At 66.1% G+C, this 98,845-nt stretch carries 95 protein-coding genes; 26 read left to right on the top strand and 69 right to left on the bottom strand.

The genetic code is table 11. The features are described from left to right. Nucleotides 1-521: 521 nt before the first annotated feature. The 3 genes from AC3A35_RS13130 to AC3A35_RS13120 form a co-directional block, all read right to left on the bottom strand. Complete coding sequence (locus AC3A35_RS13130; RefSeq protein ID WP_487436556.1) at nt 522-1,094, bottom strand: antibiotic biosynthesis monooxygenase; 573 nt, start codon at nt 1,092-1,094, stop codon at nt 522-524. Between the two features lie 102 nt (nt 1,095-1,196). Further along, nucleotides 1,197-1,823, bottom strand: a complete 627-nt coding sequence (gene ycaC, locus AC3A35_RS13125; RefSeq protein ID WP_487436555.1) for an isochorismate family cysteine hydrolase YcaC — start codon at nt 1,821-1,823, stop codon at nt 1,197-1,199. Between the two features lie 113 nt (nt 1,824-1,936). Then, a complete protein-coding gene (locus AC3A35_RS13120; protein WP_487436554.1) occupies nt 1,937-2,881 on the bottom strand; it encodes a pirin family protein in 945 nt (314 codons plus the stop codon). A gap of 142 nt (nt 2,882-3,023) precedes the next feature. On the opposite strand from AC3A35_RS13120, the gene AC3A35_RS13115 reads away from it, so the two are divergent. Next, complete coding sequence (locus AC3A35_RS13115; RefSeq protein ID WP_487436553.1) at nt 3,024-3,929, top strand: LysR family transcriptional regulator; 906 nt, start codon at nt 3,024-3,026, stop codon at nt 3,927-3,929. Between the two features lie 119 nt (nt 3,930-4,048). On the opposite strand, the gene AC3A35_RS13110 is transcribed toward AC3A35_RS13115, so the two are convergent. The 11 genes from AC3A35_RS13110 to AC3A35_RS13060 all read right to left on the bottom strand — a co-directional run bounded on the left by AC3A35_RS13110 (nt 4,049) and on the right by AC3A35_RS13060 (nt 13,809). Next, nucleotides 4,049-4,810 carry a hypothetical protein gene (locus tag AC3A35_RS13110; RefSeq protein WP_487436552.1) on the bottom strand — a complete coding sequence of 254 codons (762 nt, stop codon included), beginning with the start codon at nt 4,808-4,810 and terminating at the stop codon, nt 4,049-4,051. A 231-nt stretch (nt 4,811-5,041) separates the two neighbouring features. Next, complete coding sequence (locus AC3A35_RS13105; RefSeq protein WP_487436551.1) at nt 5,042-6,547, bottom strand: CoA-acylating methylmalonate-semialdehyde dehydrogenase; 1,506 nt, start codon at nt 6,545-6,547, stop codon at nt 5,042-5,044. Between the two features lie 167 nt (nt 6,548-6,714). Further along, nucleotides 6,715-7,098, bottom strand: a complete 384-nt coding sequence (locus tag AC3A35_RS13100; RefSeq protein ID WP_487436550.1) for a nuclear transport factor 2 family protein — start codon at nt 7,096-7,098, stop codon at nt 6,715-6,717. A 64-nt stretch (nt 7,099-7,162) separates the two neighbouring features. Next, nucleotides 7,163-7,561, bottom strand: coding sequence for a YciI family protein (locus AC3A35_RS13095; protein ID WP_487436549.1), 399 nt, complete (start codon nt 7,559-7,561; stop codon nt 7,163-7,165). A gap of 58 nt (nt 7,562-7,619) precedes the next feature. Continuing rightward, a complete protein-coding gene (locus AC3A35_RS13090) occupies nt 7,620-8,930 on the bottom strand; it encodes a TRAP transporter large permease (protein ID WP_487436548.1) in 1,311 nt (436 codons plus the stop codon). A 5-nt stretch (nt 8,931-8,935) separates the two neighbouring features. After that, nucleotides 8,936-9,520, bottom strand: coding sequence for a TRAP transporter small permease subunit (locus AC3A35_RS13085; RefSeq protein WP_487436547.1), 585 nt, complete (start codon nt 9,518-9,520; stop codon nt 8,936-8,938). A 30-nt stretch (nt 9,521-9,550) separates the two neighbouring features. Beyond that, nucleotides 9,551-10,651: a C4-dicarboxylate TRAP transporter substrate-binding protein gene (locus AC3A35_RS13080; RefSeq protein WP_487436546.1), complete on the bottom strand. Its 1,101-nt coding sequence runs from the start codon at nt 10,649-10,651 to the stop codon at nt 9,551-9,553. 118 nt (nt 10,652-10,769) lie between these two features. Further along, a complete protein-coding gene (locus tag AC3A35_RS13075; protein WP_487436545.1) occupies nt 10,770-11,405 on the bottom strand; it encodes a malonic semialdehyde reductase in 636 nt (211 codons plus the stop codon). Between the two features lie 67 nt (nt 11,406-11,472). Beyond that, nucleotides 11,473-12,417 (bottom strand): 2,4,5-trihydroxytoluene oxygenase, encoded by a 945-nt coding sequence (locus AC3A35_RS13070; protein ID WP_487436544.1) that lies wholly within the window; start codon nt 12,415-12,417, stop codon nt 11,473-11,475. 88 nt (nt 12,418-12,505) lie between these two features. Continuing rightward, nucleotides 12,506-12,892 carry a (R)-mandelonitrile lyase gene (locus tag AC3A35_RS13065; RefSeq protein WP_487436543.1) on the bottom strand — a complete coding sequence of 129 codons (387 nt, stop codon included), beginning with the start codon at nt 12,890-12,892 and terminating at the stop codon, nt 12,506-12,508. Nucleotides 12,893-12,948: 56 nt separating this feature from the next. After that, nucleotides 12,949-13,809 (bottom strand): fumarylacetoacetate hydrolase family protein, encoded by an 861-nt coding sequence (locus AC3A35_RS13060; protein ID WP_487436542.1) that lies wholly within the window; start codon nt 13,807-13,809, stop codon nt 12,949-12,951. Nucleotides 13,810-14,211: 402 nt separating this feature from the next. Here AC3A35_RS13060 and AC3A35_RS13055 point away from each other — a divergent pair, with 402 nt between their 5' ends. Continuing rightward, on the top strand, nt 14,212-14,832 hold the full coding sequence (locus AC3A35_RS13055) for a TetR/AcrR family transcriptional regulator (RefSeq protein WP_487436541.1): 621 nt from the start codon (nt 14,212-14,214) through the stop codon (nt 14,830-14,832). 530 nt (nt 14,833-15,362) lie between these two features. On the opposite strand, the gene AC3A35_RS13050 is transcribed toward AC3A35_RS13055, so the two are convergent. Beyond that, entirely contained in the window at nt 15,363-15,917 is a 555-nt protein-coding gene (locus AC3A35_RS13050) for a hypothetical protein (RefSeq protein ID WP_487436540.1), read from the bottom strand. A 150-nt stretch (nt 15,918-16,067) separates the two neighbouring features. Between AC3A35_RS13050 and AC3A35_RS13045 the strand changes: the two genes are divergently transcribed. Then, on the top strand, nt 16,068-17,459 hold the full coding sequence (locus AC3A35_RS13045; protein ID WP_487436539.1) for an ethanolamine ammonia-lyase subunit EutB: 1,392 nt from the start codon (nt 16,068-16,070) through the stop codon (nt 17,457-17,459). 26 nt (nt 17,460-17,485) lie between these two features. Continuing rightward, entirely contained in the window at nt 17,486-18,274 is a 789-nt protein-coding gene (eutC, locus tag AC3A35_RS13040; RefSeq protein WP_487436538.1) for an ethanolamine ammonia-lyase subunit EutC, read from the top strand. A gap of 35 nt (nt 18,275-18,309) precedes the next feature. Here the strand turns inward: eutC and AC3A35_RS13035 are convergent, their stop codons facing one another. Continuing rightward, the gene (locus tag AC3A35_RS13035) at nt 18,310-19,206 is read right to left on the bottom strand and encodes a DMT family transporter (protein ID WP_487436537.1); all 897 of its coding nucleotides are present in this window, start codon (nt 19,204-19,206) and stop codon (nt 18,310-18,312) included. A 506-nt stretch (nt 19,207-19,712) separates the two neighbouring features. Further along, nucleotides 19,713-22,082 carry a catalase gene (locus AC3A35_RS13030; RefSeq protein ID WP_487436536.1) on the bottom strand — a complete coding sequence of 790 codons (2,370 nt, stop codon included), beginning with the start codon at nt 22,080-22,082 and terminating at the stop codon, nt 19,713-19,715. A 522-nt stretch (nt 22,083-22,604) separates the two neighbouring features. Between AC3A35_RS13030 and AC3A35_RS13025 the strand changes: the two genes are divergently transcribed. After that, nucleotides 22,605-24,302: an AAA family ATPase gene (locus AC3A35_RS13025; RefSeq protein ID WP_487436535.1), complete on the top strand. Its 1,698-nt coding sequence runs from the start codon at nt 22,605-22,607 to the stop codon at nt 24,300-24,302. A gap of 9 nt (nt 24,303-24,311) precedes the next feature. Here the strand turns inward: AC3A35_RS13025 and AC3A35_RS13020 are convergent, their stop codons facing one another. Both AC3A35_RS13020 and AC3A35_RS13015 read right to left on the bottom strand, forming a co-directional pair. Beyond that, nucleotides 24,312-25,307, bottom strand: a complete 996-nt coding sequence (locus tag AC3A35_RS13020; RefSeq protein WP_487436533.1) for a DUF6976 family protein — start codon at nt 25,305-25,307, stop codon at nt 24,312-24,314. Beyond that, complete coding sequence (locus AC3A35_RS13015; protein ID WP_487436532.1) at nt 25,304-26,089, bottom strand: hypothetical protein; 786 nt, start codon at nt 26,087-26,089, stop codon at nt 25,304-25,306. The genes AC3A35_RS13020 and AC3A35_RS13015 overlap by 4 nt, the downstream gene beginning before the upstream one ends. Nucleotides 26,090-26,628: 539 nt before the next feature. Here AC3A35_RS13015 and AC3A35_RS13010 point away from each other — a divergent pair. From AC3A35_RS13010 to AC3A35_RS12995, 4 genes are all read left to right on the top strand, one after another. Next, nucleotides 26,629-27,060, top strand: coding sequence for a PaaI family thioesterase (locus tag AC3A35_RS13010; protein ID WP_487436531.1), 432 nt, complete (start codon nt 26,629-26,631; stop codon nt 27,058-27,060). A 43-nt stretch (nt 27,061-27,103) separates the two neighbouring features. After that, nucleotides 27,104-27,445 (top strand): hypothetical protein, encoded by a 342-nt coding sequence (locus tag AC3A35_RS13005; protein ID WP_487436530.1) that lies wholly within the window; start codon nt 27,104-27,106, stop codon nt 27,443-27,445. Further along, nucleotides 27,427-28,323 (top strand): LysR substrate-binding domain-containing protein, encoded by an 897-nt coding sequence (locus AC3A35_RS13000; RefSeq protein WP_487436529.1) that lies wholly within the window; start codon nt 27,427-27,429, stop codon nt 28,321-28,323. Before AC3A35_RS13005 ends, AC3A35_RS13000 begins: the two co-directional genes overlap by 19 nt. A 384-nt stretch (nt 28,324-28,707) precedes the next feature. Continuing rightward, nucleotides 28,708-29,628 (top strand): branched-chain amino acid transaminase, encoded by a 921-nt coding sequence (locus AC3A35_RS12995; RefSeq protein ID WP_487436528.1) that lies wholly within the window; start codon nt 28,708-28,710, stop codon nt 29,626-29,628. Between the two features lie 63 nt (nt 29,629-29,691). On the opposite strand, the gene AC3A35_RS12990 is transcribed toward AC3A35_RS12995, so the two are convergent. The 16 genes from AC3A35_RS12990 to AC3A35_RS12915 all read right to left on the bottom strand — a co-directional run bounded on the left by AC3A35_RS12990 (nt 29,692) and on the right by AC3A35_RS12915 (nt 44,019). Beyond that, nucleotides 29,692-30,603 (bottom strand): SphA family protein, encoded by a 912-nt coding sequence (locus tag AC3A35_RS12990; RefSeq protein ID WP_487436527.1) that lies wholly within the window; start codon nt 30,601-30,603, stop codon nt 29,692-29,694. Nucleotides 30,604-30,917: 314 nt separating this feature from the next. Next, on the bottom strand, nt 30,918-31,301 hold the full coding sequence (locus AC3A35_RS12985; RefSeq protein ID WP_487436526.1) for a Rieske (2Fe-2S) protein: 384 nt from the start codon (nt 31,299-31,301) through the stop codon (nt 30,918-30,920). Next, nucleotides 31,298-31,603 (bottom strand): YciI family protein, encoded by a 306-nt coding sequence (locus tag AC3A35_RS12980; protein ID WP_487436525.1) that lies wholly within the window; start codon nt 31,601-31,603, stop codon nt 31,298-31,300. The genes AC3A35_RS12985 and AC3A35_RS12980 overlap by 4 nt, the downstream gene beginning before the upstream one ends. 13 nt (nt 31,604-31,616) lie before the next feature. Further along, complete coding sequence (locus tag AC3A35_RS12975; protein WP_487436524.1) at nt 31,617-32,444, bottom strand: intradiol ring-cleavage dioxygenase; 828 nt, start codon at nt 32,442-32,444, stop codon at nt 31,617-31,619. Between the two features lie 33 nt (nt 32,445-32,477). Next, nucleotides 32,478-33,683, bottom strand: a complete 1,206-nt coding sequence (gene pcaF / locus AC3A35_RS12970) for a 3-oxoadipyl-CoA thiolase (protein WP_487436523.1) — start codon at nt 33,681-33,683, stop codon at nt 32,478-32,480. Nucleotides 33,684-33,689: 6 nt separating this feature from the next. Beyond that, nucleotides 33,690-34,748: a branched-chain amino acid ABC transporter permease gene (locus AC3A35_RS12965; RefSeq protein WP_487436522.1), complete on the bottom strand. Its 1,059-nt coding sequence runs from the start codon at nt 34,746-34,748 to the stop codon at nt 33,690-33,692. Nucleotides 34,749-34,765: 17 nt separating this feature from the next. Further along, entirely contained in the window at nt 34,766-35,635 is an 870-nt protein-coding gene (locus tag AC3A35_RS12960; RefSeq protein ID WP_487436521.1) for a branched-chain amino acid ABC transporter permease, read from the bottom strand. Nucleotides 35,636-35,645: 10 nt separating this feature from the next. Next, complete coding sequence (locus AC3A35_RS12955) at nt 35,646-36,356, bottom strand: ABC transporter ATP-binding protein (protein ID WP_487436520.1); 711 nt, start codon at nt 36,354-36,356, stop codon at nt 35,646-35,648. After that, nucleotides 36,353-37,078 (bottom strand): ABC transporter ATP-binding protein, encoded by a 726-nt coding sequence (locus AC3A35_RS12950; protein ID WP_487436519.1) that lies wholly within the window; start codon nt 37,076-37,078, stop codon nt 36,353-36,355. The genes AC3A35_RS12955 and AC3A35_RS12950 overlap by 4 nt, the downstream gene beginning before the upstream one ends. Nucleotides 37,079-37,108: 30 nt before the next feature. Next, a complete protein-coding gene (locus tag AC3A35_RS12945) occupies nt 37,109-38,413 on the bottom strand; it encodes an ABC transporter substrate-binding protein (protein WP_487436518.1) in 1,305 nt (434 codons plus the stop codon). A gap of 41 nt (nt 38,414-38,454) precedes the next feature. After that, complete coding sequence (locus tag AC3A35_RS12940; RefSeq protein WP_487436517.1) at nt 38,455-39,519, bottom strand: maleylacetate reductase; 1,065 nt, start codon at nt 39,517-39,519, stop codon at nt 38,455-38,457. Further along, nucleotides 39,516-40,178, bottom strand: coding sequence for a 3-oxoacid CoA-transferase subunit B (locus AC3A35_RS12935; protein ID WP_487436516.1), 663 nt, complete (start codon nt 40,176-40,178; stop codon nt 39,516-39,518). The genes AC3A35_RS12940 and AC3A35_RS12935 overlap by 4 nt, the downstream gene beginning before the upstream one ends. A gap of 9 nt (nt 40,179-40,187) precedes the next feature. Next, the gene (locus AC3A35_RS12930) at nt 40,188-40,877 is read right to left on the bottom strand and encodes a 3-oxoacid CoA-transferase subunit A (RefSeq protein ID WP_487436515.1); all 690 of its coding nucleotides are present in this window, start codon (nt 40,875-40,877) and stop codon (nt 40,188-40,190) included. A gap of 7 nt (nt 40,878-40,884) precedes the next feature. Continuing rightward, nucleotides 40,885-42,357 carry an aldehyde dehydrogenase family protein gene (locus AC3A35_RS12925; protein ID WP_487436514.1) on the bottom strand — a complete coding sequence of 491 codons (1,473 nt, stop codon included), beginning with the start codon at nt 42,355-42,357 and terminating at the stop codon, nt 40,885-40,887. Nucleotides 42,358-42,481: 124 nt separating this feature from the next. Beyond that, nucleotides 42,482-43,471, bottom strand: a complete 990-nt coding sequence (locus AC3A35_RS12920; protein ID WP_487436513.1) for a hypothetical protein — start codon at nt 43,469-43,471, stop codon at nt 42,482-42,484. Between the two features lie 47 nt (nt 43,472-43,518). Then, nucleotides 43,519-44,019 carry a hypothetical protein gene (locus AC3A35_RS12915; protein WP_487436512.1) on the bottom strand — a complete coding sequence of 167 codons (501 nt, stop codon included), beginning with the start codon at nt 44,017-44,019 and terminating at the stop codon, nt 43,519-43,521. 422 nt (nt 44,020-44,441) lie between these two features. Between AC3A35_RS12915 and AC3A35_RS12910 the strand changes: the two genes are divergently transcribed. Beyond that, on the top strand, nt 44,442-45,395 hold the full coding sequence (locus tag AC3A35_RS12910; protein WP_487436511.1) for a LysR family transcriptional regulator: 954 nt from the start codon (nt 44,442-44,444) through the stop codon (nt 45,393-45,395). Nucleotides 45,396-45,510: 115 nt separating this feature from the next. On the opposite strand, the gene AC3A35_RS12905 is transcribed toward AC3A35_RS12910, so the two are convergent. Beyond that, on the bottom strand, nt 45,511-46,323 hold the full coding sequence (locus tag AC3A35_RS12905; protein WP_487436510.1) for a helix-turn-helix domain-containing protein: 813 nt from the start codon (nt 46,321-46,323) through the stop codon (nt 45,511-45,513). A gap of 341 nt (nt 46,324-46,664) precedes the next feature. Between AC3A35_RS12905 and AC3A35_RS12900 the strand changes: the two genes are divergently transcribed. Both AC3A35_RS12900 and AC3A35_RS12895 read left to right on the top strand, forming a co-directional pair. Further along, the gene (locus AC3A35_RS12900) at nt 46,665-48,152 is read left to right on the top strand and encodes an alanine/glycine:cation symporter family protein (RefSeq protein ID WP_487436509.1); all 1,488 of its coding nucleotides are present in this window, start codon (nt 46,665-46,667) and stop codon (nt 48,150-48,152) included. 6 nt (nt 48,153-48,158) lie between these two features. Next, nucleotides 48,159-49,184, top strand: a complete 1,026-nt coding sequence (locus AC3A35_RS12895) for a type I asparaginase (protein WP_487436508.1) — start codon at nt 48,159-48,161, stop codon at nt 49,182-49,184. A 106-nt stretch (nt 49,185-49,290) separates the two neighbouring features. Here AC3A35_RS12895 and AC3A35_RS12890 read toward each other — a convergent pair whose 3' ends face one another. The 11 genes from AC3A35_RS12890 to AC3A35_RS12840 form a co-directional block, all read right to left on the bottom strand. Further along, nucleotides 49,291-50,019, bottom strand: coding sequence for an amino acid ABC transporter ATP-binding protein (locus AC3A35_RS12890; protein ID WP_487436507.1), 729 nt, complete (start codon nt 50,017-50,019; stop codon nt 49,291-49,293). A gap of 18 nt (nt 50,020-50,037) precedes the next feature. Continuing rightward, nucleotides 50,038-50,718 (bottom strand): amino acid ABC transporter permease, encoded by a 681-nt coding sequence (locus AC3A35_RS12885; protein WP_487436506.1) that lies wholly within the window; start codon nt 50,716-50,718, stop codon nt 50,038-50,040. A gap of 1 nt (nt 50,719) precedes the next feature. Next, a complete protein-coding gene (locus AC3A35_RS12880) occupies nt 50,720-51,457 on the bottom strand; it encodes an amino acid ABC transporter permease (RefSeq protein WP_487436505.1) in 738 nt (245 codons plus the stop codon). Between the two features lie 162 nt (nt 51,458-51,619). Then, nucleotides 51,620-52,510 carry a transporter substrate-binding domain-containing protein gene (locus AC3A35_RS12875; protein WP_487436504.1) on the bottom strand — a complete coding sequence of 297 codons (891 nt, stop codon included), beginning with the start codon at nt 52,508-52,510 and terminating at the stop codon, nt 51,620-51,622. A gap of 288 nt (nt 52,511-52,798) precedes the next feature. Continuing rightward, a complete protein-coding gene (locus AC3A35_RS12870) occupies nt 52,799-54,127 on the bottom strand; it encodes a sigma-54-dependent transcriptional regulator (RefSeq protein WP_487436503.1) in 1,329 nt (442 codons plus the stop codon). Next, nucleotides 54,124-56,025, bottom strand: coding sequence for a sensor histidine kinase (locus AC3A35_RS12865; protein ID WP_487436502.1), 1,902 nt, complete (start codon nt 56,023-56,025; stop codon nt 54,124-54,126). Before AC3A35_RS12865 ends, AC3A35_RS12870 begins: the two co-directional genes overlap by 4 nt. A 7-nt stretch (nt 56,026-56,032) precedes the next feature. Continuing rightward, nucleotides 56,033-56,956: a LysR family transcriptional regulator gene (locus AC3A35_RS12860; protein WP_487436501.1), complete on the bottom strand. Its 924-nt coding sequence runs from the start codon at nt 56,954-56,956 to the stop codon at nt 56,033-56,035. Between the two features lie 136 nt (nt 56,957-57,092). Next, nucleotides 57,093-57,446: a cytochrome b5 domain-containing protein gene (locus AC3A35_RS12855; RefSeq protein WP_487436500.1), complete on the bottom strand. Its 354-nt coding sequence runs from the start codon at nt 57,444-57,446 to the stop codon at nt 57,093-57,095. Continuing rightward, complete coding sequence (locus AC3A35_RS12850; protein ID WP_487436499.1) at nt 57,446-58,717, bottom strand: ferredoxin reductase family protein; 1,272 nt, start codon at nt 58,715-58,717, stop codon at nt 57,446-57,448. Before AC3A35_RS12850 ends, AC3A35_RS12855 begins: the two co-directional genes overlap by 1 nt. Then, complete coding sequence (locus AC3A35_RS12845) at nt 58,714-59,004, bottom strand: hypothetical protein (protein ID WP_487436498.1); 291 nt, start codon at nt 59,002-59,004, stop codon at nt 58,714-58,716. Before AC3A35_RS12845 ends, AC3A35_RS12850 begins: the two co-directional genes overlap by 4 nt. Before the next feature lie 87 nt (nt 59,005-59,091). Next, on the bottom strand, nt 59,092-60,126 hold the full coding sequence (locus AC3A35_RS12840; RefSeq protein WP_487436497.1) for a zinc-dependent alcohol dehydrogenase family protein: 1,035 nt from the start codon (nt 60,124-60,126) through the stop codon (nt 59,092-59,094). A 138-nt stretch (nt 60,127-60,264) separates the two neighbouring features. Between AC3A35_RS12840 and AC3A35_RS12835 the strand changes: the two genes are divergently transcribed. Continuing rightward, complete coding sequence (locus AC3A35_RS12835) at nt 60,265-61,776, top strand: AMP nucleosidase (RefSeq protein ID WP_487436496.1); 1,512 nt, start codon at nt 60,265-60,267, stop codon at nt 61,774-61,776. Nucleotides 61,777-61,846: 70 nt separating this feature from the next. On the opposite strand, the gene trhA is transcribed toward AC3A35_RS12835, so the two are convergent. The 5 genes from trhA to AC3A35_RS12810 all read right to left on the bottom strand — a co-directional run bounded on the left by trhA (nt 61,847) and on the right by AC3A35_RS12810 (nt 68,126). Further along, nucleotides 61,847-62,488, bottom strand: a complete 642-nt coding sequence (gene trhA, locus AC3A35_RS12830) for a PAQR family membrane homeostasis protein TrhA (RefSeq protein ID WP_487436495.1) — start codon at nt 62,486-62,488, stop codon at nt 61,847-61,849. A 149-nt stretch (nt 62,489-62,637) separates the two neighbouring features. Continuing rightward, nucleotides 62,638-64,971, bottom strand: coding sequence for a pentapeptide repeat-containing protein (locus tag AC3A35_RS12825; RefSeq protein ID WP_487436494.1), 2,334 nt, complete (start codon nt 64,969-64,971; stop codon nt 62,638-62,640). Then, nucleotides 64,968-66,002, bottom strand: a complete 1,035-nt coding sequence (locus AC3A35_RS12820) for a hypothetical protein (protein WP_487436493.1) — start codon at nt 66,000-66,002, stop codon at nt 64,968-64,970. The genes AC3A35_RS12825 and AC3A35_RS12820 overlap by 4 nt, the downstream gene beginning before the upstream one ends. Further along, complete coding sequence (locus AC3A35_RS12815) at nt 66,002-66,712, bottom strand: hypothetical protein (protein ID WP_487436492.1); 711 nt, start codon at nt 66,710-66,712, stop codon at nt 66,002-66,004. The genes AC3A35_RS12820 and AC3A35_RS12815 overlap by 1 nt, the downstream gene beginning before the upstream one ends. A gap of 163 nt (nt 66,713-66,875) precedes the next feature. Beyond that, nucleotides 66,876-68,126, bottom strand: coding sequence for a glycoside hydrolase family 2 TIM barrel-domain containing protein (locus tag AC3A35_RS12810; protein WP_487436491.1), 1,251 nt, complete (start codon nt 68,124-68,126; stop codon nt 66,876-66,878). A 311-nt stretch (nt 68,127-68,437) separates the two neighbouring features. Between AC3A35_RS12810 and AC3A35_RS12805 the strand changes: the two genes are divergently transcribed. Then, nucleotides 68,438-68,839: a hypothetical protein gene (locus AC3A35_RS12805; protein ID WP_487436490.1), complete on the top strand. Its 402-nt coding sequence runs from the start codon at nt 68,438-68,440 to the stop codon at nt 68,837-68,839. A gap of 99 nt (nt 68,840-68,938) precedes the next feature. On the opposite strand, the gene tpx is transcribed toward AC3A35_RS12805, so the two are convergent. Both tpx and AC3A35_RS12795 read right to left on the bottom strand, forming a co-directional pair. After that, entirely contained in the window at nt 68,939-69,439 is a 501-nt protein-coding gene (gene tpx / locus AC3A35_RS12800) for a thiol peroxidase (protein ID WP_487436489.1), read from the bottom strand. 49 nt (nt 69,440-69,488) lie between these two features. Beyond that, a complete protein-coding gene (locus AC3A35_RS12795) occupies nt 69,489-70,370 on the bottom strand; it encodes a cache domain-containing protein (RefSeq protein ID WP_487436488.1) in 882 nt (293 codons plus the stop codon). A gap of 176 nt (nt 70,371-70,546) precedes the next feature. Between AC3A35_RS12795 and AC3A35_RS12790 the strand changes: the two genes are divergently transcribed. Beyond that, the gene (locus tag AC3A35_RS12790) at nt 70,547-71,182 is read left to right on the top strand and encodes a class I SAM-dependent methyltransferase (protein ID WP_487436487.1); all 636 of its coding nucleotides are present in this window, start codon (nt 70,547-70,549) and stop codon (nt 71,180-71,182) included. 95 nt (nt 71,183-71,277) lie between these two features. On the opposite strand, the gene htpX is transcribed toward AC3A35_RS12790, so the two are convergent. Genes htpX through def form a run of 3 tightly spaced genes read right to left on the bottom strand, consistent with a single transcriptional unit; the run spans nt 71,278 to nt 73,688 of the window. Next, nucleotides 71,278-72,117, bottom strand: a complete 840-nt coding sequence (htpX, locus tag AC3A35_RS12785; protein WP_487436486.1) for a zinc metalloprotease HtpX — start codon at nt 72,115-72,117, stop codon at nt 71,278-71,280. 58 nt (nt 72,118-72,175) lie between these two features. Continuing rightward, complete coding sequence (fmt, locus tag AC3A35_RS12780) at nt 72,176-73,132, bottom strand: methionyl-tRNA formyltransferase (protein WP_487436485.1); 957 nt, start codon at nt 73,130-73,132, stop codon at nt 72,176-72,178. Between the two features lie 52 nt (nt 73,133-73,184). Continuing rightward, on the bottom strand, nt 73,185-73,688 hold the full coding sequence (def, locus tag AC3A35_RS12775) for a peptide deformylase (protein WP_487436484.1): 504 nt from the start codon (nt 73,686-73,688) through the stop codon (nt 73,185-73,187). Between the two features lie 161 nt (nt 73,689-73,849). Between def and AC3A35_RS12770 the strand changes: the two genes are divergently transcribed. From AC3A35_RS12770 to AC3A35_RS12740, 7 genes are all read left to right on the top strand, one after another. Next, nucleotides 73,850-74,878: a LysM peptidoglycan-binding domain-containing protein gene (locus tag AC3A35_RS12770; protein WP_487436483.1), complete on the top strand. Its 1,029-nt coding sequence runs from the start codon at nt 73,850-73,852 to the stop codon at nt 74,876-74,878. Next, the gene (gene dprA, locus AC3A35_RS12765; RefSeq protein ID WP_487436564.1) at nt 74,875-76,080 is read left to right on the top strand and encodes a DNA-processing protein DprA; all 1,206 of its coding nucleotides are present in this window, start codon (nt 74,875-74,877) and stop codon (nt 76,078-76,080) included. Before AC3A35_RS12770 ends, dprA begins: the two co-directional genes overlap by 4 nt. A gap of 73 nt (nt 76,081-76,153) precedes the next feature. Continuing rightward, nucleotides 76,154-76,621 carry a Smg family protein gene (locus AC3A35_RS12760; protein ID WP_487436482.1) on the top strand — a complete coding sequence of 156 codons (468 nt, stop codon included), beginning with the start codon at nt 76,154-76,156 and terminating at the stop codon, nt 76,619-76,621. Nucleotides 76,622-76,735: 114 nt separating this feature from the next. After that, nucleotides 76,736-79,336 carry a DNA topoisomerase III gene (locus AC3A35_RS12755; protein ID WP_487436481.1) on the top strand — a complete coding sequence of 867 codons (2,601 nt, stop codon included), beginning with the start codon at nt 76,736-76,738 and terminating at the stop codon, nt 79,334-79,336. 281 nt (nt 79,337-79,617) lie between these two features. Next, the gene (locus tag AC3A35_RS12750; protein WP_487436480.1) at nt 79,618-80,448 is read left to right on the top strand and encodes a formate dehydrogenase accessory sulfurtransferase FdhD; all 831 of its coding nucleotides are present in this window, start codon (nt 79,618-79,620) and stop codon (nt 80,446-80,448) included. After that, complete coding sequence (gene mobA, locus AC3A35_RS12745) at nt 80,445-81,047, top strand: molybdenum cofactor guanylyltransferase MobA (protein ID WP_487436479.1); 603 nt, start codon at nt 80,445-80,447, stop codon at nt 81,045-81,047. The genes AC3A35_RS12750 and mobA overlap by 4 nt, the downstream gene beginning before the upstream one ends. Next, on the top strand, nt 81,040-81,960 hold the full coding sequence (locus AC3A35_RS12740) for a substrate-binding domain-containing protein (RefSeq protein WP_487436478.1): 921 nt from the start codon (nt 81,040-81,042) through the stop codon (nt 81,958-81,960). Before mobA ends, AC3A35_RS12740 begins: the two co-directional genes overlap by 8 nt. Here the strand turns inward: AC3A35_RS12740 and mobB are convergent. The 5 genes from mobB to AC3A35_RS12715 form a co-directional block, all read right to left on the bottom strand. Next, complete coding sequence (gene mobB, locus AC3A35_RS12735) at nt 81,926-82,444, bottom strand: molybdopterin-guanine dinucleotide biosynthesis protein B (protein ID WP_487436477.1); 519 nt, start codon at nt 82,442-82,444, stop codon at nt 81,926-81,928. The genes AC3A35_RS12740 and mobB overlap by 35 nt on opposite strands. 14 nt (nt 82,445-82,458) lie before the next feature. Beyond that, entirely contained in the window at nt 82,459-84,444 is a 1,986-nt protein-coding gene (locus AC3A35_RS12730; RefSeq protein WP_487436563.1) for a sensor histidine kinase, read from the bottom strand. 77 nt (nt 84,445-84,521) lie between these two features. Then, nucleotides 84,522-85,934 carry a sigma-54-dependent transcriptional regulator gene (locus tag AC3A35_RS12725; protein ID WP_487436476.1) on the bottom strand — a complete coding sequence of 471 codons (1,413 nt, stop codon included), beginning with the start codon at nt 85,932-85,934 and terminating at the stop codon, nt 84,522-84,524. Between the two features lie 74 nt (nt 85,935-86,008). Next, entirely contained in the window at nt 86,009-86,428 is a 420-nt protein-coding gene (locus tag AC3A35_RS12720; protein WP_487436475.1) for a CopD family protein, read from the bottom strand. A 9-nt stretch (nt 86,429-86,437) separates the two neighbouring features. Next, nucleotides 86,438-87,346 carry an SDR family oxidoreductase gene (locus AC3A35_RS12715; RefSeq protein ID WP_487436474.1) on the bottom strand — a complete coding sequence of 303 codons (909 nt, stop codon included), beginning with the start codon at nt 87,344-87,346 and terminating at the stop codon, nt 86,438-86,440. Nucleotides 87,347-87,367: 21 nt separating this feature from the next. Here AC3A35_RS12715 and AC3A35_RS12710 point away from each other — a divergent pair, with 21 nt between their 5' ends. The 4 genes from AC3A35_RS12710 to AC3A35_RS12695 all read left to right on the top strand — a co-directional run bounded on the left by AC3A35_RS12710 (nt 87,368) and on the right by AC3A35_RS12695 (nt 93,858). Continuing rightward, nucleotides 87,368-88,390: a CDP-6-deoxy-delta-3,4-glucoseen reductase gene (locus AC3A35_RS12710; protein ID WP_487436473.1), complete on the top strand. Its 1,023-nt coding sequence runs from the start codon at nt 87,368-87,370 to the stop codon at nt 88,388-88,390. Nucleotides 88,391-88,399: 9 nt separating this feature from the next. Next, the gene (locus AC3A35_RS12705; RefSeq protein WP_487436472.1) at nt 88,400-89,536 is read left to right on the top strand and encodes an EAL and HDOD domain-containing protein; all 1,137 of its coding nucleotides are present in this window, start codon (nt 88,400-88,402) and stop codon (nt 89,534-89,536) included. A gap of 82 nt (nt 89,537-89,618) precedes the next feature. Next, a complete protein-coding gene (locus AC3A35_RS12700; protein ID WP_487436471.1) occupies nt 89,619-91,631 on the top strand; it encodes an ATP-binding protein in 2,013 nt (670 codons plus the stop codon). 52 nt (nt 91,632-91,683) lie between these two features. Further along, nucleotides 91,684-93,858, top strand: a complete 2,175-nt coding sequence (locus AC3A35_RS12695; RefSeq protein ID WP_487436470.1) for an EAL domain-containing response regulator — start codon at nt 91,684-91,686, stop codon at nt 93,856-93,858. A gap of 75 nt (nt 93,859-93,933) precedes the next feature. On the opposite strand, the gene AC3A35_RS12690 is transcribed toward AC3A35_RS12695, so the two are convergent. The 7 genes from AC3A35_RS12690 to ureA all read right to left on the bottom strand — a co-directional run bounded on the left by AC3A35_RS12690 (nt 93,934) and on the right by ureA (nt 98,811). Next, the gene (locus AC3A35_RS12690; RefSeq protein ID WP_487436469.1) at nt 93,934-94,242 is read right to left on the bottom strand and encodes a c-type cytochrome; all 309 of its coding nucleotides are present in this window, start codon (nt 94,240-94,242) and stop codon (nt 93,934-93,936) included. A gap of 217 nt (nt 94,243-94,459) precedes the next feature. Further along, nucleotides 94,460-95,089, bottom strand: a complete 630-nt coding sequence (gene ureG, locus AC3A35_RS12685) for an urease accessory protein UreG (RefSeq protein ID WP_487436468.1) — start codon at nt 95,087-95,089, stop codon at nt 94,460-94,462. 19 nt (nt 95,090-95,108) lie between these two features. Continuing rightward, nucleotides 95,109-95,819, bottom strand: a complete 711-nt coding sequence (locus tag AC3A35_RS12680) for an urease accessory protein UreF (RefSeq protein ID WP_487436467.1) — start codon at nt 95,817-95,819, stop codon at nt 95,109-95,111. Beyond that, on the bottom strand, nt 95,816-96,352 hold the full coding sequence (gene ureE, locus AC3A35_RS12675) for an urease accessory protein UreE (RefSeq protein ID WP_487436466.1): 537 nt from the start codon (nt 96,350-96,352) through the stop codon (nt 95,816-95,818). Before ureE ends, AC3A35_RS12680 begins: the two co-directional genes overlap by 4 nt. An 11-nt stretch (nt 96,353-96,363) precedes the next feature. Beyond that, the gene (locus AC3A35_RS12670; protein ID WP_487436465.1) at nt 96,364-98,139 is read right to left on the bottom strand and encodes an urease subunit alpha; all 1,776 of its coding nucleotides are present in this window, start codon (nt 98,137-98,139) and stop codon (nt 96,364-96,366) included. Continuing rightward, nucleotides 98,139-98,444 (bottom strand): urease subunit beta, encoded by a 306-nt coding sequence (locus AC3A35_RS12665; protein WP_487436464.1) that lies wholly within the window; start codon nt 98,442-98,444, stop codon nt 98,139-98,141. The genes AC3A35_RS12670 and AC3A35_RS12665 overlap by 1 nt, the downstream gene beginning before the upstream one ends. Before the next feature lie 64 nt (nt 98,445-98,508). Next, on the bottom strand, nt 98,509-98,811 hold the full coding sequence (gene ureA, locus AC3A35_RS12660; protein ID WP_487436463.1) for an urease subunit gamma: 303 nt from the start codon (nt 98,809-98,811) through the stop codon (nt 98,509-98,511). Nucleotides 98,812-98,845 lie beyond the last annotated feature (34 nt).

The following is a 98,845-nucleotide window of genomic DNA, read 5'->3' as shown; positions in this document are numbered from 1 at the left end:
CTGGGAAGCCGAGCCGGAGCACCAGGACTATCTCGAACGCTATCCTGGCGGCTACACCTGCCACTATCCGCGCGCCGACTGGGTCCTGCCGAAGCGTGCCGCGAAGGACGTCGGATAGCGGCAGTGGCCGACGTTCAGTCCTCGGCCGGAGCCGCCGGTGGCGGTCGTTCAGTTGAATGGCCGGTGTCGGACAGGTGGCAGACGTTGGCGAGTTTGATCACCACAATGACCGCATTCATCAGTGACGTAGGACGGCAGCTCCATTTACTTGCAAGCGTTGATTCCGCCCGTGAATCCGTCGGGACCGGCGCCAAGCGAGCGGTTCAGCCCTCGTGCTGGCGGTCGTTGAGCACGATGGCCTGATGCCGGGACGCTAGCGTTGTCCAGTATGTCGGTCGCGGTCTGCTCTGCTGCGGGCGCGCTCGCCTCAACCTGAAGTGGCCGGATATTCGTGACGTTGGCCCACAGATGCTCGTAGAAACCTCGAAGTTATCGCAAACGTCTGTGCGGACCGCGTCGCACTACCGATACAACCAGGTCGCGAGCAGCCGGGTGTACCGAGGCATGATCAGATAGACCACCAAGTACACGATCACTGCAGCCACAAGAAGCTTGCCGAGCAAGAAGGCGGCAAACCCGCCTTGAGTAGTGAGCGGCGGCCCGAGCAGCCACGGCACCACGATCGTGAGCGGAAAGATCACCGACAGCGTCAGCATGAACTGCTTGTAGCGCTTGGGCGGCGTGACCGTCGCCGGTTGGACGAACCAGAAATCGATCCCGGTCTTAATGACATATCGGTCTTCCTTTTCCAATGCGTGTTCGATCCGCTGCAAGTACTCCCGACGTACATCGGATTCGATCCAGGCCTTGAGCTGCTCGACCCCCGCGAACCGAATGACAGTCGTATACGACTCATGCCCGCTGACTGGCCTTATCACGTCGGTCGAGAGATAGCCGGGAAACTGCCGACACATCTCCCGTATCTCCAAGAGCCACCGTTCATACTCCTCATATGCTTCGCGACGCGGCTGATGAACGATGATCCCGGTCACGGTCTCGTCCGAAGTCACTTCCGCAGTGCGGGCTTTTCTCATAACCTTCTCCATCGGCTTACACACTCCAGCTCTCCGAATCGCACACGGCGCGAGCACCCGAAAGTGGCCCGGCCCGGCCCGTGCGCGACTTGGCTCAAGCCTTTACTTTCCGGCCTTGAGCGTGGTGTAGCTGGTGATCAGGTTACGGTAATCGGGAATGTGGTTCGAGAACAGCGTACCCAAGCCCTCGATGTCGTTGCGCCAGTCCCGATGCAGTTCGCAGGCTACGCCGAACCATGTCATCAATTGGGCGCCTGCTGCAGACATGCGATCCCACGCCGAATGGCGGGTAAGTTCGTTGAACGTTCCCGACGCATCGGTCACAACGAAGACATCGTAGCCTTCTTCAATTGCGGACAGCGCGGGAAAGGCGACGCAGACCTCGGTCACCACGCCGGCGATGATGAGCTGCTTCTTGCCAGTATCTTTCACCGCCTTTACAAAGTCGGCGTTGTCCCAGGCATTGATCTGACCGGGTCGCGCGATGTAGGGCGCCTCCGGGAATGTTTCCTTGAGTTCCGGCACCAGGGGGCCGTTGGGTCCATCCTCGAAGCTCGTGGTCAGGATCGTCGGCAGCTTGAAGTACTTCGCCAGATCGGCGAGCGCCAACACATTGTTCTTGAATTTGTCGGGTTCGACATCCCGTACCAGAGACAGCAGGCCAGCTTGGTGATCGACCAGCAGCACTGCGGCATTGTTCTTGTCGAGACGTACATAGGGCTTGTTCATGAATGTGCTCCTTTCTCTCTGCGGGGAAAATGGCCACATCGCTTCCATCGGTTTGAATGACGGACGCGTGCGACGCGTCTTGGCCCGCGGCGAAAATGCCGCGTGCCAGTTCTTCAATATCGTGATGAGGAGGCGTCCGGGGGTTCCACCACGCTCGGCGCCGATGGTCCTCTGGCCGCGACGACTTCCCCCGGGCGGGAAATTGCCCCGAAGCGACCTGCATTGAAATCGGCAATGGCCTGCGCAATCTCGGTATCGCTATTCATGACGAATGGCCCATACCCGACGATCGGTTCGTCGATCGGCTCGCCACTGAGCAACAGCACCACCGCATCAGAGTGCGCCTCAACCAGGACGTCAGCATCGGATCTGTCCAGCACCACGAGTTGCTCACCGCAAACAAGCTCGCTGCCGTTTATAAGTACAGTGCCGTACAACACGACCAGCGCAGCCGTCCATCCCGCCTGCACCGGAAGCTGGACGATCCCGCCGTCATTGAGACGCAGATCCCACACATTCATCGGGGTAAATGTCCTCGCCGGACCGCGACGGCCTTCAAACGCACCGGCAATGATCCTTGCGTTCCCCGCTCGGTTGGCCAACTCAACTGTCGGGATCTGTCCTCCGACAATCGCCTGGTAGCCCGGCGGGGCCGACTTCGCACGGGCGGGCAGGTTCACCCAGAGTTGCACCATCTCCAGATCACCCCCAACACGCGCAAAATCCTCGCTGTGATATTCCTCGTGCAAGATTCCGGCTCCTGCCGTCATCCACTGCACGTCTCCTGGCCCGATCACGCCGCCTTCGCCAGTCGAGTCTCGATGCGCGACCTCGCCCTTGTACACGATGGTCACCGTCTCGAAGCCTCGATGTGGATGCTGCCCGACGCCGCGTCGGCGCTTCGTCGCTTCGAAGCGTGCGGGACCGGCGTAGTCAAGCAACAGGAACGGGCTTAGCTGCTTGCCGTGACGCTGATAGCTGAACAGCGAACGCACCGGAAATCCATCACCGACCCAGTGGGCACGGGGCGCACGATAAACACCCAGCACTCGTTTCATCCTCATCTCCTTGAAAGCTTGGTCTGTGTTCCTTGCATTAACTATAGGAACGAATCGTTATGGCGAGAAGACGGCATTTATTGCACTCATCGTCTCATCTGTAGAACAATGCTATCAATCATCAATTCGGGATCGACGGTTCATGGACGACCTCAACGACCTTTACTACTACGCTCGAGTGATCGAGCATCGCGGCTTCGCGGCTGCGGGGCGTGCGCTTGGATTGCCGAAGTCGAAGCTCAGTCGCCGCATTGCCCTGCTGGAGGAGCGGCTCGGCGTGCGCCTGATTCAGCGCTCTACCCGACACTTCTCGGTCACCGAACTCGGCCAGACCTATTACGAGCACTGCCGTGCGATGCTGGTCGAGGCCGAAGCCGCACGCGAAGCGATCGAGATGACACGGTCGGAGCCGCGCGGTGTTGTCCGCCTGAGCTGTCCGATCGCACTGCTGCATGCACATGTCGGGCGGATGCTGGCAGACTTCATGGCGACCCACCCGCACGTCTCGGTTCACCTGGAGGCAACCAACCGAGCCGTATCGCCGGTGAGCGAGGGGATCGACCTGACGATTCGCGTTCGGCCGGCGCCCTTGCCGGACAGCGATCTGGTCCTGCGCATTCTGTCGGACCGCAGCCAATGCATGGTTGCCAGCCCTGTCCTGACGGCGGCAGTTGGCGCGGCGAGCGACCCTGCCGACCTGGCTCGTTACCCTAGCCTCTCTCAGGGCCCGGTACAGGACGAACACACCTGGACCCTGTTCGGCCCGGAGGGCGTGCAGAGGGAAGTCGTTCATCATCCGCGCCTTGTCACCAGCGACATGGTCGCGCTGAAGCGCGCCGCTCTCGTCGGCGTCGGCGTGGTGCAATTGCCCACCCTGATGGTGTGCGACGAATTGGCGTCGGGCACCCTTGTGCGCCTGCTGCCCACCTGGGCACCGCGCAGGGAGCTCATCCATGTCGTATATCCCTCACGCCGGTGTCTGCTTCCTGCTGTCCGCACGCTCATTGATCACCTCGCGGAGAGCTTCGCCGGGATCGACGAAGACTGAACAGGACGAAGCCAAGTAGCACCTGTGCCGACCGCGCGGGATCATTCGAGCGTGGAGAGTGGATCGCGCAGATCGGCCATAGGTGAACCGCCGACCGATCTGCGCACTCGACTCACCGATCAGAAATGCCACTCGGCCTGGATGGTGGGTGCGCGGGTATTGACGCCAGGCTTGCCGTGATTGCCGAACTTGTGCCGCCAGTACTCATAGCCGATGCCGACCCAGAGGCTGTTTTTTGCACCCCATGCCATTCGTCCTACATCGACCATGATTGACGTGCGAACGAGCCTTTCTGACTTCGTCTGCACGTTGAAGTAATCGCGTCCTTTCGGCGTGGCGTAGTTTGCAAAGCCCTGAAACTTCATTGGCACCGCCCCCAACTCGAAGGGAATGCCCCATGCGGCGTTCACGATCAGGTAGGGATCGAAGGTATGCTCGTTGTGATTCTGCGGAAGGCTGCACACCGACAATCCGCAGTGGTTGCGCTCCACCGTGTAGAGGAGGCTCACGTCGAGAAACCCCGGCACATCGAACTTCAGCGTCGGCCCCAGGACGACCATGCGCTTGCGGGGCGCAAACGCAGTGTTCTTGGTGCTCAGGTCGAAGCCCGCCGTAATGCCAACTTCCTTCACCGGCCCGAAAGCGAACGATCGACCGAACGCCTTTCCGAGGTGCAGTTGATGCCGGTACATCAGATACACGTCCGTAGCGCCTGTCTCGCCGCCTTGGGCCGGGTCGTTCCGGTCCGAAAGCAGGACATCCACGTTCATGAAGTTCTGCCCTAGCCTGTAACCGCTCGCATGACCGAACTGGACGATGTGCTTCCGGATATCCGAGCGGATATTGGGTTCCGTGAATCTGGCGCCATAGCGGTAACCCATGAATGTGTCGCTCCAGTCAGCCCCATACGAGACGACTGGCAATACCATCGCAAGTGCTCCGACAATACGTGCGATCCAAGCTATTTGTGCCTTCCTCATTTTGTCTCCTCCACCACGATCCTTGATCGCTGATTTTTTGAACGAGCGAATCCCTGGACGAACTCGCGTCGCCCATTACAAATTGGGTGAAAAATCGAAGGGGCTGCGCCCTCGTCGCAGCCCCTGTCCGGGCTAGCTCATCGTTGGCATGACGAAATCAGCCCCGGTGCGGACACCCGAGAGCCAGCGCGAAGTAATGGTCTTGAGCCGGGTGTAGAAACGGATCCCCTCGGGGCCGTGCATGTGATGGTCGCCAAACAGCGAGTTCTTCCAGCCACCAAAGCTGTGGAACGCCATCGGCACCGGAATTGGAACGTTGATCCCTACCATGCCGACCTGGATCTCGTGCGCGAACATGCGGGCCGAATCTCCGTCGCGCGTGAAAATCGCCGTCCCGTTTCCATATTCGTGAGCGTTGATCAGGTCGACCGCCTCCCGATAGCTCTTGACCCGCACCACGCCCAGAACCGGTCCGAAGATCTCCTCCTTGTAGATGCGCATATCAGACGTCACCCGGTCAAAGAGGCTGCCACCGAGAAAATAGCCCTTGGCGAGTTGTGGATCGTCTGCGCGGACCTCGCGCCCATCGACCACCAGTTGCGCACCTTCCTCGACACCAATGTCGACATACGATCTGACCTTGTCGCGATGAGCCTGCGTTACCAGAGGCCCCATCTCGGCGGCTGGGTCCGCCCCTGCCCCGACCTTGAGCGTTCGAACTCGGGGCGCCAGCTTCTCGATCAGCGCATCGGCAACTGCATCCCCGACGGCGACGGCAATCGAGATGGCCATGCATCGCTCGCCCGCTGCCCCGAATGCGGCGCCGATCAACGCATCGGCTGCCTTGTCGATGTCTGCGTCGGGCATCACCACCATGTGGTTCTTGGCGCCACCGAGCGCCTGCACCCGCTTGCCGTTAGCCGAACCCGTCGCGTAGATGTAGCGTGCGATGGGCGTCGAGCCGACAAAGCTGACAGCCTGGATGTCGGGATGATGGAGGATGGCGTCGACCGCTTCCTTGTCACCATTGACGATGTTGAAGACGCCGGCGGGCAGGCCCGCTTCCTGCAACAACGCCGCGAGAAAAAGCGGCGCCGACGGATCGCGTTCCGAGGGCTTCAGGACGAAGGTGTTCCCGCATACCAGCGCCACTGGAAACATCCACAACGGAACCATCGCAGGGAAATTGAACGGCGTAATACCGGCCACGACGCCGAGCGGCTGACGCAGCGCGTGCGAATCGATACTGCTGCCGATGTTCTCGGTCACTTCGCCTTTCAGCAGGTGGGGCGCTCCGCAGGCGAACTCCACCACTTCGATGCCGCGCGTCACCTCTCCCAGCGCATCGGAGTGGACCTTGCCATGCTCGGCTGAGATCAGCGCCGCCAAACGGTCGGCATTGGCCTCGAGCAGCCCCTTGAATTTGCTCAGGATGCGGGCGCGCCGCAACGGCGTCGTGGCTGCCCAGGCGGGAAAGGCCGCTCGGGCGGCCGCGACGGCCGCGTCGACCTCCTCCCTGCTCGCAAGCGGAGCGAGCGCCTCGACCGTGCCGGTCGCAGGATTGCAGACGTCGATCAAGCGCCCGCTTGTGCCCTCTCGTGCCCGTCCGTTGATGAAGTGATTCAGTAATGTAGTCATGATCGTCCTCTCTGGTTGGTGGAACTACGTGCCTTAGGGACGGCACAGGTCCCGAGCGCTCTGTGAAAGCGCCCGTAAGCACCGACGGTTTTCATCCCGTCGGATAAGTCGAAAGTGGAGTCCGGTTATCGGGTCGAAACCGGTAGTCGCGGGAACTCAGCCAGGAGCTATTCCCTGAGTATTCGTGTGGCGTGCCACGCCACCAATCGCCAGTCATCCCTGCGACGAATCCAGACCGCGAGATAGCGACAGTTCAGCACGGTCGGAAACCCCTCGATCATCACGTCGAGCCGAATGTCTCCATTGACGAAGCCCGTGTCGTTGATCAGGCGCATGCACCCCCCGTTGGCAGTGAGATCCCGATAGACCCACTTGCCGCTGGATACGCCGTTCAGATAGGACTGTTTGTCATCGTATGTTCCATCCGAATGCGTATAGACAAGCTGGTCATCCAGAATCCGCGTAAGTGATTCCACGTCTGCGCGCATCATCGCGTCGTAACGCACGCGGTCGAGTGCCTCGATCGCGCGCCTCGCAAGCTCGGTATCCATTACACATCCCATGGTTTGGCGGTCTGCATCAGCTGTTTGCCGGCGTAGGTGGGTCATGAGTCGGTCAGAGGACTTCCCGCCGACCGTCCGAGTAGCTCACACGTATGGTCAGCGTGCCCTCGTTCAGTAGCCACGGGCGCACGATGAAACTCCGTGCCCCGCTACTGTGCATCGGGTCCGCTGCGGCGATCCGACGGGCCTCACCCAGATCGTCGGCGCGCACAATGACCAGTCCTTCGCCCGTCCATCGCTCACCGTCCTCGGAGAACAGCGGTCCGGCTGCGAACATGATTCCCTCGCGTTCGAGTTCCACCTGATAGGCCAGATGCTCCTCGACGTGCTGCAGAATCGTTTCCATCGAAGCCTTGGGGCTCGTGGTAACGACGAACAACGGCTTGGCGAGAAACCCCTTGGCGCGGCACAGCCCCACGATCTCATCTGCCGTTACACTTTCCAATGCCATGATGCTTGTCTCCCTTTGGTGCGGAACCGGCTTATGCCGGGTGATCTGCCATGGTCGTCTAGGGGACCAGAGCAGTGCTTAGAATCGGAAATGCGACGAGAATCGCCAGCGCCACCAACATGCATGCCACGAACGGCAGCACGCCGGCGAATATTTCCCGAACTCCGATTGTTCGATCGTCGAGTGATGCCTTGACGGTATAGACGGAGATGCCGAACGGCGGGGTAATCAGGCCGATCTCGACGGCAACGATGGTCACGATGCCGAACCAGATCAGATCCATGCCGAATCCCTCTGCGATCGGAACCACGATCGGCACGAGGATCAGCAAGATCGACACCGAATCGAGAATGCAGCCAAGGATCAGCACGACCAGGATGTAGACCACCAGGAAGGCATACGGACCAAGGCCAAGGCCCGCGATGAATTCTCCAATCGCGCCCGGAAGCCCCGTCATCGACAGCATGCGGCTGTAGAGACTTGCTGCCATGATGAGGAACAGCACCGCGACCGAAACGTGCCCGGTTTCAACCAGCACGCGCCACATCTTGGGTAGCGTCAGACGCCGCCGGGCCAACGCCAGAATCAGAGCGCCCAGCGCGCCGACGGCCCCCGCTTCGATCGGCGTGAAGATCCCCCCGTACAGACCGCCGAGCACGAGCAGAATCAGCGACACGATCGGAAGTGCCTTTTTCGTGGCGGAACCGATGGTTTCCTTGGGCACGAGGGTCTCGTCCACACGCCCTGTGCCGATAAATTTAGGCCACGCGCAGGCCATCCAGAAGATCAGCCCGCAATAGAGCAGCGCCAGCATCAGGCCAGGGATGATCCCGGCAATGAAGAGATTGCCGATCGAGGTTTCCGCAAGAATCCCGTAAATGATCATCAGCAAACTGGGTGGAATCAGCATGCCCAGCACCGAGCTGGCGGCGACGACACCGACCGAGAACTTGCTTGTGTGCCCGTGACGCACCATCTCCGGTACGGCGATCTTCGTGAACACCGCCGCGGAGGCGATACTTACACCGGTGATGGCCGCGAAGGCCGCATTTGACGCGACCGTGGCCATGCCCAGCCCGCCGCGGAGCCTGCGCAGCAACCATCCGGCGACATCGAACGTGTCGCGCCCGACGCCGCACACCGATACCAGCATCCCCATCAGGACGAACAACGGTACCACTCCATAGAGGTAGTCGCTGATCGAGTCATTCACCGCCGCTGCAACCATTCGGCTTGCAAGATCAACATCACGCAATAGGTAAAGGCTTGCGAACGAGATCACGATCAACGCGACACCCACGTGCATGCCGAGATAGATCAGCACCAGCATCAGGGCGACAGCCACCACTGCGATTTCGATACCCGACATGATTGCTACTCCGAATGTGATGCACCGCGGACCGCTGTACGGAGGTCCTTGTATGCGTGAACCAGGTACTGCAGCGCAGTGATTCCTGCTCCGAAGAGGACGATCAGCCTGACCGGCCAGGTTGGCACCGTGAACAGGCCCTCGACGCCGATGTACAGCCCTGCGCTCCAGGCACGGATCAGCAGTGGCGCGGTGGCAATCACGATGACCGCGCAAGCGAACAGGCCGGCCGCATTGAATACCGCGCTCAGCAGATGGCCGGCACGGGGGCGCCGCAGCAGCAGTGCGTCTATGAACAGGTCGGCGCGGGTCATACGCCCGTGGCGCAGGGTGCTCGCCAGTTGCAAGAAGACAATCGCAACGATCGACAGCGCCACCATTTCGGCAACGCCATAGATCGGCTGATCGAAAAACGACCGCGCCGCGACGTCGCTGCACACGAGTACCATCATTGCGAAGATCAGCAACGAGCCGAGCCCGTTGAGTCCGTCGATCAGTCGCCCGAATGGCGAGTCACCGCCGCGCTCGGTGGCAACGCCTTGGTTCGTATCCACACAGGGGCGCAGGTTGGGCTTTTGATTTAATTCCATGTTCGATGCTCCTTTTCCAGGCGCTGCGACTCAGAGTTCCTTGTCCCATTCGCGCAGCGGCTGGGCGCCACGTGCCCGCATTGCCGCCATGTAGGCCGTCAGCACCTCCCGCGCCGGAAGCCCCTTCGCTTCGTTCGCAGCCACCCACTCCGCAGCGATATTGGGCATGGAATTGACCCACTCGAGGCGCTGCTCACGCGTCCATTCGATGGAGCTCACAGGCGGCTGGCGCTTATCACCGTCACGTTCCACCGATGCCATCGCCTCGTGGTAGATCGTCATGACCGCCTCGCCCATCTTGCGCGAGTACTCCCGTCCGACCTCCTTCATGATCGAGCGGATCTCGGGCGGCAGCTTTTCCCAAGAGTTCTTGTTGATAGCGAGGGCCCCGAAGTAGGTCGAGCCGAGATTGACTTTTGCCACATAGGGCGCAACCTCGAGCAACTTGATGCTCATGACACCGGAGGTGAGCGACAGCGCGCCCTCGGACAGTCCCGTTTGCATGTCCGTGTAATACGTGGTCATTGCCCCGCCAACCGCCACTGCGCCGGTTCCCCGCATCCACGATGCGAGCACCCCCGGGGCGGAAATCTTGCGTCCATTCAGGTCGGCAACCGAACGAAGTGGGAAGGTCGAGAACACGTGGTATGGATCACCACTGTTGGCCCCAAGAAAGACCAGGTTGTTGCCCTCCCACTCGTCCCGCAACGCCGGCACCGTTTCATTGAGCTCGTTGAAGACCTCCATCATCATCAACGGATCATCGGTGACGGCAGGGGCATAGATGGTGACCTGGCTCAAGGGCTGTTTTGCCCCCTCAAGGTTGCTGAACACCCAGCCAAGGTCGACGATGCCTTCTGCCACAGAACTCAAGGTCGCATTGGCCTTGTAGAGCTGCCCTCCATATGCCTCCTGCCATTCGATCGTGTACCCCTTGCCGAGCGCGGCGACACGTCGGTTGATCTCCGGTATGAAATAGGTAGAAATTGCGCCCACCCATGGCAAACTTGTAGGATGACTTGCACCGGCAGTCAGGCGAAACGTCTGACCTGTTTGAGCCTGTTCGGAAGCTGGCTGGCATGCCGAAAGTAGGACGGCCGCGCAGGCCGCCAGGGTGAGTTTGTTCAGCATCTTTGTCTCCTGCTCTCTGTTTGAATGCGTGCGCTTCCCCGTCGCGGCACGCCGCAACGTCGAGCACGTCTGATCTGATTCCACCAAATTCAGTCAGGGGCGGTGGCCCCCCTTGGCATCACACCATTTCGCATGCCTCGACAAAGCTCAGTCGCGGGCTGCGAGGAAATAGCCCGCGGTGGTCGCCATAGCCGAGGTTGCACAGAAAATTCGACTTGATGTGACTGAGGGGACTGGCCTCCTGCTGGATCCCGTGGCCTTCCGCTTCTGCCGAGAAGAATTCGCGATCGACGATCGCGTGATCGAATCCCGACATCGGGCCGCAATCGAGTCCGAGCGCCCGCGCTGCGATCATGAGATACGCCCCCTGCAGCGAACTGTTGCGAAAGGCCGTCTGCTCGATCAGTTCGGGGTTCCCGGCAAACCAGTCCCTGACCGCTGGATTGTGCGGAAACAATTTCGGAAGGCGTTCGAAAAACCTGACGTCATAGCCGATGATCGCCGTAACCGGCGCCGTTAGCGTCTTCTCCACGTTGCCGGGCTTGAGTGCCGGAAGCAAGCGCTGCTTGGCCTCCGGCGTGCGGACGAAGACGATTCGGGCGGGCAGGCTATTCGCGCTGGTCGGGCCCCACTTCATCAACTCATACAGCTCACGCAGGAGTTCATCGTCTATTGATTTGTCCAACCAAGCGTTGTGGCTACGTGCTTCGCGGAACAACTGATCCAGCGTGTTCGCGTTCAATCGGGTGTTCATGGCACTCCTCCTATTGGGTGGCATCGTTGCCTTCCCCATCTACGCGGGGATTGAACGTCGTTCGTGGTTAGGGCTGGCTGGCCTTACCGAGGAAGCGCTCTACCGTCATGGGGGGGCCCCATTGGTAGAGGCTATCGTCGCTCGCTAGCGTGTGCCCGAGGGGCGAGTCGCGCGTGTACAGATCTCCGTCTGTGAAATGCTCGACGACGTTTCCGGACGGATCCCGCCAGTAGTCGAAGATCTGGCTTCCCAGGACGTGACGGCCGACGCCCCAAACGGGTGACCATCCGCGCGATGCCATCCAGGCGTTTCCGTGAAACTGGGCGTCGAGATCCTGAACCTCGAACGACGCATGATGAATATGGTCTTTGGGAGCCTGAAACAGGGCGATGGTGTGATGGTCGGTCCACGCTTCGCCCCGATTGAGTCGCAGGAAGGCTGCGCTCGGCGACGCTGATTGCGCCTCGACCACGAGATCAGACGGCAGCAGCCCGAGAACTTCCGTATACCAGTGCAGGTTACGCGCAAGATCCGTAACCCCCAGAGCAACATGGCCCAGACGCAAGGCTTGGGCCGGTTCTCGCGGCGCTCGCTGTACATCGCCGAACCGACGCTTCGTGTCGGCCGTGTTCAACTGGAGCGCGGATCGCATCGGCATCGGATCAACCGGTTCAATTCCGTGAACCAGCTCGATGCGCCTGCCGGCCGGATCGGTTAGCGTGACGCACATGCCACCTCCCGGTGCACCGAGCCGCGCGAGCTTCGATGCCCCCGGCAACGACTGTGCAACCCGCAGATCCTCAGCCGTCTCGAGCGCGAATGCGATGGCCCCGAACGACGGCGTGTCTGCACGCTCGGCAACATAGACATACGGAATCGACCCGGCCCCCCGCATGTATAGCTGACGATCCGTCCTGTGGGCAACGACCAGCCCAAAATCGGTCAGGAATCTCTCGACGATATCCAGATCACGATGTCGATAGACCACATGATTGATGTCTCTGATTCTCATCACGACAATGTCTCCTCTATATTTTTCTGCATGCACCCGGGTGCCTCGTGACAGGCAGCGGGTGCAAGTCCGACATGACTGACGGTGCTCAGAGAGCTCCGCCTTTGACGTGGTCGAGCCAGTTGATCGCCTCGTCCGACGCGGCGTGCTGGAAAGCGATATGGCACATGAAGCTGTCTTCCGTAGCGCCGTGCCAATGCTCTTCGCCCGGAGCGATCGTGACGACATCGCCTGGTCGTATCTCCCTGAGGGGACCACCACGTTCCTGGACGTACCCAACTCCGGCCACGATCAGCAGCAGCTGCCCCCCGGCATGCGCGTGCCACGCCGTTTTCCCGCCCGGTGCGAAATTGACGCGGTAGGCATGCAGGTCAACATTCGGATTCGTAGCCAATTCATCGAGCCACACCTCGCCGGAGAACCGGTCCGCTGGCCCTCGAAAGGTATTCAATGCTTCCACTCTACTGACTTCCATAACGACTCCTGATAGTTACATTGCATTTATATAATCTTGCCTGCCCAGTCACGGGCTCACGCCGACTCGTCAGCTACCGGATTGACCAGCATCCCGATGCCATCGATTTCAACGCTGCAGACATCACCTGGCTTCATGTACAGCGGTGGCTTGCGCGCCCAGCCAATCCCGGCAGGCGTGCCGGTCACAATGACGTCCCCCGGTTCGAGCGTCACCGCAACACTCAGGGTCGCGATCAACTCGGCAACATCGAAGACCATGTCCGCCGTATTTCCGTCCTGAACGATCTCGCCGTTGAGACGTGTCACCAGACGCAATCCCTTGGCCCCCGGGGGAAGCTCGTCGGGCGTCACAAAAACCGGCCCGAAGGCCCCCGTGCCGTCGAAGTTCTTTCCCACCGTCCATTGCGGTGACAGGAACTGAAAATCGCGCACCGACCCCTCATTGAAGATCGAGTAGCCACCCACGTGGTCGAGGGCCCTTTCCCGATCAATGTGGCGTCCACCCTTACCGATGATCACGGCAAGCTCGCCTTCGAAGTCGAGCTGCTCGGACACATTCGGACGGATCAGTGCGTCGCCATGACCGATCAGACTCGAAGCGAAGCGCGGAAAGAATGTCGGGTATTTGGGCTGCTCGTACGGACTCTCGCGGGTGTGGTCAGCGTAGTTCAGACCGACGCAGACAATCTTGGACGGCTGCGTGACAGGTGGCAGATGACGTATCGCAGCCAGATCGATCGCCGGACACTCGCACAGCATTCGATACCCCGCGTCAAGGACCGCATGACCGCCGGCAATCAACGTCTGAAGTCCGCCCGGGTAGTTTGGGCTGCCCGCGAGCGCGCCCCTCAAGCGTCCGGCGTACTCGACTGCCAGACCCGCATTACCGTCTTGTTCGAAAGCGACGAATCGCATGGCTCTCTCCTGTTGTGGTTGGGCTTTGTTTTAAAGGGTACGGTACAGTACCGTTTCATTAAAGTTATGCCTGCTCGCACCGTCTGTCAAGAGTTTTATTGACCTAGGTCAAAGCACAGTCCGCGAATCGTCGGGCCGAAGAGCGACGTCCCCCGTGACGGGGCCACCCTGTTCGCCACGGGACTCACGTATTACGAAGTTCGGCGTCCAAGGTTGGCGATCCAGGTCACAGCTCTCGTTGGATGTCGAAATGAACCGTGGGGACACAAGGACTGGTCGCGCAGAACGACTCGGAAACACGAATCATCGAGCGCCTCGAGTCGATGACACACACATTATTTCGCGGCAACTGGCGTCGATATCCTGGAGCCAAAGACACCTTCATGGGATATCATCGGCACTATGAAACATCGAGAACGTAAGCGCGACGCAATCCTTGCTTCCGCAGCGGAGCTTTTTCTAGAAAGCGGCTATAGTGGCGTCACTGTTGACGCAGTGATTGCGAAGGCCGGCGGATCAAAGCGAACCCTCTACTCGTACTTTGGCGACAAGGACGGGCTTTTTTCGGAGATTGTCCGGTGCCTGTGCGCGGAGATCGTGACTCCGCTAACCAAGTTGAACCTGAAGGGGATGCCGCTGCGCGAAGCCCTGGAATTGATCGCCTGCACGTTCTACGACGTCGTCCTTGCCCCGCGTACATTGGCACTGCACCGACTGGTTGTTGCCGAAGCCACAAGAGCGCCCGAGTCAGCACGGACCTTCTTTGCGGCGGCTCCGGCGACGTCATACCGATGCCTGGAAGAGTATTTCAAATGGGCCGAAGACGCCGGTTTGGTCACTCCCGGGAACGCCTATCGACGTTCGGCCATTTTTCTTGATGCGCTCACTGCAGACTTCCAACTGCGCTGTTTGCTTGGCCTCATGGAGACTCCCACACAGGAGGAGCGACAAAGTCTGACGAACGAGACCGTCAACATATTCATGAAGGGAATCGCGGTCGGCCCACCCGCTGATCAGGCGTAAGCATCATCCCGAGATCACATTGACGATCAGAGCTTGACCCCTATGCGCACGTCTCAACTATGGACCGTTGTCCGGCGCGATCAAGGGCCGACGCTGCTTATGGGCCGACTCACCCGCGCATAGTTTCGTTGCCTCGTCGAACTCAAGTAAAGCGTGTGGGCAATTATTGTCGGCTCGGCAATGTGGAACGCTGCAGTGATACGGGTGCGTCGAGCCCGCCACGCGCGGCCGAAGTGAAAACTCGAACTGCGGTCACTGACGAAACTATGTGCAGATCCGGCCCACTCTCGTTTTCCAAAGTCTAGCATGCACGCTGCATTCCGCTCGCCTGCGTTACGCATAGTTCGATTGTGCGCATAGGGGTCGGAAGTTCGCGTTCGCGAGGCGGAGAAGTTGCCGTTCAAGGTAAGCGTCGGCTGAGCGGCAGGTAACCGACACATTGCCGACTGACAAAGGCCGCAGGCTCAAGGTCGGCTCTGGCCGATCACCTGTCCGTGGCGGGCTGAAGCCGGCCCTGCCGCCCCCCTTTCCTACATCCCGCATTTCAACCGCCACATTCCATCCGTGTGTCTCCGCCGCTCCTCCTTCAATCGCTCCTGCCTCTGCGCGCTGCTCGCCTGCCGTGCGGCGGCGTCGATTCTCCGGATCGCGTTCTCCAACTGCTCACACAAGGCTTCATTTCCATCGCCGTCACGCGCCGTTCGGGCGACGAAGCCGACCTTTCCGCCTTGTTCCTCGACGGGCGGGCGCGCAACAATGGGAGGAGGCGGTGGGGGACTGACCACACTGAAGGTGCCGCCGCCGACCTGGGCCTGACGGGCACCCGGGTTGCATGGGGTGGCCTGGTAGGTGGTGCCGGTGTTGCCGTCGCAGCGGTACAGTCCATTGCCACCGGGTTCGACCTGCGGCACGGGCGCGGCCGATGGGAGTGGCGGCCGAAAGACGGAACTGCTGCGCGGCATCTCGAGCAGTGGCGCGACGCGCCCGGCGGTCGGCATGCTGCGCTGTTGCTCCCACCACAGCAGGGCGGCAAGTGCAACACCGATGAGGAGGGTAAGGATCAGCGCAAGGGCGTTGTGCTTCATCCGTTTGGGGTAGTCGTTCGGGGTGCCGGGCAGTGTAGCCTGTCGCCGCCAATGCAATCGTGCTGAAACGCACGATGCGCACCGTTCGCCCGCAAGCTTGGCCCCCGCCCGCAAACGCGGGTAGCATCGACCCATCACGGGAGAGCGGCGATGGGCTACTCATACTCGATCGGTGTGACACGCTACGCGTTTGCCGACTTGCGCGCGCTGCTGGCGAAGGCAAGCCCGCTGCGCTCGGGCGACGTGCTCGCCGGGCTGGCGGCGGCGACGGCGGAAGAGCGCATGGCGGCGCGCCTGTGCCTGGCCGAACTGCCGCTCGCGGTTTTCCTCAACGAGGCGCTGATTCCTTACGAGGCGGACGAGGTCACCCGGCTGATCGTCGACAGCCACGACGCGGCCGCGTTTGCGGAGATCGCGCATCTGACCGTGGGCGGTTTTCGCGACTGGCTGCTGGCGCACGAGGTCGATGCCGCGGTGCTCGCCCGGATGGCGCCGGGAATCACGCCAGAGATGGCCGCAGCGGTGAGCAAGCTGATGCGCAACCAGGACCTGATCGCGGTGGCGCGCAAGTGCCGGGTGGTGACCGCGTTTCGCGACACCATCGGCCTGCCGGGGCGGCTGGCGGTACGGCTGCAGCCCAACCACCCCACCGACGACGCACGCGGCATCGCCGCCTCGCTGCTCGACGGCCTGCTGCTGGGCTGCGGCGATGCGGTGATCGGGATCAACCCGGCCTCGGACAAGCTGTCCACCTTCATGCAGCTGTGGCACATGCTCGACGAGCTGATCGCGCGCTTCGACATCCCCACCCAGTCCTGCGTGCTGACCCACGTCACCAGCCAGATCCGCGGCATCGAGCAGGGCGCGCCGGTGGACCTGGTGTTCCAGTCGATCGCCGGCACCGAGGCCGCCAACCGCAGCTTCGGCATCGACCTCGCGCTGCTGGCCGAGGCGCGTGCGGCGGCGCTGTCGCTGGGGCGCGGCACGGTGGGCGAGCAGGTGATGTATTTCGAGACCGGGCAGGGCAGCGCGCTGTCGGCCGGCGCCCACCACGGCGTGGACCAGCAGACCTGCGAAGCCCGCGCCTATGGGGTGGCGCGGACGTTTTCGCCGCTGCTGGTCAATAGCGTGGTCGGTTTTATCGGCCCGGAGTACCTGTACGACGGCAAGCAGATCACCCGCGCCGGGCTGGAGGACCACTTCTGCGGCAAGCTGCTCGGCGTGCCGCTCGGTTGCGACATCTGCTACACCAACCACGCCGAGGCCGACCAGGACGATATGGACAACCTGCTGACCTTGCTCGGGGTGGCGGGGGTGAGCTATGTGATGGGCGTGCCCGGCGCCGACGACGTGATGCTCAACTACCAGAGCACCTCGTTTCACGACGCGCTCTACGTGCGCGAGGTGCTGGGCTTGCGCCACGCGCCCGAGTTCGAGGCCTGGCTCGAGCGCATGCAGATCCTCGGCCCCGGCGGGCGTTTGCTCGACCAGCCCGCGCCGGCGCTGCTGCCGCTGCTCGATCAGCTCGGGCGGGGCGACTGACCCGCCACGCACCGCAGGAGAACCGCATGGACCAAGCCTCCCACCCCGACCGCTGGCAGGCACTGCGCGCGCTGACCCCGGCCCGCATCGCGCTCGGGCGCAGCGGCAATGCCCTGACCACGGCCGAGGTGCTGCGCTTCGGCCTCGCCCACGCGCGCGCCCGCGACGCGGTGCAGCTGCCACTCGATGTCGCCGCCCTCACCGCCGATCTCGCCGCCGCCGGCCTCGCCAGCCTGCGGGTGCACAGTGCCGTCCGCGACCGGGTGGAATACCTGCTGCGCCCCGACCTGGGACGCCGCCTGAGCGACGCCGATCGCCAGCGCCTCGAAGACCAGGCCGGCCCCGGCGCCGACTTGTGCATCGTGATCGCCGACGGGCTGTCCGCGGTCGCGGTGCAAAGGCATGCGCTACCGCTGTTGCGCGCCTTCGATGCCATCGCACCGGGCCGGTGGACGCGCACCCCGGTGGTGATCGCCGAGCAGGGCCGGGTTGCGATCGGCGACGAGATCGGCGCATGCCTGGACGCGCATCTGGTGGCGGTACTGATCGGCGAACGCCCGGGGCTTTCTGCGCCCGACAGCCTGGGCATCTACCTCACCCACGCGCCCCGCGTCGGCCGCAGCGACGCCGAGCGCAACTGCATCTCCAACATCCGCCCCGAAGGCCTGCCCTACGAGGCCGCCGCCCGTTCGCTGGCGTGGCTGGTGCAGGAAGCGCTGCGACGCGGCGAGACCGGGGTGGCGCTGAAGGACGAGGGCGACATGCCCCTGCTCGGGGGCGACACCCAGGCGAGGACAGACGCGGGTCGACACTAGCCGAGCGGGCGGATCGGCACCCCGGAGCCGGGCGCTTACCCGCCGCGCCGATACATCGCCGCGGTGATCGCTCGCCACTGGTGCAGCATCAGCCCGAGGCTGATCAACCCGGCGCCCACCCAAACCCGCGCCTCGATCGCCTCGTGGTTGAACGCGCGTCCGATCAGCAGCGCGATCACCGGCGTGACCAGGGTGATGAGCGCGATCTTGCCCGCTTCCATGTGCTTGATCAGGTAGTAGTAGAGCGCAAAGCCGAGCACCGAGCCGAACACGCCGAGATAGCCGATCGCGAGCCAGGCCCGGGTGGGCAGCGCGACCGGGGGGTGGCCGTCCAGCACCAGCCAGGCCAGCGCGAACAAGGGCACCGACACCAGCAGGGTGCCGGCGGTGGTGGCGAGCGGCGGGCTGTCGTCGCCGATGCGTTTCATCCACACCAGCGCGGCACAGTAGATCAGCACCGCGAGCAGCAGCGCGGCGAGGCCGTACAGCGCCGTGCCCTGCCCGGCATTGCCGCCGGTGGCAAAGATCAGCGCGAGGCCCCCCAGCGCCAGCAACAGACCGGCGATCCTGGCCGGCTGCAAGGCTTTTTCGCCGAGCCACAGGGCGGAGAGGACGCCGGTCATCAGCGGTGCCAGACCGAACAGCACCGACACCAGGCCGGAGTGGATGTACTGCGCGCCCCAGTAGGTGCACAACATGGCGCCGAAGGTGCCGAGGCCGCCAGCCAGATAGCTGCGGCGGGCGCGGGCATGCACCGGCAGGCCGATGCGACACACCACGATGAGCGCCAACGCGAGTGCGAGGCCGATCGACATGCGTGCCAGCACGGCAAAGGTGAAACCCCCGCCGAGCGCGCTCCACTGGATGGCGAGCGGGGTCGTGGACCAGATCAGGATGACGGCGAGGTAGGCGATCGAAAGCGGCAACGGCATGGCGGCTCCAGCGGGATCAGTGTTCGGGAGGCGAGGCGGACGAGGGTGCAGGCAGGCGGCATCGCCAGGCTTCGACGATCACGGAGCGGAGTCGGACGGAGAGCGGACGAAGGACATTCATGGTGGTTTCCTCGGGTGGTGAATCCGGGTTGAAAAAACGACAAGGCCGCGATCCTTGCGGATTCGCGGCCTTGTGCTGTGCTTGCGGCGACAGGATCAGCAGATCATCGCAACGCTACGCTCCGGGCCCCGAATCCATGGCCGATCGACCACACGCGCATTACGCGGCAGCCAACGGAAAGGAATCGGACCAGGGTGATGATTAGCATGACGCCAGTGTAGGAGCAGGCCGATGTCGTGGTCAAGCCGCGAATCGGGCGCAGATCCCGCCGGCTCGTGCCGGGGACCGGATGCCGGCAGGGCGACGACCTCGCCTGCTGCCGGGTCGCCTGCTTTGCGTGGGTGGCGGCGGCACTTGTTGCAGCGCCGCCGTTGACCGCTGGCGCTCAGATCCGCGGCGGATCGGTCTCGCGCTCCGGATGGCGATGCCGGCCGGCTGCCGCAATGAAGGCCGCCGCCGTCGCGTCGAGCTTATCGACGCCAGCCAGCAGGATGCCGGGATCGGCCCCGCCCCCCGGCAGCGTGGAGGGAATGCCGGCCTTGTCGAGCAGCTTCTGCGATGCACCGAGGGCCAGCACGGTCTTGCCGTGACGATAGTGGTTGGTCACGAACTCCGCGGTCTGGCCAAGCTGCGCCAGCACGGCGACACCGTCGGCACCGTCGGGCAGCACGAGCGCATCGAACAGCACCGGTGGCGAGTTCTCCAGCGTGGCGGTCGCCTCCACCGCCTTGTCGTCGGCGGTGTGCACCGGCCCGAGCCGGGGCGCGACCACACAGGGCACGGCACCGCCGGCGGTGAGCGCAGCGTGCAGGGCGACGACGGACGCACCGTGCACCCCGTCGGCCGCCAGGATCGCCACTTTGCGCGTGCGCACCCCACCGTCGCCGGGCAGCGCGGTCAGCGACAGGGCCGGAGACTTTGTCACCTCGGGGGTGACCGCGGTGGCCAGCGCCTTCGGCATCGCCGCGGGCACCGCGATGCCGAGGCCGGCGGCGACCCTGGCTGCCAGTTCGGCGGACACATTCACCAGCGACGCCAACATGCGCTCGCGAATGGCGGGCACGGTGACCTTGCTGAGTTCGAAGCGGAAGCCGCCGACGATATGCGCCTTCTCCGCGTCGGTCTGGCTGTCATAGAACAAGGTGGCCTGGGTGTAGTGATCGGCGAACTTCTCCGGCTTGCCGCGCACCTTGTCGCCTTCGATCGGCTGCGGAAAGGACGCGAAGCCCGCCGCACCGGCCTGGAACGGGCAGCCGCCGCCGAGCGAATTGGGCTCGTAGGCGACCTTGCCGCGGGCAATGGCCTGACGGTGCATGCCGTCGCGCTGGTTGTTGTGCACCGGCGCGAGCGGCGCATTGATCGGGATTTCGTGGAAGTTCGCGCCGCCCAGCCGGGAGATCTGGGTGTCGGCGTAGGAGTGGATGCGGCCGGCCAGCAGCGGATCGTTGCTGAAATCGATGCCGGGCACCACGTGCGCGGCGCAGAAGGCGACCTGCTCGGTCTCGGCGAAGAAATTGTCGGGGTTGCGGTTGAGTACCATGCGGCCGACCGGCGTCACCGGCACCAGTTCCTCGGGGACGATCTTGGTGGCGTCGAGCACATCGAAGCTGAAGCCTTCGGCCTGGGCTTCGGTGAATATCTGCAGGCCGAGCTCCCATTCCGGGTATTCGCCGGCTTCGATGGCGTCCCACAGATCGCGGCGATGGAAGTCGGAATCGGCGCCGGCGATCTTGACCGCCTCATCCCAGACGAGCGAATGGGTGCCGAGTTTGGGCGTCCAGTGGAACTTGACGAAGTGTGACGCGCCCTGCGCATTCACCAGGCGGAAGGTGTGCACACCGAAGCCCTGCATCATCCGGAAGCTGCGCGGAATACCGCGGTCGGACATCACCCACATCAGCATGTGGGTGCTCTCCGGCATCAGCGAGACGAAATCCCAGAACGTGTCATGCGCCGAGGCCGCCTGCGGCATACCATTGTGCGGTTCGGGTTTCACGGCGTGGACCAGATCCGGGAACTTCATCGCGTCCTGGATGAAGAACACCGGGATGTTGTTGCCGACCAGGTCCCAGTTGCCCTCGTCGGTGTAGAACTTGACCGCGAAGCCGCGCGCGTCGCGCGCCGTATCGACCGAGCCGCGTTCGCCGGCGACGGTGGAGAAGCGCACAAACACCGGGGTGATCTTGCCCGCGGCCTGGAACGGGGCCGCGCGGGTGAGTTCGGTCAGCGGCTGATAGGCCTCGAAGTAACCGTGGGCGGCCGAACCGCGCGCATGCACGATGCGCTCGGGGATGCGTTCGTGGTCGAAATGGGTGACCTTCTCGCGCAGGATGAAGTCTTCCAGCAGGGTAGGCCCGCGCAGGCCGGCCTTGAGCGAATTCTGGTTGTCGCCGACAGCCACGCCCTGGTTGGTGGTCAGCACCTGGCCTCCGCCATCGGTGCGCACCCGATCGAGCGCGCCGGGCACGGCGGCGGGGCCGGCTGTCGCGCGATCGCCGGTCTTCGCCGATGCGTTGGTTTCGCTGACGGTACTCGCCGAGGCCAGTGCCGACGAGGGCTCGACCGTCTGCCCGGCTGGCGGCGATACCGCATTGTCGTGGCCGAACTCCTTGCTCTTGTTGGCGTTGTGCGGCATCGCCGCGGCCAGCGCCTGAACGGCGGCGGCCTGTTGCCCGGCGGCATCCCCGGCGTGGGGATCGGCGGCGGAGTTCGAGCGCCGGGTTGCGGGCGCGGACTTGGTGTGGGTCTTCTTCATGGAGCGGTCCTCGGTGAAATGCGCTTGCTGCATGGCGGCCGGCGGCGGGGACGAAGGCTTGATCCCGGGCACTCCCGCGGTCGCCACGCAGAATCGGCTTGCGGGCAGGCGCTGTTGCGAATGATCGACGGGTGAAATCAGAACGAAAGAATGGCGAGCACGATGAGGGTCGGAATGGGTAGGCCGAGAAGAAGTACGAGCAGCGATTCCATGACGGCCTCCGGAGCGGGATGAAAGACGACAGGACGTGCTTCCTACAGCACGGCGTGAAGTGCACTTTGGCGTCGTCGACAGCTCGGGTCTGTACGTTGGCGCACCTCCGGAGCAAGGTTTTTTGTGCGTGCCGAAGCAGACCGTGAATGCCTCCCGAACCGGGCAGAAAGCTCCGCGCTTGTCGCAAAGACGACACGAACAGGCGGCAGGACAGCCTTTGTTTCAATGACTTGCGCGCTGGTATGAGGCTTGCACGGCGTGACCCGAGGCGGCCAGACCGGCCGTGGCAGACGAGCTCGGGAGAACGGGGTGAAGCTACAGATCGAACGTGCGGTAGCGGAGGCGATGTGCGAGCGCTTTCCCGCCTGGCAGGGCTATGGCGAGCAGCTGAAGATCGGCAACCGCATGGAAGTGCCGGTGGAGGCGCTCGATGCCGAACGGCTCGACGCGCTGGCGGCGCTGTATCGGGCGCGGCCGGACAGCACGGCGCGGGTGGCGATGCTGCAGGCGCTGGCACCGCTGTTCGACGCCGATGCGCCGGGGTTCGCGGAGACCGACATCGAGCGCATGATCCCGGCACTGGTCGCGCACCTCGCGCGCGGCCGGCACGGCTGGCTGTTCCAGGTGGATGGCTCGGGCACGCTCAAGCCCTACGTCGTATCGCGCATCGACTACACGCCCGCCGGCACCGAGGAACGCGCCCGCGTGGTGATCGACCTGAGGGCCAACAGCTGCGGCAAGGTGGTGCACACCAATCTGTTCATCGGCGAGCGCGATCTGGACGGGCGCTCGATCGCGCACATCCTCGCCGCCAAGGGCTATGTGGCCGAGACCGCGGCGCTGGTCGAGGCCTACGACGAGGACCTGGCCAGCTACCACGCCTGGCGCGGCGACTACTCGGCGCAGTTTGCCGGCAGCGGGCTGGGCATCCTCGCCGAAGATCCCTCGGCGACCCATCGCAACACCGACTGGTCGCGCAAGAACGCGGTGGTGCTGTCGACCAGCGGTCAGCCGGCACGCCTGGTCAATGACGAGGCCATCGTGCACAACCGCGAGCTGACACTTGAGATCGCGGGCAACATCCTCGCCCAGCTGCTGAAGCGCGCAGAACGCAACTCGGTGTTCACCCGCGAGGTCGAGCGCGAGCTCGACCGCCTGGCCGAGACCATGCCGGCGCAGCTGTTCACCCAGGTGCCGATCCACGGCTACATCCTGATGTTCCACCTCGAACTGCACCACCACGTGTGGGTGCACGTGGACCACCTGCAGCCCTACCGCTACCAGCCCGAGCTCAAGGACAAGCTGGTGCTGCCGCCGGAGCAGGTGGACCTGATCGACATTCTCACCGCCGAGATGGACGTGTTGATGGACGACATCGTCGACGGCAAGTCGGGCGGCACCACGGTGCTGTGCACCGGCCCCGCCGGCGTGGGCAAGACGCTGACCGCCGAGGTCTATGCGGAGATCATCCAGCGCCCGCTGTACCGGGTCCATTCCGGCCAGCTCGGGCTGGACGTGGCGGCGATGGAGAAGACCTTGCGCGAGGCCCTGATCCGGGCCCAGCGCTGGGGGGCGGTGATGCTGATCGACGAGGCCGACGTGTACATCCGCCGCCGCGACGACCAGCTCGCCACCAATGCGGTGGTGGGGGTGTTCCTGCGCGTTCTGGAGTACTTCAACGGCCTGCTGTTCCTGACCACCAACCGCATGGACGACATCGACGAGGCGATCGTGTCGCGCTGCATCGCGATGATCCGCTACGCCCCGCCGTCGCAGGCCGAGCGCGCGCGGATCTGGGGGGTGATGGCGGCGCAGTTCGGGCTGGCGCTGGAACCATCGCTGCTGGCCGAACTGGCGCGGCGCTTTCCGCGCGCCACCGGGCGCGACATCAAGGGCCTCGCCAAGCTGGTGGCGAAATACTGCACCCACAAGGCGGTGGCGCCGACGCTGCCGGTGTTCGACCGCTGTGCGGTGTTTCGCGGCATGAACATGGGGCAGGCGGCGTGAGCGGGCCGCTCACACGCGCTCGATGGTGAGGTACACCAAGGTCTGGTTGAGCAGCAGCCAGGCGATCTCGCCGAAGGTCATCGGCCCGGTGAAGCCGCCGGTGCTGCGGCCTTCGAGCCCGTCGTGCACGTAGTTGAGGATGCAGTTGCAGGAAAACGCGACCGCCTGGCCACCGGCGGCCGGCAGCGTCGCGGTCGATGCGCCGCGCGGCGCGGCGAGGCGGTATTCGACGCCCTCGAACACCGGTGCGTAGAAATCGACCCGGCCGTGCTCGTGGTCGATGCCGCGGAACGACACGTTGATCATCGCCCCGCAATAGTCGGCCACCAGCGGCAGGCTCGGATCGACCGCGCGCGCGCCGAGGTAGTCGGCCAGGCGCACCTGGACGTCGTTGACCAGGCATTCGCCGGCCGAGAACCCGGTCTCGAGGAAGCGGATGCGATCGCCCGCTCCCTGCTCGAGCAGGTTGATGATCTCGACCGCGGCGTAGCGTTCGGGCGGCAGCGGCACGTGCATGACCACCGCCCGCTCGCTGTCGAATTCGCCGGTCTGGCCGTTGACCACCGCGGGCACGGCGGTGTCGAGCTGGTCGAGATGCACCCCCGACACCCAGCCGACCAGCGGCTTGACGAACATGTCGTCGAAGCCGGGTGCGTGGCGGGCATAGTGGGAATGGAGCGCGGAAAAGGCCGGGATGATGATCACCGTGTAGCCGTTGTCGGGCGCCTCGGCGCAGACCCGCGAGATCGAGGTGAGGTCGTGGAAGCGGATGCACGGTGGCGCGGCGAGCACCTCGGTGACGCTGACGAACACCTGGTCGCGGTTCATCTCGCCACCGTGCTGGGCCATGAAGTAGGGAATCGTGCCGCCGATCCAGTTGCCGCACGGCAGCTTGCGCAACAAGGCTTCGTCGCCGGCAATGCTCAGGAAGCTGCCGGCCTCGATGCAGCGGGTGGCCTCGGCCACGCTCATCAGGCGCCCCCCCGAAAAGTGTCCGGTCGTCATGGGCGGGTCTCGCCAAGCTGGCTCAGTTCGTGGGCGAGCAGGTGTCGGTTCTTGACGAAATAGCGGTGGAGTTCGTGCAGCTTGAGGATGCGCACCTCGTCGTCCGAGATCAGCGCGAACTGCGCACGCAGGCGGGCCAGCATGAGCTTGAGTCCGAGCACGCGGATGTCGATCTGGTGCGAACCCTGGAGCAGGGCGGACCAGACCGGGTCGGTGAGGTCGGGTATGCCATCCTCGTGCGCGCCGCCGGCGGCCGCGCCACCGGCTGACGCCGCAGCGGGGGACCGGTCCGCCGGATCCTGGCCGACCGGCGCGGGCGTGGGCCTCGGATCGTGGGCCGGCGCCGTGCCCTCGCCCGCGGCCCAGCGCCCGCTGTCGATGGCATAGCGGAAACGCCACAGTTCGGCGATCGGCAGATTGAGCAGGGTGCAGATGCTCTGCAGGCTCGAGCCCTCGCGCAGGAAGGCGAACACCTGCTGGCTGAGGGCACGGGTGAAGGGCAGATCGCCCTCGCCGGCCCAGCTCAGCGCGGACAGGTCGGCGTTGGCCGGCACCGCGACATGGAGATGGATCTCCCAGTCGCCGAAATTGACGTGGCGCCACGACACCTGCTGCGCCGGCGCCTGCGGCTTGCCGCGCGGACGGCCGAACCAGCCGCGCGGCGTGTCCACCGCGATGCTAAGGTCGTAGCGCCGGCGGAAGTCGTCGGCGCGGGAATCGAGCACCGTCCACGGCGCCTCGATGCGCAGCAGCTGCTGCCACACGGTTTGTTCGGCATTCATCGTTCGACGTGCTCCGGTAGCGAATCAGACCGGGCGGGGCGTGCGGCGCACTGGCCACCCCGCGCAGACGAGGCAAACCGATGAGCACGTCCCATGCCATGTGCGTGGCGAGTTTGAAATGCTGCGCGGCGTCATCGCAGCACAGGCGACGCGGCCTCCGCCCCCGGCACCCGTGCATCCCAGGTCTTCCCTCGCCGTTCCCGAATGTCATCGCGCGCGATCGGAGCCGGCCCGCCGCGATGCGGCAGCGCAGCCGCAGCGGCAATGCTGTACTGCATCGAAATATCGATGCGACATCATGCAACGATGATGCGCGCCATAGCGGATCAGGCCTGCGTCAAAACGGGTCACCACCGCAGTGCGCGGCCGGGTGCGCGCCCGGCATCGGCAAGCCTCGCGCAGGTTATGCGCGCGGTTCCGGACCCCCGGGCGGGCGGCCACGCCCTGACGGCACCGTGCGCCCGATGTCGCCGCCCATTTACAGCGGCTGCCGGACACGGTAAACCGGTGTTCCCTGCTCCCTGTCCGCGAGGTCCACGATGAGCCAGCTCCGCCCAGAAATCACCCTCGAACTCCTCAAGCAGCGCGGCACCGAATACCTGCCCGGCTATCTCGGCATCGAGATCCTGAGCCTCGCGCAAGGCGTACTCACCAGCCGCATGCCGGTCAGGCAGCTGCATTTCGCACCCAACAAGTTCCTCCATGCGGCGAGCATCGTCGCGCTCGCCGACACCACCTGCGGCTACGGCACCATCGCCCACCTGCCCGCCGGGGCGGAGTCCTTCACCACCATCGAGCTCAAGAGCAACCATCTGGGCACGGTGCGCGACGGCAGCATCGCCTGCGTCGCCACCGCCCAGCACCTCGGACGCAGCACCCAGGTGTGGGACGCGGTGATCACCGACGAGGCCAGCGGACGCAAGCTGGCGCTGTTCCGCTGCTCGCAGATGATCCTGTGGCCGAAGGGCTGAGCGCGGTCCATACTGAAACCCAGACCCCATCCCGGAGGCCGAAATGACATCGCGACCGCTCCGGCGCACGGCCGCCGTTGCCACCCTGGTGACGGCACTGGCCCTGTTCCCGATGACCCCGGCGCTGGCCCAGCATGGCGAGCCGGTGACCGGCGACCGCAGTTCCGACATGGCGGTGGACCTGATCCTGGTACGGCCCCTCGGCCTGGTCGCCACCGTGCTCGGCACCGTCGGCTTCGTGGTCGCCCTGCCGTTCACGCTGACCAGCGGCAGCGCCGGGGAAACCGCGTGCGAATGGATCGGCGCGCCGCTCGACTACACCTTCAACCGGAAACTGGGCGATTTCGACGGTCACGGCGCCCGCCGGTGCACGCCCGCGCAATGATGCGGCTGCCGCCACTGGCCTCGATCATCGCCTTCGAGGCTGCGGCCCGCTGCGGCAGCTTTCTGGCAGCGGCGGAGGAATTGAGCCTGACCCCATCGGCGGTGAGCCACCGCATCAAGGCGCTGGAGGAATGGCTGGGCGTGATGCTGTTCGAGCGCCGGCACCGACAGGTGGTGTTGAGCACGGCAGGCAGCGGCTACCTGAGCGAAGTGCAGACCGCGCTGGAGCGGATCGAACGCGCGAGCACCGGGCTACGCGGGGGCCACGGCCAGGTGTTGCGCCTGTCGGTGGCGCCGGCGCTGGGGGCGAAGTGGTTCGTCGGCCAGCTGGCGGAATATCGGCGCGCGCACCCCGACGTCGAATTCGTGTTGTCGACGGCCTCGACCCTGCTGCCGGTGGCCACCGGCAAGGCCGACCTCGGGGTGTGCTACGGCGAGCCGCCGTGGCCCGGGCTGGAAGCCTACGAACTGCGCCGCGAGACCGTGTTTCCGGTGTGCTCCCCGGCCCTGTCGGCCCGCCTCGGTACGCCACCGACGGTGGCCGCACTGCCCGACCTGCCCCTGCTGCGCCACCCGCTGCTCGAATGGCGACCGTGGTTCGCCGCCGCCGGGCTCGAGCAGCCCGAGCCCACCGATGGCCTGCTGTTCGAGGACGCGATGATGCTGCTAGAGGCAGCAGCGGCCGGCGTCGGGGTGGCGCTCACGGTGGACCTGCTCGCGCGCTGCTATCTTGCCGACGGCGCCCTGGTGCGGCCGTTTCCGCAGGCGATCGCGGGCAAGGGCTTCTACGCGGTGTTGCGCCCGGAAGCCTACGAGCAGCCCTGGGTGCGGCAGTTCGTGCGCTGGCTGCAGGCGCGGGCGAGAGAGGCGGCGGGCTGAAGCGCTTGTAATCGGTCCGCATTGCGTAGGGCCGCTCGGTCGGCAATATAGAGCCGATTCGGCCACTGGTGCTCGCGTCACCCACGGCGCCGGCCCGGTTCGATGCGCGCAGGCCGGCAACCAGGCGGGGGCTCATTTTTGAAATGAAATGAGTTCACCCGAACCGCGGCCGTTTTCGTTTGAACCCACCCCGCGCCGCGGGCAAGCTGGATGCACTCACCCAGCTCGACCACCACACGGCCACGCGATCACCCTCGCCCCGCCGCCGAAACCGAAAGCCGTTTCTCCACGTGGATCGAACACACCGCCATCCCCGGTGTGCCCGGGCCGGCCGCATTTGCGGCGCGGCCTTTCTCCCCCTTTCGATCACCCGAGGAGCACATCATGAGCATGGAAGACCGTGACGGCTGGATCTGGATGGACGGGCAGTGGCTGCCCTGGCGCGATGCGAAGGTGCACGCGATGACCCACACCCTGCACTACGGCCTGGGCTGTTTCGAGGGCATCCGTGCCTACGCCACGGCGCTCGGCCCGGCGATCTTCCGTCTCGACGACCACCTCGAGCGTCTGTTCGACTCGGCCCACATCCTCGGTCTGGAGATGCCCTTCGACCGCGCCGCGCTGACCGACGCCTGCATCGGCGCGATCCGCCGCAACGAGCTGGCCAGCGGCTACATCCGCCCGCTGGTGTTCCTCGGCGCGGAGAAGGCCGGCATCGACCCGGCGGGCGCCGCCGTCCATGTGATGGTGGCGGCCTGGGTGATGAACGCCTACCTCGGCGAGGCCGGCCTGGAGCGCGGCATCCGGGTCAAGGTGGCGAGCTTCGCCCGCCATCATGTGAACGTGCAGATGTGCCGGGCGAAGTCGGTGTCGACCTACACCAACTCCATCCTCGCCTGCCGTGAGGCGCGCGCCGAAGGCTATGACGAGGCGCTGCTGCTCGACACCGACGGCTTCGTCGCCGAGGGGCCGGGCGAGAACGTGTTCGTGGTCAAGCGCGGCGTGATCTGGGAACCCGAGATCACCTCGGCGCTGGACGGCATTACCCGGCGCACCATCCACAGCCTGGCGGCCGAGGCCGGCTACGAGATCCGTGCGCGGCGCATCACCCGCGACGAACTCTACGTGGCCGACGAGGTGTTCTTCACCGGCACCGCGGCCGAGATCACCCCGGTGGTGGAAGTCGACCGCCGCCGCGTCGGCGACGGCACCCCGGGGCCGCTCACGCGCGAGCTGCAGCGCCGCTTCTTCGCCTGCGTGCGGGGCGAGGCCGATGCGCACCGCGAGTGGCTGACGCGCGCATGAAGCGGCCTGCGCGCCAGACGGGACCTCAACTCGGCGCGAGCTCAACGCTCGAAGCCTCGAGGGTCAGAGCGGGAACACCGCCTTGACGACGAAAGACTCACCCTGCGGGCGGTTGCGCGCCCCGCTGTCGTTCTGCCACTTCGCGGTGACGAACCAGCCACGGCCGCTGTCGTACTTGATGACCGGACCGAAGCCGGTTCCCCGTCCCTTGCTGTCGGCGATGTCGTCGCCGAACCGGCGGTCGTCGGTCGTCTGACGATAGTAGTAGCCGCCCACGCCGAGCACCCAGCCGTTGCCGAGGCCGTAGCCGAGGTCGTAATCGGCGATGAACTCCTGCCCGCTGCGGTAGTCGGTGGCCCGGTTCTCGCCGTTGAAGGTGTACATCAGCTTCAGGTCGCCATTGAAACCAGCGGGATCCACGTAGGTGATGTTCACCAGCGGCTGGATGCTGAAACGGTTGTTGCCGAGGTTGGCGAGATCGCCCTCGTCGTAGCGACCGGTGGGCAGCATCAAGTCGATCCCGGGAATGAGGTGGAGATTGGGGCTCAGGTGATAGCCCGACCCGACGCCGAGGACCATGTCGCCCAGACCCTGCTTCGACTGTGACGCTCCGCCGAGCTTCACGTCGAGATCGACCAGCGGCGCAATGCCGTGGAAGACGAGGTCGCCGCCAAACGCCTTCACCCCGGGCACCCAGACGATGCGCGGTGCGATCACGTTCGCGGTGAGCTTGAAGTCCACCGGTACGCGATGCCCGTCGTTGTCCCGGAGGGAATCGAAGTCGTTGCGGCGCACGAAGATCATGCCATAGACGCCCGGCGGCGGCAGGGCACCGGTCATGTAGCTCTCGTTGCCGAGCGGATAGGCATCCGGCAGGCCCGGTTCTATCGCCATGGCGCCGCCACCGATACCCGTCCCCAGCACCGCGCCAAGCAGTGCGGCGAGGCGGTTCCTTTTTGCTTTCTTCCCAGTCATCTGTGTCTTCCTCCAACGGGTGTCGTCCCGTCCAGTTGCTTGATGCCGGCCACCCTCGCTGGGCGCCGGGTCCTTGGCGGTGCATCGCCCCACCGCACGCGGCGACGGTCCGATGCCCACTGCCCCGCTCCGGCTCGATGACGCCTGAAGCCGGACCGGGAAACGCGGGCAAGCCGATCCCCTCCGGTGACGGACTGCTCACCGGCTGGCGTGATCGAAATGCCGTTTACCTGTCTGCTAGTCGCGCGGGTATATGCACCGCCGTCGTCGGCACCGAGGTCTCATGGCCGCATCCGCCGCGCGTGGCGCCGCTTTCACGCTCCACCGCCCTGGCTCAGTGCACCGAAGCGGATGGCCTGCCCCTCGACATGGAAAGGCAGCGGGATGAGTCCGTTTCCGGCACAGGGGCCGTCCACGCAGGCGCCATCCTCGAAGCGGAAGAAGGCGGTGTGGTGCGCGCACACCACCAGATCGTCCAGCGTCACAAAGGTCTGTGGGCGGAAGTTCAGTGGCAGCGAGAAATGCGGGCAGAAGTTGAGGTAGCACCACACCTGCTCGCCATGGCGCAGCAACAGGACCTTGAAGTTCTCGCTGCCCTCACCGAACTGGACCTCGAAGCCGCCACGCTCGGGGATTTCGTCGATGCTGCACAGCGGCGTGCCGACGCCCGGGCAATCGGGATGTTCGTTCCAGTTCATGCGTCGGCCTCCGGTTCGCCCAGGCTCCACGACCACGGGCGTACGTCGACGGTGGAGAAGATCCCGGCCCGGGAATAGGGATCGTCGGCGACGAAGCGCTGCACGTCACCGAGGGCGGCCGCTTCGACCACCAGCAGGGTGCCGTTCATGTCCCCGCTGTCCTCGCTCAGGGTTGGACCGCCGAGATGCACACGGACCGGATGCGGCGCCGGGTTGCGCAGGTAGGCGCGATGCGCGGGCCGCATCTCACGACGGACCTCGGACTTGCCCGCGGCATCCGTGCCCAGCACGATGAAATACATGGTCACGGCTCCCTCAGGTGGCGTCCGGTTCGAGCACGAAGTCGTAGTCGACCCGCCATTCGCCGTCGACGGGCTGGTAGTCGATGACGAGCGCCTGCTTGACGCCGAACACCGCGTCGGAATCGAGATATTCGTCACCCGCGGAGAAGAGCTGAGTGACGACCGGCTTGAAGCCCGGTGCCGAGGCGATGAAGTGGATGTGCGCCGGCCGAAACGGATGGCGCCCGACCCGGCCGAGCCACTTGCCGACGGGGCCGTCGGTTGGAATGGCGTAGGCCACCGGCTTCAGGGTACGGAAGCTGTAACTGCCATCCGCAGCCGTCCTGAGCTTGCCGCACAGGTGGTACGCGTCCTGTGCGGCGTCCTGCACGTGATAGAGGCCGTTGGGCGCGGTCTGCCAGATGTCGAGCACCGCCCCCGCGATCGGCTCGCCGCCGACCGAGCGCACCTGCCCGCGCACGGTGACGCCCGGTCCGTCGCCCGGCGCGAGGTTGGCGCCGGTGTCGCGCTCCGGCGCCCCTTCGACGTAGAACGGGCCGAGCACGCTCGATTCGGTGGCGCCGGCCGGCTTGCGGTTGTTGATCGCATCGACCAGCATCGACACGCCCAAGGTGTCGGACAGCAGGATGAACTCCTGGCGCTTGTCGTCGCACATGTGGCCGGTGTCGGTCAGGAAGCGGATGCCGGCGAACCATTCTTCCGGCGTGGGCTCGATCTCGCGCACGAAGGCGTGCAGGTGGCGGATCAGCGAGCTCATCACTTCCTTCAGGCGCGGATCGGTGCAGTTCGACAGGCTGGCCAGCACGGCCTCGGTCAGGTTCTCTTCGGTCAGGTTGCGCATGTCCGTGTCTCCTCTCTGGTTTTCTGATCCGGCTCAGACGCGCTCGATGACGAGCGCGATGCCCTGGCCGACGCCGATGCACATGGTGCATAGCGCGTAGCGGCCGCCCCCTCGCTGCAGTTGGTACGTCGCGGTGGTCGCCAGCCGCGCGCCGCTCATGCCGAGCGGATGACCCAGGGCGATCGCACCGCCGTTGGGATTGACGCGTGGATCGTCGTCGGCGAGGCCGAGCGCACGGGTCACCGCCAGCGCCTGCGCGGCGAAGGCCTCGTTGAGCTCGATCACGTCCATCTGGGCGAGACTCAGCCCGGTCTGCGCCAGCACTTTGCGCACCGCCGGGGCGGGGCCGAAGCCCATGATGCGCGGCGCGACACCGGCGGCCGCCATGCCGACAATGCGCGCTTTCGGCGTCAGGCCGTGCGTACCGGCGGCGGCCTCGGAGGCCAGGATCAACGCGCAGGCGCCGTCATTCACGCCGGAAGCGTTGCCGGCCGTCACCGTGAGCCCGGGGCCGTTGACGCCCTTGAGGCGGGCGAGCTGCTCCAGCGTTGTGTCGGGCCGCGGGTGCTCGTCGGTGTCGACCCGCTTCGGTTCGCCCTTTTTCTGCGCCACCAGCACCGCGACGATCTCGTCGGCGAAACGGCCGGCCTCGTGCGCCGCCGCCCATTTCTGCTGCGAGCGCAGCGCGAAGAGATCCTGGTCGGCGCGGCCGATGCCGAAGTCGGCGGCGACGTTGTCGGCCGTCTCGGGCATCGAATCGACGCCGTACTGTGCCTTCATCAGCGCGTTGACGAAGCGCCAGCCGATGGTGGTGTCGTACACCGCGCTGCTGCGCGAGAAGGCGCTCTCCGCCTTGGGCATCACGAAGGGCGCGCGGCTCATGCTCTCGACGCCGCCGGCGATCATCAGCGCGGCGTCGCCGGCCTTGATCGCGCGTGCGGCGGTGCCGACGGCATCGAGCCCGGAGCCGCACAGGCGGTTGATCGTGGTGCCGGACACGCCTGTCGGCAGGCCGGCCAGCAGGGACGACATGCGCGCAACGTTGCGGTTGTCCTCTCCCGCCTGGTTGGCGCAGCCGAAGATGACATCGTCGACCGCCTCCCAGTCGAGACCGGGGTGGCGTTCGCGCAAGGCGCGCAGCGGCAGGGCGCCGAGGTCGTCGGCACGGATCGATGAGAGCGCGCCGCCGTAGCGGCCGATCGGGGTGCGGACTGCGTCACAGATGAATGCGTGGCTCATGGTCTGTCATGCCTTGGGGACGGAAGAGATGGCGAGGGATTCCACTGCAGCGGCGGCCGGGCCGGGGGCGGCGCGGCGCAGGCGGCGCTGGACGGGGAAGAGTTGCAGGTCGTAGCGGGCGGCGAGCCAGCCCCAGATGCCGCGGCGCATGAACAGCATGGTCAGCACCGCGATCGCGCCCAGCAGGATCAGGTACCACGAGCCGTAGTCCGCCATGTAGTTGCGCAGCAGGAAGTACAGGATGGTGCCGAGCAGCGGCCCCTCTATCGTGCCGACGCCGCCGATGATGACGATGAAGATGATCAGCGCCGACCATTCCATCGAGAACGCGGCATCGGGCGACACGCGCAGCTTGGTGAGGAAGATCAGCGCGCCGATGATGCCGGTGCCGATCGCCGAGGCGATGTAGACCTGCAGCTTGATGCGGCTGACCGAGATGCCGATGCTCTCGGCGGCGGTTTCCGAGTCGCGCACTGCGGTCAGCGCCATGCCGCGCTTGGAGCGCAGCAGCAGGTACACCGCACCTACCGAACCGACGCCGACCGCCAGCGCCAGCCAGTAGCTCAACGCCCCCCGCCACCACGGATCGATGTCGATGACCGCGGCGGTGATGCTGACGCCGCTACCACCACCGAGTGTGGTGAAGTTGGAGAACACCAGCCGCAGGATCTCGGCCAGCACCCAGGAGCCGACCGCGAAGTAGGGCCCCTGCAGGCGGAACAGCGCACGCGCCGCCGGCCACGCCGCCAGCCCGGCGACGAGGCCGGCCAGCGGCACCGCGACGAAGGGGTTGATGCCGGCGAACAGCGACAACGTCACCATCGCGTAGGCACCCAGCCCGATAAAGGCCTGCTGGCCGATCGAGATCAACCCGCCATAGCCGGCGAGCAGGTTCCACATCTGCGCCAGCGCCAGGAAATAGAGGAATTCGACCAAGGTCACCAGGGTGTCGTCGCCCGCCCACAGCGGCAGGGTCGCACCCAGCACCACCAGCGCGCCACCGCTGCCCAGTGCCGCCTGCGAAAGGGGCGTGCTGCGGTCGACCGTGTATGTCTTTCTCGTCATGTCTGTCTCCTGGGGTTTCAGCGATCGCGGGTTTTCGGGAACAGCCCCTGCGGACGGAGCAGCAGGACGACGAAGAAGGCCAGGTGCCCGAACAGGACTCCCCAGCCGGGATCGACGCGGAAACCGACCGCTTGGGCGATGCCCAGCACCATGCCGCCGGCCAGCGTGCCCCACAGCGAACCGAGGCCGCCGATGATCACCGCCTCGAACGCAAACAGCAGCTGCGGCGGGCCGAGCAGCGGATCGAAGGCCTTGGTCATGCCGAGGAAGACGCCGGCGAGCGCCACCGTCGCCGAGGCGATGCCCATCGCCACCGCGTAGATCTTGCGGCTGTCGACCGCCATCAACTGCACGATCTCGGGATCGTCGGACGTGGCGCGCAGCGAGCGCCCGAGCGCGGTACGGGCAAAGACGAACTGCAGCCCGCCGATCACCGCAACAGCGACCACCAGCGTCAGCACCGGGAAGACGCCCACCGACAGGTCACCGAGCTCGATGCTCGCCGACGACAGCGCCCCGGCGTCGAGCCGGCGGGAATCGCCGGAGAAGAGTTCGAGCAGGACGTTCTGCAGCATCACCGACAGGCCGAAGGTCACCAACAGCGGGGGCATGATGTCGCGCCCCAGGGTGCGGTTGTAGACCAGGCGCTGGGCCCAGTAGCCGAGTACGGCCAGCGCCGGCACCACCACCGCCAGTGTCAGCAGCGGATGCATCGGCACCACGCCGATCAGCGCGAGCGCGGCGAAGGCGCCGAGGATGATGAAATCGCCATGGGCGATGTTGACGAAGCGCATGATTCCGAAGGCGAGCGACAGCCCGGTCGCGAACAGCGCGTACAAGCCACCGAGCAGGACGCCCTGGACGATGGTGTCGATGGCATTGAGCATCGAAGTCTCCTCAGTGATGACTGCCGAAATATGCGTCGGAGATCTGTTCCCGGCTCAGCGCGCCAGTCGCGCCGCACAGCGAAACGCGACCTTCCTGGAAGCAGTACACCCGGTCGGCGACGTTGATCGCCTGACCGATATCCTGCTCGACCACGATCACCGCAGTGCCGGACTCCAGGACCTTCGGCATACCGGCATAGATGTCGCGGATCACCAGGGGCGACAGGCCGAGCGAGATCTCGTCGCACAGCAGCAGGCGCGGGTTGGACATCAGCGCGCGGCCGATGGCGACCATCTGCTGCTGGCCGCCGGACAGTGCCGTGCCCGGGCTGCCGCGGCGCTCCTTCAGGATCGGGAACAGCCCATAGACCCGCTCCAGGTTCCACGGACCGGTGCGGCCGGGATGGGCGCCGAGACGCAGGTTCTCTTCCACCGTCAGGCTGGGGAAGAGGCGGCGCCCCTCCGGCACCAAAGCGATGCCTTGGCGGACGATCTCGTAGGGCGGCAGTCCGCCGATCGGCCGACCGTCGAACTCGACCGCCTCCGCCGCGGCCTTGTTGAGACCGACCAGGCTGCGCAGGAAGGTGCTCTTGCCGGCGCCGTTGGCGCCGATGATGGACACGACCTCGCCCTCGGCGATCTCCAGGTCGATACCGAAGAGCGCCTGGAAGTCGCCGTAGAAGCCGGTGAGTCCGCGCGTACGCAACAAGGTTCCGTTCATGCTTCCACCCCCATGTAGACCTCGCGGACCTCGCGGCTGGCCATCACCGTTTCCGGGTGGCCCTCGGTCAGCAAGGCGCCGAAGTTGATGACGATCAGCCGGTCGACCACCGCCAGCAGCGCATGAACCACGTGCTCGATCCAGACGATGGAGACGCCGTCGGCGCGGATCGCGCGGATCGTGTCCACCAGCGCGCCGGCCTCGTGGTCGGTGAGGCCGCCGGCGATCTCGTCGAGCAGCAGCAGGCGCGGCTTGGTCGACAGCGCGCGGGCGAGCTCGAGCCGCTTGCGGTCGAGCAGCGTCAGCGTGCCGGCGAGCTGATTGGCGCGGCGGGCGAGCCCGGTGCGGTCGAGCACGCCGACGCAGTGTTCGTAGGCCGCGTCCTCGTCCAGCCCGGCGCCGTACATCGCCCCCACCACCAGGTTCTCGAACACCGTCATGCCCGCCAGCGGATGCGGCACCTGGTAGGAGCGTCCGATGCCCTGGCGGCAGCGCGCGGACGGCGCCAGCGGCGTGATGTCGCCGCCGGCGTAGAAGACCTGGCCGGCGTCGGGACGCACATCGCCGGTGATCAGGTTGAACATCGTCGACTTTCCGGCGCCGTTGGGTCCCAGCACCCCGAGTGCCTCTCCCTCTGCCAGGGAGAAGCTCAGGTTGTCGGTGACCTGGAGCGCGCCGTAACGCTTGCTCACCTGCTGCAGGCGCAGTAGCGGTTCGCTCATAGCCTTTCTCCGAAATAGCACATGGCCGCGTCAGCCGCCGATCGGCCTGAGCGCATCCTTCACCGGGATCATCGTCGCCTGCGAGTTGTCGACAATCACGAGCTCGTACTTGTGCTTGCCGCCCTTTCGCCACTGGCCGCCGACCAGCGGCGTCTTGGCAACGTTCTTGACCGGGCCGCCCTGCCAGCTGATCGGGCCGACAATGGTGTCCAGGCGGGTGGCGGCGATGGCGTCGCGGATCGAGGCCGCGCTGTCGAGATCCCTGGCGCGCTTGAGTACGTCCACGGCGACCTCGAACAGCGCGTGGGCAAAGCCCAGCGGCTGGGTCCATTGCTTCTTGACCGCGGCCTCGTAGGCGGCGGCGAGCTCGCCGGCGTTCTGCCCGGTGAGCGAGGACTTGAACGGATGCGTGGGCGTCCACCACACCTCGGCCGACAGGCCGTCGCCGTTGTCGCCCAGCGCCTCGACCGAGCTGGGGAACAGCAGCGCCTTGCCGACGGTGGCGACCTTGGGCCGGAAGCCCTTCTGCATCGCCTGGTTCCAGAAGGTGGTGAAGTCCGGCGGGATCGGCACGCCGGTCAGGATCTCGACCTTGGCGTCCTTGTAGCGGGCGATCTGCGCCGAATAGTCGGCGGTCAGGTTCTGGTAGCGACCCGGATCGACCACGGTGTAGCCGTGCTTCTGCAGCACCGGCGGAAAGCCCAGCTTGGCGTCGCCCCAGGCATTGCCGTCGCCGTCGTTCGGCCACAGCGCGCCGACCACCTTGTTGGTGCCGGCCCCCGCCCACATGCTGTCGAATACCGCAATCAGATCTTCCAGGCCCCAGAAGAAGTGGTAGGTCCAGTCGAAGCCCTTGTCGGCCTTGCCGCCGCGGGTGAAGAACCAGGGCTGCCAGGGCGCAACCGTGGAGATGCAGGGCTTGCGGTAGAGCTCGCACTGGTCGGACACCGGGTTGGTCGTCTCCGGCGTCGACGACACCAGCATCAGGTCGATCTTGTCCTTGACGATCAGGTCGGTCGCCACGCCAGCTGCGCGGTTGGGGTTGGACTGGCTGTCCTTGACGATGATCTCGACCGGGTGATTCACGCCACCGATGTCCAGACCTGCGGCGAACCGCTTGCGCATCTGCTCGATGACGAAGCTGTCGGCCTCGGCGAAGGGTGAGAGTGGCCCGGTCTTCGGCGTGACGAAGCCGATCTTGATCTTCCTGCCCGCCTGCGCGAACACCGCGCCGGGCAGGCCCAGCGTAGCCGCGGTGAGTGCGGCGCCGCCGATCAGCTTGAGGGTGCGGCGGCGGTCGGCCACGATGGCCGGGTTGTTGTGTTGCTTGTTCATGATTGTCTCCTCCTGTGGTTCTTGTGGCGGTCGGGGCGCGTTCAAGCCGGTGCCGGTCGTCGCCCGTGGTAGGCGTCGCGCAACAACGCCAGAATTGCCCCGCGCTCGATCGGACGCGGGTTGTAGTAGGGGTTCTCGGTGGCAAGCTGCGCGGCCCGCTCCAGGCCGTCCTCGGGCATGCCGATGTCGGCCAGCGCCAGCGGCGCACCCAGTCCGGCGGCCAGGTCATAGAGGCCGCTGGCTGCATCCAAGCCACCCAACGCGCGCGACACCCGGGCCATCGCCTCCGGAACCGCCGCGCGGTTGTAGGCGACCGCGTGCGGCAGCACGATGGTGTGCATCTCGGCGTGCGGCAGATTGAACGTGCCGCCCAGCGTGTGGCAGAGCTTGTGGTGGATGGCCATGCCGACCGCACCCAGGCAGGCGCCGGCGAGCCAGGCGCCGTAGAGCGCATCCGACGACGCTTCCGCATCCGCCGGATCGGTCACGACGCGCGGCAGTGCGGCCGCCAGCGCGCGGATGCTCTCTTCCGCCATCAGGCTGATGATCGGGTTGGCGTCCTGCGCGTACAGCGCCTCGACCGCATGGGCGATGGCGTTGATGCCGCTGGTGGCGGCGATGCGCGGCGGCAGCGTCGCGGTGAGCGCCGGGTCGTAGATCACCGCGGCAGGCAATACCCGCGGATCGCGTCCGGTACGTTTCAGCCCGCCTTCGGTGATGCCATAGATGGGCGTCATCTCCGAGCCGGCGAAGGTGGTGGGAATGGCGACGATGGGCAGCGAGGAGGCCAGCGCGATCGCCTTGCCCAGCCCTATCGTCGAACCGCCGCCGACCGCCACGCAGCAGTCCGCGCCGAGCTCGGCGGCGATGCTGCGCGCTTCCTCGGCGGTCTCGATCGGCACGTGCATCTGCGCCTTGTCGTAGATGCCGGCCGCGCGCGCGCCGAGCAGGCGGGCGACCTCCTCCGCGCTGGCGCGCTGGGGCTCGGAGCACAACACGAGCGCGGAGCGCGCCCCCAGCCGCTCGACCTCGGCGGCCACCTTGTCCAGCGTGCCCTGGCCGAAAATCACCCGCATCGGCAGGCTTTGGTAGCTGAAGGTTTTCATCGCGCGTCCTTCTTCGCCTGCAGGGCGATACCGGTCATGGCACGCAGCGTTTCGAGGTCGAGGCCGTCGACCATCTCCACGACCTTGGGCCCGTCCGGGTCGATGTCGATCACCGCCAGGTCGGAATAGATCCGATTCACACAACCGATGCCGGTGAGCGGATAGGTGCAGTGCTCGACCAGCTTGCTCTCGCCGATCTTGGTCAGCAGGTCCATCAGTACAAAGACCTGCTTGGCGCCGATGGCGAGGTCCATCGCCCCGCCGACGGCGGGAATCGCGTCGGGCGCGCCGGTGTGCCAGTTGGCGAGATCGCCGCGCGTCGACACCTGGAAGGCACCGAGCACGCAGATGTCCAGATGGCCGCCGCGCATCATCGCGAAGGAGTCGCCGTGGTGAAAGAAGGCGCCGCCGGCGAGCAGGGTCACCGGCTCCTTGCCGGCGTTGATGAGTTCCGGATCGTCCTCACCGGTGGCCGGCGCCGGGCCCATGCCGAGCAGGCCGTTCTCGCTCTGCAGGAAGATCTCGCGGTCGGCCGGCAGGTAGTTGGCGATGCGGGTGGGTGCGCCGATGCCCAGGTTCACGTAGGCACCCTCGGGGATGTCGCGCGCCACCCGTGCCGCAACCTCGTCGCGCGACAGCCGCTTGATTTCGCTTGTCATGTCCGCTCCTCAGCCTGCCCGCGCGTACCGGTCGGTACGCGGGACATGCACCACACGTTTGACGAAGATGCCCGGGGTGACGATGACCTCGGGATCGATCTCGCCGAGCTCGACGACGTGATCGGCCTGTACCACCGTGGTCCTGGCCGCGCGCGCCATGATCGGGCCGAAGTTGCGCGCGGTCTTGCGATAGACCAGGTTGCCCCAGCGATCGGCGCGGTGGCATTTCACCAGCGCGAAATCGGCCCGGATCGGCATTTCGAGCACGTAGTGGCGGCCGTCGATCAGCCGCGTCTCCTTGCCCTCGGCGAGCTGCGTGCCGTAGCCGGTGGGGGTGAAGATCGCCCCCAGCCCGGCCCCGGCGGCCTCGATGCGGCAGGCGAGGTTGCCCTGCGGCACCAGCTCCAGCTCGATGGCGCCGGCCCGGAAGAGTGCGTCGAACACGTGGGAATCAGCCTGGCGCGGGAAGGAGCAGACGATCTTGCGCACACGGCGCGCCTTCAGCAGCGCGGCCAGCCCGGTGTCGCCGTTGCCGGCGTTGTTGTTGACCACCACCAGTTCGCGCGCACCGCTCTCGATCAGGCCGTCTATCAGTTCCGACGGCATGCCGGCGGTGCCGAAGCCGCCGATCATCACCGTGGCGCCATTGCCGATGCCGGCGACGGCGGCGGCGACGGATTCAACGATCTTGCTGATCATGGTGACCTCAGCGCTTGAAGTGCGGCGGAATTACCGCATCCACGTTCACCCACACCGAGCGGGCCTCGGTGTAGTCGTGCATGGCCTCGAAACCCATCTCGCGGCCGTAGCCGGACTGGCCGACGCCGCCGAAGGGCGATCCGGGATTCACCCGCTTGTAGCTGTTGATCCAGACCATGCCGGCGCGGATCGCACCGGCCATCTTGTGCGCGCGCGCCAGGTCCCGCGTCCACAAGCCGCTGCCAAGCCCATATTCGGTGCCGTTGGCAATGGCGAGCGCTTCGGCGTCGTCCTTGAAGGTGGTCACCGCAACGAAGGGGCCGAACACCTCCTCCTGCGCCACGCGGTCGGTCGGCCGGGCACGCACGATGGTAGGCTCGATGTAGCAGCCGGCAGCCAGCGCCGGGTCCTGCGGCGGTTTGCCGCCGGCAAGAATTTCGCCGCCTTGCTGGCGGGCGATCTCGACGTAGGACAGCACGCGGTCGCGGTGCACCGCGGAGGTGAGCGGCCCCATCTCGGTTTCGGGATCGAGCGGATTGCCCAGCCGGATGGACTTCGCCAGGCCAACGAAGCGATCGAGGAATTCGTCGGCGACGCGCTCGTGAATGATGAGACGCGAACCGGCGATGCAGGCCTGACCCTGGTTGTGGAAGATCGCCCAGGCCGAGCCATTCACCGCAGCGGAGATGTTGGCGTCCTCGAACACGATGTTGGCGCCCTTGCCGCCCAGTTCGAGCTGCACGCGCTTGAGGTTGCCCTTGGAGGCCTCGACGATGCGCCGGCCCACCGCGGTAGAGCCGGTGAAGGAAATCTTGCCCACGTCGGGGTGTTCGGCCAGATGCTGGCCGGCGGTGTGGCCGTAGCCGACAACGACGTTGACCACCCCTTCCGGGAAGCCGACCTCGGCCATCAGCTCGGCGATGCGCAGCGTGGACAGCGGCGTGATCTCGGACGGTTTCATGACCACCGTGTTGCCGGCGGCCAGCGCCGGGCCGAGCTTCCAGCTGGTGAACATCAGCGGGAAGTTCCACGGCACGATCTGGCCGACCACGCCGATCGGCGCGCGCTGCACGTAGTTGAGGAAGCCGGCCTCGACCGGCACCACGCTGCCCTGGAACTTGTCGGCCATGCCGCCGAAATAGCGGTAGCAGGCGGCGGTGCGCATGACGTCGATGTTGCGGGCGTCGCGGATGGGATGGCCGGTGTCGAGCGCTTCGAGGCGGGCAAGTTCGTCGGCCTCGGCCTCGATGCGATCGGCCAGCTTCAGCAGCAGGCGGCCACGCTCGGCCGCCGCCAGCGCGCTCCACTTGGGAAAGGCACGCGCCGCGGCGGCGACCGCGCGATCGACGTCGGCGGCCTTGGCCTCGGCGACGCGGGTGATGAGGGAATTGTCGTGGGGATTGAGGACGTCGATCGTCGCCCCATCGAGGGCATCGACGAATTCGCCGTCAATGAATAGCTTGTTCTGGATTGTGGCCACGTTGCTCTCCGGGGGCGGTGCAGGGGCGGCCGAACCCGCCCACGGCACCGCCGGGCCCACCGTGGTTACGGCGGCCGGCGCGGCGCTGCGGGGGAGACAGCCGACTGGGGGTGCAGGGTCGGATTCAGAAGTCGACCGGATAGGGCGGGAGCTCGCCCGAGGCGTACTTCTGCACGATTTCGGGACTGGCGTTCTCCCATACCAGCAGCATCGAACGCTTGTTGGAGAAGCCCTGATGCGCGATGTCCGCCGGCATCGCCGCCACGTCACCCGGTCGCATCACGACCCGCGCGCGCGGCCGCCCCGTATCCTTGTCGGTGATGTTCCAGACGATCTCGTCCGAAAACTGCATGAACCACTCGACCCGGTCGTTGCCGTGGATGATCGGCAGGATGTATTCCTCGGTCGTTGGGCAGAACAGGCTGTTCTTGCACACGGAGGTCACCGAAGGATTCCAGGTGACGTCCGAACGCGACAGGTAGGCAAAGAGGTTGAAGGCGTGCAGTTCGTCCTCGAAGCCGGGCTCGGCCTCGATCTCCGGTTCGTCCTGCGCCACGTCGGCGAAGGCGCGATTGATCGGGTAGCCGTTGGCATCGGAGCGCAGTGGCGAATCGCCCTTGAGCCCGGGCATGCGCTTGGTCGCCACCCGGAAACGATCGATCGCCCCGAGGTTGCTGCCATGCTTCTCGCCAAAGGCGGCATCGCCCGTCTCCAGCGGCGCGGCGAAGGGGTCGAAGCCCTCGTTGACCCAGTCGGCGAGGATCTCCTTGATCACACGCATCGCGATCGGCGACTCGAACTCCTCGACGTAGGAGAGGCCGGCGTTGTGATAGTGCTCGTTGAGGCGCCCAGCGAAGAACTCGACCCGGCCGTACAGGTTGCGGGTACCGAACACGTGGTCGAAGTTGACCACGCCGTAGAAGAAGCCCCAGGCCACATCGCGCATCAGTGCGCGCAGGAAGGCGTCGGCGCTCATGGTATGCGAATGGCGGCCATCCTTCACCGGCCAGGTGATGGTGACGAAATATTCGTCGCGCGAGAAGGTGAAGGCGCCCAGGGTGAAGGTCTTGTACCCGGCGACGGTGACCGGGATCTTTTCGGTGACTGCGTTCATTGCGGTGTCCTCGATGATTGAATGTCGATTCGGTTGTCCGGCGCGGATCAGCGGTAGCAGATCTCGGCCCATTTCTCGACGGTGAGATCGCCCTGGATCGATTGCTGGATCATCACTGACGGCCGGGCGCTCCTGAACCGGTAGGCTGCGCCCTTCGGCAGCAGGGCCTGATGGCCGCGACGCAGGCGAATGGAACCCATGCGACGACCATCGGGCTCGGACTCGACCGCCACCGTGCCGCTCTTGCCGGGTGCGACCACCGCATCGGGGTGGTTCAACTTGACGTATTCGACCTCGACCTCGCCGTCCATGACGATGCAGAACTCATCGTGGGACGCCGCCATCCAGCCAGATGTCCCCTCGGCGCGGATCGCCTCGATCACGTATTCCAGGTTCTTCGCCACAGCGACCTTTTCATAGGGTCGCGCACCAGAAGCGACCTCGAACACGTTGGAGAACGCGTAGTTCCTGGGTTTGTCGTTGATGATCTCGATGTAACCTTTTTCGTAATCGTCGAGAGCGCCAAATCGCGTAACGAATTCAGACATGCTGGTCTCCTCTTCCGGTTTGATGGGTGGCAGGTTTGCTCTTGCCGCCTGCTTGGAAAGGACTCTAGTCCCCTGCGGATGCCACGAGAAGCTCACAAAGCGCGCCTCATTCGTTCGCGAAAACAGAACGACCGAACCGGACCGCACTGCGAACGACCGACGGTCTCGTGCTCATCCTGGCCTTCTCGTTCCGCCCGTTCGATCAGAAACGCAAGCCCGGTCGCGGCGGGGAAGGAATGCTGCATCGCACAAGTCCGAACGATACCGAAGCAGCATGAGGCGCGCACGCCCCCGTAAACGCTTTCGGCGCTATCGGCAACCAGGCGGCGATGGCTTAACAATACGTTCGGAAATTGAGAACATGAGATCCGGCATGGCAGCACCACCCGCTGCAACCATCCTGTTGGCCGGAGAGGAGCGTCATGGACTACTTCAACTGCATGGATGCCTTCGTGCGCGTCGCCGAAGTCGGCAGCTTCACCGAGGTGGCGCGCCAGCTGGACGTCTCCAAATCGGTGGTGACCACCCGGATCAAGCAACTGGAAGACTACGTCGGTGTGCCCCTGTTCCACCGCAGCACGCGCAACGTTTCCCTATCCGAGGTGGGACAGTCGTACTACGAGGAATGCGCCCAGCTGATCGCACGGGCCAACGAAATCGTCGAGGAAATGCGCAATGCGAAGAACTCGCCGACGGGCCTGCTGCGCGTGCACGGCCTGCCCGGGCTGGTGCTCGGACACATGGCCGGATTCCTGTGCAGGTTCAGCGCGAAATATCCCGGGATCTGTTTCGATTTCGTCGTGAATGACATGGTGATCGATCCGGTCAAGGAAGGGTTCGACTGCGCGCTGCAAATCTTCTCGCCGATTTCTGAAGACCTAGTGCAGCGCAAACTTTTCCCTGTCCGCCGCATCTTCTGCGCCTCACCGGCCTATCTGGAAAAGCACGCCCCGATCCTGCATCCGCTCGATCTGCAGCGGCACGACCTCGGCCTCTACTCGCGCTACCCGAGCAGGGACAGGTGGATATTCGAGGACGCCTACGAAGCGGTCGATGTCGAGCTGGTGCCCAAGTTCAAGAGCAACTCCGTCCATTTCCTCAAGGAAATCGCGCTCGAAGACATGGCCGTGGTGTGCCTGCCCACCGTCGTCTGCACCCAGGAAATCATCAAGGGCAACCTCATCCCGCTGCTGAAGGGCTACCGCATCCCGCCGTACTGGCTATCTGCCGTCTACCCGAAAACGCAGCGAAACGCGACCCGCTTGAAGCTCTTCCTCGACCACCTTGTGCTCGACTTCCCGCACGACCCGCCGTGGGACCTCGAACTCGTCGCGCGCGCAAAACTACCAGCGGTTTCAATATCGGATCCGGATTGAGCACGATGAGCACCTAAAGTCTGGTGTGCGCCGCCTCACGGGGCAGCTTCACCCTCATGTCATAACCCCAAGCCCCTCGGCGCGAAACTCATCGATAATCGCCGTCAGCAAAGTTCTAGAAGCGCGCGCGGAAGTGCCACTCGCCGGGGGCGATGTCGTTGCCCACCGCCTTGCGCGTTATCTCGTCGACGGAGGGATCGTCCGGATCGTAGAGCCCGCAGCGGCGCAGTGCACGCCGCACATCGACGGTGTGCCCGAGGTATTCGTACACCACGCGGGTGCAGCACGGCATGCGCTCGCCGCTGTCGGAGGCGCCCAGCTTGAGGCCGGTGAGACGGGTGACCCGATTCTTGAACGACGGAAACAGGATCGTCTGGGTGATTTCCATACCGCCCACCGATTCGTAGTCGACGAGAAAGATGCGGTCGGTCAGGAAATGCGCCATGCCCAGGTAGATGCCGTGGTGGGCCTTCTCGCGCGGGCGTTCGGGCAGGCGCTCGGTGCGCTGGTAATACACCCCGTCGGCGCGGCGCTCGATGCACACCAGAGTGCGCAGCAGCTTGCCCGGACAGGCCATCGACAGGTAGTTCTCGAAGTAGTAGCCGAGGTATTTCTCCAGCCCGGCGCTGCCGATGCGCTTCAGGTGATCGAGATGGACCGCCTCCGGCGACGGCGCTTCGGCCGCCTCGGGCGGGCGCGGGCGGGACTGCAGCAGGCGTTCGAACTGCTCGCCGGGCAGCAGGATCTCGTGCTCCTCGACCCCGAAGAAGTCGCAGAAGCGCCGCAGCGTGAATGCCGCCGGACGGTAGCGGCCGCTCAGGTAGCGATTGAACTGCGGACGATTGACGTCCAGCCGCCGGCACACCTCGGCGATCGACTTGTAATAGCTGCACAGCAACCGCAGGTTGCGGGCGAAATCCTCATGCATCGGCGACTCCCTGGCGAACCACGTGCGGCCGGTTCGGCCGGCGCTCGCGCTCCGCATGTTCTCTGCCTGCCCCGGCCTGGCGTCCATATTGACCCATCTGACGCAGTCTGACGCACTTCGCGCATCAGGCCGCGCCCGTTTGTGTCAGGACGACAAATTTACTGGAAGCTTGCAGCTTGCTGAAATATGTCCGTACAACCGCCAAAACGACAACAGCGCCCTCGGTCGCAAATGGAGATTCGTCATGCCCCCAACCTTGTTCCCGACTCCACCGTCCACCGGCGCATGCCGGCCGCTTGACCCCGTCGCATCCCGCTCGATCGTATCCGGAGGACACCACCATGCTTGATCTCATCAACGACCTGCTGTGGAGCAAGGTACTGATCGTGGCGCTGATCGGCCTCGGCGTCTGGTTTACCGTCGGCTCGCGCTTCGTGCAGTTTCGCTATTTCGGGCGCATGTTCCGGATTCTCAGCGCCAACCAGGCCTTCGCGCGCGGGCAGCACGGCCACCTGACCTCCTTCCAGGCGCTGATGCTGTCGGTAGCCGGGCGTGTCGGCGGCGGCAATATCGCGGGCGTCGCGGTGGCAATCACCCTCGGCGGGCCGGGCGCGATCTTCTGGATGTGGATGGTGGGCCTGCTCGGCATGGCGACCAGCTACTTCGAGTGCACGCTGGCCCAGGCGTACAAGAAGGCCGAGCCGGACGGCACCTATCGCGGCGGCCCGGCCTTCTATATCTCGCGCGGCATGGGGCCGAATTGGAAATGGCTGGCGGCGGTCTATTCGGTGTTGCTGCTGGTGACCTTCGGCTTCGGCTTCAGCGCGCTGCAGTCGTACTCGGTGGCGACCTCCTTCCACGACGCCTTCGGCATCCCGGTGCTCGCCACCGGCATCGGCCTGGCGGTGGTGGTCGGCGTGATCGTGATGGGCGGGGTCAAGCGCATCGCCAAGGTGGCCGACGTGCTGGTGCCGGTGATGGCGGTCAGCTACCTCGCGGTCGCCCTGGTGGTGCTGGCGATGAATCTGGGCGAGGTGCCCGCGGTACTCGCGCTGATCGTGAAGAGCGCATTCGGCCTGGAGCCCGCCGTTGGCGGCGGCATCGGCGCGGCGATCCTGCTCGGAGTCAAGCGCGGCCTGTTCTCCAACGAGGCCGGGCTGGGCAGTGCGCCCAACGTGGCCGCGGTCGCCTACGTGCCGCACCCGGCCAACCAGGGCATCGTGCAGGCCTTCTCTGTGTTCATCGACACCCTGATCATCTGCACCTGCACCGCGGTCATCATCCTGCTCGGCACCGCCTACCAGCCGGGCATGGCTGCCGAGATGGGCGGCGTCGCGCTGACCCAGGCCTCGCTCGCCGGGCACGTGGGCGAATGGGGGCGGAGCTTCGTCAGCATCGCACTGATGCTGTTCGGCTTCACCACCATCGTCTACAACTACTATCTGGGCGAGAACAGCCTGAGCTACTTCAGCGACCGCAACAAACCGCTGCTGGCAGCCTACCGCGCGCTGGTGATCGTGCTCTGCGGCTGGGGGGCGACCACCGACCTCGGCACCGCCTTCGCCTTCGCCGACGTGACCATGGGCTTCCTCGCGCTCGCCAACCTGCTGGCCCTGGCCGTGCTGTTCAAGCCGGGCTTGCGTATCATGCGCGACTTCGACCAACAGATTGCCGCGGGCACGGAAAACCCGGTGTTCGATCCGGCGCGCTTCCCCGACCTCGACATCGACCGCGCCGCCTGGGTGCTCGATTCCGCGGATGCTCCCGAGCTCGACGCCGATCGCGCCGCCTGGGCGCTCGAAGCGAACAACAAACCCACCACACGCTGAGCCCGCATGAAGACAAGCCCGACCGAAACCCGCGTACTGGTCCTCCATACCGGAGGCACCATCGGCATGGCGGCCTCGTCCGACGGCTACCGTCCGCTGGCCGGTTTCGGTGGGGCGCTGCCCGGCCTGCTGGGCGAGCGCGTGCTCGCCGGGTTGCCTGCCTTTGATGTGGTCGAACTCGAACACCTGATCGACAGCTCCAACCTGCAGCCCGCGCACTGGAGCGAGATCGGCCACGAACTGGTCAGGCGCTGGGGGCAGTATGACGGTTTCGTCGTGCTCCACGGCACCGACACCATGGCCTACAGCGCGTCGGCGCTGTCGTTCATGCTGCGCGGTACGGGCAAGCCGGTGATCTTCACCGGCGCCCAGATCCCGCTCCTCGAACCGCGCAGCGACGGCGTCGACAACCTCGTCACCGCACTGATCCTGGCCGCCGGCCAGGCACTCCCCGAAGTCTGTCTGCACTTTGCCGGCCGCCTGCTGCGCGGCAATCGCAGCAGCAAGCTCCACACTACCGCGTTCGCCGCCTTCGACTCGCCGAACTACCCGCATCTGGCCGATATCGGCATCGACATCACGCTGCACCGTGAACGCCTGCTGCCGGCCACCGTGGAGGATTTCGCCGTCCCCGTGTTCGACCCCGAGGCGGTCGCGATGGTGACGGTATATCCCGGCATCCCGGCGCGCATCATCGACGCCGTGCTCGACCGCCCCGCGGTGCGCGGCCTGATCCTGCGCACCTACGGCGTGGGCAACCCGCCCGATGCCGACGCCCGGCTGATGGACGCGCTCGCGCGCGCAGTGGCGCGCGGCGTGGTGGTGCTCAACTTGACCCAGTGCCGCGGCGGCAGCGTGCACCAGGGCGCGTACGCCACCGGCGCCACGCTGAACCGGATCGGGGTCACCCCCGGTCACGACCTGACCCTCGAGGCCGCGTTCGCCAAGCTGCACTTCCTGCTCGCCCGCCATGACGACGCCGACAGCGTCCGCAACGCGCTCGGCGTCGCCCTGTGCGGCGAACTCGGCTGACCCGCAGCACCGACCGCGGCGCCTGACCCGCACCGCGACGGGCCGGCGCCGTCCGACGCAATGTGGGAGCTGTCGCGCCGGACACGCCAGCCTGGCACGCCCGTGCTCAGTGGTTGAGGATCTTGGCGAGGAACTGCTGCGCCCGCTCCGAGCGCGGATTGCCGAAGAAGGCGTCCTTGGCATCGTCCTCGACGATACGTCCGGCATCCATGAAGATCACCCGGTTGGCGACCTTGCGTGCGAAGCCCATCTCGTGGGTGACGCACATCATGGTCATGCCTTCCTGCGCGAGCTCGACCATGACGTCGAGCACCTCGTTGATCATCTCCGGGTCGAGCGCCGAGGTCGGCTCGTCGAACAGCATGCAGATCGGATCCATCGACAGCGCGCGCGCGATCGCGACGCGCTGCTGCTGACCGCCGGAGAGCTGCCCCGGGAACTTGTGCGCGTGGGCCTTGAGACCGACCCGATCGAGCATCTTCAAACCGCGCTCGACCGATTCGTCCTTGCGGCGCCCAAGCACCTTGACCTGGGCGATCGACAGGTTGTCGGTGATGCTCATGTGCGGGAACAGCTCGAAGTGCTGGAACACCATGCCGACGCGGGCGCGCAGTTTGGGCAGGCGCGTCTTCGGATCGCCGACCGAGATGGCGTCGACGACGATGTCGCCTTGCTGAAAGGGCTCGAGCGCGTTCACGCACTTGATCAGCGTGGACTTGCCCGAGCCCGAGGGCCCGCACACCACCACCACCTCGCCCTTGTCGACCCGGGTGCTGCATTCGGTCAGCACCTGGAACTGCCCGTACCACTTGGAAACATTGTTGATCTCGATCATGACCGGATCTCCCTGAAGTCAGCGAATGATCGCGATGCGTGTCTGCAGGCGCCTGACCAGGCGCGACAACGCAAAGCAGATGACGAAATAGACGACGGCGACGGTGGTGTACATCTCCACCGGGCGCAGGTCGCGCTGGGTGATCTTGTCGGCCGCACCGAAGAAGTCGGTGGCGCCGATCGCATACACCAGCGACACGTCCTGGAACAGCACGATGGTCTGGGTCAGCAGCACCGGCAGCATGTTGCGGAACGCCTGCGGCAACACCACGTAGCGCATGGTTTGCGAATAGGTGAAGCCCAGTGCATAACCGGCGCCGACCTGCCCGCGCGCCACCGACTGGATGCCCGAGCGCATGATCTCCGAATAGTAGGCGGCCTCGAACACGGCAAAGGTAAAGTAGGCCGAGTTCTCCGCGCCGACCGGGATCATGCGGCCGGTGAGCATCTGCAGCACCAGCGGCAGGATCAGGTAGAAGGCGAGGATGACCTGCACCAGCGGAATGCTGCGGAAGAAGTTCACATAGGCGCCGGCCACCAGCTGCAGGACCTTGTTCGACGACAGCCGCATCAGCGCCAGCACGGTACCGAGCACGATGCCGGCGACCATCGCCACCAGCGTGACCTGCACCGTGTAGCGCAGCCCCTGAACGAGGAAGCCCCAGTTTTCGGTGATGACCGAGAAATCGAAATCGCCCATGTCAGTGTCCTCCCTGTCCGCCGGCGATCAGGCCGGGCACCCTGGTGCGCTTCTCGACCACGCCGAGGATGCGGTTCATGGCAAAGGCGAGGAGGAAATACACCAGCGTGACCACGATGGTGATCTCCAGCACCTGGGAGGTCTTCTCGATGATCTGCTTGTACTGGAAGTAGAGCTCGAGCATGCCCACGGCGTAAGTCACCGAGGAGTTCTTGAAGATGTTCATCGACTCCGAGGTCAGCGTCGGCAGCACGATGCGGTAGGCCATCGGCAGGCGCACATAACGGTAGGTCTGCCACTCGGTGAAGCCGAGCGCGAGGCCGGCGTTGCGCTGGCCACCGGACAGCGAATTGATCCCCGACTTGACCTGTTCGGCGATGCGCGCCGCGGTGAACAGGCCCAGGCCGATGATGGCGGTGACATAGCTCGGCAGATCCTGCTTGACCCAGATGCCCAGCGCGTCGGGCAGCAACTCGGGGACGACGAAGAACCACAGGAAGAGCTGGACGATCAGCGGAATGTTGCGGAACAGGTCCACATACGCATCGCCCAGCGCGACCAGCGCGCGGGAGGGTGTGGTGCGCATGACGCCGAGCGCCGAACCGAGCGCCATCGCCAGCGCCAGCGCCCCGAGCGAGACGATCGTGGTCCACGCCATGCCACTCAGGATCCAGTCGACATAGCGCAGACCGTCGTCGGTCTCGTGAAAAAAGAACTGCCAGTTCCAGTGGTAGTTCATCGTGCCTCCCCGTCCGTGACCGACGCTCGCGCGCGGCACGAATCAGCAATGTGTGCAAAAAAGGATGCACCGCAGCCCGGTGCTGCAGATCCCGGCGCTGCGGGCATCAACGCGGGTGCGCGGCCGTCGGACGGCCGGAGAGGGACGCACCCGCAGGGAGGCTTATTCGACGCCCTTGTCGTTGGGCGTGGCGAGGGTGGCCTTGAGCGCTGCGCTCATCGGGAAATTGAGGTTCACGTTGCGCGGCGGGATCGGGCTCATGAACCACTTTGCATAGAGCTTGTCGACCTCGCCGCTCTGCATCAGCGCGCTGAGGGTCTTGTCCACCACGGCCTTGAACGCCGGATCGTCCTTGCGCAGCATCACGCCATACGGTTCGTCGCGCAACGAGGGGCCGACGATGGCGAAATCGGCCGGGTTCTTCGAACTGGCGATCAGGCCGGCGAGCAGGATGTCATCCATCACGAACGCGGTGGCGCGACTGCTTGCCACCATCAGGAAGGAATCGGCGTGATCCTTGCCGTACAGGTTCTTCACGTTGATCGCCTGGCCCTTCTCGTTCTGCTTGATCAGCGCGTCCGAGGTGGTACCGGTGGTGGTCACCACCGGTTTGCCGTCGAGACCACCGATGTCGGTGACCCCGGAATCCTTGCGCACCGCCATGCGCACGCTGGTGATGAAGGGGGTCACGCTGAACGAGACCTGCTGCTGGCGGGCCACGCTGTTGGTGGTGGAGCCGCATTCGATATCGATGGTGCCGTTCTGCATCAGCGGGATGCGGTTCTGCGACGTGACCGGCTGATACCTGACCTCCAGCGCGGACAGCTTGAGTTCGCTCTTGATCGCATCCACCACCTTGGCGCACAGGTCCATCATGTAGCCGACCGGCTTCTGGTCCGCATCGAGGTAGGAGAACGGCACCGAGGATTCGCGGTGACCAACGACGATGGTGCCGCTGGCCTTGATCTTCTCCAGCGTATCGGCGGCGGCGAAGGCGGGCGACAGCATGCTGGCGGCGATCGCGGTGGCGATCAGGGTACGGATGGCTTTCATTGAGACGTCTCCTCGTGGATGAATAGCTGGGCGGCAGTGCCGTGGCTTATTCATTGCACGCGCCGTGCCACCTGGAGACGAAACTCAAGCAATTGTAAACAAACGTAATATCGACGCCGAAACGGGTCTCGCGTTCGGAAAACCGAATGTCGGGACGAAAACGCGTCCGGATTTCCGAACGCCGATCGGCGCGTCACCGACGCCTGTCGCCCCGGACGCGGGCGGCCGCGGTGGTCTGCGCTCGCACGCAGGCAGTGGACAACCGTTGACGACCGGCGACGCCCGCGCTCAGCCGGTCTCGCCCAGACCGTATTTGCGCACCTTGTCGTGCAGCGTGGTCTTGGCCACGCGCAGGCGCTCCGCGGCGCGGGTGAGATTGCCGTGCTGGCGGCGCAATTCCTCGCCGATCAGGCTGCGCTCGAAGGCTTCCACCGCTTCGGCCAGCGACGGACCGGTATCGCCGCCATCGCTGTCGAGCAGGTCGCGATGGATGCCGAGCACGAGGCAGTCGGCGACGTTGCGCAGCTCGCGCACATTGCCCGGCCAGTCGTGCGCCATCAGCCGGCGCAGGCGTTCGGCGGAGATCTCCGGCATCGGCAGCTCGTGGCGCCGCGCCGCCTGCAGCATGAAGTTCTCGAGCAGCAGCGGGATGTCCTCGCGCCGCTCGCGCAGCGCCGGCAGGTCGATGGTCACCACGTTGAGGCGGTAGTAGAGGTCGGCACGAAACTGCTGGGCGTCGGCGCGCTGCTTGAGATCGTCCTTGGTCGCGGCGACGACGCGGGTGTCGACCGGCACCAGCTGGTTGCCGCCGAGACGCTCGATGACGCGCTCCTGCAGCACCCGCAACAGCTTGATCTGCACCGCCATCGGCATGCTCTCGACCTCGTCGAGGAACAGGCTGCCGCCGCTGGCATGTTCGATCTTGCCGATGCGGCGCCGGGTGGCGCCGGTGAAGGCGCCGGCCTCGTGGCCGAAGAGCTCGCTGTCGAGCAGATTGTCGGGCAGACCGCCGCAGTTCAGCGCCACGAAGTGGCCCTTGGCGCGCGGCCCGAGGTCGTGCAGGCAGCGGGCGACGAGTTCCTTGCCGGTGCCGGTTTCGCCGTGGATCAGCACGTCCACCGCCTTGCCGGCGACGTCGGCGACCAGTTGCCGGACCCGCTCCATCTGCGGCGAACGCCCGATCAGCGTGGCCTCGGCGCCCTCGCGACGCTCCAGGCGGCGACGCAGCGCGGCCACCTCCAGGGTCAGGCTGCGCTTCTCCAGCGCACGGCGCACGACCTCGACCAGATGTTCGGACGCGAACGGCTTGGTGATGAAGTCATAGGCGCCGCTGCGCATCGCCTCCACCGCCAGGGTGACGTCGCCGTGGCCGGTGATGATGATCACCGGCAGGTTGGGGTCGCGCTCGCGGACCCAGCGCAGCAGCTGCAGGCCGTCGGCGCCGGACAGACGCATGTCGGTCACGATCACTGCCGGCGGCGTGCGTTCGATGTGTCGGTAGGCGGCCTCGGCGGCGCCGAGCGCGGTGGCCGGAATGCCGGCCAGCTCGAAGGCCTGTTCGCAGCCGAGACGCATGTTGGGGTCATCCTCCACCAGCAGTACGTACAGGGTGTTCATGGTGAGATCTCCGGTTGCCTTGCGGGCAACGTGATGCGGAAGCAGGCGCCGCCGCCGGGGGCGCTGCTCGCGGCCAGTTCGCCGCCGAACTCGCGCACGATGTCGCGCGAGATCGCCAGCCCGAGGCCGAGGCCTTCACCCGCGGGCTTGGTGGTGAAGAAGGGTTCGAACAGACGTGCCTGCACGTCAGGCGGCAGACCGGGGCCGGTGTCGGTCACGCACAGCTCCACCGGTCCGTCGGACGGGGCACTGGCGGTGACCTCCAGGCTGCGCTGGGCCTGCCCGGCCATGGCGTCGGCCGCGTTGCCGATCAGGTTCACCAGCACCTGTTCGAGGCGGATCTGGTCGCACCACGCGATCACCGTGTCGGGCGCCACCCGATTGCGCACGGTGATGCCGTTGCGCTGCAGTTTCTGATCGAGCAGCAGCAGGGCATTGCCGACCGCGTGGGCCACGTCCACCCGCGCCGGTACCGCCGGCGACTTGCGCGCGAAGGTCTTGAGCGGCGAGATGATGGCGCCCATCTGGTCGGCCAGCCGGCTGATGATGGCAAGGTTCTTCTCGGTGGTATCCATGCTGCCGCGGCGCAGGAACTCGGCGGCGTTGCCGGACAGGGTGCGGATCGCGCCCAGGGGCTGGGCCAGTTCATGGGTGATGCCGGTGGCGAGCTGGCCAAGCACCGCGAGCTTGGCCGCCTGCACCAGTTCGTCCTGGGCGGCGCGCAGAGTGCGCTCGGCGTTCTTGCGTTCCGAAATTTCCTCGCGCAGGCGCGCGTTGGTCGTGGACAGGTCACTGGTGCGGGCCGCCACCGTGGCTTCGAGGGCCACATTCGCCTGTTCCAGCAGCGCCTGCGCCTCCAGCTTGTTGCGGACGATGCGCCGGCGCTGGGCGACGAACACCATCAGCATGATCATCAGGCCGCTGGCGGTGGCGGCGAGCGCGGCGTGGCTGAGGGCCTGGCTGCGGACCGCCTTGAGATCCAGGAACAGCATCAACCACCAGCCGGTATGCACCAGCGGACGGCCCACCACCATGTAGGTGGCGGCGCCGCGAGCGCGGGCGGCGCCCGGCAGGCGGGGGGGCCGGGCGAGCTCGACGATGGTGTCGAAGTCACCGGTATGGCGCGCAATCGGGACCGGAAACGGACGAATCACCTGGTCGTGGTAGAGACGGCTGGCGCGCGCATCGAGCAAGGCCTCGGGGCCGAGCGGCTCGAGCGCGGTGTACAGCCATTCACGCACCGGGCTCATGATGACCACGCCGTTGTGGTCGGCGATGAGGGCGGGCACGGCGAGCGAAGCCCAGGCCTCGTCGAGGCCGGCGAGGCTGATCTTGATCACGGTCACGCCGATCACCCTATTGCCGTCACGCACCGGGCGCGAGACATAGTAGCCGGGCTCGCCGACCGTGGTGCCGACCGCGAAGTGGCGACCGGTCAGGCCCCCCACCCCCCAGCGGAAATAGGTGCGGAAGGACAGGTCCTCGCCGACGTAGCTGTCGGGCTGATTCCAGTTGCTGGCGGCCAGGGTGATGCCCCGATCGTCGAGAACATAAACCGCGATGGCACCGACCTGACGGTTGAGTTCCTGCAGATAGCGATTGACCTTGTCGGCCGCCCCCGGCAGGTCCGGCGTACGCAGCAGGGCGGCGACGTCCGGGTTCAGCTCGACCGTGGACGGGATGTGCTCCAGACGCTTGACCACGCCGTCGACCGCCGCCGAGAACAGTTCCAGCCGGTGGTTGGCGTCCTCCCGTGCGGCCTGCTCACCCCGATACTCGCTCCACCGGTAGGTCGGCACCGCGACCAGCACCAGCGTCAGCAAGCCGATCACGAGACGCAGCGCGCGATTGCGTCCGGCGCGGAGGTCCTCCGGCGACAGGGGTTCGATAGTGCGCATCGCGAGGTCAATGAGAAGGGGCGGACGGGGTCTCGGCGGAGGCCAGATGGTGCCACAGCCGGTCCAGTTCGGGCTTGGCATTGGCGCGGTCGCGATAGAGCCGCACCTCCATCTCGAGACACCATTCCGGCCCGCCCGCGGCGACCAGTTCGCCACGCTTGAGTTCGCGGCTCGCCGCGCTCGCCGGCAGGAAGGCCAGGCCATGGCCGGCAAGCAGCATGGCCTTGAGGCTTTCGGCCATGTCCGACTCGTAGTGCAGGGCGAGGTGTGCCGGGGTGCTCGCGCGATCGAGAATGGTGTCGACCATGCGTCGCAAATAGGTGTTCGGACCGTAGCGCAGGAAGGGAATCGGCGCCTCCGCCGAGCCCGGGAGCTGCCAGTTCGGGGCATGCGCCACCGACCGCGGCACGAACGGGCGAACCTGCTCCACCCCCAGGCTCAGGCCGTCGAAGCGCGCGGGGTCGAGCCACACCGGATGGGAGGGATGGTGGTAGCACAGCAGCAGATCGCAACCGCCTTCGACCAGGGTCATCACCACATCGTGCACATTGCCCGCCATCAGGCGGGTCGGCACCTCGCCGAAATTTGCCTTGAGCCGCCCGAGCCAGCCCGGGAAGAAGGCGAAGGCGAGGGTGTGCGGCACCGCGAACACCAGCGCATCGCCCGCGGCCGCCTGGTGACCGCGGGCCTGGGCGCGTGCCGCATGGAGCCGGTTCACGAGGTCCGCGGCCGGGCCCTTGAAGGTTTCGCCGGCCTCGGTGAGACGGGTGGGATAAGTGCTGCGATCGATCAGGGCGACGCCGAGCCAGGCCTCGAGCGCCCGGATCCGGCGCGAAAAGGCCGGCTGGGTGACATGACGCTGTTCGGCCGAGCGCGAAAAGCTGCCGCTTTCGACGAGGCTCAGGAAATCTTCCAGCCACTTCAATTCCATCTTCGACTTCCCGGGGGCGCCTGCGGGTGGGCGCCTGGCGGCGCTGTTGCGCGCCATTCTAGATCGAACGATCGAAGCTTCGCTGCGCGATCGCGCCTGCACGCGAGCGCCCGCACCACCGCCGCCGTGGCCGGCGCTACTCGAGCGTGCCGATATGGTAGTTCGGCAGCAAGCTGTCGGCATACGACGAATGCGGCCGCCCCTTGGTCTTGGTACGGTAGGCCTCGCTCGCGTCCTTGCCGCACCACGGCAGGAACACGGCCGGGTTGGCCGGATGCTCGGGCAGGTAGGCGCTGAAATCGTAGACCTGCCCGTCAATGATCATCCAGCAGTCCGCTGCGCTCCGATGGCCGGCCACGTCGGCGGCGGTCCACGCGGTGTCGGCCGCGACCCCCTCGGCGGACGGCGCGGGCAGGATCACCCGGGCAGCCCAGAAGCCGCCGGCCACCAGCCAGAAAACCACGGTCGAGGACAGAAAGAGGGCGCGCATCAGCGGAAATCGAAGCGTTCGAAGTGGATGGCGGCGGAGGCCACGCCATGGCGAAGCAGCGCCGCCCGCATGCTGTCGATCAACGGTGCCGGACCGCATAGCTGGGCAACCCGCGTGGCTAGCTGCGGCACGCGGGCGAGCAGGGCGTCGACATCGGGCGCACCGGGGACGGCCGCGGTCATCAGGTCGAGCAGCGGGTCGGCCGCGGCGAGCACATGGAGTTCGTCGAGGTAGGCCGCGTCCTGCCCGCTGCGATAGAGGTAGATCAGCGTCGTCGGCCGGGCGAGGGGCCCGCCTCTGAGCGCCGCCAGAAACGGCGTGATGCCGATCCCGCCGGCGATCCACAGCTGGGGTGCGCCATCGCGGTCGGCGAGGAAGGCGCCGAACGGACCTTCGAGTCGCACCAGCACACCGGCCTCGAGGGCCTGGATGTGCTGCGAACACGGTCCGAGCGCCTTGATCCCGACCGCCAGGCTGCCATCGGCTGCAACCCCGCTGACGGTAAATGGGTGGAACTCGCCGCAGCCGTGGAACTGCGCCCCGTCGCCGAACGCGGCGAACACGAACTGGCCGGGTTCGGGCGCCATCCGCGCGCCACAGGGTTCGAGCACCGCTTCGATCATGCGTGCCGCGCGCGGCGTCACGCTGCGCACGCGGTATGGGTGGGCGGCGATGCCGAGATCGACGCCGAGCAGGCGCCACCCGAGCGCGACCCCGGTCAGCGCGAGGAAGGCCCACAGCGGGCCGGGCTCGCCGAGCAGGGCCCACACATGCAGCAGACCGAACACCACCCCCGCGCCGGGCAGGTAGTGGAGGGCGCGCCAGCGCCGATAGGGCAGGCGGAGGCTGAACGTGGCCGCCAGTCCGACCATCAGCAGCAGCAGTCCGAGCCAGCCGAGCCATAGCGGCCAGCTCTGCTGCCATGGTGCCAGTACCTGCCAGGCCAGTGCCGGCGACGACGACCACTCGTCCATCGCCAGCGCGAGCGGATGGAACAGCAACAGCGCGTAGGCCACCGTACCGCCGCGGTGGTGCCAGCGGTACTGCGCGTCCAACCCGCCGAACAGGGCGGCGAGGCGCGGATCGCGGATCATCAGCACGAGGCATCCGACCAGCAGTCCGGTGCCCGCCCAGGCGCAGACGATCGATATGCTGCGCCACGGCGTGAGCCCGGCGGGAAGCGCCCACGCCACCCCGACCAGCGCCGACAGCAGCAGCAGCGCCGGTGCCGACAATCGGGCCGCCAGCGCGGCAGGGCTCGGGGCGCTCATTGCAGCCGTCCCCTTTTGCGTAACTGGTCGCAGGCGGATTGCGCACGCGGCGTCAGCACGACCCCGGCACGTCGTGCCCGCGCCTCCATCTCGGCATGGTGCATGACGAGGTAGGCGCGGCAGGCCAGGTAGGAGTCGAAGCCGCGCAGGCGGCGCTGGTGTTCGATGCGCTCGTCCGCGCTCATCAGCTGCCAGCCGTAGACGTTGTGTTCTGCCGCCCGCCACGGCCCGGCAAGCGCGGACGGGACACAAGCGAGCAGGATGATGAACACGATGCGACGCAGCATGGCAGATGCTTCAACCCCCGGCATGACGCCGGACTGTGATTTCGTCTTCACCATAGACAGGTGCGGCGAGGATCGATATGCGCCAGGTCAAGGAACCGCCAATACGCCGGCCCGCCCCTCGCGGCCGGCGTCGACCCAGCCCGGCACGAGGACCACCGCGCCCTGGACCGCACCGCTGCGCAAGGCGGCGAGCGCCTCGTTGCCCTGCTCCAGCGGAAAGGAGCGGACATGGGTCCGGATCGGCGTGTCGGCGACGATGCGCAGGAAGCGCAGACCGTCCTCGCGGGTAAGGTTGGCCACCGAACGCAGCACCCGTTCGCCCCACAGGAGATCGTAGGAAAAGGCCGGAATCGGGCTCATGTGGATGCCGGCGCACACCACCGTGCCCCCTTTTCGCACCTGGCGCAGCGCGGCGGGGACAAGCTCGCCGGCCGGCGCGAAGATCAGCGCGGCATCGAGCGGCTCGGGCCCGTCCTCGTCGCCGGCGCCGGCCCATTCGGCCCCCAGCGTGCGGGCAAAGGCCTGGCTGTCGCCGTCGCCGCGCCGGGTAAAGGCATAGAAGGGGCGCTGCTGGTGCCTGAGCACCTGGCACAGGATGTGGGCGGCTGCGCCGAAACCGTAGATGCCGACGCGCTGCGCCGCACCGGCCATCGCCAGCGCGCGGTAGCCGATCAGCCCGGCGCACAGCAGCGGCGCAAGCTCGGACGCCGGCACCGCCTCGGGCAGGGCGAAGCAGTAGCGCCGGTCGGCCACGGTGTATTCGGCGTAGCCGCCGTCGAGCGTGTAGCCGGTGAAGCGCGCCGCGTCGCACAGGTTTTCCTGGCCGGACAGGCAATAACGACACTCGCCGCAGGTCCACCCCAGCCACGGTACCCCGACCCGCTGGCCCAAGGCGAAGCCGTCGACCCCGTCGCCCAGCGCCGCCACCCGGCCGACGATTTCGTGCCCCGGCACGACCGGCAGTTTCGGCGTCGGTAGTTCGCCGTCGACCAGGTGAAGGTCGGTCCGGCATACGCCGCAGGCCTCCACCCGCAGCAGGAGCTGGCCGGGCCCCGGCTGTGGAACCGGCAACTCCACCAGCCGAAGCGGGGAATGCGGGGCATCGAGGACCATCGCGCGCATGTCGGGCTCCCTGGCGAAGACGCATGGAAAACACCTTACGCCGCCCCCCCGAAAGCGGCAAGGCTCGCCCGCTCAGCATAACGACGCCGAACTGCGTTACCCTCGGCATGAGCCAACAGCAACCACATGGAGGCCGCCATGCCCCCCGACATCCCCAGCGACGCCCCCTACTTCGCCCCCGCCCGCTTCGACGACGCCGATGCGGCAATGGCGCGCGTGTGCGAGATCTACGATGCCGGCGTGAGCCACCTGCGCACTGCGCTGCAACGCTTCGTCACCGGTGACGCCGTGGGCCGCCACGTGCGTGCGTGCTACCCCTTCGTCCGGGTGCGCACCGATACCGTGGCGCGCGCCGATTCACGGCTCTCTTACGGTTTCGTCAGCGGTCCGGGGATCTACGAAACCACGCTGACACGGCCCGACCTGTTCGCCGAGTACTACCCCGAGCAGTTCCGCCTGCTGCTCGAGAACCATGGCGTCGCGCTGGAAATCGGCAGCAGCCGGCAACCGATTCCGGTGCATTTCTCGGTCACCGAGCACGACCATATCGAGGGCCAGCTCGACACCGCGCAACGCCAACGCCTGCGCGACGTATTCGACCTGCCCGACCTCGGCGCGATGGACGACGGCATCGCCAACGGCACCCATGAGCCGCACCCGGGCGAGCCGCATCCGCTGGCGCTGTTTACCGCGCCGCGGGTGGACTACTCGCTGCACCGCCTCCGCCACTACACCGGCACCGCGCCCGAGCACTTCCAGAACTTCGTGCTGTTCACCAACTACCAGTTCTACATCGACGAGTTCATCCGGCTCGGCCACTCGCTGATGGAAGAGCAGACCGATGCCCATGGCTATGTGGCCTTCGTCGAGCCGGGCAATGTGATCAGCCGCCTGCCGGACCAGCCACCGCTGCCAGGAGACGAACTCGGCTGCGCCCCGCCGCGCCTGCCGCAGATGCCCGCCTACCACCTGATGCGGGGCGACCGTGCCGGCATCACGATGGTGAACATCGGCGTCGGCCCGGCCAACGCCAAGACCATCACCGACCATATCGCGGTGCTGCGCCCCCATGCCTGGATCATGCTCGGCCACTGCGCCGGACTGCGCAACACGCAGGAACTGGGCGACTACGTGCTCGCCCACGGCTATGTGCGCGAGGACCACGTACTCGACGAGGATCTGCCGCTGTGGGTACCGATCCCGCCCCTGGCCGAAGTGCAGGTCGCCATCGAGGCCGCGGTGGCCGACATCACCCGCCTCAAGGGCTACGACCTGAAACGCCTGATGCGCACCGGCACCGTCGCCAGTACCGACAACCGCAACTGGGAGCTGCTGTCCTCGCACGGCGTGGCGAGCACACCCGAGCGCCGTTTCAGTCAGAGCCGCGCGATCGCGCTCGACATGGAATCGGCCACCATCGCCGCCAACGGCTTCCGCTTCCGGGTGCCCTACGGCACCCTGCTGTGTGTCAGCGACAAGCCGCTGCACGGCGAGATCAAACTCCCCGGCATGGCCAACCACTTCTACCGCGAACGCGTGGACCAGCACCTGCGCATCGGCATCCGTGCCATCGAACGCCTGCGCGAGCAGGGTGTGGACCGGCTGCACAGCCGCAAGCTGAGAAGTTTTGCCGAGGTGGCGTTCCAGTAGGCAGCGATCGCACCTGGCCCCGCGCATGGCCACGTGGCGATCGCATGCCAGCGGGGGGTAAACCGCCGGCTCAGGGCACCACGTAGAACAGGACGGCAAAGAAGTGCAGCGCACTGCCCAGCAGCACGAAACCATGCCAGACCGCATGGTTGTAGGGCAGGCGCCGCCACTTGTAGAACGGCACCCCGGCGGTGTAGGCCACCCCGCCAGCGGCCAGCAGCACCAGCCCGCCGGGCTCGACCCGCTGCAGCATGGGCTGCACCGCCACCACCACCGCCCATCCCATGGCGATATAGAGGCCGACCACCAGGCCGTGCAGTCTCCCCTTGAGCAGCAGCCTCCCAACAATGCCCAGCAGCGCCAGGCCCCAGATCACCGCCAACAGCGACCAGCCCCACGGACCGCGCAGGTTCACCAGCATGAAGGGGGTGTAGGTACCGGCGATGAGCAGAAAGATCGACGAGTGGTCGAGCGCCCGCAGCATCGGCTTGAGGCGCGCAGCGCTGACGCTGTGGTACAGCGTGGAGGCGGCGTAGGCCAGGATCAGCGTGGCCCCGAAGATACTGCACGCCACCACGTGCCAGACATCGCCATTGCGCGCCGCAAACGCGGTAAGCACCGCCAGTCCGACAATCGCGAGCACGATGCCGACCCCGTGGGTGATGCCGTTGGCGAGTTCCTCGCCGACACTGTACTGGGGCAGAATGGACATGGCGAACTCGAGCGCTACTGCAGTTAACTGGCGTGTAGGCGCGACGCGCGCGCAGTGGCCGGAGCCGACCCACGAGCCGACCAGATGCGTGTCCGACCCCGGACGCAAGACTTGCGTTCAATCTCGCCGCCGATCCGCTCGCAATCGGCTCAGCGCGGCGAGTTTTGCGCTGCGAATGCGTAGGTCTTCACCGTGCCCGCGGAAGTGACGATGCGCACGCGCTGCGGATGAGCGCGCACACGGACGACCGCTTGCTCACCCACGGCCTTGGTGCCGAGGTAACTGAGGACGAGTTCGGTTTCGGTGCGGGTGACGCCGCGCTCGAGTTCCTTGAGGTCAGCGTGCGGAATCAGCACCTGGTAGCTGTCGAGCGGGTGTTCCGTCTCAATGATGATCACATGGCGACTGGCAATCTCATGCCCCACTACCACAAAGGTTTCATCGCCTGCACCAGCGCTATCCTTGGCCGACCAGTTCAGTCGATGCGGGCCGAGGCTGGCGGTCAGCACCCGCGCAGAAACCGGATCGACCACATCGATGCGCCCGGCCTGGCCGCGGGCTTCGCCGTCGAGTGGGTAGTTGCGCCCGACCACCACGGCCCGCTCCGGCAACGCGCGCGCCCGACCTCGTGTCCACTCAAGGAAAAGCCGGGCAGAGTCTGTATTGATCATCGCCGGCCGGGTGCCCGGCGGATACAGATGCGCCCACCTTGTCTGCGTGCCATCATCCTGAACGACGCTGCTCTCCCGGTCCAATCGATGACTCGCATGCGCGACAAGCCAGCCCTCGTTGTCGTAGTCATTGGCGCGTGCGTCATACTTCAATGCATAGAGCTGCAAGGTGTCTGAATCGAGAAAGACCTCCCCCACCGGCTTGACCCTGGACACATTTCGCCGCATTCCTTCGAGCAACTTGCGATGCTGCTCGCCACGCGCGGTGACATACGGGATTCGGTTGTGGCGACCATCCATCAGCCCCCGTTGGCGCTCGATCCGGTCGACAAACTTGCGCCCCCGCCCGCCTTTATCGAGCAACTCGGCCGGATAGAAAAAATCCAGACTTCCCGTCACCTCCTCATCAACGACACCGCCGTAGATCACATCCTTGCCGGCAGGCTTGAGCGTGCGCACCGCGCAGGGCTCAAGCTCACTCAAGCCGTTACGCAGCGGAATCTGGACTTCGAGCAAATTCCAATAGTCCTCGCCCGATTTGTATTGCGTACTCGGCACCACACTGACCAGTTTGACCCTCACCCAGCTTGCCACCGTACCGCAGATGGCGGCCTTCTGTTGCGCGGTCAATGGGTCCTTGCTTGCGGTTGCGCCGCTGAAATCGGTGTTGACGATGCGGGCACGATCAAACTTGGCGTTATCGAGCACCGCACCGATGAACAGCGCACCCTCGAGGTCGGCGCCGGTGAAATCGGCCGCGCTCAGATCGGCGAGCAGAAAGCTCGCGCCCTTGAGCGAGGCCCCGCGAAAGTTCGCCGTGCGCAACTGGGCGCCGGTCCAGTTGCTCTGGTCGCCGGCAAGCAGTTCAAAGTTGGCGCCGTCGGCCTCGGTGAAATAGAACCGCGCCTGGGTGGCGGTTGCGCCTTTCGCCTGCACGTTGCGCAATATGCCGAAGCTGAAGTGCGCTGCGGTGAGTTTTGCGTCGATCAGGGATGCGCCTACCAGGGACGCGCCGTCCAGCCTTGCCTCCTGAAAGTTGGCCCTGCTCAGGGCCGCCGCATCGAATGACAGTCCCTGCAGATCCATGCCGCCGAGCGCAGAGCCGTCCGCGACCAGTTGCTCGACCGCGGCCACCTGGCCGATGTCGGTGGTCGGGCGCGCCTTGACTGCGCGCTCCAGGATCGCCAGCGCATTGCCGACCTTGGCCACGTCGGTCGACGCACCGCGTATCCACGCACCGACGAAGCCGCTGATGTATTCGATGTTGCGCGCCACCCCGAGGCCCTCGTCCCCGGTCGAGGTCTCCACCAGCATGGCGGTAATCCGCCCGCCCTGGACAATGGCCGCGCCGCTCGACATCTTGCGCAGGCTCTCGGCGGCGGCGCTGAAGGTCAGCGTGCGCGGCTCGACCGAACGGATGGTGACCGGTTCCATGGCCAGGCCGCCGGAGTCGGCCCTGGCCACCAACGTCGGCTCCGTCAGCGCCTTGAGCAAGGGGTCGTCGCTTTGCGCACACACCGCAGCGCCATTGCTGACCACGCGCAGTAAGGCAATGTCATCCTTCGGCCCGCCGACCGGGCCCACCAGCTGGGCCTTGCCCAGCGCCGCCCTGGGGCCGGCGATATCAATCTCGGCCAGCGGCGAAACCTCGCCCACGACGTGGTAGGGGGTCACCACCATGCATTCATCTCCACGCATAGCGGCAATGCCCCGCCCGCGCTCGCTGTCGGTACTGACAGTGACCGGCCCCGCCAGGGCACCGGTCAGCGGGACAATCAGTGCGCCCAAGGCTGCGAACACAAGGCGTTTCATGATCCGTCCTCCTGGCGCCGTGGATGCTGGGTCAGCAGCGGTGACGCAAATAGTGCTGCGAGCAGGCCAACGATACCCGAGGTAGCGCCCAGAAACGGGTCGTTGAGGATGCGTTCAAGAATGCTAACGTCCTCGCGGCGGGCCTTGGTGAGCCGGCTGCGAATCAGGACCGCCGAGCCTTTGGCCTCGACCACGGTCTGGATGCCGGCGCGTTCGTCAATGCGCAGCAGGCCGCGGTACACGCGTTCTGCGGCGGCCATGTCAGTGCTGAAATCGATGCTGACTTCGTGTCCGGTCGAGAGCTCGATCCGGCGCGCAAGAAACACCCGCTCGCTGAACAGCAAGGGCGCGTGAATTGACACGGTGCCGCTACGCAGGATGGGCTGCGAACGCTTGGCCGCCGGATCGATTTCGCGGCCGACGACCAGGCGCGATGCGGCGATCGGCAGCGACGGCGAGCGCCCACTTGCGGCCAGCGCAGCGGCGTTGTACACGACAATGTTGAGCGGGAGGGCCAACTCGAGGTCATCGAGTTCTGGGCCATCCCTGCTGGTGGCCTGGATCGGCAGTTGCGGAACGGCTTGTGCCTCAGCTCCCGGATCGGGCTGGCGGAGCGTGATCCGCAACGGGCCCTGTGCCACCCGTTCGGCAACGAACTCGAGCGCGGCTCGGAGATCGAGCGTACCGGTGAATTGCGCGCAGGTGGACTGCAGCGCCGGACTGCGATCCTCGCGCGCGGTGATTCGCGGCGCATGGCACACCATGGCGTCATCGAGCTGCCATACGAGGTGCGAGCCCTGCAGGGCGGGGTCAATCGCCAGGACGCCCTCGACACTCTCTGCTTCCGCGCTGAGCGCAAAGATGCTCGGACTACCGATCGAATGCAGTAGCGCAACTGTCCCCACCACCACGACCACCAGCGCCGCCATGGCAACTGCGATCCAGCGCTGGCGTACGCTGCCCTTGAGCTGCGCTGCCGCACCCGCAAGCCGGTAACGCAATACGCGGCCGAGATGAGTCATCCAGCTCATCACGGCGATCCGGGCACAGCAGTGTGCAGCGGATCGCGCGCAACCAGGTCACCGAAGCGATACAGCTCGAGCCAGCCCTGCGCAAAGTCGTAGCGCGAGGCGTTGTTGATCACGCAGGCTAGGCTGAATACCCGCCCGGGTTTCTGTGCATCGACCTTCTTGCACGGAAACGCCACCGGCCGTCCTTTCTCCTGCCGCAGCGGCAGGAGTGCAACCGCGTCCATGCCGTCACCATTGACGAGCACGGTCAGCGTGTCCTGTCGCGGCTGCGTGCCCCAGTCCATTGGCACATGAACACTCTTGCGCGTGGGCGGACAAACGCTGCCGACCGCAGCGGCAATCGCCAGCTCGCCCGGTGCGTAGGACGCAAAAGGGCCGCCCGGGTCGGCGCCGAACTCGAGCGCATAGGCGCCCGGTGCGGTCGCCGACACATCGAAGACCGCCGGCGCCTCGTAACGACCGTCAATGGAGCGAACTGACACGCACAGCCGTGCGCCCGCATCCGGAGGAATCCACACGGTCAATCGATGTGGGTCGGTGCGGGTGGGACGCGGACCGTTCATGACCGCAACGACGTACGAGCCACTGACCTTGAGCGTCGGCACCAGGTGCTCGGAAAACCTGGTCACGACACGTGGCGGCTCGGCATGCAGGGGGTAGGGCAGGCCACCGGCCAGCAGCACTGCAAGACCTACAGCAGGACGCAGCATGCCGCCTCCGGTGATTGTTCCTGTGCGCAGCGCCCCGGGCACCAATGACAGCCGACGGCCCGTGGCGGTTGCTGATTACGACATCAATTCAGCATAGTCAAAGCCGGCGCGCGTGCAAGTATCCGCCGCCACCGCGCCTGCCCGCTTGCGGCCCGGTTGAGCGTCAGCGCGCCTGCACCAGAAAGGGAAGATTGGCGGTGGCTGCCTTGCCCCTGCCGTCGCGCACGGTGATGAACAGGCGATAGGCGCCGGGCTGTTTCGGTGCGTGGAACCGGACATGTCCGGCGTCGGTAGCCAGCAGCGGCACCTCGACGCGTCGTGGTGCGGCCTCGTTGTCGCCGCCGAGACGCAGATCGGTGGCTTCGGCGAGCACCTTCCATTCGGTCCGCAGGGGGGCCATGTCGGCGCTGCGGGCGTCGACCCCGGCCGATACCACTTCGCCGGGAGCGAACACATCGGCCGCGATGCCGATGCCGAGGATGGTCGGTGCGCGCTGCGCCGGCGGGTTGCCCCACGCGTCGGCGAGAGCGTCGCTCATTTCAGTGAGGCTGCCGTCGGCAAGCAGCAGGCCGTGCCAGGTTTCGGTCTGTTCCTGCTTGGCGCCCCACAGGAAAGGAAATACCCCGCGCACTTGCGGCTCGGCGCGCAGCGCGGCGAGTGCGGCGCGGTAGAAGGCGGCCTTCTCCCGGCTGGTGAGCTCGACCGGCGCCCCCCACGGCTTGCGGCCGGCCTGCCACTGGCCGAGTGCACCGAGTTCGGAGATGACCACCGGTTTGGTGATGCCGGCGCTGCGCAGGCGCTGTGCCAGGTCGAACACCGCGCCGGCGTAGAGGTTGATGCCGAGCAGGTCGACATGGGCGCAGCAGTCGGCGAGCAGACGCAAACGGTCGAGGCTGGTATCGGCCACCACCATCATAGTCGGGCGGGTGGGGTCGAGCGTCTTGACCATCGCCGCCACGCGCTCGACCTCACGCCAGGCGGGCAGCGGATCGGCCTCGCCGGTCTCGACCTCGTTGCCCACGCCCCAGGCAAGTACGGCGGGATGTTTGCGGTAGCGGGTGACGAAACCGCGGATGGCGGCGTCCTGGTCCTTGCGCGCGGCGGCGTCGTCCAGCCGGACACCGTGGCGCGGATGGGCGACCCACAGCCCCATCACCACCTTGAGCCCCAGCCGCTGGGCGTCGTCGAGGACCCAGGCGTCGGATTCGCGATAGACGCGGATCACCTGGGCGCCGGCTGCAGCAAGTTGTTCCAGTGCGCTCCGATCGCCTTCGAAGGCCGCACCCTGCCACTGGGAGGGGTCTTCGGCGCGCGCCGAAGCGCCGAAGGCGACCGCGACCACGAGCCACGCGGCGAGGCAGCGAAAGCGAAAGCCGGGCGCGGCGTGCGGCAGAAAGGCGCGGGACGGCGACATGGGCTCTCTCTGTTGGGTGAGTGGATGCCGTTTTCGGACCGCAAACCCGGCACAACGTTCGCGAACCGGCGCCACCCGCCGCGGGTCGACCGATCCGGGCGCGACCGGGCAGCCTCCATCGTGGACGCGACCCGGCTGGAGCAGCGCGGATAATCGTGCGGAGGCTCGATGCAAGCCCTGCCTTCGACAGCCGGAATTTCTGCCGGCACCGCCGGTCCACCCTTGAGTCCGGTATTCGGTTTCCTATCCACCGGCTCCAGGTTCGTAGCGGCCACGCGGCGGGCCATCCCTTCATTCCGAAAGGTATTTTCATGGCGATCGGCTGGCTTTCCCTACTCAAGACGGTGCCCTGGGCTCAGGTCATCTCGACGGCACCCGTGGTGGCCGACGGGGCCAGGAAACTGTGGAACGGCGTGGCGAAGAAATCCGCGCCCGCACCTGCACCTGCGCCCACTGCGGAAGCGTACGCGGCGCAGCCCGGATCGGAAGCCGACGCCGTGGTCCGGGCCCGGGTACAAGTCGCGGCGCTGGAGGCGAGCGTGGCCGACCTCCGCGAGCAGATGCTCGAGTCGTCGGCGCTGATCAAGGCCCTCGCCGACCAGAATACCGAACTGATCAAGCGCGTCGAGGCCAACCGTATCCGGCTGCTGTGGCTATCGCTCGCGGTGGCCGCGCTGGTCGTGGTCGGCCTCGCACAAGTGCTGACCGCCTGACCCCCCACACCGTCGGACGGTGCGCGGTCCGCGCCGGTAAACAACAAATGGCGGACCTGCGCGGCCCGCCACCTGCTTGCGCCAACGCCGCCGGGCTGCTTACTTGAGTACTGCCAGCGCTGCCGCGTAGTCCGGCTCGTTCTTGATCTCGGCCACGCGTTCGGCATGGATCACCTTGTTGTCGGCATCGAGCACCACCACTGCCCGCGCGGTGACGCCGGCGAGCGGACCGGAGCTGATCGCCACGCCGTAGTCGCGGGCAAACCCGGGGCTGCGGAAGGTCGACAGGGTCTGCACGTTGTCCAGGCCCTCCGCCACGCAGAACCGCTTGGCAGCGAAGGGGAGGTCGGCGGACACGACCAGCACCACGGTGTCGGTCAGCTTGCCGGCTTCGGCATTGAACTTGCGCGTGGAGGTGGCGCAGGTGGGGGTGTCGAGACTGGGCACGATGTTCAACACCTTGCGCTTGCCGGCGAAGGCATCCAGGCCAACGTCATTGAGATCGGCGGCGGTGAGGGTGAAGGCGGGCGCAGCGGCGCCGACTTGCGGAAAGCTGCCGGCAACGTCGATCGGATTGCCGCCCAGGGTCACGGTGGTCATAGGAAACTCCTCTGTCAGGACCGCTGCCGGGCTCTGAAAGTGGCATCGGTCAGCGGGTGTAATAGCCTACACCAACGAGCTTGTCGTCGACCGCACGGAAATACGTATGCTTGCTCTCGACCTTGGAGGTGGTGGGATTGCGCCACGCGTAGTCGAGTTCGCCGGCGCCCTTCTTGCGCGCGACGTTGATCATGTCGGTGATCACGGCCTTGCCCTTGGGGTCGCGCAGTTCGTGGCCGTTGCGACCGACCAGCACCGGCGTTGCGCCGTGAGCCAGGAAACGCCCGTCGCGCATGTCGACCACGAACACGTAGAGGTCGTCCTGGGTGAAACGCCCGCCGAGCTTCTGGAAGTCGCTCAATGCGGCCGCCGCATTCCCGGCAAGGGCCGTGACCGCCTGGTCGAGCATCGCCATCGCCTGGGTAGCGGTGGCACGCGGGGTATAGAAACCCACCGCGACGATGATCTCGCCAACCTTGCGGAACAAGGTCACCTTGGGCTCCTCTCGGTTCTCCACCGGATTGAGCCAGCGGTATTCGACCCGGCCGCCGCCCTTGGCCGCGGCGGCCTCGAGCATCTCGCGGAAGAAGGGTTTGCCGGCCGCATCGCTGCGGCCGGCGACGTTCTGCCCGATCAGCGCCGCCGACGATCCGCCGCTGGCGAGGAAACGGCCATCGCTGGCGATCGCATAGACGTAGAGGTCACGGTCGACGAACGCCCCCTGGCGACTGAAGTCGGCCAGCGCCGCGTCGCCCTTGCGTTCGACGTGAGCGATCGCGCGGTCGAGCAACGCGCCGGCACGCTTCTCGTCCCAGCGCTCGGACAGGCGCACCGATTCGGTGGTCTGGGCGAGGGCAGCCGTCGTCCATACGGCGCCGCCGAGCGCCAGCATGAGGGCAAGGCCGCGGGCAGTGCGGGACGGGAGGCGCATGATGTTTCTCCTGACTTATTGAACAACTGTACGAGAAGATAGAAAAATTTCCCCCAAATGTCGAGCGTCATCGCCCGCCGACCGGGGCCGGGGTCAGGGATTGCAGAATGCATGCCGCTTCCAAGCTGCGCGCGGGCTGCTAGCATGAAAGTATTGTTCGGCTTCCGGGACTGTCCATGGACCACCAATCTGTCACCACCGCGTACCAGCGCTACGCGCCGATCTACGATCTGCTGTTCGGCGGCGTGTTCGAACCCGGCCGCCGTCGACTGATCCAGGCCCTGGACTGCCGCGCGGGCGAAACGGTGCTCGAAGTCGGGGTCGGCACCGGCCTGTCGCTACGCTATTACCCGCGCCACACCCGGGTCACCGGCATCGACCTGTCGCCGCACATGTTGCAGCGTGCCCAGGCCCGGGTGCGCCGCCATGGCCTGGACAACATCGACCTGCTGGCCATGGACGCACAGTCGCTGTCGTTTCCCGATGCCAGTTTCGACAAGGTGGCCGCGCTCTATGTCGCCTCGGTGGTGCCCGACCCGGCGGCGATGATGCGCGAGTTGCGACGGGTGTGCCGGCCGGGCGGCCAGGTGTTGGTGGTGAATCACTTTTCCCGTGGGGCAGGCTGGCAGGATGCACTCGAGCGGCGGCTGGCGCCGTTCGCGCCCGCGCTCGGGTTTCGGCCGCTGTTCCCGCTCGACCCGTTCGTGGCCGAGGCCGGCATGGAACTGGCCGGCACCCACCCGGTGAACCTGTTCGGCTACTGGACGCTGGTCCGTTTCATCAAGCCGCTCGACTGTCCGGTCGGCATCTGACACGGCGAACGACGTCCTCTCGGGACCGACAGGCCAGGCTCGATGAACGCCCGCCGCGTCGGGTCGGGCAGCGGGCCGCCACGATCGGTAGCCGATCAGCGCATCGCGCGCAGCTTGGCGATCCGCTCCTGGGTTGCGGGGTGGGTCGAGAACAGGCCGCGCAGGCCGCCGCTGGAGAGCGGATTCACGATCATCATCTGCGCCGTTTCGGGGTGTGCTTCGGCCGTTTCCATCGGAATCCCCTTGGAATAGGCCTCCATCTTGGCCAGCGCGCTGGCGAGCGCTTCCGGGTCGCCGGAGATCTCGGCGCCGCCGCGGTCGGCACCGAACTCGCGGGTGCGGCTGATCGCCATCTGGATCAGCATGCCGGCAATCGGCGCCAGCAGCATGACGATGATGGACACCACCGGGTTGGGCCGGTTCTCGCCGTCGCGGCCACCGAAGAACATGCCGAACTGGGCGAGCGCGGAGATTGCGCCCGCGATCGTGGCCGAAATGGTCGAGATCAGGATGTCGCGGTTCTTGACGTGGGCGAGTTCGTGCGCCATTACGCCACGCAGTTCGCGCTCGGACAGCATCCGGATGATGCCGCTGGTGGCGGCGACCGCGGCATTGTCCGGATTGCGGCCGGTGGCGAAGGCGTTGGGCTGGGCCTCGTCGATGATGTACACCTTGGGCATCGGCAGGCCGGCACGCTGCGCCAGCTCGCCGACCATGTTGTACAGGTAGGGCGAGGTGCTCGCGTCCACCTGACGGGCCTTGTACATTCTGAGCACCATCTTGTCGGAGAACCAGTAGGCCCACAGGTTCATGCCCCCCCCGAGCAGCAGCGCAATCAGCATGCCCTGCTGGCCGCCGATGGCGCCACCGACCACGCCGAACAGCGCGATGATACCGGCCATCAGGATGGAGGTTTTCAACCAGTTTCCGAACATTGTGTGTTTCCTTCAGATCGTTGGGGTTGTGCAGTAGATCGGGGCGAACTCCGCCAGATCAAGCGCCTGCCGCTTCCGGCAGCGCAAATTGCTCACCGGCACTGACCGCAAAACCGCGCAGGAATTCCCCGGCTGCCATGCGCCGACTCCCGGGGCGCTGCAGTTCGGTGAAGCACAGCGCGCCCTCGCCGCAGGCAACGACCACCCCGGTGTCGTCGGCCCGCAGTACGGTTCCCGGCGAACCGCGCTCTGCCACGCAACGTGCCGTCCACAGCTTTACCGGCGTCGTCCGCAAATGCCCGACCGCACCCGGAAAGGGATTGAAGGCGCGCACCGCACGCTCGATGTCCACCGCCGGACGGCGCCAGTCGATGTCGGCTTCGGCACGCGCGATCTTGCTCGCATAGGTGACGCCCTCCGCGGGCTGGCGTGCGCGGCTCAGGCGCCCTTGCGGCAGCAGCCGCAGGGCCTCGACGATGCACTCGGCACCGAGGGCAGCGAGCTTGTCGTGCAGGCTGCCGGTGGTGTCGGTCGCGGCGATCGGCATCCGGCGGCACAGCAACATCGGGCCGGTATCGAGTCCTTCGTCCATCTGCATGATGGTGATGCCGGTTTCGGCATCACCCGCTTCGAGCGCGCGGTGGATGGGGGCCGCACCGCGCCAACGCGGCAGGAGCGAGGCGTGGATGTTGAGGCAACCCAGGCGCGGCAGTTCGAGCACCGCGGGCGGCAGGATCAGCCCGTACGCGGCCACCACCAGCACGTCCGGGGTACACGCGGCAAGCCGGGCGCGCTGCTCCTCGGTACGCAGCCGCTCCGGTTGATCGACCTCGATCCCATGGGCAAGCGCAAGCTGCTTGACCGCGCTCGGGCTCAGCTTCATGCCACGACCGGCAGGGCGGTCGGGCTGGGTCAGCACCAGCGGCACCTCGAAACCGGCACCGATAATGGCGTCGAGCGCACAGGCGGCAAAATCCGGCGTGCCCGCGAAGGCCACGCGCAAGGGAGAACTCATCGGCAATTGTTCCTGGTGATCCGGCCCGCATAGCGGGGCTCGGGGAAACGGGTCAGGCGGTGATGCGGGCCTTCTTCGCCAGCCGGCTCTTGATCCGGGTGAGCTTCAGTTGCGACAGGTACTCGACGAAAACCTTGCCCTCGAGGTGATCGAGCTCATGCTGAATGCACACCGCAAGCAGCCCGTCGGCCTCGAGCTCGAACGGTTCGCCCCTGGCGTCGAGCGCCTTCACCTTCACCCGTTCGGCGCGGCTGACCTTTTCGTAGATGCCGGGGACCGAGAGGCAGCCCTCTTCGCACACCTGCTCGCCCGAACGTTCGACGATCTCGGCGTTGATGAGCACCAGCAGGCCGCTCTTGTCTTCGCTGATATCGATCACGACCACGCGCTTGTGGACGTCGACCTGGGTCGCTGCCAGCCCGATGCCGGGCGCCTCGTACATGGTCTCGGCCATGTCCCTGACCAGCTGGCGAATGGAATCATCGACGACGGCCACCGGCCTGGCTCGAGTGTGCAGACGGGGATCGGGGAAACGGAGTATTGGTAGTAGAGCCATAAATGCTTGCCGCGATAAGCCTTTAAGTGCAGAATTTCAAGCGCTTTGACATGAATGACCATGTGCTGCGCCTGACGTCGGTAACGCTAATACTTCGACGCTCGCCGGCCAGTAGCGTTCCGGGTCGGCCAACACCGACCCGCCTCAACCGGAAGCGAGCAATGATACGAATTATATTCCCTCTCATCGTCAGCATTGCGACCCTTGTCAGCAGCGTCGCCGCCGCCCAGGGCGTCGCGATTGCCGACGACGCCCCCGACTCCTATACCGTGGTCAAGGGCGACACCCTGTGGGACATCTCCGGCCGCTTCCTCAAGCAGCCGTGGCGCTGGCCGGAAGTCTGGCGCCTCAACCGTGACCAGATCCGCAACCCGCACCTGATCTATCCGGGGCAGATCATCCATCTCGATCGCAGCGGTCCATGGCTGAGTATCGGCAAACGGGTCGGCGCGCGCGATGAAAAGCTGTTCCCGCAAGTCTACGACGAGCCCCTCGGCAGCGCGGTCCCGAGCATTCCGCTGAACGTGATCGAGCCCTTCCTGACTCGCCCGCTGGTCGTCGACGAGGCCAGGCTCCAGGGCGCCGCCACCATCATCGCCACCGAAACCAGCCGTGTATATGTGGGTGCGGGCGACACCGTCTTCGCCAAGAATGTTGGCGACGATGTCGAGGTCTGGCAGATCTTCCGCCCGGTCAAGCCGATGGTGGACCCGCTCACCGGCGAGACCATCGCCTATGAAGCCGCCTATCTCGGCGCCGCGCGCGTGTCCGAACGCACCGATCCGGCGACGCTCGAGATCATCGACGCGGTGGAAGAAATCGGCGTCGGCGACCTGATGCTGCCGAGCGAACGGCCGAACGTGTTCTCGTATGCACCGCATGCCCCCGAACAGGCGATCGACGGCCGGCTGATGTCGATCTACCGCGGCGTGGCCGAGACCGGCCGTCTGAATGTGGTGGCGCTCAACATCGGCGAGCGTGACGGGCTCGAACGCGGCCATGTGCTGGCGCTTCATCGCAACCGGGGCACCGCCGACTACAACGGCGACGAGGGCAAGGAAAGCTTCCAGCTTCCCGAAAAGCGTTACGGCCTGGTGTTCGTGTTCCGGACCTTCGATCGCGTCGCCTATGCGCTGGTGATGGATTCCGACGGACCGGTGGCGATCAACGACGCCGTTCGCAAGCCCTGAGCCCGCAACACCGAACGGCGGCGGAAGACGAGCTCGCCGCCTGGCTGCAACTGGCGCTCAGCCCCGGACTGGGGCCCGAGCGCCAGCGCCGGCTGCTTGCGGCGTTCGGCCTGCCCGCGGACATCTTCGCCCACAGCCGCAGTGCAATTTCCGCGGTGATCGGCGGCGACGGCGCCGATGCGGTCCTCGCCGCGCCCGATACGGCCGCCATCGACGCCGCGCTGGCGTGGTGCAGCGAACCGGGTAATCACATCCTGACCCTGGCCGACCGCGACTATCCGCAATCCCTGCTCGACACCGTGGATCCGCCCATCGTGCTGTATGTGAAGGGTGATCCGGCGCTGCTCAACCGTGCTGCGCTGGCCATGGTCGGTGCGCGCTCGGCCACCGCCCAGGGCGAGCTCAACGCGGAGGCATTTGCCCGCAGTCTGAGCGAGGCCGGCCTCACCATCGTCAGCGGGCTGGCGCTCGGAATCGATGCCGCCGCCCACCGCGGCGCGCTGGCCGGCGGCGCAGGCGGCACCATCGCGGTGATCGGCACCGGCGCCGACCGCATCTACCCGGCGCGCAATGCCGCGCTGGCGCGTGACATCGCCGCCCACGGCGCGATCATCAGCGAGTTCGCGCTCGGCACCCCGCCGCTGCGGCACAATTTCCCGCGCCGCAATCGCCTGATCGCCGGGCTCAGCCATGGCGTGCTGGTGGTGGAGGCGGCGCTCGGCAGCGGCTCGTTGATCACCGCCCGGCTCGCGATCGAGACCGGCCGCGAGGTATTCGCGATTCCGGGCTCGATCCATTCGCCACTGGCCCGCGGCTGCCACCGCCTGATCCGCGAAGGCGCAAAACTGGTCGAGACCGCCGAGGACGTGCTCGAGGAACTGCGCGGCCGCGTCGCGAGCCTGCCCGCCGCCCCCGGCAAACCGCGCCGCCCCCGCCCGCCCGCCGCCACCGCCACCGCCACCGCCGCCACCGTCGGCGCCGCGCAACCCGAGCAGCCACTCAGCGCGGAGGCGGCCCGCGTCGTGGACGCGCTCGGCGACGAGGCGATCGATATCGACACCCTCGGGCTGCGCTGCGGCTTGACGGTCGATGCGCTCTACGCCATCCTGCTGCCCATGGAACTGGAAGGTCGGATCGTCCGTCTGGCAGGAAGCCGGTTCCAGCGCCTCCGCAAGCCGGGAGCGCTCGTTCGGAATCAGTAGTGCTGTTTCCGGGATTCGCGAGTGCCGTGTTGGACGGCTTTTTGAACCGTCAAGGTTTTTCCGGGAGGTCATCATGTTCGACGTTCTTGTTTACCTCTTCGAAAGCTACATCCACGCCGACGCCTGCCCGGCAAGCGAGCAGCTCGCGCGCAAACTGTCGGCGGCCGGGTTCGAGGACGAGGAAATCAACGAAGCCCTCGACTGGCTCGCCGGACTGCGCCGGGTGGCCGAGACATCCATGCCGTGCATCCCGCCCACGGCCGGCTCGATCCGCATCTATGCCGAGGAAGAGCTTGCCAACCTGAGTCAGGAGTGCCGCGGTTTCATCGCCTTTCTCGAAGCGGCGAACGTGCTCGACGCGGCCCAGCGCGAACTGATCGTGGAGCGGGCGATGGCCCTGGGCGACTTCAATATCACCCTGAATCGCCTCAAGGTCATCGTGCTGATGGTGCTGTGGCAACAGGAGCAACCCGTGGATGGGCTGATCGTCGACGAGTTGCTGTCGGGCGATGATGAAGACTGGCAGCCGGTGCTCCATTGAGTACGATCTGAACACGCCTCGCTTGCAAGGCAGCCGGCGGCCTCTTTATCATCCGCCGCTCTACAACCTATTGGACGGAAACCCCACGCGGGGTTCCGCATCGGCCACGCCGGCATGAGCAAGCAACTAATCATCGCGGAAAAGCCCTCCGTCGCGCAGGACATCGCCCGTGCGCTGGGCGGCTTCACCAAGGAGAAGGATTACTTCGAATCCGACGACTATGTGCTGTCGTCGGCCGTCGGCCACCTGCTCGAGCTCATCGTCCCCGAAGAGTACGAAGTCAAGCGCGGCAAATGGACTTTCGCCCATCTGCCGGTGATTCCGCCGCACTTCGCGCTCAAGCCGATCGAGAAGACCGAAGACCGTCTCAAACTGCTCACCCGCCTGATCAAGCGCAAGGATGTCACCGGCCTGATCAACGCGTGTGACGCGGGACGCGAGGGGGAGCTGATCTTCAACTTCATCGCCCAGCACTCCGGCACCACCAAGCCGATGCAGCGGCTGTGGCTGCAGTCGATGACCGCTACCGCGATCCGCGACGGTTTCGCCCACCTGCGCGCCTCGCGCGAGATCGAGGGTCTGCGTGATGCCGCGGTGTGTCGCGCCGAGAGCGACTGGCTGATCGGCATCAACGGCACGCGGGCGATGACCGCGTTCAATTCCAAGACCGGTGGCTTCCACCTCACCACCGTCGGCCGGGTACAGACGCCGACACTGGCGATCGTGGTCGAACGCGAAGACCGCATCCGCAAGTTCAAGTCCCGCGACTACTGGGAACTGGAAGCGACCTTCGGCTGCAAGGCAGGCCAATATGCAGGGCGCTGGCTGGACGAGAACTTCCGCAAGCCCGAGGGCGACGAGCACGCCAACGCCCACCGGCTGTGGGACGCCGCCCGGGCCGAGGCGATCCGCGCCAAGTGCGAAGGCAAGCCGGGCACGGTCACCGAGGAGGCCAAGCCCTCCACCCAGCTGTCGCCGCTGCTTTTCGACCTCACCAGCCTGCAGCGCGAGGCCAACGGCCGCTTCGGCTTTTCGGCCCGGGTCACGCTGCAGATTGCCCAGGCACTGTACGAGAAGCACAAGGTGCTGACCTATCCGCGGACCGACGCGCGCGCGCTGCCCGAGGACTACCTCGGCACGGTCAAGGACGTGATGCGCGGCTTGCCCGACGAATACGCCCCGTTTGCCGGCGAAATCGCCAAACAGGGGTGGGTCAGGCCGAACAAGCGCATCTTCAACAACGCCAAGATCTCCGACCACTTCGCCATCATCCCCACCGGATCGCTGCCGAAGAGTCTGTCGGAGGCCGAACACAAGGTTTACGACCTCGTCACCCGACGCTTCCTCGCCGTGTTCTACCCGGCCGCCGAGTACCAGATCACCACCCGCATGACCCGGGTCGCGGGCGAAGTGTTCAAGACCGAGGGCAAGGTGCTGGTCAATGCGGGCTGGCTTGCCGTCTACGGCAAGGAAGCGGTCAGCGACGACAAGGACGCCAAGGAAGGCAGCGCCCCGCAACTGGTGGCCGTCGTGCCGAACGAGACCGTGTCCACCGAGGACATCGTGGTCAAGGCGCTGCAGACCAAGCCGCCGGCGCGTTTCAATGAAGCGACCCTGCTGTCGGCGATGGAAGGCGCGGGCAAGATGGTCGACGACGAGGAACTGCGCGCGGCGATGGCCGACCGCGGTCTCGGCACTCCGGCCACGCGGGCGCAGATCATCGAAGGCCTGATCGCCGAACAGTACATGCACCGCGACGGCCGCGAACTGATCCCGAGCGCCAAGGCGTTCTCGCTGATCACGCTGCTCAATGGCCTCGGTGTCAATGCATTGACCTCACCGGAACTCACCGGCGGCTGGGAACACAAGCTGGCGCTGATGGAGCGCGGCGAGCTGTCGCGCGAAGCCTTCATGCACGAGATCGCCGAGATGGCGCGCGAAGTGGTGGAGCGCGCCAAGCGCTTCGAGTCCGACACCGTTCCGGGCGACTTCGCGACCCTGGCCACGCCCTGCCCGAAGTGCGGCGGGGTGGTGAAGGAGAACTACAAGAAGTTCGCCTGCCAGGCCTGCGACTGGAGCATGTGGAAGATTGTCGCCGGCCGTCAGTTCGAGATCCCGGAAATCGAAGCCCTGCTGCGCGAGGGCAAGGTCGGCCCGCTGCTCGGCTTTCGCAACAAGATGGGCAGACTGTTCAATGCCGACATCGTGTTCAACGAGGACAAGCAGCCCACCTTCGACTTTGGCCAGCCCAAGGAAGGCGAAGAGGCCGAGGCGGTCGATTTTTCCGCCCAGGAACCGATCGGTAACTGCCCGAAGTGCCAGTCGCGGGTGTTCGAGCACGGCATGGCTTACGTCTGCGAGAAATCGGTCGGTCCGGACAAGAGCTGCGATTTCCGCTCCGGCAAGATCATCCTGCAACAGCCGATCGAGCGCGAGCAGATGCTCAAGCTGCTGACCGAAGGCAAGACCGAGCTGCTCAAGGGCTTCGTGTCGGCCCGTACCCGGCGCAAGTTCTCGGCATACCTGGTGCGTGGCAAGGACGGCAAGGTCGGCTTCGAATTCGAGGTCAAGACTCCGAAAGCCGGTGCCGCAAAGCCCGCGGCCACCAAGACCACCGCAGCCAAAGCCGCAGCGACGAAGGCCGACGAAGCGCCCGCCGACGAGGCCAGGAAACCTGCCGTTCGCAAGCGCGCCGCAGCGAAGAAGACGGCCTGACCCGCACCGCCTTGCAGCTAGCCTGATCGCCGTCGATGGTCTTTCGTAGCTCCCGTTATCCGAGGCAAGCACCCGTTCCGGGCACAGCCGCGGTGGGGCGGGCTTCAGCCCGCCGCGGTTGTTCATTCGGGCACCAACGCCAGACCTGGGCACCTGCGGCCGGCTGAAGCCGGCCCCACCGAGATAACCGGGAAGCTTCGGTTCGGATGACCGGGCTTCATTGACTGTCGGCCCCGGGCTTGGGGCTACAATCGTCGCTCGCCCACTCACTGCCGCCGCGCATGTCCACCCAACCCTCCCGCCGCCCCCTGCTCAGCGCCGCCAGCCGCCCGCTCACCGTCACCATCCCGGCGGTGAATGAACTCGGCGAATCCGTTCCCACCGCGATCGCCGGCGAACACCCCCTGACCTTGTACGTGGACAAGCGCGAGATCGTCACCCTGATGACCCTGGGCGCCGCGCCCGAGGCGCTCGCCATCGGCTGGCTGCGCAATCAGCGTCTGGTGAAGAGCCTCGACGAAATCGCCTCGGTGCAGGTCGACTGGGAGGTGGACGCGGTATCGGTCACCACGCGCAATGGCCTGCAGGACCCCGACGAGCGCCTGGGCACCCGCACCGTGACCACCGGCTGCGGCCAGGGCACGGTGTTCGGCGGGCTGATGGACGAGATCGACGACATCCGCCTGCCGGCCGAACGCGGCCTGGCCCAGGCCACGCTGTATGCGCTGATGGACGCGGTGCGTCACCACGAATCGATCTACAAACAGGCCGGCGCAGTCCATGGCTGCGCGCTGGCCCAGGCCACGGCGGGCGGTTGCGAGGTGCTGATGTTCGTCGAGGACGTCGGCCGCCACAACGCCGTGGATGCGATCGCCGGCCACATGTGGCTGGACGGCCTCGACGGTGGCGACAAGATCTTCTACACCACCGGCCGGCTGACCTCGGAGATGGTGATCAAGACCGCGCAGATGGGCATCCCCTTCCTGGTGTCGCGCTCCGGGTTGACCAAGATGGGCTGGGACATCGCGCGCCGCCTCGGGCTGACCATGATCGGCCGCGCCCAGGGCAAGCACTATCTGCTGTTTACCGGCGAGGAGCACTTTACCCGATGACTACCGAAAAAATCACCGGCGTGCTGCTCGCCGGCGGCCAGGGCAGCCGCATGGGCGGCGTGGACAAGGGCCTGGTGGCGCTCGCCGGTCAGCCGATGGCGGCGCATGTGCTGGCCCGGCTCGCACCCCAGGTGGACGAGTTGATCATCAACGCCAATCAGAATGCCGACGCATACGCGGCCCTCGGCCATCCGGTGTTCGGCGACGACATCCCCGGCTTCGCCGGCCCGCTGGCCGGTCTCCATGCGGCACTGATGCGTGCCAGCCATCCGCTGGTGGTCACCGCGCCGTGCGACTCGCCCTTCCTGCCGACCGATCTCGTCGCCCGCCTCGCCGCCGCACTGCATGCGCAGCAGGCCGACCTCGCGGTTGCCAAGACCTTCGATCAGGCTCATCCGGTGTTCTGCCTGTGCCGGCGCACGCTGGCCGGACACCTGGAGGATTTCCTCGCCGGCGGCGGACGCAAGATCGATCGCTGGTACGGCAGCCTGAAGGTGATCGAAGTGCCGTTCGACGACGAGGAAGCCGCGTTTCGCAACATCAACACCCGCGACGAACTGGCGGCCGCACACGGCGAGCTGCCTGCCGGCCGTGGCTGAACGCGACCCAGCGGCGACCGCGGCCGCGGCCGACAGCCCGAACCTCACCGCGCGCCAGGCGGCCGCCTACCTGCACCTGAACGAAAAGAAGCTCTACGAGCTCGCCAATGCGCACGAACTGCCGGCCGCACGGGTCGGGGGAAAATGGCTGTTTCCGCGCGCCCTGCTCGACCAATGGCTGCACGAGCAGGCCCATGGCGGGGTACTGACCGACCGCCTGCTCATCACCGGCAGCGACGACCCCTTGCTCTCGGCCACGGTCGCCGCCCTGGTGCCCCGGCTCGGCGCCGAAGCCTGGGTGGCCTACAGCCCGACCGGCTGCGTGCCCGGCCTCGAACTGCTCGCGCGCCGGCGGGCGAACGTTTGTGCCCTGCACTGGGGCGGGGTGGACACCAGCGCGGCCCAGCACGGCATGCTGTTGCGCCGCTTCAGCCAGCACACGCAGTGGACGCTCGTGCGCCTCGCGCATCGCGAGCAGGGCGTGATGCTGCGCCGCGGCCTGGAGATCGATGCGATCGAGACCCTTGCTGCCTTCGATTATCGTTGGGCAATGCGCCAGCCAGGCGCCGGTTCGCGTCACTTCCTGGAGTCGGCCCTCGCCAGCCGCGGCTTTCGTCCGGACGACTGCAGCGTGGTGGCGGAGGCGCACAGCGAACGCGGGGCCGCGGGCCTGCTCGCGCGCGATGAAGCCGACTGCGCCCCCGGCACCCGGGCCGCCGCAGCGGAGTTCGGGCTCGGTTTCCTCCCCCTCGGATGGGAGGCGCTCGACCTTGCCCTGCCGCGCGAGATCCTGTTTCGCAAGCTGTTCCAGCAACTGCTGCAGTGCTACGGCAACCCCGACATGCAGCAGCTCGCGAACCGCCTCGGGGGTTATGAACTCAGTCCGCTGGGACAGGTATTGGGGAGTGATTGAAGGCGTAACCGGCGACGAAATCCGCTACCGCCTGCGGATCGTTGATATCGAGCTGCGGCAGCGCGGTGTCGAGCCTGGCGTCGGTGGCCACCGCGACGATATGGGGGTCGTGCGGGAACAGCAGCGCTTCGCTCACCGCCGTCCGATGAACCTCGATCTTGGGGATCCCGGCGCGCTTGAAACCTTCGACCAGCACCAGGTCGCACGGCGACAGCTTGCCCAGCAGGGCGTCGAGCGGCAATTCCTCGTCGCCGCGAAGTTCGTGCATCAATGACCAGCGTTTGCCGGAGCTGATCAGCACCTCGCGGCTACCGGCATGGCGGTGACGCCAGGAATCCTTGCCCTCGTGGTCGATATCGAACCGGTGATGGGCATGCTTGATCACCGACACCGCCAGACCGCGCTGCGACAGAATACCGACGACCTGTTCCACCAGGGTCGTCTTGCCACTGCCGGACCAGCCGGCAAATCCGATCACGTTCATCGTTCTCTTTCCTGTCAGCCGCCGCGATTGCGGGCGGGCTCCAAAACCTCGTTGCGATACTCGGGTTCGGCAAGCAGCCAGACCGTGAATGCCGCGCCCTCTCCGGGCGCACTCTCCACCGAGATCCGTCCGCCGTAGCGCTCGACCAGCGAATAGCTGATCGACAGTCCGAGCCCGGTTCCCTGCGTTTTCTTGGTGGTGAAAAAGGCGTCGAATATACGCGCGAGATCGTCCGCACGGATACCCCGGCCGCTGTCGCGCACGGTGATGCACACCCCGCGTGCCAGATCGCGCTCGTCCCAGTCTGCGGTATCCAGGGTCAGGGTTCCACCCTCGGGCATGGCCTGTACAGCGTTGACGATCAGATTGATCAGCACCTGCTGCAGTTCCTGGGTGTTGATCTCCACCCGGCGCGCGGTGCGAAGATGCTGCATCACCCGCACCCCGTGCCGCGACAGGTGCTGGCGGGTCAACACCAGGCAATCGGCCAGCACCCCATTGACGTCGACCGAATCCACATAGCCGGCAAACTCTCCCGGACGGGCAAACTGCAGCAACTTGGTGACGATCAGGCGGATGCGATTGACCTGCTCGTCGATCAGTCGGATCTCGCTCATCACCGGCGCCGCATGCGGACCGAGTTCGCTGCGCAGCAGGTCGAGATTGCCCTGGATGACGGCGGTCGGGTTGCTGATCTCGTGCGCCACGCCGGCGGTCAGCTCGCCGATGGCGGCCAGCTTCTCGCTCATCACCAGCTGACGCTGAGCGGCACGGAGCTCGGCGTTGGCGGTTTCGAGATCACGGGTGCGCTCTTCCACCTTGCGATCGAGCGAAGCCGCGAGTTGCTCGAGCTGTTCGCGCTTGAGCGCGAGCACGTCGAGCAGGCGATCGAACTCGCGCGCCAGCAAACCCAACTCGTCGCGGCTAGCCACCATGCCGACGCGCGCCGCCCCCTCGCCGCCCTCGATCCGGCCGATGGCATCGTGCATGCGCTCGATCGGGCGAAAGATACTGCGCGCCCAGTGCAGCGACCACACCGCACCGATCACGCTGATGGCCAGGAACAGGCAGAAGATCACCAGCAAGGCGAGCGCCTTGGCCGAGCGAAACGGGGCCTCCAGAAACCCGACGTAGAGCATGCCGATGCGCTCGCCGCGGCTGTCGACGATCGGCTCGTAGCCGGACACATACCAGTCGTTGACCACGAACGCGGTCTCGAGCCAGGTTCGGCCCTGCCCCAGCACATGCTCACTCACTTCCCTCGAGGCCCGGGTGCCGAGTGCCCGCTCGCCCTCGAACAGGCGCACATTGGTTGCAATCCGGGCATCGTCGAGGAACAGGGTGGCCGTACCCTTGCTGCCGAGCGGCAGCGAACCGTCGCGATAGACGATCGCATTGATGGTGTCGACGAAATCGAGGTTGCCGTTGAGCAAGACCCCGCCTTCGACCACCGCCACCAGCTTGCCGTTGCCGTCGAACACCGGCGAGGCGGCGTGGATCACCATGCCGCGGTCTTCGTCGCGACGCGGATCGGGCGCGGCGCGCGCCGTGGCCACCAGCGCCAGGCGAGCGCGTTCGCGCAGCAGCGGCGAGATCTCGGCCAGCGCCCCGGCACTGAACACCTCGACCACAGCACCGTCGACCGCCCGTTCGCGGATGGCCCGCGCCACCACCGGCCAGGCCCCGCGCTCTGCACCCGCCTGCAGGACGCCGGTGGAATGCATCACCCGACCGTTCACGTCGAGCACATTGATGAAATCGAGCGCCCGTTCCCCGCGCACGGCGTCGAGTACGGGCCGCACCTGCCCTGCGGCGAGAGCGGCGGCGAGCCGCCGCGAGGCCGCGAGGCCGCCCACCCGGCTGCCGACGCCTTCGATCACGCGGTCGAAATACTCGTTGGCGGTGACCAGATCGCTGCCGACCTTGAACACCAGCAGCTTGTGATAGTAGGAGTGACTCCAGTACCAGGTCAGCGCCATGATGATCGGAAAACCGAGCATCAACGGCGCCAGCACCAGAAACAGCAGCTTGGCGCGAACCGAGCCGCGAAAGTAATCGAGCGCCTCCCGCAGCAGGCTCACACCGTGGCGCAGCGGGGGCTAGCGTCCTCGCCCCAGTCCGCAAACTTGCGCTCGAGGGTCTTGCGCGATACGCCGAGCCGGCGCGCCGCCTCGGCCTTGTTGCCGCCACAGGCGTCGACCATGCGCAGGATGTGGCGCTTCTCGACCTCCTCGAGCGTGAGCGTTTCCGCATCGCCGGCCACGTGCATCGGGGCGATGGCAGGCAGCACGCCGCTCGGAAAGGCGCCGAGGATCAACGAGCGTTCGACGTAGTTGCGCAACTCGCGCACATTGCCCGGCCACGCGTAGGCCGCCAGCGAACTCATCAGGCCGTGCGACAGGGGAAGCGGCGCCACCCCGAGCTGCACCGACAACATCTCCATGAAGTGGCGCATCAGATCGGGAATGTCCTCGCTACGCTCGCGCAGCGGCGGGATGCGGATATCGACCACGGCGAGGCGGAAATAGAGATCCTGGCGGAAGCGCCCGGCCGTCACCTCGGCGGCGAGGTCGCGGTTCGATGCCGCAATGATGCGTACGTCGACCGGGATTTCGCGCTCCGAACCCACCGGGCGCAGTCGACGCTCCTCGAGCACCCGCAACAGGCGGGTCTGCAGCGCCAGCGGAAGTTCGCTGATTTCGTCGAGAAACAGGGTGCCGCCGTGGGCGTAGTAGAACAGGCCGTTGCGACCCTCGGTCGCACCGGTGAAAGCACCCTTCACGTGGCCGAAGAGTTCGCTCTCGATCAGCTCGGACGCAATCGCCGCACAGTTGAGCGGCACGAATGGCCGCTGCGCGCGCGGGCTGGTCTGGTGCAGGGCGCGCGCCGCCACCTCCTTGCCGGTGCCGGACTCGCCCAGCAACAGCACCGTGCTCGGCATCTGCCCCACGCGCCGGATCATGCTGCGCAACTGATCGATGGCAGGCGAATGACCCACCAGCCCGACCACGTCGGCGGTGCGCTCGGCCAGCTCGCGGCGCAATACGAAGTTCTCGCGGGCGAGCCGGGCGCGCTCGAAGCAGCGCTTGATCGAGTTCAGGATCTGATCGATGCGGAACGGCTTGAGGATGAAATCGGACGCCCCACCGCGCAACGCATCGATCGCGGTTTCCATGTCGGCAAACGCGGTGATCAGGATGACGTCGCCGCAGAAACCCTGTTCGCGCAGTTCGTGCAGCCATTCGATACCGGACTTGCCCGGCAGCGCAATATCGAGAATCAGCAGATCGAAATGCAGCCGCGCCATCAGCTCGGCCGCCTGTTCCACGTCGGCGGCCGCTTCCACCATGCCGCAGCGGCGCTTGAGCGTGCGCTCGAGAAAATGGCGCATGCCCTCTTCGTCATCGACGATCAGGACGGAATGGGCCTGCCAGTTGAACTCACCGGCGGTAGCCGGCTCCACAACCAACGAGGCAGTCTCATGCGGCATGGTGTCTCCTTGTTCCAGCGGCCTGTCCGCGCGCCCGGCGCGATGATCCGCGCGGCGGGTTGATGCTCAAGCTATCAGAACGGTTTCAGGACCACCAGGAACACTGCCACGAACAGCACCACCACCGGGATCTCGTTGAATACCCGGAACCACACATGGCTCCGGGTATTGCGCCCGGCGGCGAAATCGCGCATCAGGCGGCCACAGTACAGGTGATAGCCGATCAGCCCGAGCACCAGCGTGGTCTTGAGGTGCAGCCAGCCGCCAATCGCGATCATGTCCGCGTAGCCGAACCACAACCACAGCCCGAGACCGACGGCGAGGATGCCGAGCGGGGTCATGAAGCGGTATAGCTTGTGTTCCATCAGCGCCAGTCGCTCGCGGGTCGCGGCATCTTCGACCATTGCATGATTCACGAACAGGCGGGGCAGATAGAACAGCCCTGCGAACCAGCTGGTGACAAAGACGATGTGCAGCGCTTTCAGGGTCAGCATGTGTTTCTTCTACTCCGTCGATCGGGTCGTTGGCGGAAGGATACCGTGGGCCTGCCGCGCCGCGTCCAGGCCCTCGGTCACCGTCGGATAGCGCAGACCGGCGCGCAGTTCCCGCCGGATGCGCTGATTGCCGATACGACGCGATTCCGACATGAAGGAAAGGGTCATCGGCGGCAGCAGACCGATGATCTCGGCCCGGCTCACGCGCGGCGGCCGGGGCAGGCCGAAGGCGTCAGCCACCGCATCGAAATAGGCCCCCATCTGCAATCGGCTGTCGTCCACCGCGTTGTACACCCGCCCGCTGCGGCCGCGGAACAGCGCAAGGACGGCCAGACGGGCGAGATCGTCGGCATGGACATGATTGGTATGGACATCCTCGTCGGCGTGCAGGACCGGCGCGGCGCGGTGGATACGCTCCAGCGGAAGGCGATCCGTGGCATAGATGCCCGGCGCCCGCAGCACGCAGACGGCCACCCCGGTGCGGCGGCCGAAGGCACGCAGTTGGCGCTCGGCATCGACTCGCCGCCGGGCGCGAGGGGTCTGCGGCCGGCAGGGCCGGGTCTCATCGATCCACGCCCCGTCGCAATCGCCGTAAACCCCTGTCGTGCTTATGTATATGAGGTGCTGTGGTAGACTTCCGCGGCTTGCAAGTGCAGCGAGCAGATGACGGGTACGGGGATCGGTCTTGCCCTGTGCCGGCGGGGGTGCAAAGTGCAGAACGGCGTCGGCGACGCCGGCCAGACGTGACAGACTGCGGCGGTCGTCCAGATCACCGAACAAGGGCACGGCGCCGAGCCGGCGTACGTCGAGGGCGGCTTCTGCATGGCGAACCAGCGCGCACACGCGAAACCGCCGCACCAGCCACGGAATCGCACGCTGCGCCACATCGCCACACCCGACGACCAGAACTGTTTTCATTTGCGCATTATCTCACGCCCCATGTCGTATCAGATTTCGCTCCAGCCCGGCGGTCACACCTTCTCCGCCGAACCCGACCAGACGGTGCTCGAAGCTGCGCTCGAGGCCGGCCTGCTGCTGCCCTACAGCTGCCGAGATGGTGCCTGTGGCGCATGCAAGGGCCGCGTGCTCAGCGGCGAGGTCGAGCTCGGCCCCTACTCGGAAGGCGCCTTGTCCGACGCCGACCGCGACACCGGATACACCCTGTTCTGCCGCACGCGGGCAAGGTCGGATCTGGTGCTCGAGGCCCGCAACGTATCGCGGGCGAGCGACATCCCGGTGAAGAAGCTGCCGTGCCGGGTCCAGAAACTCGAACGGTTCGCCGACGACGTGATGGTGATCGAACTCAAGCTGCCGGCCAGCGAAGCGTTCCAGTTCCGGGCCGGCCAGTATGTCGACATCCTGCTGGCGGACGGTCAGCGCCGCAGCTTCTCGATCGCCAATGCGCCGCACGACAACGCCCATCTCGAGCTCCACGTGCGCCTGATCGCCGACGGCCGCTTCACCGGCCATGTGTTCACTGCCATGAAGGAGCGCGACATCCTGCGCTTCGAGGGGCCGCTGGGCAGTTTCTGGTTGCGCGAGGACAGCGCCCAGCCGATCGTGATGATGGCAGGCGGCACCGGTTTCGCCCCGATCAAGGGCATGGTCGAGCACGCGCTCCACGTCGGCCTCAAGCGCCCGATCACGCTCTACTGGGGTGCCCGCAGCCCGGCCGGGCTGTACATGGATGCGCTGGCCCGCAGCTGGGAAGGCACGCTTCCGGGTTTTCGTTATGTCCCGGTGATCTCCGACGGCACCCCGGATGACGGCTGGGGCGGCCGCCGCGGGCTGGTGCACGAAGCGGTCATGAGCGATTTCGACGATCTCTCCGGTCACGAGGTCTATGCTTGCGGCGCACCTGCCATGATCGATGCGGCGCGCGACGGTTTCGTCGGCGCACGCGGTCTCGCCGAGCACGCCTTCTTCGCCGACGCCTTCACCTTCGCCACGCCGAACAGCTGAGCCAGGACCATGAGCCAGACCACCTTCCTTACCCGCGAACCCGTGGTCAACAAGAACCGGGCGATCACTGCCAACCGCCTGATCGCCCAGGGGCCGAACATTGCCGCGGTGGTCGACACCCTCAACAGCCTGGCCGACATCTGGCCGAGCCACCACCCGGTCTTCGTCAGCCTCGGCCGCCTGGTCCCGACCCCGGACCTGATGAACTGGACCGCCCCGCCCAATGCGATGGTCGAAATTCCGGCCCAGGCGCTGGCCCATGCCCAGACCCGGGCCCTGCTCCCCCAGCTGCGGGCGGCCGGGATCAGCGTGTGCCTGACCTGGTTCGCCCATGGCACGGCGCTGCCACCCGACGTCGACTGGCGCTTCGTGCTGATGGATGCGCGCAAGCATCCTGCTCCCACCGGTTCGCCCGGCCTCAGCCTCGCGTGGGGCCTGGCCGATGTCGCCGCGTTCCGCCAGGCCGTCGGCGCCGGCTACGACGGCGCATCGGGCTGGTTCTTCCTGCACGGCAATCCGCCGGCCAAGGAGCTGTCGCCCGGCCATGCGCAGATCGTCCGCCTGCTCAACCTGGTGCGCAACAACGGCGAAATCAGGGATATCGAGGCCGTCCTGAAGCAGGACGTCGCGCTGTCCTACAAGCTGCTGCGCTACATCAATTCGGCCGGGTTCGGCCTGATGTGCGAGATCCAGTCCTTCCGCCACGCAGTCAGCATTCTCGGCTACTCCAACCTGCACAAATGGCTGTCGCTGCTGCTGGTGACCGCCAGCCGCGATCCGGGGGCCGCCGCAATGATGCAGACGGCGATCACCCGCGGCCGCTTCATGGAAGAAATCGGCGCCGGCTTCTTCGACAAGTCCGAGCGCGACAACCTGTTCATCACCGGCGCCTTTTCCCTCCTCCACGTGCTGCTCGGAACCTCGATGCAGGCGCTGCTCGACGAGATGCACCTGCCCGCAGCGGTCTCCGACGCGCTCCTCTACGACCAGGGCGAATTCGCCCCGTTCATCAGGCTGGCGCGCCATTGCGAGAATTTCGACGGCACGGCGCTGATCAAGGCCGCGGCCGAACTGCATCTGGCCGCAGAACAGCTCAATCGTGCACAACTGGTTGCACTGGGGTTCGCCGATAGCCTGCAAGCGTAATCGGGCCGAGCATTCGGTCACATTCAAGCCCGTGCGTGACCGCTAGAATTCGCGGCGTCGCCACCATTCCCGGCAATCGTTCATGACCCAGGCTCCCTCCGGCCCGTTTCGCCTGTATCCGTCGCCGGAGAGCAGCGCGACCGTGCTGCGCCTGCTGGCAGCGCGTTCGCCGAACTGGCCGGAGGTCGCCCTGGTGGCTGCGCGCGATCCGGCCCTGTGTCTGCTGCTGCTATCGACCGCGCCGCTGCAGGCAGGCGAGCTCGACGATGGTCTCAACGGCATGCTGGGACACCGGCTGGAGGCGCTCGGCGCCGACCTGTTGCGGGCCTGGCTGCTCGGCGCGCACGCACCCGACGCTGCCGGCAACAGCGCAAACGCCCTGGTGGTGGCCGAATGCGCGCTGCACCTCGCACTGGAAACACACTACGCGCGCCCGGACGAAGCCTATCTCGGCGGACTGTGGTATGCGCTGTTCGATACCCCGTCCATCCACCCCGATGGAACCCCGTCGACCCCGTCCCTGCTGCAACTGGACAACCACCGCCAACACCTCGCTCGCCTGGTTCGGCAGTGCGGGCTTCCCGGCACACTCGCCGATGCCCTCGAACTCGGCGACCTCCTCGACGAACAGGTTCGCGGCGCGCACCCGCTGATCGGCCTGCTGACCGCAGCGCGCAAGCTTGCGGCCGACGGTTGGGAGCAGCGGGTCGAGCACGTCGCGTCCCTGACCGGCCTGAGCACCACCAGCCTGATCAGTCTGCGCACCGATGTCGGCTACATCGTCGCCGGTCACGCGGCCTACCCGGCGGCGCCCGCCAGTGGCGGTTCGACCGCGCTGATCGCGACCCGAAGCGCTCATCAGCTCCCTGCGCTCCTCGAGGACGACTCCCTGCGTAGCGCCGCGCTGCACGGTCTGATCGTCGCCGCGTTTGCCGACCTCGACGCCGAAAGCGCGAGCAAACGGCTGGCGATCGCCTGCCCCCTGCTTGCCCATTGCGAACTGCCTCTGGTGCTCGTCCCCGACGAAGAGGGCGTGCTGCATCCGCTGTGGAGAGCCGGCCCCTCATCGCCAGCGGCATGGACCGAGGAACTCGCGCTGCGCGAAGACGACGAGACCAGTTGTATCGCCCTGGCCCTGCGCACCGGGCAGCCGACCGCCTGTTTTCCTGTTGGCAGCAAACCCGGCCGCAGCGTGCGCGACTGGCATCTGGTGCGCTGGCTCGGCCAGCGCGGGTTCTGCTGTCTGCCCTTGCACATTCCACCCTACGGCGGGGTCGTCGTCGTCGGACTCGACCACGAGCAGGACCTCGATCCCGCCACACGGTGGCTGATCGCCGAACTGCTCGGTGCCGCCGGACGCACCATCTTTGCCGCCAAAAGCCAGCGTGCCAGCGTGGCTGCGCGCGAAACGGAAATGCACGCCCGCTTCCGCGATCACGTCCGCCGCATCGCTCACGAGGCAAGCAACCCGCTGACCGTGATCAAGACCCGCCTCAGCCTGCTCGGCCAGAACCATCCGGAAGATGGCACCCTGCAGGAAGACATGGGTCTGCTCAACGCCGAACTGGACCGCATCGGCAACCTGCTGCGTCAGGCCGGCAATCTTCCGACCGAAGAGACCGAATCCGCCCACTGCAACGTGGTCGACCTGTTGTACGAGATGCGGGCACTCTACGGTGACACCCTGTTCACCAACCGCGACATCCAGCTCGAACTGCGTGCCGCCAGCGGCATACCGCGCGTCGCCATGCCGTCGTCGGCACTCAAACAGGTGCTGCTCAATCTGCTGCGCAATGCGTCCGAAGCACTGCAGCCCGGCGGGCGCCTATCGGTATCACTTGCGGGTCAACTCATTGTCGACGGCCATTCGTGCGCCGAGATCCGCCTGATCGACAACGGCCCGGGACTGCCGCCGGATCGCCTCGCCAATTTATTCGATGTCCGCGCCAGCCAGAAGGGCGGACAACATCAGGGAATAGGCCTCTCGGTAGTACGCGACATCCTGTCGCAATGGAGGTCGTCCATCCTGTGTCGCAGCCAGCCGGGGAACGGTACCAGCTTCCAGATCTTCATTCCGCTGGAACATTCGGCCTGACTGTTGCATTATCCTGAAAGTGTTACAGCAGATTTCTGCCCACCGGGAGAGCATGGTCATACCGGGAGAACAGCCTTTCTTCGCCAGACCCGCCGGAACAGAGGCCATTGGCGACGTGTGCCGCATCCTCGTTGTGGACGACGATGCGTCGCTGCGGCGTACACTGCCACTCGTGTTGGCACGCGAAGGGCGCAGCTTTGCCGAATGCGGCAGCATTGCCGAGGCCGTTTCCTTGCTCGAGCGGGAACGTTACGACCTCGTCCTGCTCGACTATCGACTGCCCGATGCCACCGGCCTCGAACTGCTCGACTGGCTGGGCAACCATCACCGTGAGGAAGCGGTGATCGTCATCAGTGGCGAGGACGCGATCGACGCCGCGATCGGCGCCCTGCGCCGCGGCGCGGACGACTACGTACGCAAGCCCTACCACGTGGCCCAGTTGCAGCGTGCGGTCGACAGCACCCTGCACAAGACCACGCTGGAACGCGCCAACCGGACGATGAGCCAGCGCCTGCGTGCGTCCGAGCGCCTGCACCGCTTCCTGGTCGAGAGCTCTCCGGATCTGATCTTCACCCTCGATCTCGAAGGCCGTTTCAATTACATCAACCCCCGGGTACGGCTGCTGCTCGGTTACGAGCGCGCGTCGCTGATGCGGCGACCGTTCTCCACCCTGGTGATGCCGGAAGACATCGACCGCATCAACAGCGTGATGTTCTCGCGGGGCAATACCCCGGGCGAGACCTTCAACATCGAACTGCGCTTGCGGCGCAATCGGGAAACGCTCGCCGAGGGTGGCTCCGAGAGCATTACGGTTTCGCTCACCGGCATCCCGATGCCGGACCGGGACGGTCGCGGCACGACCGGGCTGTACGGCGTGGCCCGCGACATCTCCGAGCGCAAACGCGCCGAAGAGATCATCACCTTCCAGGCCTATCACGACCAGCTCACCCGCCTGCCCAACCGGGTGCTGTTCAAGGACCGGCTCGAACTGGCCATTGCCCAGGCACAGCGACGCACCGGTGCGCTGGCCGTCATGTTCATCGACGTCGACCGTTTCAAGCTGGTGAACGACACCTTCGGCCATGCCGAGGGCGACGCCCTGCTGCGGGGCATCGCCGCCCGGCTGTCGACCACGCTGCGCCGTGGCGACACCCTGGCACGCCTGGGCGGTGACGAATTCACCGTGCTGCTGCCCGACATCAACCATCCGGAAGATGTCGAAATGATCGCGCGCAAGATCGTCGAGGCCCTGACGCCGCCGTTCCGGCTCGACCATGGCGATTTCCGCGCAACGGTCAGCATCGGGATCTCACTTTTCCCGCGCGACGGCGACACCGCCGAGGACCTGACCCGGCATGCCGACATCGCGATGTACCAGGTCAAGCGCTCGGGAAAGAACGCCTTCCGTTTCTTCGATCCGGTGCTCAACACCCACTACCGCGAACGGATCACGCTCGAGAACGACCTCCGGACCGCCCTCGGCCGTGAGGAGTTCGAGCTCTATTACCAACCCCAGGTCAGTCTCCAGGAACGACGTGTGGTCGGCATGGAAGCCCTGTTGCGCTGGAATCATCCGACTCACGGCCAGATCGGCCCGGCCACCTTCATTCCGGTGGCCGAGGAAATGGGCCTGATCGGCGACATCAGCAGCTGGGTCCTCGAGCAGGCTTGCAGCCAGCTTGCGCAATGGCGCCTGGCCGGCTTCGACGACCTGCGCATGTCCCTCAACCTTTCGCCTCACGATTTCGACCGCAAGGATGTGGTGGCGATGGTGACCGACTGCGTGCGCCGGCATTCCCTGCCGCCGTCCCGGGTCGAACTCGAGATCACCGAGAGCATGATGATGCAGGACACGGCCGGCGTGGCCGCGAAGGTCGGCGCAATGCGCGAGGCCGGTCTGAGTGTGGCGATCGACGATTTCGGCACGGGCTATTCAGCGCTCGCCTACCTGCAGAAATTCCCGGTCAGCACCCTGAAAATCGACCGCAGCTTCGTGCGCGATCTCGATGGTCCGTCGACCAATCCGATCATTTCCGCCATTACCGGCATCGCCCGCGGTTTCGGTCTGCACCTGATTGCCGAAGGCGTGGAGCGCGCCGAACAGGTCGAAACCCTGCGCGCCCTCGGCTGCGACGTGATGCAGGGTTATCTGTTTGCCCACCCCGCGCCGGCCGGCCGGGCGACGGCCTGGCTCAATCAGGCGCCGGGCACCCCGATGCTGTCCTGAAGGACGTAAAAAAGCCGGCACTGTGCCGGCTTCGGTAGCGTAGAAGGGCCGGCATCGACCCCGGCCCGTTCGACATTACTTCTGTGTCAGGACCCACTCCACCAGCTTCTTGGCCTCATCGGCGCTGACCTGCGGGTTGGGCGGCATCGGAATCTGGCCCCAGGTGCCCACACCACCCTTCTGCACCTTCGTTGCCAGCATCGCGACCGCGTCTTTCTGGCCGGCGTACTTGGCAGCCACATCCTTGTAGGCGGGGCCGACCAGCTTCTTGTCCACCGCATGACAGGCCATGCAGTTCTTGGCCTTGGCCAGCTCGGCCGAAGCAAAGGCGGGGGCGGTAGAAAGAAGGCCGGCAGCAACCGCGACAGCAACAAACGCTTTCATGTTCTCTTCCTCTTGGTGATGGTGTGAAACTTCAGCGGATACTAAACCAAGGGAAGGTGCTTTGCCTACTCGAACGACCGCCGCGCAACACCTTGTTGCGCAGTGTGTTGCATCCCGGACGACGGGTGGAATGAGCTGACCAAAGTCGTGCCCCGGGCGGTGTCTGCGGTCACCGCGCCGACCATAGCGAAAAGCTGGAAACCATGGGTGGACGATCTCAGTCGGGCACGGAACGGAGCAGTCCCTGACGCTCGACGAAGGCGATGATGTCCGCCAGCCCCTGCCCGGTCTTGAGATTGGAAAAGATGAACGGTCGCTCGCCACGCATCTTGCGCGAGTCGCGGTCCATGACCTCGAGCGAGGCGCCGACCAGCGGGGCAAGGTCGATCTTGTTGATCACCAGCAGATCGCTCTTGGTGATGCCCGGACCGCCCTTGCGCGGAATCTTGTCGCCGGCGGAAACATCGATCACGTAGATCGTCAGATCGGAGAGTTCGGGCGAGAAGGTGGCCGCGAGGTTGTCGCCGCCGGACTCGACGAAGATGATCTCCAGCGCGGGAAAGCGCCGGTTCAGACGATCAACCGCCTCGAGGTTGATCGAGGCGTCCTCGCGGATCGCAGTGTGCGGACAGCCGCCCGTCTCCACGCCGATGATGCGGTCGGGCGCCAGAGCCTCGTTGCGCACCAGGAACTGGGCATCCTCGGCGGTATAGATGTCGTTGGTCACCACCGCGATGTCGTAGCGGTCGCGCAGGGCCAGACACAGGGCCAGGGTCAACGCGGTCTTGCCGGAACCGACCGGGCCGCCGATACCGACGCGCAAGGGCTGGGATGCTGGAATGGACATGGTTGGGCGTTCCGCGAGATCAGCTTCTGAAAAGACGTGAATACTGCGTTTCGTGATGGCTGCTGGCAAGCGCCAGACCAGGGGTGTAGTTGCTCCAGTCGGCCTCGGCCAGCTTCATCGCGCGCGGCACCAGGTCCGGGATGCGCGCACCGAGCGCGGCGAGCAGGCGCTGGCCGGCACTCTGACCCAGCGGTACCGCCTTCACCGCAGCCATCACCTGGTTCTCGAGCCAGGCCCACAGGTAGGCGGCGAGCGCATCCTGCACCGGCACCTTCCACGCGGCGGCAGCGGCCGTCCAGGCGACCGGAAAGCTCGGAGTGTCGATACGCTGCAGGCGTTCGCGCCAGCCCGGCAGCGCAGCCCAGGCGTCCAGATCGACCAGCAGGCGGACCAGCGAGTAACCCATCTGCACGGTCTCGGCGCGCAGCTCGGAAGTCTCGCGGCTGGCAACGAAGTCATCGTTGAGCCGCATCACCGCGGCGTCATCACCCAGCATCCACGCCTCCATCAGGCAGGCGACGAGCGGTGCCTCGAAACGCGCCAGACCCCATTCGAGCACGTCGCCGATCCAGCACGAGACGTCGGCCTCGGTGCTCACCCGGCCACATTCGACCGCCCATTCCAGACCCTGCGAGTAGGTATAGGCGCCCACCGGCAAGGCCGGGCTGGCGAGCTGGAGCAGGCGCACGAGCGGCAGCAGGCTGGCGCCCGCGGCCGGCGCTGCCGTCACTGTCCGCCCATCATGTGAATGCGCGCGCCGCCGCTGTCACCCGGATGCTGGTGACCGTGGGCATAGGCGCCGGCCTCGGGCTCGAACGGCGCAGTGATCGCCACCACCTCGGCACCGAGACCGACCAGCATGCCTTCGAGCACGTGATCGGTCTGGATGCGCAGCCAGCCTTCGCCGAGCTGCACCGCCACATGGCGGTTGCCGAGGTGATAGGCCGCGCGCGCGAGCTCGAAGGCATCGGCGCAGCGGATCTCGAGCAGGTCCTCGGCCGCCGCGACCACCTCGACCATCCGGCCATCGCGCGCCTGCAGCTTCTGCCCGCCGCGCAGGATGGTGCCACGCGGCAGGAACAGGCCGACCTCCTCGCCATTACCGAGTTTGGCCCGCAGACGGCTCTTGGTGCGGTAGCCGAAGTCGAGTTCGAGGGTTTCGGTTGCAGCCCGGGGGCCGTCATACAGGGATTCGATCAACAGCATGGTGGTCGGAAGTGGCGGGGATGCGGCAGGGATGGACGAAAGTTCTGCGACAGGCATGATGTCCTTCTTCAGAACAGGAAGTACCGCTGTGCCATCGGCAGTTCGGTCGCCGGCTCGCACACCAGCAGTTCGCCGTCGGCACGGACGACGTAGGTTTCGGGATCGACCTCGATCGTGGGCATGGCGCCGTTGTGCACCATGTCGGATTTCTTCACGTTGCGGCAAGCCTTCACCGCGACCAGCGGCTTCATCAGGCCGAGTGCGGCCACTGCCGGGTTGGTCAGCGCCGCCTGCGAGACGAAGGTCACCGAGGTCTTCAGCGCCTTGCCGAAGCTGCCGAACATCGGCCGGTAATGCACCGGCTGCGGGGTCGGGATCGAGGCGTTGGGGTCGCCCATCGCGGCCGCCGCGATCATGCCGCCCTTGAGGATCAGGCTCGGCTTGACCCCGAAGAAGGCCGGCCGCCACAGCACCAGGTCGGCGAGCTTGCCTTCCTCGACCGAGCCGACCACGTGCGAGATTCCATGAGTGATCGCCGGGTTGATGGTGTATTTGGCGATATAGCGCTTCACCCGGAAGTTGTCGTTTGACCGACTCGCCTGCACTGCAGGCGACACGTCGCCCCCCTCTCCCGCTCCGGGAGAGGGGTCGGGGGTGAGGCCTGGTTCAGGAGGCGCAAGCCAGCCGCGCTGCACCTTCATCTTGTGGGCGGTCTGCCAGGTGCGGATGATCACCTCGCCGACCCGGCCCATCGCCTGCGAATCCGACGACATCATCGAGAACGCGCCGGTGTCGTGCAGGATGTCTTCAGCGGCAATGGTCTCGCGCCGGATGCGCGATTCGGCAAAGGCCACGTCCTCGGCAATCGCCGGGTCGAGGTGGTGGCACACCATCAGCATGTCGAGATGCTCGTCGATGGTATTGACCGTGAACGGCCGCGTTGGGTTGGTCGACGACGGCAGCACGTTGGGCGCACCCACGGCCTTGATGATGTCCGGCGCGTGGCCGCCACCGGCACCCTCGGTGTGGAAGGTGTGGATGGTGCGACCCTTGAACGCGGCCAGCGTCGTCTCGACGAAACCGGACTCGTTGAGGGTGTCGGTGTGGATCGCCACCTGCACGTCGTACTCGTCCGCCACCGACAGGCAGTTGTCGATGGCCGCCGGGGTGGTGCCCCAGTCCTCATGCAGCTTGAGCCCGATCGCCCCGGCCTCGACCTGCTCGCGTGCCGGCGCCGGCAGCGAGACATTGCCCTTGCCGAAGAAGCCGAGATTCATCGGAAAGGCGTCCGCGGCCTCGAGCATGCGGTGGATGTGCCACGGGCCCGGCGTACACGTGGTCGCATAGGTGCCGGTCGCCGGGCCGGTACCGCCGCCGAGCATGGTGGTGATGCCCGACATCTGCGCGTCCTCGATCTGCTGCGGACAGATCCAGTGGATGTGGCTGTCGATGCCGCCCGCGGTGAGCACCATGCCCTCGCCGGCAATGACCTCGGTGCCGGCACCGACCGGGATGGTGACCCCGGGCTGGATGTCCGGATTGCCGCCCTTGCCAATCTTCCAGATCTGCCCGTCCTTGATCCCGACGTCGGCCTTGACGATGCCGCTCACCGCATCGACGATCAGCGCGTTGGTGATGATCGTGTCCGCGACTTCGGCCGCGACCTGCTGGCCCTGGCCCATCCCGTCGCGGATGACCTTGCCGCCGCCGAACTTCACTTCCTCGCCATAGATCGTGTAGTCGTGTTCGACCTCGATGACGAGTTCGGTATCGGCCAGACGCAGCTTGTCACCGGTGGTGGGACCGAACATTTCCGCATAGGCGCGGCGGGTGACCTTTGCCATCAGAGTGCTCCCATCACATCGCCATTGAAGCCGAACACCCGGCGTGCACCGGCAAGCGCCACCAGTTCCACGGTTCGCGCCTGCCCGGGCTCGAAGCGCACCGCGGTGCCGGCCGCGATGTTGAGGCGAAAGCCGCGTGCCGCCACACGGTCGAAGGCGAGCGCGGCGTTGGTCTCGGCAAAATGGTAATGCGAACCGACCTGGATCGGGCGATCGCCGGTATTGGTCACCGGCAGCGTCAGCGTGGCGCGGGCGACGTTGAGTTCGATCTCGCCGTCGCCCGGCATCAATTCACCTGGAATCATGTTGTTCTCCCATTTGGGCGGCTTCGAGTTCTGCTTCGCCCATGCGCGTCGGTCTCGGTGGCGTTCAGACGATCGGGTTATGTACCGTGACCAGCTTGGTGCCGTCCGGAAAGGTAGCCTCGACCTGGATCTCCGGGATCATCTCGGCGATGCCGTCCATGACCTCGTCGCGGCTCAACAGGGTCGCGCCGTAGCTCATCAGTTCGGCCACGGTACGGCCGTCGCGCGCACCTTCGAGGATGGCGCAGGAAATGAACGCGACCGCCTCCGGATAGTTCAGCTTCAGGCCGCGCGCGCGGCGCCGCTCGGCGAGCAGGCCGGCAGTGAAGATCAGCAGCTTGTCCTTCTCGCGTGGACTCAATTCCATTGTTCTCTCCGTGGCGCACGCTGCGCCGTTGTTC

Source organism: Azoarcus sp. Soil_N_20, from assembly GCF_057656155.1.
The sequence above is the reverse complement of the archived record's forward strand: the minus strand, read 5'-3'. Positions and strand labels throughout refer to the sequence as shown.

Coding starts and splice junctions, on each gene's coding strand:
- AC3A35_RS13130 (WP_487436556.1), bottom strand. CDS start 1,094: ATGAGAAAAGCCCGCACTGCGGAAGTGACTTCGGACGAGACCGTGACC.
- ycaC (WP_487436555.1), bottom strand. CDS start 1,823: ATGAACAAGCCCTATGTACGTCTCGACAAGAACAATGCCGCAGTGCTG.
- AC3A35_RS13120 (WP_487436554.1), bottom strand. CDS start 2,881: ATGAAACGAGTGCTGGGTGTTTATCGTGCGCCCCGTGCCCACTGGGTC.
- AC3A35_RS13115 (WP_487436553.1), top strand. CDS start 3,024: ATGGACGACCTCAACGACCTTTACTACTACGCTCGAGTGATCGAGCAT.
- AC3A35_RS13110 (WP_487436552.1), bottom strand. CDS start 4,810: ATGGGTTACCGCTATGGCGCCAGATTCACGGAACCCAATATCCGCTCG.
- AC3A35_RS13105 (WP_487436551.1), bottom strand. CDS start 6,547: ATGACTACATTACTGAATCACTTCATCAACGGACGGGCACGAGAGGGC.
- AC3A35_RS13100 (WP_487436550.1), bottom strand. CDS start 7,098: ATGGATACCGAGCTTGCGAGGCGCGCGATCGAGGCACTCGACCGCGTG.
- AC3A35_RS13095 (WP_487436549.1), bottom strand. CDS start 7,561: ATGGCATTGGAAAGTGTAACGGCAGATGAGATCGTGGGGCTGTGCCGC.
- AC3A35_RS13090 (WP_487436548.1), bottom strand. CDS start 8,930: ATGTCGGGTATCGAAATCGCAGTGGTGGCTGTCGCCCTGATGCTGGTG.
- AC3A35_RS13085 (WP_487436547.1), bottom strand. CDS start 9,520: ATGGAATTAAATCAAAAGCCCAACCTGCGCCCCTGTGTGGATACGAAC.
- AC3A35_RS13080 (WP_487436546.1), bottom strand. CDS start 10,651: ATGCTGAACAAACTCACCCTGGCGGCCTGCGCGGCCGTCCTACTTTCG.
- AC3A35_RS13075 (WP_487436545.1), bottom strand. CDS start 11,405: ATGAACACCCGATTGAACGCGAACACGCTGGATCAGTTGTTCCGCGAA.
- AC3A35_RS13070 (WP_487436544.1), bottom strand. CDS start 12,417: ATGAGAATCAGAGACATCAATCATGTGGTCTATCGACATCGTGATCTG.
- AC3A35_RS13065 (WP_487436543.1), bottom strand. CDS start 12,892: ATGGAAGTCAGTAGAGTGGAAGCATTGAATACCTTTCGAGGGCCAGCG.
- AC3A35_RS13060 (WP_487436542.1), bottom strand. CDS start 13,809: ATGCGATTCGTCGCTTTCGAACAAGACGGTAATGCGGGTCTGGCAGTC.
- AC3A35_RS13055 (WP_487436541.1), top strand. CDS start 14,212: ATGAAACATCGAGAACGTAAGCGCGACGCAATCCTTGCTTCCGCAGCG.
- AC3A35_RS13050 (WP_487436540.1), bottom strand. CDS start 15,917: ATGAAGCACAACGCCCTTGCGCTGATCCTTACCCTCCTCATCGGTGTT.
- AC3A35_RS13045 (WP_487436539.1), top strand. CDS start 16,068: ATGGGCTACTCATACTCGATCGGTGTGACACGCTACGCGTTTGCCGAC.
- eutC (WP_487436538.1), top strand. CDS start 17,486: ATGGACCAAGCCTCCCACCCCGACCGCTGGCAGGCACTGCGCGCGCTG.
- AC3A35_RS13035 (WP_487436537.1), bottom strand. CDS start 19,206: ATGCCGTTGCCGCTTTCGATCGCCTACCTCGCCGTCATCCTGATCTGG.
- AC3A35_RS13030 (WP_487436536.1), bottom strand. CDS start 22,082: ATGAAGAAGACCCACACCAAGTCCGCGCCCGCAACCCGGCGCTCGAAC.
- AC3A35_RS13020 (WP_487436533.1), bottom strand. CDS start 25,307: ATGACGACCGGACACTTTTCGGGGGGGCGCCTGATGAGCGTGGCCGAG.
- AC3A35_RS13015 (WP_487436532.1), bottom strand. CDS start 26,089: ATGAATGCCGAACAAACCGTGTGGCAGCAGCTGCTGCGCATCGAGGCG.
- AC3A35_RS13010 (WP_487436531.1), top strand. CDS start 26,629: ATGAGCCAGCTCCGCCCAGAAATCACCCTCGAACTCCTCAAGCAGCGC.
- AC3A35_RS13005 (WP_487436530.1), top strand. CDS start 27,104: ATGACATCGCGACCGCTCCGGCGCACGGCCGCCGTTGCCACCCTGGTG.
- AC3A35_RS12995 (WP_487436528.1), top strand. CDS start 28,708: ATGAGCATGGAAGACCGTGACGGCTGGATCTGGATGGACGGGCAGTGG.
- AC3A35_RS12990 (WP_487436527.1), bottom strand. CDS start 30,603: ATGACTGGGAAGAAAGCAAAAAGGAACCGCCTCGCCGCACTGCTTGGC.
- AC3A35_RS12985 (WP_487436526.1), bottom strand. CDS start 31,301: ATGAACTGGAACGAACATCCCGATTGCCCGGGCGTCGGCACGCCGCTG.
- AC3A35_RS12980 (WP_487436525.1), bottom strand. CDS start 31,603: ATGTATTTCATCGTGCTGGGCACGGATGCCGCGGGCAAGTCCGAGGTC.
- AC3A35_RS12975 (WP_487436524.1), bottom strand. CDS start 32,444: ATGCGCAACCTGACCGAAGAGAACCTGACCGAGGCCGTGCTGGCCAGC.
- pcaF (WP_487436523.1), bottom strand. CDS start 33,683: ATGAGCCACGCATTCATCTGTGACGCAGTCCGCACCCCGATCGGCCGC.
- AC3A35_RS12965 (WP_487436522.1), bottom strand. CDS start 34,748: ATGACGAGAAAGACATACACGGTCGACCGCAGCACGCCCCTTTCGCAG.
- AC3A35_RS12960 (WP_487436521.1), bottom strand. CDS start 35,635: ATGCTCAATGCCATCGACACCATCGTCCAGGGCGTCCTGCTCGGTGGC.
- AC3A35_RS12955 (WP_487436520.1), bottom strand. CDS start 36,356: ATGAACGGAACCTTGTTGCGTACGCGCGGACTCACCGGCTTCTACGGC.
- AC3A35_RS12950 (WP_487436519.1), bottom strand. CDS start 37,078: ATGAGCGAACCGCTACTGCGCCTGCAGCAGGTGAGCAAGCGTTACGGC.
- AC3A35_RS12945 (WP_487436518.1), bottom strand. CDS start 38,413: ATGAACAAGCAACACAACAACCCGGCCATCGTGGCCGACCGCCGCCGC.
- AC3A35_RS12940 (WP_487436517.1), bottom strand. CDS start 39,519: ATGAAAACCTTCAGCTACCAAAGCCTGCCGATGCGGGTGATTTTCGGC.
- AC3A35_RS12935 (WP_487436516.1), bottom strand. CDS start 40,178: ATGACAAGCGAAATCAAGCGGCTGTCGCGCGACGAGGTTGCGGCACGG.
- AC3A35_RS12930 (WP_487436515.1), bottom strand. CDS start 40,877: ATGATCAGCAAGATCGTTGAATCCGTCGCCGCCGCCGTCGCCGGCATC.
- AC3A35_RS12920 (WP_487436513.1), bottom strand. CDS start 43,471: ATGAACGCAGTCACCGAAAAGATCCCGGTCACCGTCGCCGGGTACAAG.
- AC3A35_RS12915 (WP_487436512.1), bottom strand. CDS start 44,019: ATGTCTGAATTCGTTACGCGATTTGGCGCTCTCGACGATTACGAAAAA.
- AC3A35_RS12910 (WP_487436511.1), top strand. CDS start 44,442: ATGGACTACTTCAACTGCATGGATGCCTTCGTGCGCGTCGCCGAAGTC.
- AC3A35_RS12905 (WP_487436510.1), bottom strand. CDS start 46,323: ATGCATGAGGATTTCGCCCGCAACCTGCGGTTGCTGTGCAGCTATTAC.
- AC3A35_RS12900 (WP_487436509.1), top strand. CDS start 46,665: ATGCTTGATCTCATCAACGACCTGCTGTGGAGCAAGGTACTGATCGTG.
- AC3A35_RS12895 (WP_487436508.1), top strand. CDS start 48,159: ATGAAGACAAGCCCGACCGAAACCCGCGTACTGGTCCTCCATACCGGA.
- AC3A35_RS12890 (WP_487436507.1), bottom strand. CDS start 50,019: ATGATCGAGATCAACAATGTTTCCAAGTGGTACGGGCAGTTCCAGGTG.
- AC3A35_RS12885 (WP_487436506.1), bottom strand. CDS start 50,718: ATGGGCGATTTCGATTTCTCGGTCATCACCGAAAACTGGGGCTTCCTC.
- AC3A35_RS12880 (WP_487436505.1), bottom strand. CDS start 51,457: ATGAACTACCACTGGAACTGGCAGTTCTTTTTTCACGAGACCGACGAC.
- AC3A35_RS12875 (WP_487436504.1), bottom strand. CDS start 52,510: ATGAAAGCCATCCGTACCCTGATCGCCACCGCGATCGCCGCCAGCATG.
- AC3A35_RS12870 (WP_487436503.1), bottom strand. CDS start 54,127: ATGAACACCCTGTACGTACTGCTGGTGGAGGATGACCCCAACATGCGT.
- AC3A35_RS12865 (WP_487436502.1), bottom strand. CDS start 56,025: ATGCGCACTATCGAACCCCTGTCGCCGGAGGACCTCCGCGCCGGACGC.
- AC3A35_RS12860 (WP_487436501.1), bottom strand. CDS start 56,956: ATGGAATTGAAGTGGCTGGAAGATTTCCTGAGCCTCGTCGAAAGCGGC.
- AC3A35_RS12855 (WP_487436500.1), bottom strand. CDS start 57,446: ATGCGCGCCCTCTTTCTGTCCTCGACCGTGGTTTTCTGGCTGGTGGCC.
- AC3A35_RS12850 (WP_487436499.1), bottom strand. CDS start 58,717: ATGAGCGCCCCGAGCCCTGCCGCGCTGGCGGCCCGATTGTCGGCACCG.
- AC3A35_RS12845 (WP_487436498.1), bottom strand. CDS start 59,004: ATGCTGCGTCGCATCGTGTTCATCATCCTGCTCGCTTGTGTCCCGTCC.
- AC3A35_RS12840 (WP_487436497.1), bottom strand. CDS start 60,126: ATGCGCGCGATGGTCCTCGATGCCCCGCATTCCCCGCTTCGGCTGGTG.
- AC3A35_RS12835 (WP_487436496.1), top strand. CDS start 60,265: ATGCCCCCCGACATCCCCAGCGACGCCCCCTACTTCGCCCCCGCCCGC.
- trhA (WP_487436495.1), bottom strand. CDS start 62,488: ATGTCCATTCTGCCCCAGTACAGTGTCGGCGAGGAACTCGCCAACGGC.
- AC3A35_RS12825 (WP_487436494.1), bottom strand. CDS start 64,971: ATGAAACGCCTTGTGTTCGCAGCCTTGGGCGCACTGATTGTCCCGCTG.
- AC3A35_RS12820 (WP_487436493.1), bottom strand. CDS start 66,002: ATGAGCTGGATGACTCATCTCGGCCGCGTATTGCGTTACCGGCTTGCG.
- AC3A35_RS12815 (WP_487436492.1), bottom strand. CDS start 66,712: ATGCTGCGTCCTGCTGTAGGTCTTGCAGTGCTGCTGGCCGGTGGCCTG.
- AC3A35_RS12810 (WP_487436491.1), bottom strand. CDS start 68,126: ATGTCGCCGTCCCGCGCCTTTCTGCCGCACGCCGCGCCCGGCTTTCGC.
- AC3A35_RS12805 (WP_487436490.1), top strand. CDS start 68,438: ATGGCGATCGGCTGGCTTTCCCTACTCAAGACGGTGCCCTGGGCTCAG.
- tpx (WP_487436489.1), bottom strand. CDS start 69,439: ATGACCACCGTGACCCTGGGCGGCAATCCGATCGACGTTGCCGGCAGC.
- AC3A35_RS12795 (WP_487436488.1), bottom strand. CDS start 70,370: ATGCGCCTCCCGTCCCGCACTGCCCGCGGCCTTGCCCTCATGCTGGCG.
- AC3A35_RS12790 (WP_487436487.1), top strand. CDS start 70,547: ATGGACCACCAATCTGTCACCACCGCGTACCAGCGCTACGCGCCGATC.
- htpX (WP_487436486.1), bottom strand. CDS start 72,117: ATGTTCGGAAACTGGTTGAAAACCTCCATCCTGATGGCCGGTATCATC.
- fmt (WP_487436485.1), bottom strand. CDS start 73,132: ATGAGTTCTCCCTTGCGCGTGGCCTTCGCGGGCACGCCGGATTTTGCC.
- def (WP_487436484.1), bottom strand. CDS start 73,688: ATGGCTCTACTACCAATACTCCGTTTCCCCGATCCCCGTCTGCACACT.
- AC3A35_RS12770 (WP_487436483.1), top strand. CDS start 73,850: ATGATACGAATTATATTCCCTCTCATCGTCAGCATTGCGACCCTTGTC.
- AC3A35_RS12760 (WP_487436482.1), top strand. CDS start 76,154: ATGTTCGACGTTCTTGTTTACCTCTTCGAAAGCTACATCCACGCCGAC.
- AC3A35_RS12755 (WP_487436481.1), top strand. CDS start 76,736: ATGAGCAAGCAACTAATCATCGCGGAAAAGCCCTCCGTCGCGCAGGAC.
- AC3A35_RS12750 (WP_487436480.1), top strand. CDS start 79,618: ATGTCCACCCAACCCTCCCGCCGCCCCCTGCTCAGCGCCGCCAGCCGC.
- mobA (WP_487436479.1), top strand. CDS start 80,445: ATGACTACCGAAAAAATCACCGGCGTGCTGCTCGCCGGCGGCCAGGGC.
- mobB (WP_487436477.1), bottom strand. CDS start 82,444: ATGAACGTGATCGGATTTGCCGGCTGGTCCGGCAGTGGCAAGACGACC.
- AC3A35_RS12730 (WP_487436563.1), bottom strand. CDS start 84,444: ATGCTCGGTTTTCCGATCATCATGGCGCTGACCTGGTACTGGAGTCAC.
- AC3A35_RS12725 (WP_487436476.1), bottom strand. CDS start 85,934: ATGCCGCATGAGACTGCCTCGTTGGTTGTGGAGCCGGCTACCGCCGGT.
- AC3A35_RS12720 (WP_487436475.1), bottom strand. CDS start 86,428: ATGCTGACCCTGAAAGCGCTGCACATCGTCTTTGTCACCAGCTGGTTC.
- AC3A35_RS12715 (WP_487436474.1), bottom strand. CDS start 87,346: ATGAAAACAGTTCTGGTCGTCGGGTGTGGCGATGTGGCGCAGCGTGCG.
- AC3A35_RS12710 (WP_487436473.1), top strand. CDS start 87,368: ATGTCGTATCAGATTTCGCTCCAGCCCGGCGGTCACACCTTCTCCGCC.
- AC3A35_RS12705 (WP_487436472.1), top strand. CDS start 88,400: ATGAGCCAGACCACCTTCCTTACCCGCGAACCCGTGGTCAACAAGAAC.
- AC3A35_RS12700 (WP_487436471.1), top strand. CDS start 89,619: ATGACCCAGGCTCCCTCCGGCCCGTTTCGCCTGTATCCGTCGCCGGAG.
- AC3A35_RS12695 (WP_487436470.1), top strand. CDS start 91,684: ATGGTCATACCGGGAGAACAGCCTTTCTTCGCCAGACCCGCCGGAACA.
- AC3A35_RS12690 (WP_487436469.1), bottom strand. CDS start 94,242: ATGAAAGCGTTTGTTGCTGTCGCGGTTGCTGCCGGCCTTCTTTCTACC.
- ureG (WP_487436468.1), bottom strand. CDS start 95,089: ATGTCCATTCCAGCATCCCAGCCCTTGCGCGTCGGTATCGGCGGCCCG.
- ureE (WP_487436466.1), bottom strand. CDS start 96,352: ATGCCTGTCGCAGAACTTTCGTCCATCCCTGCCGCATCCCCGCCACTT.
- AC3A35_RS12670 (WP_487436465.1), bottom strand. CDS start 98,139: ATGGCAAAGGTCACCCGCCGCGCCTATGCGGAAATGTTCGGTCCCACC.
- AC3A35_RS12665 (WP_487436464.1), bottom strand. CDS start 98,444: ATGATTCCAGGTGAATTGATGCCGGGCGACGGCGAGATCGAACTCAAC.
- ureA (WP_487436463.1), bottom strand. CDS start 98,811: ATGGAATTGAGTCCACGCGAGAAGGACAAGCTGCTGATCTTCACTGCC.